General features: G+C 68.6%; 102 protein-coding genes and 3 pseudogenes (1 of these 105 running past the window's edge). 26 read left to right on the top strand and 79 right to left on the bottom strand.

Features of this window, described 5'->3' with window-relative positions; all coding sequences use genetic code 11:
* From VEW47_02230 to VEW47_02170, 13 genes are all read right to left on the bottom strand, one after another.
* Positions 1-1,030 carry the 5' portion of a GspE/PulE family protein gene (locus VEW47_02230; GenBank protein ID HYS03985.1) on the bottom strand. The gene continues 674 nt to the left of window position 1, outside the view, so 1,030 of the gene's 1,704 nt are visible here — the first part of the coding sequence; the start codon lies at positions 1,028-1,030; its stop codon lies beyond the left edge, outside the window.
* A 10-nt stretch (positions 1,031-1,040) separates the two neighbouring features.
* Positions 1,041-2,255: a type II secretion system F family protein gene (locus tag VEW47_02225; GenBank protein ID HYS03984.1), complete on the bottom strand. Its 1,215-nt coding sequence runs from the start codon at positions 2,253-2,255 to the stop codon at positions 1,041-1,043.
* A 21-nt stretch (positions 2,256-2,276) separates the two neighbouring features.
* Positions 2,277-3,074, bottom strand: coding sequence for a secretin N-terminal domain-containing protein (locus tag VEW47_02220; protein HYS03983.1), 798 nt, complete (start codon positions 3,072-3,074; stop codon positions 2,277-2,279).
* 20 nt (positions 3,075-3,094) lie between these two features.
* Positions 3,095-3,751, bottom strand: a complete 657-nt coding sequence (locus VEW47_02215; protein ID HYS03982.1) for a zf-HC2 domain-containing protein — start codon at positions 3,749-3,751, stop codon at positions 3,095-3,097.
* Positions 3,752-3,839: 88 nt separating this feature from the next.
* The gene (locus VEW47_02210; GenBank protein ID HYS03981.1) at positions 3,840-4,478 is read right to left on the bottom strand and encodes an RNA polymerase sigma factor; all 639 of its coding nucleotides are present in this window, start codon (positions 4,476-4,478) and stop codon (positions 3,840-3,842) included.
* 49 nt (positions 4,479-4,527) lie between these two features.
* Positions 4,528-5,124 carry a DUF2062 domain-containing protein gene (locus VEW47_02205; protein HYS03980.1) on the bottom strand — a complete coding sequence of 199 codons (597 nt, stop codon included), beginning with the start codon at positions 5,122-5,124 and terminating at the stop codon, positions 4,528-4,530.
* Between the two features lie 21 nt (positions 5,125-5,145).
* Positions 5,146-6,174: a thiamine-phosphate kinase gene (gene thiL, locus VEW47_02200; GenBank protein ID HYS03979.1), complete on the bottom strand. Its 1,029-nt coding sequence runs from the start codon at positions 6,172-6,174 to the stop codon at positions 5,146-5,148.
* 12 nt (positions 6,175-6,186) lie between these two features.
* Complete coding sequence (gene lon, locus VEW47_02195) at positions 6,187-8,592, bottom strand: endopeptidase La (protein ID HYS03978.1); 2,406 nt, start codon at positions 8,590-8,592, stop codon at positions 6,187-6,189.
* A complete protein-coding gene (locus VEW47_02190; protein ID HYS03977.1) occupies positions 8,589-9,041 on the bottom strand; it encodes an Hsp20/alpha crystallin family protein in 453 nt (150 codons plus the stop codon). Before VEW47_02190 ends, lon begins: the two co-directional genes overlap by 4 nt.
* Before the next feature lie 67 nt (positions 9,042-9,108).
* Positions 9,109-9,567 carry a transcriptional regulator NrdR gene (gene nrdR / locus VEW47_02185; protein ID HYS03976.1) on the bottom strand — a complete coding sequence of 153 codons (459 nt, stop codon included), beginning with the start codon at positions 9,565-9,567 and terminating at the stop codon, positions 9,109-9,111.
* Positions 9,564-10,607 (bottom strand): lysylphosphatidylglycerol synthase transmembrane domain-containing protein, encoded by a 1,044-nt coding sequence (locus VEW47_02180; GenBank protein ID HYS03975.1) that lies wholly within the window; start codon positions 10,605-10,607, stop codon positions 9,564-9,566. Before VEW47_02180 ends, nrdR begins: the two co-directional genes overlap by 4 nt.
* A gap of 133 nt (positions 10,608-10,740) precedes the next feature.
* Positions 10,741-13,041, bottom strand: coding sequence for a methyl-accepting chemotaxis protein (locus tag VEW47_02175; GenBank protein ID HYS03974.1), 2,301 nt, complete (start codon positions 13,039-13,041; stop codon positions 10,741-10,743).
* A 182-nt stretch (positions 13,042-13,223) separates the two neighbouring features.
* Positions 13,224-13,979: a glutathione S-transferase family protein gene (locus VEW47_02170; GenBank protein ID HYS03973.1), complete on the bottom strand. Its 756-nt coding sequence runs from the start codon at positions 13,977-13,979 to the stop codon at positions 13,224-13,226.
* Between the two features lie 56 nt (positions 13,980-14,035).
* Here VEW47_02170 and VEW47_02165 point away from each other — a divergent pair, with 56 nt between their 5' ends.
* Complete coding sequence (locus VEW47_02165) at positions 14,036-14,806, top strand: SDR family oxidoreductase (protein ID HYS03972.1); 771 nt, start codon at positions 14,036-14,038, stop codon at positions 14,804-14,806.
* A 19-nt stretch (positions 14,807-14,825) separates the two neighbouring features.
* Here the strand turns inward: VEW47_02165 and VEW47_02160 are convergent, their stop codons facing one another.
* Genes VEW47_02160 through VEW47_02150 form a run of 3 tightly spaced genes read right to left on the bottom strand, consistent with a single transcriptional unit; the run spans position 14,826 to position 17,181 of the window.
* Positions 14,826-15,587 carry a glucose 1-dehydrogenase gene (locus VEW47_02160; protein ID HYS03971.1) on the bottom strand — a complete coding sequence of 254 codons (762 nt, stop codon included), beginning with the start codon at positions 15,585-15,587 and terminating at the stop codon, positions 14,826-14,828.
* Positions 15,588-15,600: 13 nt separating this feature from the next.
* Positions 15,601-16,398, bottom strand: a complete 798-nt coding sequence (locus VEW47_02155) for a glucose 1-dehydrogenase (protein HYS03970.1) — start codon at positions 16,396-16,398, stop codon at positions 15,601-15,603.
* A 30-nt stretch (positions 16,399-16,428) separates the two neighbouring features.
* On the bottom strand, positions 16,429-17,181 hold the full coding sequence (locus VEW47_02150; GenBank protein ID HYS03969.1) for an SDR family oxidoreductase: 753 nt from the start codon (positions 17,179-17,181) through the stop codon (positions 16,429-16,431).
* A gap of 103 nt (positions 17,182-17,284) precedes the next feature.
* Between VEW47_02150 and VEW47_02145 the strand changes: the two genes are divergently transcribed.
* On the top strand, positions 17,285-18,637 hold the full coding sequence (locus VEW47_02145; protein ID HYS03968.1) for an aspartate aminotransferase family protein: 1,353 nt from the start codon (positions 17,285-17,287) through the stop codon (positions 18,635-18,637).
* Positions 18,638-18,657: 20 nt separating this feature from the next.
* On the opposite strand, the gene VEW47_02140 is transcribed toward VEW47_02145, so the two are convergent.
* On the bottom strand, positions 18,658-19,845 hold the full coding sequence (locus VEW47_02140; GenBank protein HYS03967.1) for a di-heme oxidoredictase family protein: 1,188 nt from the start codon (positions 19,843-19,845) through the stop codon (positions 18,658-18,660).
* 497 nt (positions 19,846-20,342) lie between these two features.
* On the opposite strand from VEW47_02140, the pseudogene VEW47_02135 reads away from it, so the two are divergent.
* A pseudogene (locus tag VEW47_02135) lies at positions 20,343-21,266 on the top strand (cytochrome-c peroxidase).
* Between the two features lie 484 nt (positions 21,267-21,750).
* On the opposite strand, the gene VEW47_02130 reads toward VEW47_02135, so the two are convergent.
* Positions 21,751-23,226, bottom strand: coding sequence for a glycosyltransferase family 39 protein (locus VEW47_02130; GenBank protein ID HYS03966.1), 1,476 nt, complete (start codon positions 23,224-23,226; stop codon positions 21,751-21,753).
* Positions 23,227-23,324: 98 nt separating this feature from the next.
* Here VEW47_02130 and VEW47_02125 point away from each other — a divergent pair, with 98 nt between their 5' ends.
* A complete protein-coding gene (locus tag VEW47_02125) occupies positions 23,325-24,557 on the top strand; it encodes a glycosyltransferase family 4 protein (protein HYS03965.1) in 1,233 nt (410 codons plus the stop codon).
* The gene (locus tag VEW47_02120; GenBank protein HYS03964.1) at positions 24,554-25,624 is read left to right on the top strand and encodes a hypothetical protein; all 1,071 of its coding nucleotides are present in this window, start codon (positions 24,554-24,556) and stop codon (positions 25,622-25,624) included. The genes VEW47_02125 and VEW47_02120 overlap by 4 nt, the downstream gene beginning before the upstream one ends.
* Positions 25,625-25,643: 19 nt before the next feature.
* Here VEW47_02120 and VEW47_02115 read toward each other — a convergent pair whose 3' ends face one another.
* Positions 25,644-26,717 carry a glycosyltransferase gene (locus VEW47_02115; GenBank protein ID HYS03963.1) on the bottom strand — a complete coding sequence of 358 codons (1,074 nt, stop codon included), beginning with the start codon at positions 26,715-26,717 and terminating at the stop codon, positions 25,644-25,646.
* Between the two features lie 29 nt (positions 26,718-26,746).
* The gene (locus tag VEW47_02110) at positions 26,747-28,282 is read right to left on the bottom strand and encodes a radical SAM protein (GenBank protein HYS03962.1); all 1,536 of its coding nucleotides are present in this window, start codon (positions 28,280-28,282) and stop codon (positions 26,747-26,749) included.
* 135 nt (positions 28,283-28,417) lie between these two features.
* Here VEW47_02110 and VEW47_02105 point away from each other — a divergent pair, with 135 nt between their 5' ends.
* Complete coding sequence (locus VEW47_02105) at positions 28,418-29,602, top strand: rhomboid family intramembrane serine protease (protein ID HYS03961.1); 1,185 nt, start codon at positions 28,418-28,420, stop codon at positions 29,600-29,602.
* 13 nt (positions 29,603-29,615) lie between these two features.
* On the opposite strand, the gene VEW47_02100 is transcribed toward VEW47_02105, so the two are convergent.
* The 7 genes and pseudogenes from VEW47_02100 to fhcD all read right to left on the bottom strand — a co-directional run bounded on the left by VEW47_02100 (position 29,616) and on the right by fhcD (position 35,991).
* Positions 29,616-30,563, bottom strand: coding sequence for a class I SAM-dependent methyltransferase (locus VEW47_02100; protein ID HYS03960.1), 948 nt, complete (start codon positions 30,561-30,563; stop codon positions 29,616-29,618).
* 37 nt (positions 30,564-30,600) lie between these two features.
* Complete coding sequence (locus VEW47_02095; GenBank protein ID HYS03959.1) at positions 30,601-31,413, bottom strand: formylmethanofuran dehydrogenase subunit C; 813 nt, start codon at positions 31,411-31,413, stop codon at positions 30,601-30,603.
* Positions 31,410-33,035, bottom strand: coding sequence for a formylmethanofuran dehydrogenase subunit A (locus VEW47_02090; GenBank protein HYS03958.1), 1,626 nt, complete (start codon positions 33,033-33,035; stop codon positions 31,410-31,412). The genes VEW47_02095 and VEW47_02090 overlap by 4 nt, the downstream gene beginning before the upstream one ends.
* A 40-nt stretch (positions 33,036-33,075) precedes the next feature.
* A pseudogene (locus VEW47_02085) lies at positions 33,076-34,047 on the bottom strand (formylmethanofuran dehydrogenase subunit B).
* Between the two features lie 12 nt (positions 34,048-34,059).
* Positions 34,060-34,407 carry a hypothetical protein gene (locus tag VEW47_02080; GenBank protein HYS03957.1) on the bottom strand — a complete coding sequence of 116 codons (348 nt, stop codon included), beginning with the start codon at positions 34,405-34,407 and terminating at the stop codon, positions 34,060-34,062.
* A gap of 244 nt (positions 34,408-34,651) precedes the next feature.
* The gene (locus VEW47_02075; GenBank protein ID HYS03956.1) at positions 34,652-34,993 is read right to left on the bottom strand and encodes a molybdopterin dinucleotide binding domain-containing protein; all 342 of its coding nucleotides are present in this window, start codon (positions 34,991-34,993) and stop codon (positions 34,652-34,654) included.
* 92 nt (positions 34,994-35,085) lie between these two features.
* Positions 35,086-35,991, bottom strand: a complete 906-nt coding sequence (gene fhcD, locus VEW47_02070; protein ID HYS03955.1) for a formylmethanofuran--tetrahydromethanopterin N-formyltransferase — start codon at positions 35,989-35,991, stop codon at positions 35,086-35,088.
* 187 nt (positions 35,992-36,178) lie between these two features.
* On the opposite strand from fhcD, the gene mch reads away from it, so the two are divergent.
* From mch to VEW47_02055, 3 genes and pseudogenes are all read left to right on the top strand, one after another.
* On the top strand, positions 36,179-37,123 hold the full coding sequence (gene mch, locus VEW47_02065) for a methenyltetrahydromethanopterin cyclohydrolase (GenBank protein ID HYS03954.1): 945 nt from the start codon (positions 36,179-36,181) through the stop codon (positions 37,121-37,123).
* Positions 37,120-38,052: a RimK family alpha-L-glutamate ligase gene (locus VEW47_02060; GenBank protein ID HYS03953.1), complete on the top strand. Its 933-nt coding sequence runs from the start codon at positions 37,120-37,122 to the stop codon at positions 38,050-38,052. Before mch ends, VEW47_02060 begins: the two co-directional genes overlap by 4 nt.
* Positions 38,049-38,870: pseudogene (locus VEW47_02055) on the top strand (triphosphoribosyl-dephospho-CoA synthase). Before VEW47_02060 ends, VEW47_02055 begins: the two are co-directional and overlap by 4 nt.
* A gap of 31 nt (positions 38,871-38,901) precedes the next feature.
* Here VEW47_02055 and VEW47_02050 read toward each other — a convergent pair.
* From VEW47_02050 to fae, 10 genes are all read right to left on the bottom strand, one after another.
* Positions 38,902-39,849 (bottom strand): beta-ribofuranosylaminobenzene 5'-phosphate synthase family protein, encoded by a 948-nt coding sequence (locus VEW47_02050; protein HYS03952.1) that lies wholly within the window; start codon positions 39,847-39,849, stop codon positions 38,902-38,904.
* Positions 39,839-40,396 (bottom strand): DUF447 domain-containing protein, encoded by a 558-nt coding sequence (locus VEW47_02045; protein ID HYS03951.1) that lies wholly within the window; start codon positions 40,394-40,396, stop codon positions 39,839-39,841. Before VEW47_02045 ends, VEW47_02050 begins: the two co-directional genes overlap by 11 nt.
* The gene (gene folB, locus VEW47_02040; protein HYS03950.1) at positions 40,393-40,770 is read right to left on the bottom strand and encodes a dihydroneopterin aldolase; all 378 of its coding nucleotides are present in this window, start codon (positions 40,768-40,770) and stop codon (positions 40,393-40,395) included. Before folB ends, VEW47_02045 begins: the two co-directional genes overlap by 4 nt.
* Entirely contained in the window at positions 40,767-42,197 is a 1,431-nt protein-coding gene (locus VEW47_02035; GenBank protein ID HYS03949.1) for a DUF6513 domain-containing protein, read from the bottom strand. The genes folB and VEW47_02035 overlap by 4 nt, the downstream gene beginning before the upstream one ends.
* Complete coding sequence (locus tag VEW47_02030; protein ID HYS03948.1) at positions 42,188-42,937, bottom strand: SDR family oxidoreductase; 750 nt, start codon at positions 42,935-42,937, stop codon at positions 42,188-42,190. The genes VEW47_02035 and VEW47_02030 overlap by 10 nt, the downstream gene beginning before the upstream one ends.
* 4 nt (positions 42,938-42,941) lie before the next feature.
* A complete protein-coding gene (locus VEW47_02025) occupies positions 42,942-43,229 on the bottom strand; it encodes a YtxH domain-containing protein (GenBank protein HYS03947.1) in 288 nt (95 codons plus the stop codon).
* Positions 43,222-43,707, bottom strand: coding sequence for a DUF948 domain-containing protein (locus VEW47_02020; GenBank protein ID HYS03946.1), 486 nt, complete (start codon positions 43,705-43,707; stop codon positions 43,222-43,224). Before VEW47_02020 ends, VEW47_02025 begins: the two co-directional genes overlap by 8 nt.
* Positions 43,708-43,784: 77 nt before the next feature.
* Entirely contained in the window at positions 43,785-44,825 is a 1,041-nt protein-coding gene (locus VEW47_02015; GenBank protein ID HYS03945.1) for an ATP-grasp domain-containing protein, read from the bottom strand.
* Between the two features lie 128 nt (positions 44,826-44,953).
* Positions 44,954-45,850 (bottom strand): methylene-tetrahydromethanopterin dehydrogenase N-terminal domain-containing protein, encoded by an 897-nt coding sequence (locus VEW47_02010; protein ID HYS03944.1) that lies wholly within the window; start codon positions 45,848-45,850, stop codon positions 44,954-44,956.
* 6 nt (positions 45,851-45,856) lie between these two features.
* Positions 45,857-46,351, bottom strand: a complete 495-nt coding sequence (fae, locus tag VEW47_02005; protein ID HYS03943.1) for a formaldehyde-activating enzyme — start codon at positions 46,349-46,351, stop codon at positions 45,857-45,859.
* A 146-nt stretch (positions 46,352-46,497) separates the two neighbouring features.
* Between fae and VEW47_02000 the strand changes: the two genes are divergently transcribed.
* The gene (locus VEW47_02000; GenBank protein HYS03942.1) at positions 46,498-47,271 is read left to right on the top strand and encodes a (5-formylfuran-3-yl)methyl phosphate synthase; all 774 of its coding nucleotides are present in this window, start codon (positions 46,498-46,500) and stop codon (positions 47,269-47,271) included.
* Here the strand turns inward: VEW47_02000 and VEW47_01995 are convergent.
* The 3 genes from VEW47_01995 to VEW47_01985 all read right to left on the bottom strand — a co-directional run bounded on the left by VEW47_01995 (position 47,210) and on the right by VEW47_01985 (position 50,075).
* Positions 47,210-47,920: a hypothetical protein gene (locus VEW47_01995; GenBank protein ID HYS03941.1), complete on the bottom strand. Its 711-nt coding sequence runs from the start codon at positions 47,918-47,920 to the stop codon at positions 47,210-47,212. The genes VEW47_02000 and VEW47_01995 overlap by 62 nt on opposite strands.
* A gap of 113 nt (positions 47,921-48,033) precedes the next feature.
* Positions 48,034-49,077 (bottom strand): hydantoinase/oxoprolinase family protein, encoded by a 1,044-nt coding sequence (locus VEW47_01990; protein ID HYS03940.1) that lies wholly within the window; start codon positions 49,075-49,077, stop codon positions 48,034-48,036.
* The gene (locus tag VEW47_01985; protein HYS03939.1) at positions 49,035-50,075 is read right to left on the bottom strand and encodes an ATP-grasp domain-containing protein; all 1,041 of its coding nucleotides are present in this window, start codon (positions 50,073-50,075) and stop codon (positions 49,035-49,037) included. The genes VEW47_01990 and VEW47_01985 overlap by 43 nt, the downstream gene beginning before the upstream one ends.
* A 79-nt stretch (positions 50,076-50,154) precedes the next feature.
* On the opposite strand from VEW47_01985, the gene VEW47_01980 reads away from it, so the two are divergent.
* The gene (locus VEW47_01980; protein ID HYS03938.1) at positions 50,155-50,898 is read left to right on the top strand and encodes a HisA/HisF-related TIM barrel protein; all 744 of its coding nucleotides are present in this window, start codon (positions 50,155-50,157) and stop codon (positions 50,896-50,898) included.
* Positions 50,899-50,917: 19 nt separating this feature from the next.
* On the opposite strand, the gene VEW47_01975 is transcribed toward VEW47_01980, so the two are convergent.
* Both VEW47_01975 and VEW47_01970 read right to left on the bottom strand, forming a co-directional pair.
* A complete protein-coding gene (locus VEW47_01975; protein HYS03937.1) occupies positions 50,918-52,687 on the bottom strand; it encodes an NFACT family protein in 1,770 nt (589 codons plus the stop codon).
* 127 nt (positions 52,688-52,814) lie between these two features.
* Complete coding sequence (locus tag VEW47_01970; GenBank protein ID HYS03936.1) at positions 52,815-53,330, bottom strand: CarD family transcriptional regulator; 516 nt, start codon at positions 53,328-53,330, stop codon at positions 52,815-52,817.
* A 108-nt stretch (positions 53,331-53,438) separates the two neighbouring features.
* Here VEW47_01970 and VEW47_01965 point away from each other — a divergent pair, with 108 nt between their 5' ends.
* Positions 53,439-54,362, top strand: a complete 924-nt coding sequence (locus VEW47_01965; protein HYS03935.1) for a DUF72 domain-containing protein — start codon at positions 53,439-53,441, stop codon at positions 54,360-54,362.
* Positions 54,363-54,368: 6 nt separating this feature from the next.
* On the opposite strand, the gene VEW47_01960 is transcribed toward VEW47_01965, so the two are convergent.
* From VEW47_01960 to VEW47_01910, 11 genes are all read right to left on the bottom strand, one after another.
* Positions 54,369-55,394 carry a radical SAM/SPASM domain-containing protein gene (locus VEW47_01960; protein HYS03934.1) on the bottom strand — a complete coding sequence of 342 codons (1,026 nt, stop codon included), beginning with the start codon at positions 55,392-55,394 and terminating at the stop codon, positions 54,369-54,371.
* Positions 55,394-56,506, bottom strand: coding sequence for a glycosyltransferase (locus VEW47_01955; protein ID HYS03933.1), 1,113 nt, complete (start codon positions 56,504-56,506; stop codon positions 55,394-55,396). The genes VEW47_01960 and VEW47_01955 overlap by 1 nt, the downstream gene beginning before the upstream one ends.
* A gap of 17 nt (positions 56,507-56,523) precedes the next feature.
* Positions 56,524-57,432, bottom strand: coding sequence for a glycosyltransferase family 2 protein (locus tag VEW47_01950; protein HYS03932.1), 909 nt, complete (start codon positions 57,430-57,432; stop codon positions 56,524-56,526).
* Positions 57,429-58,268, bottom strand: coding sequence for an outer membrane protein assembly factor BamD (bamD, locus tag VEW47_01945; GenBank protein HYS03931.1), 840 nt, complete (start codon positions 58,266-58,268; stop codon positions 57,429-57,431). Before bamD ends, VEW47_01950 begins: the two co-directional genes overlap by 4 nt.
* The gene (locus VEW47_01940; protein ID HYS03930.1) at positions 58,265-58,663 is read right to left on the bottom strand and encodes a thioesterase family protein; all 399 of its coding nucleotides are present in this window, start codon (positions 58,661-58,663) and stop codon (positions 58,265-58,267) included. Before VEW47_01940 ends, bamD begins: the two co-directional genes overlap by 4 nt.
* Before the next feature lie 4 nt (positions 58,664-58,667).
* Positions 58,668-59,387, bottom strand: coding sequence for a ribulose-phosphate 3-epimerase (gene rpe, locus VEW47_01935; protein HYS03929.1), 720 nt, complete (start codon positions 59,385-59,387; stop codon positions 58,668-58,670).
* A gap of 1 nt (position 59,388) precedes the next feature.
* Positions 59,389-60,129: a PASTA domain-containing protein gene (locus VEW47_01930; protein HYS03928.1), complete on the bottom strand. Its 741-nt coding sequence runs from the start codon at positions 60,127-60,129 to the stop codon at positions 59,389-59,391.
* 100 nt (positions 60,130-60,229) lie between these two features.
* Positions 60,230-61,609 carry a 16S rRNA (cytosine(967)-C(5))-methyltransferase RsmB gene (gene rsmB / locus VEW47_01925; GenBank protein HYS03927.1) on the bottom strand — a complete coding sequence of 460 codons (1,380 nt, stop codon included), beginning with the start codon at positions 61,607-61,609 and terminating at the stop codon, positions 60,230-60,232.
* On the bottom strand, positions 61,572-62,534 hold the full coding sequence (gene fmt, locus VEW47_01920) for a methionyl-tRNA formyltransferase (protein HYS03926.1): 963 nt from the start codon (positions 62,532-62,534) through the stop codon (positions 61,572-61,574). The genes rsmB and fmt overlap by 38 nt, the downstream gene beginning before the upstream one ends.
* Positions 62,535-62,565: 31 nt before the next feature.
* Positions 62,566-63,093, bottom strand: a complete 528-nt coding sequence (gene def / locus VEW47_01915) for a peptide deformylase (protein HYS03925.1) — start codon at positions 63,091-63,093, stop codon at positions 62,566-62,568.
* Positions 63,094-63,146: 53 nt separating this feature from the next.
* Positions 63,147-65,177 carry a DUF6600 domain-containing protein gene (locus VEW47_01910; protein HYS03924.1) on the bottom strand — a complete coding sequence of 677 codons (2,031 nt, stop codon included), beginning with the start codon at positions 65,175-65,177 and terminating at the stop codon, positions 63,147-63,149.
* 235 nt (positions 65,178-65,412) lie between these two features.
* On the opposite strand from VEW47_01910, the gene VEW47_01905 reads away from it, so the two are divergent.
* On the top strand, positions 65,413-65,880 hold the full coding sequence (locus VEW47_01905) for a hypothetical protein (protein ID HYS03923.1): 468 nt from the start codon (positions 65,413-65,415) through the stop codon (positions 65,878-65,880).
* Between the two features lie 25 nt (positions 65,881-65,905).
* Here the strand turns inward: VEW47_01905 and VEW47_01900 are convergent, their stop codons facing one another.
* The 4 genes from VEW47_01900 to VEW47_01885 are packed head-to-tail and all read right to left on the bottom strand — an operon-like array spanning position 65,906 to position 70,130.
* Complete coding sequence (locus VEW47_01900; GenBank protein HYS03922.1) at positions 65,906-67,891, bottom strand: AsmA family protein; 1,986 nt, start codon at positions 67,889-67,891, stop codon at positions 65,906-65,908.
* A 52-nt stretch (positions 67,892-67,943) separates the two neighbouring features.
* Positions 67,944-68,900 (bottom strand): patatin-like phospholipase family protein, encoded by a 957-nt coding sequence (locus VEW47_01895; GenBank protein ID HYS03921.1) that lies wholly within the window; start codon positions 68,898-68,900, stop codon positions 67,944-67,946.
* Positions 68,901-68,960: 60 nt separating this feature from the next.
* Positions 68,961-69,650 (bottom strand): endonuclease III, encoded by a 690-nt coding sequence (gene nth, locus VEW47_01890; protein HYS03920.1) that lies wholly within the window; start codon positions 69,648-69,650, stop codon positions 68,961-68,963.
* A gap of 12 nt (positions 69,651-69,662) precedes the next feature.
* Positions 69,663-70,130 carry a type II secretion system protein GspG gene (locus VEW47_01885; GenBank protein HYS03919.1) on the bottom strand — a complete coding sequence of 156 codons (468 nt, stop codon included), beginning with the start codon at positions 70,128-70,130 and terminating at the stop codon, positions 69,663-69,665.
* A gap of 114 nt (positions 70,131-70,244) precedes the next feature.
* On the opposite strand from VEW47_01885, the gene VEW47_01880 reads away from it, so the two are divergent.
* Genes VEW47_01880 through VEW47_01870 form a run of 3 tightly spaced genes read left to right on the top strand, consistent with a single transcriptional unit; the run spans position 70,245 to position 73,559 of the window.
* Complete coding sequence (locus VEW47_01880) at positions 70,245-70,907, top strand: protein-L-isoaspartate(D-aspartate) O-methyltransferase (protein HYS03918.1); 663 nt, start codon at positions 70,245-70,247, stop codon at positions 70,905-70,907.
* Between the two features lie 16 nt (positions 70,908-70,923).
* Positions 70,924-72,354 carry a proline--tRNA ligase gene (gene proS / locus VEW47_01875; protein HYS03917.1) on the top strand — a complete coding sequence of 477 codons (1,431 nt, stop codon included), beginning with the start codon at positions 70,924-70,926 and terminating at the stop codon, positions 72,352-72,354.
* Entirely contained in the window at positions 72,297-73,559 is a 1,263-nt protein-coding gene (locus VEW47_01870; GenBank protein ID HYS03916.1) for a VWA domain-containing protein, read from the top strand. The genes proS and VEW47_01870 overlap by 58 nt, the downstream gene beginning before the upstream one ends.
* Here the strand turns inward: VEW47_01870 and VEW47_01865 are convergent.
* From VEW47_01865 to VEW47_01855, 3 genes are read right to left on the bottom strand one after another with little or no spacing between them, the layout of a single operon-like run.
* Positions 73,532-73,843 (bottom strand): lipid-A-disaccharide synthase N-terminal domain-containing protein, encoded by a 312-nt coding sequence (locus VEW47_01865; GenBank protein HYS03915.1) that lies wholly within the window; start codon positions 73,841-73,843, stop codon positions 73,532-73,534. The two genes, VEW47_01870 and VEW47_01865, sit on opposite strands and share 28 nt — an antisense overlap.
* Positions 73,836-74,567 (bottom strand): glycosyltransferase family 2 protein, encoded by a 732-nt coding sequence (locus tag VEW47_01860; GenBank protein HYS03914.1) that lies wholly within the window; start codon positions 74,565-74,567, stop codon positions 73,836-73,838. Before VEW47_01860 ends, VEW47_01865 begins: the two co-directional genes overlap by 8 nt.
* Before the next feature lies 1 nt (position 74,568).
* On the bottom strand, positions 74,569-75,201 hold the full coding sequence (locus VEW47_01855) for an RIO1 family regulatory kinase/ATPase (GenBank protein HYS03913.1): 633 nt from the start codon (positions 75,199-75,201) through the stop codon (positions 74,569-74,571).
* Between the two features lie 88 nt (positions 75,202-75,289).
* Between VEW47_01855 and VEW47_01850 the strand changes: the two genes are divergently transcribed.
* The 4 genes from VEW47_01850 to rfbB all read left to right on the top strand — a co-directional run bounded on the left by VEW47_01850 (position 75,290) and on the right by rfbB (position 78,247).
* Entirely contained in the window at positions 75,290-75,940 is a 651-nt protein-coding gene (locus VEW47_01850; GenBank protein ID HYS03912.1) for a phosphotransferase, read from the top strand.
* Between the two features lie 107 nt (positions 75,941-76,047).
* Positions 76,048-76,503: a dTDP-4-dehydrorhamnose 3,5-epimerase family protein gene (locus VEW47_01845; protein ID HYS03911.1), complete on the top strand. Its 456-nt coding sequence runs from the start codon at positions 76,048-76,050 to the stop codon at positions 76,501-76,503.
* A 2-nt stretch (positions 76,504-76,505) separates the two neighbouring features.
* A complete protein-coding gene (locus tag VEW47_01840; protein HYS03910.1) occupies positions 76,506-77,249 on the top strand; it encodes a sugar phosphate nucleotidyltransferase in 744 nt (247 codons plus the stop codon).
* Entirely contained in the window at positions 77,246-78,247 is a 1,002-nt protein-coding gene (gene rfbB / locus VEW47_01835; protein ID HYS03909.1) for a dTDP-glucose 4,6-dehydratase, read from the top strand. Before VEW47_01840 ends, rfbB begins: the two co-directional genes overlap by 4 nt.
* Here rfbB and VEW47_01830 read toward each other — a convergent pair.
* Positions 78,198-78,917, bottom strand: a complete 720-nt coding sequence (locus tag VEW47_01830) for a hypothetical protein (GenBank protein ID HYS03908.1) — start codon at positions 78,915-78,917, stop codon at positions 78,198-78,200. The two genes, rfbB and VEW47_01830, sit on opposite strands and share 50 nt — an antisense overlap.
* A complete protein-coding gene (locus VEW47_01825) occupies positions 78,914-80,578 on the bottom strand; it encodes a glycosyltransferase family 39 protein (protein ID HYS03907.1) in 1,665 nt (554 codons plus the stop codon). The genes VEW47_01830 and VEW47_01825 overlap by 4 nt, the downstream gene beginning before the upstream one ends.
* A 51-nt stretch (positions 80,579-80,629) precedes the next feature.
* Here VEW47_01825 and VEW47_01820 point away from each other — a divergent pair, with 51 nt between their 5' ends.
* Complete coding sequence (locus tag VEW47_01820) at positions 80,630-81,190, top strand: methyltransferase (protein ID HYS03906.1); 561 nt, start codon at positions 80,630-80,632, stop codon at positions 81,188-81,190.
* A 20-nt stretch (positions 81,191-81,210) separates the two neighbouring features.
* Here the strand turns inward: VEW47_01820 and VEW47_01815 are convergent, their stop codons facing one another.
* From VEW47_01815 to sucC, 7 genes are read right to left on the bottom strand one after another with little or no spacing between them, the layout of a single operon-like run.
* Positions 81,211-82,278, bottom strand: coding sequence for a glycosyltransferase family 4 protein (locus tag VEW47_01815; protein ID HYS03905.1), 1,068 nt, complete (start codon positions 82,276-82,278; stop codon positions 81,211-81,213).
* 1 nt (position 82,279) lies between these two features.
* Positions 82,280-83,158, bottom strand: a complete 879-nt coding sequence (locus tag VEW47_01810) for a hypothetical protein (GenBank protein ID HYS03904.1) — start codon at positions 83,156-83,158, stop codon at positions 82,280-82,282.
* A complete protein-coding gene (locus VEW47_01805; protein HYS03903.1) occupies positions 83,155-84,804 on the bottom strand; it encodes a glycosyltransferase family 39 protein in 1,650 nt (549 codons plus the stop codon). The genes VEW47_01810 and VEW47_01805 overlap by 4 nt, the downstream gene beginning before the upstream one ends.
* Before the next feature lie 54 nt (positions 84,805-84,858).
* Positions 84,859-86,724 carry an ABC transporter transmembrane domain-containing protein gene (locus tag VEW47_01800; GenBank protein HYS03902.1) on the bottom strand — a complete coding sequence of 622 codons (1,866 nt, stop codon included), beginning with the start codon at positions 86,722-86,724 and terminating at the stop codon, positions 84,859-84,861.
* A 40-nt stretch (positions 86,725-86,764) separates the two neighbouring features.
* Positions 86,765-87,187, bottom strand: coding sequence for a nucleoside-diphosphate kinase (gene ndk, locus VEW47_01795; GenBank protein ID HYS03901.1), 423 nt, complete (start codon positions 87,185-87,187; stop codon positions 86,765-86,767).
* Positions 87,184-88,089, bottom strand: a complete 906-nt coding sequence (sucD, locus tag VEW47_01790) for a succinate--CoA ligase subunit alpha (protein ID HYS03900.1) — start codon at positions 88,087-88,089, stop codon at positions 87,184-87,186. Before sucD ends, ndk begins: the two co-directional genes overlap by 4 nt.
* Positions 88,086-89,249, bottom strand: coding sequence for an ADP-forming succinate--CoA ligase subunit beta (sucC, locus tag VEW47_01785; GenBank protein HYS03899.1), 1,164 nt, complete (start codon positions 89,247-89,249; stop codon positions 88,086-88,088). Before sucC ends, sucD begins: the two co-directional genes overlap by 4 nt.
* Positions 89,250-89,358: 109 nt before the next feature.
* On the opposite strand from sucC, the gene dacB reads away from it, so the two are divergent.
* The gene (gene dacB / locus VEW47_01780; protein ID HYS03898.1) at positions 89,359-90,942 is read left to right on the top strand and encodes a D-alanyl-D-alanine carboxypeptidase/D-alanyl-D-alanine-endopeptidase; all 1,584 of its coding nucleotides are present in this window, start codon (positions 89,359-89,361) and stop codon (positions 90,940-90,942) included.
* Here dacB and mdh read toward each other — a convergent pair.
* The 7 genes from mdh to VEW47_01745 form a co-directional block, all read right to left on the bottom strand.
* Positions 90,866-91,792 (bottom strand): malate dehydrogenase, encoded by a 927-nt coding sequence (gene mdh / locus VEW47_01775; protein HYS03897.1) that lies wholly within the window; start codon positions 91,790-91,792, stop codon positions 90,866-90,868. The two genes, dacB and mdh, sit on opposite strands and share 77 nt — an antisense overlap.
* Positions 91,793-91,802: 10 nt before the next feature.
* Positions 91,803-93,050: an isocitrate dehydrogenase (NADP(+)) gene (icd, locus tag VEW47_01770; GenBank protein ID HYS03896.1), complete on the bottom strand. Its 1,248-nt coding sequence runs from the start codon at positions 93,048-93,050 to the stop codon at positions 91,803-91,805.
* 121 nt (positions 93,051-93,171) lie between these two features.
* Positions 93,172-93,981 (bottom strand): ABC transporter permease, encoded by an 810-nt coding sequence (locus VEW47_01765; GenBank protein ID HYS03895.1) that lies wholly within the window; start codon positions 93,979-93,981, stop codon positions 93,172-93,174.
* Positions 93,978-94,979: an ABC transporter ATP-binding protein gene (locus VEW47_01760; GenBank protein ID HYS03894.1), complete on the bottom strand. Its 1,002-nt coding sequence runs from the start codon at positions 94,977-94,979 to the stop codon at positions 93,978-93,980. The genes VEW47_01765 and VEW47_01760 overlap by 4 nt, the downstream gene beginning before the upstream one ends.
* Positions 94,980-94,981: 2 nt before the next feature.
* Positions 94,982-98,428 (bottom strand): FG-GAP-like repeat-containing protein, encoded by a 3,447-nt coding sequence (locus VEW47_01755; protein HYS03893.1) that lies wholly within the window; start codon positions 98,426-98,428, stop codon positions 94,982-94,984.
* Positions 98,428-100,086, bottom strand: a complete 1,659-nt coding sequence (locus VEW47_01750) for a D-aminoacylase (GenBank protein ID HYS03892.1) — start codon at positions 100,084-100,086, stop codon at positions 98,428-98,430. Before VEW47_01750 ends, VEW47_01755 begins: the two co-directional genes overlap by 1 nt.
* A 4-nt stretch (positions 100,087-100,090) precedes the next feature.
* On the bottom strand, positions 100,091-100,390 hold the full coding sequence (locus tag VEW47_01745; GenBank protein HYS03891.1) for a hypothetical protein: 300 nt from the start codon (positions 100,388-100,390) through the stop codon (positions 100,091-100,093).
* 92 nt (positions 100,391-100,482) lie between these two features.
* Here VEW47_01745 and VEW47_01740 point away from each other — a divergent pair, with 92 nt between their 5' ends.
* Together VEW47_01740 and VEW47_01735 are read left to right on the top strand one after the other, a co-directional pair.
* Positions 100,483-101,595 (top strand): ABC transporter substrate-binding protein, encoded by a 1,113-nt coding sequence (locus VEW47_01740; GenBank protein ID HYS03890.1) that lies wholly within the window; start codon positions 100,483-100,485, stop codon positions 101,593-101,595.
* 154 nt (positions 101,596-101,749) lie between these two features.
* Positions 101,750-102,793 (top strand): diguanylate cyclase, encoded by a 1,044-nt coding sequence (locus tag VEW47_01735; protein HYS03889.1) that lies wholly within the window; start codon positions 101,750-101,752, stop codon positions 102,791-102,793.
* 9 nt (positions 102,794-102,802) lie between these two features.
* On the opposite strand, the gene VEW47_01730 is transcribed toward VEW47_01735, so the two are convergent.
* Positions 102,803-103,909: a M20/M25/M40 family metallo-hydrolase gene (locus tag VEW47_01730; GenBank protein ID HYS03888.1), complete on the bottom strand. Its 1,107-nt coding sequence runs from the start codon at positions 103,907-103,909 to the stop codon at positions 102,803-102,805.
* On the bottom strand, positions 103,906-105,000 hold the full coding sequence (locus VEW47_01725) for a hypothetical protein (GenBank protein HYS03887.1): 1,095 nt from the start codon (positions 104,998-105,000) through the stop codon (positions 103,906-103,908). The genes VEW47_01730 and VEW47_01725 overlap by 4 nt, the downstream gene beginning before the upstream one ends.
* Positions 105,001-105,114: 114 nt before the next feature.
* On the opposite strand from VEW47_01725, the gene VEW47_01720 reads away from it, so the two are divergent.
* Positions 105,115-107,427, top strand: a complete 2,313-nt coding sequence (locus VEW47_01720; GenBank protein ID HYS03886.1) for a PBP1A family penicillin-binding protein — start codon at positions 105,115-105,117, stop codon at positions 107,425-107,427.
* Positions 107,428-107,863: 436 nt separating this feature from the next.
* A complete protein-coding gene (locus VEW47_01715) occupies positions 107,864-112,561 on the top strand; it encodes an FG-GAP-like repeat-containing protein (GenBank protein HYS03885.1) in 4,698 nt (1,565 codons plus the stop codon).
* A gap of 95 nt (positions 112,562-112,656) precedes the next feature.
* On the opposite strand, the gene VEW47_01710 is transcribed toward VEW47_01715, so the two are convergent.
* Entirely contained in the window at positions 112,657-113,751 is a 1,095-nt protein-coding gene (locus tag VEW47_01710) for a tetratricopeptide repeat protein (GenBank protein ID HYS03884.1), read from the bottom strand.
* Between the last annotated feature and the right edge of the window lie 179 nt (positions 113,752-113,930).

Raw genomic sequence — 113,930 nt, 5'->3', positions numbered from 1 at the left:
AGCGGATCTCCGAGAGCGCGGCGTAGAGGGTGGTCGTCTTCCCCGAGCCGGTGGGCCCCGTGACCAGCACCATGCCGTACGGCTCGCGGATGAACTTGCGCAGGCGCTTGAGATCGTCCGCCGTGAAGCCGAGGACGTCCAGCCGCAGCTCGGCGAACTCCTCGTTGACCGATTCCTTGTCCAGGATGCGGATGACCGCGTCTTCGCCGTGGACCGACGGCATGATCGAGACGCGGAAGTCGATGGCGCGCCCCTTGATCTTCAGCTTGAAGCGGCCGTCCTGCGGGATGCGCTTCTCGGCGATGTCGAGCTCGGACATGACCTTGATGCGCGAGATGATCGACGAGTGGAAGCGCTTGTCGATCGGGTCCATGGCGTTGTACAGCACGCCGTCGACACGGTACTTGATGGCCACCTCGCGCTCGCGTGTTTCGATGTGGATGTCCGAGGCGCGCCGCTGCAGGGCGTTGAAGATGGTCGAGTCGACCAGCTTGATGATCGGCGAGTCGGCCTGCGTCAGCTTGTCGATCGACAGCGCCTCGTCCCCCTCCTCGTCGCTGTCGCGTATGACCTGGATCTTGAACTCCTCGGTCGCGGCGTCGAGGACCCGCTGGCTCGACTCCGATTTCTTCAGGACGTCGTTGATGGCGGTCTTCGCCCCGACGCAGATCTTGAGCGGCCGCCCCAGGAGGATCTCGAGCTCGTCCACCATCAGGACGTCGGAGGGGTCGGAGATCACCACGACCAGCTTGCCGTCCTCCTCCTTCCAGGGGATGAAGTTGTAGCGGAACATCAGATCGACCGGGATCTGCCGGAACAGCTCGTGGTTGATCGGGAATTCGGCCAGGTCGACGTACGGAATGCCGAGACGCGCCGCGATGCGCTGCGCCTGCCCCTCCTCGCTCGAGACCGACCCCTTGTCGGCGGGCTCCGGGGCCGGCCGGGGGATGGCGGCGGCCGTCGCCGCCGGCTTCGCCTGGGGTCTCGCGGGCTGGGCCTGGGTCGCTTCCTTGGGTTTGGTCGGCGCCATCGGACCCCCCTCAGTAAGTCGACTGCGCGTAGGAGCGCAGCAGCGGCAGGTAGATCGCCAGCATGATCATCACCACGAAGCTCCCCATGACGACCAGCATGATCGGCTCGATGAACACCATGATGGTGGCGATGCGCGTCTCGATCTCCTCGTCGTAGAAATCGGACACGTTGGCCAGCATGTCGGCCAGGGAGCCGGTCGACTCGCCCACGCGTGTCATCTCGAGGGCGATGTCGTTGAACAGACCGGTCACCTCGAGCGACTCCCACAGGCTCGACCCCTCGCGCACCTTCCTCTCGACGTCCAGGAGCCGGCTCTCGAAGTCCAGGTTGCCGACGGCCCGGGCCGACATGCCGAGGGCGGTCACCGCCGGGATCCCGCCGGCGATCAGCGTGCCGAGAGTGCGGGTGAACCGCGACACCGCGAAGCGATGGAACACCGGGCCGATGATCGGCACGCGGACCAGGATCCGGTCGCGCGCCAGCTTGCCGGCGGGCGTCTGCAGCCAGACGCGAATCGCGCCCAGGGCGACCACGACCCCCACGACCAGGAACAGGACGTTCTGGGTCACGAACGACGACACGCCGATCAGAAGCCGCGTCAGAAGAGGCAGGTCCGCCCCGAAGTCCTTGTAGAAGTCGGTGAACTTGGGGACGACCCAGGTGATCAGGATCGCGATGAGCCCGATCATCAGGACGAACAGGATGGCCGGGTAGATGAGGGCGCCGGTCACCTTGCGCTTCAGGCCCATCATCGTCTTCTGGTAGGAGATGTAGCGCAGCAGGACGTTGGCGATCTCGCCCGAGCGCTCTCCGGAGGCCAGCGTCGCCGAGTAGATCCCCGGGAACATCTCCCCCTGCGACTGGAACGCCTCGGACATCGAGGCGCCGCCTCGGACCTTGTCCCGCACGTCCATCAGGGCCTTCTTGAACGCCTGGTTCTTGCGGCGCTCGATCAGGATCTCCAGGCTGGCGATGATCGGCAGGCCGGCGCGGATGAGAGCCGCCAGCTCCTGGTTGAACAGCAGGAACTCCTTCATGCGCACGACGCGCGCCGACCCGAAGCCCGGCAGGGCGTCGAGCCAGCCGCCCTTGCGCCGAACGTCGAAGACGAGGTACTCCTTCCCCAGAAGGTCGGAGCGCAGCGCGTCCTCCGAGTCGGCCGTGAAGGTGCGCTCCATCACGATCCCGTCCGTCGTGCCGACCTTGGCGATGAATTCAGGCATGGGACCCGTCTCCGGGGGGCATCACGGGCGCTGCGAGGACGCCGTGATCGTCATGAAGAGGGCGCGGTTGCTCTGCTCGACCTTGGAGGCGCCCACGATGAACAGCTGCGAGTCGCGGAGGTTCAGGACCGTGTTCATGACCGACGCGTAGCGCTCGGGCCCCTCGACCACCGCCTCCTTGTGGAGGAGCTCGAACGGCTTGAACCGGATGACCCGGCTTTCGTCCGACACCTGGTCGATCTTGAAATCGACCTTGTAGTCGTCACCGACCTTCAGGCTGCTGCGCTCTCCCTCGGTGCCGAGGATCTGCGCGTTTCCGACCATCTTGTAGTCGGTCCAGCGCGTGTTCAGGGCGCTGAGCCGGTCGATGACGCCGCGAATGGGCGGGGGGGCCGGCTCCCTCTGCGCGGCTCCTGCGGAGGCCATGATGAGCTGGACCAGGACCTGGACGTTCTTCGGCGGCACGTCGTACGACGCGAGCAGGGAAGCGATCTTCCGGAGGTTCTCAGGGGCGTCCTGGATCGTGAGCGTACGCTGCCCCGGCTGCATCTTGACCGAGCCGCGCGCGCCGATCTGCGGCCCGACGATCCGGTAGGCGTCGTCCATGGACCGGTAGCGCAGGCTGAAGATGCGCATGGCGAGCGGCGACGGCCGCGCCGGAGCCGCCCCTCCGGGAGCACCGGCGGCCGGACCCGGCGCCGGCGTGGACTCGGCCGCGGGCGACGCCTGCGGTTCGGCCGGGGGAGATTGAGCCTGCGCCCGCGCGAGCGCCAAAAGCGCCACGATGATTGCGGCGAGGAGGGCTGAGGGGTGTCTCACGGCTTTCCTCCGCGTCGACATCAGATGTCGATCGATTCGTCCACGACGAAGTAGATCGGCGTCTCATCCCCGCCGCTGTCCACCGTGAACCGGTAGACGCGGGCGCTCGGAGAGCCGACATCTTCCATGAGCGGCGGGCCCCCCGGGGCCACGGCACCGGGCAGGCCGGGGACCGCCGGAAGGGTTCCCGGTCCCTTGACGCCCGGCTTTCCCAGCCGTGCGGATCCGGGCTGCACCACGAAGGGGGATGACACGGTCCCCTCGCCCGGCTTGCGGAGACCGCGGAAGCCGGGGCCGCCCGGGCGCACCAGGAACAACGTCCCGAGGAGAAGGAGCGTCATCACCGGAGCGGCCACATAGGCCAGCCGGCGCGCGCTGAAGGCCGGGATTCGGCCGGCGAGGGGCGCCCAGCGCGGCCGCTCCCCCGCCTCCACGCGCCGCCGCACGTCGGCGGCGAACCGGTCCATGAACCCGGCAGGCAGAGGGGCACGGCGCATCTCGAGAAAGAGGACGGAAGGGTCGCGCTCCAGCTGCGCCTCCCGGCAGGCGGCGCACGCGAACAGATGGTCCCGGACCCTGCGCTCCGACGCCTCGTCCGAAGCACCGGCGGCGTAGGACGAAAGGTGCGGCTCGACCTGAAGGCACGCGTCGCTCTTCATGCGGTCATCGGCGTTCATCACGACCTCCCGTGCGACCTGGATTCGGGACACACCCGCCCGGCCTGACCTGATCTACGGAAGGGTGGAGCCGGGCGTCTAGGCGATCTCAATCCTTTCGCGGGCCACGGGGCCGGCAGTACTCCGGGTAAAGGCGGCGCAGCCCCTCCTGCAGGACCCGCCGCGCCTGCAGGATGTGGTTGCGGACGGTCGACTCGCGGGTCTTCATGATTTCGGCGACCTCGGCGGTGGTCAGCCCCTCGATCTCGCGCAGCACGAAGGCGAGGCGCTGCTTGCGGGTCAGAAGGGCGGTGAGCGACAGGTAGATGCGCCGCACCTCGCGGCCGCGCAGGGCGTCCCCCGCCGGCGACTCGCTCGCCCTCCCGGACCCGGCCGGCACGGGGTTCGTCCCCGGACCCAACACCGTTCCTTCCCCGGGGGCGGCGCGCTCGCCGATCTCCTCCAGGGCCGCCGCCTCCCGGTGCGGCCGCTCGCGCCTGAAGGCATCGATCCCCAGATTGGTGGCGATGCGGTACAGCCAGGCGTCGAAACGGCCGCCGGCGCGGAAACGGCGGATGACGCGGTGCAGGCGGATGAAGACCTCCTGAGCCACGTCACGCGCCAGCTCCTCGTCCCCGACGATGTGATACGCGATCCAGAAGACGCGCTCCCCCTTGCGGGCGACGATCGCCTCGAACGCGTCGAGGTCCCCCGCGGCGGCGCGGCGGATCAGCTCCTGCTCGTCCATGGCCGGGCGGAGGGGATCCGCGGAGAGTGGGGGGAGTCGGCGCCGGGGTTCAACCGGTGTGGCGCAGGGCGCGATACCACCGGATGCCGTACAGGACGACCGGGAACGAGACGAGGGCGCACGTGAACCCCAGGATCACCGTGCCCATCGTCAGCGGCACGATCCACGGCCGGCACTGCGCCAGAAAGTCGAAGAAGTGGCTCCACGTCTTCCCTTCCAGCCGCGGCGCGCTCACCTCCGAACCGATCAGGAACGATCCGAGCCAGGCCGAGGCGGTGTAAATCGGCACGAACGTCCACGGGTTATTGACGAAGGTGCCGGCCACGACGGCGACGCGGTTCAATCCGAAGAGGAAGGCGATCGCCAGCGCCAGGAGAGTGTGGAAGCCGAGGGCCGGGGTCCAGGCGATGAAAACACCGATCGCGAACGCGAGGGCGGCCCGGAACGGTGTGTCGTCGGTGTGCAGGATGAAGCGCAGCCACTCGCTCAGACGCTTCGTCCCGTACTCCCGCACCAGCCCGTCCTCCGGGAGCCAGACACCGATCCGGATGGCCCGGCCCGCCGCTGGCTCGTGCTCCCGCCGGCCGATCTTCCTGGCGGCCGAGGCATGATACGGGCTCAATCGCCGCAGGTCAATGGCGCGCACACCCTAGGGCACCCATCCCGCTCAGGCGTCCGCAGGGAAGTGCCGGAACCTGCCCCGCAGCTCTTCCATCGGCACGTAGCGTCCCTCGCGGGTCAGGATCAGGACGCCGCTCCGCTTCGGGACGATCTGCCCGATGCGCGACACCGGCAGCCTCATCCGGCGCGCCAGGCGGCGCACCTGGTCGTCGTGCCCGGGACGCGCCGTGAACAGAAGCTCGTAGTCCTCGCCACCCACGACGGCGGCGCGCGTCGCGGCGCGCCCTCCCAGAACGGCCGCGGCCGGACGCGCCACCGGGATCGCCGCCTCCTCGACGACCGCCCCGGTGCCGCTGGCGGCGCACAGACGCGGGAGATCCTGCGCCAGCCCGTCCGACAGATCGATCATCGCCGCCGCCAGACCGGTCAGGCCGAGGGCGCGCCCCGCGAGGACGCGCGGCTCCGGATCGAGATGGGCGCGCATGGCGGCGGCGCGCATCCCCGCGGCCCGGCCGAGACGGGCCCCCGATCTCAGAAGGCGCAGCCCGGCCGCGGCCGACCCGAGGCTCCCGGTGACGTACAGACCGTCCCCCGGGCGGGCGCCGCTCCGCCGCACGTCGCGCCCGCGCTCGACATGTCCGAGGAGCGTGACGCTGACGAGGAGGGTCCGGGAGGCGCAGGTGTCTCCACCGACGAGCACGGCACCGAAACGACGCGCCTGCGAGGCGAGCCCCCGCGCCACATCGAGGGCGTAGCGCGGGTCGGTGCTGCGCGGGAATCCGGCGCTGAAGACGAAGGCCCCCGGCACCCCGCCCATCGCGGCGATGTCGCTCAGATTGACCGCCAGCACCTTGCGTCCGAGCAGGTCGCCCGGCGTCCAGGCCGATCGGAAATGGATTCCGTCGGTGAGGAGATCGGTCGTCAGGAGCGTGTGCAGTCCCTGAGAGGCCGGAAGGACCGCGGCGTCGTCGCCGATGCCCAGGACGGACCGCTGTGCAACTCCGCGACCCGGCCGCGCCAGGCGGGCGACCTCGTGGATGAAGCCTTTCTCGGTGAGGCGCTCCAGTCGTGCCATGGACCGGGCCCGCTAGATGGCTATCGGGCGCTCCGTGCCGACGCGCTGCTGGCCGCTGCGCCGGGCCATCGCCTCGGTCAGGGCGATGGCGAACACCTCGGTCACGTCCGACACGAAGCAGAACTTGAGGTTCTTGCGGAAGAGCTTCGGGACCTCCTCCAGGTTCTTGCGGTTCGCCTCGGGGAGGATGACCGTGTCGATGTTGGCCCGCCGCGCCGCCAGGACCTTCTCTTTCACGCCGCCGATCGGCAGGACGTTGCCGCGCAGGGTGATCTCGCCGGTCATGGCCACGCTGCGTCTCACCGGGCGGTTGGTGAGCACCGAGATGATGGCCGTCGCCATGGTGATGCCGGCCGACGGTCCGTCCTTCGGGATCGCCCCTTCCGGCACGTGGACGTGAACGTCCAGGTCGCCGAAGGCATTCATGGCGACGCCCAGCTCGGACGCCTTGGAGCGCGCGTACGACAGCGCCGCCTGGGCCGACTCCTTCATGACGGTGCCCAGGTGGCCGGTCAGGATCAGCCGTCCCTTGCCGGGCATCGTCGTCGCCTCGACGAACAGGATCTCGCCGCCGGCCGCAGTCCAGGCGAGCCCGGTCGCAACACCGATCTGGTTGTTGATCAGGGCCATCTCCGGGGTGACGCGCGGGACGCCGAGCAGCTCTTCAGCCCGGACGGGCGTGACCTTGTAGGGGCCGCCCTCTCCCTCCGCGACGCGGCGCGCCAGCTTGCGGCAGACCTTGGCGATCTCGCGCTCGAGGTTCCTGAGACCCGCCTCGCGTGTGTACTTCGAGATGATCGTCAGGATGGCCTTGTCGGGGAACGAGACCTGCGCCTCCGATAGCCCGTTCTCCTCGACCTGCTTCGGGATCAGGTGCCGTTTGGCGATCTCGACCTTTTCCTCCTCCGTGTAGCCGGAGAGGCTGATCACCTCCATGCGGTCCCGGAACGCCGGCTGGATCGGGTCGAGGAGGTTGGCGGTGGCGACGAACATGACGTTCGACAGGTCGAACGGCACGTTGAGGTAGTGGTCGCGGAACGAATAGTTCTGCTCCGGGTCGAGGACCTCGAGGAGGGCGGACGAGGGGTCGCCGCGGTAGTCGGAGCCGATCTTGTCCACTTCGTCCAGCATGAACACCGGATTGTTGGACCCCCCCTGGCTGATCCCCTGGATGATGCGTCCCGGCATCGACCCGACGTAGGTGCGCCGGTGGCCGCGTATCTCCGCCTCGTCGCGGATGCCGCCGAGGGAGATGCGCACGAACTTGCGGCCGAGCGCCCGGGCGATCGACCGGCCGAGCGACGTCTTGCCGACGCCCGGCGGGCCGAGGAAGCACAGGATAGGGCCGCGCATCTTCTTCTTCAGCTTGCGCACCGCCAGATATTCCACGATGCGTTCCTTGATCGTCTCCAGACCGTAATGATCGGCGTCGAGGATTTCCTGCGCCTTCTTGAGATCGAGAGCGTCCTTGGTCTGCTGCGACCAGGGGAGGTTCACCATCCAGTCGAGGTAGTTGCGCACCGTGGCCGTCTCGGCCGAGTCGGGGTGCATGCGCTCCAGCTTGTTGATCTGGCGCTCGACCTCCTCGAAGACCTTGGCGGGCATCTTCGCCTTGCGCGCCTTGTCGCGGAACTGCTCGACCTCCTCCGCCAGGTCGTTCCCCTCCCCGAGCTCGTTCTGGATCGCCTTGAGCTGCTGTCTCAGGAAGTACTCGCGCTGCGATTTGTCGATCTCCTCGCGCGCGTGCGTGTTGATCTCCTGCTGCATGTTCAAAAGCTCGAGCTCCTTGTTCAGGAGGTCGTTGACCTTCTTCAGACGCGCCACCGGATCGACCATCTTGAGGACCGTCTGGGCATCCTCGATTTTGAGGTCCAGATTGCTGGCGACCAGGTCCGCGAGCCGGCCGGGGTCCTCCAGGTTGCTGGCGATGACCATGACCTCGGACGAAATCGCCTTGCCCAGCGAGGCGCTCTTCTCGAGGGATTTCTTCACGGTCCGCAGCATCGCTTCCTGCTCCATCGTCGCCTTGACCTGCGGCTCGACGATGCGGGTCAGGGTCGCGGTCGTGAACTGCTCGCCGCGCATGAAATCGTCCACCTTGGCGCGGCACACCCCCTGGACCAGGACGCGGATGCGGCCGTCCGGCAGCTTCAGCATCCGCATGATCACGCCCACCGTCCCCACATTGAACAGGTCCCGCTCGCTCGGCTCCTCGACCTTGCTGTCCTTCTGGGACACCAGGAGGATCATCCGGTTGTCGGCGAGCGCCTGGTCGACCGCCCGGATCGATCGCTCCCGGCTGACCGACAACGGCACGATGATGAACGGGTAGACCACGATGTCGCGCAGCGGCAGGACCGGGAGCTCCTTCGGGACCCTGAGCTGGTCCTCGGGGACCTCTACGGGCTGGCTGCTCATGGGCGCTCCCCGATCTTGATCGTGATGGGCAGCTCTTCGCCGCGCTTGTCGGGCACCTTCGGGAAGGCGATCCGGAGGACCCCTTCCGCAAGCTCCGTCCTCGCCTTGTGCGTGTTGACCGGCGACGAGATGTGCACCACCCGCTTGAATTTCCCGAACGCCCGCTCCATGGAGTGGTATTTGGCGCCCTTGGCGCTCTCGGTGCGCTTCTTCTCGCCCCTCAGGATGAGGTTGTTGCCGTTGACCGCCAGGGTCAGGTCCTTGAGGGGGACCCCCGGCACCTCGAACCGGACCACCAGCTCCTCGGGGGTCTCGTAGACGTCGGCGGCCGGCAGCCACTCGCCGGTCCCCTCGCTCCCCGACGACTTCAGCTCGAGGAGGTTATCGAACAGACGGTTAATTTCGCTCTGGATGCGGCTGATCTCGACGAAAGGGCCAATGTCGGCCATGGGGGACCTCCCATGCGGATTCGGGGCTCAATATAGTGACGCCCGGGGGTACCTGCAAGGGAGCAGGCTACTTCCTCTGCTCCAGCAGGTCGTTCAGCACCTTCATGAACTGGTCGACGTCCTCGAACTGCCGGTAGACGCTGGCGAACCGGACGTAGGCGACCTTGTCCAGCTCCCTCAGGCGGTCCATGACCTGCTCGCCGAGCTTCACCGTCGGGATCTCCCGCTCGGGGGCCTCCTGGACCATCTGCTCGATCTCGTCGGCCACCCTCTCCAGCGCGGCGGGCGAAACCGGGCGCTTCTCGCAGGCCTTGCGCAGCCCCCCCAGGACCTTGTTGCGATCGTACGGCTCGCGCGTGCCGTCCTTCTTGACCACCATGAACGGGATCTCGTCGATGCGCTCGTAGGAGGTGAAGCGGCGGCCGCACGACAGGCATTCCCGTCGACGACGGATCACCAGGCCGTCCTTCCCCTCGCGCGAATCGACCACCTTGTCCTCGATGTGCGCGCAGAAGGGACATCTCATGGCGTCCTCGAGATGGTGGCCATCTTCCGGACTTCCGCGGGGCGCACTCCGCCGTGCCACATGAAGATGAGTCCAAGCGCGATGGTCGGCAGGAGCGTGATGGCGTGCAGCATGACCGCCGCCGCCCCGGCGCTGGCCTCGGGGACGCCCCAGAATCCGCTGAGGGAGATCTGGCACAGGAACTCGTAGGGGCCGACTCCTCCGGGCGTCGGCATGACGATCCCCAGGCCGAGCGGTACGATCAGCAGAAACATGTCGGTGAATCGCAGCCGCAGATCGAACGCGCGGATGCCCATGAGCACCGACGCGTCGATGACCAGCCACATCAGGAACGACAGGGCGATGCTCTGCAGGAGCTGCTTCTTCCGCTTGATGATCCCCAGCCCGGCGATCATCTTTTCGACGATCTCCGTCAGACGTGCCGCCGCGCCGCCATGACGCCGGCCGTGCAGGGCCTTCATCACCCGCATGACGAAGTTCGGGAACAGGACGAGCACCAGCACGAGCGGCAGGGCGACCGCGACGAGGAGGGCCGTGGCCACGATCGCCTTGGTCAGGTAGACCGACGCCTCGTGCTCGGCGCCGCCCCCCTTCCGGGGGGAGACCAGGGCCGAGCCGCGTGCCGTCAGGACGAACACCGCCAGGAGCGCCATGACCGTCATGACGTCGAACAGTCTCTCCAGGGCCACGGCGGCGATCGACGCCGTGGCGCTGATCTTCTCGCGGCGTGCGAGGAGCACCGGACGCGCCACCTCCCCCAGCCGGAACGGCACGATGAACGAGATCATGAACCCGATGAACATCGTGGAGGTCAGGTTGTACATCCCGATCCCCTTCTTGACCGGCGCCATCAGGACACGCCAGCGCCAGGCCCTGATCAGGTAGGCGAGGAGGGTGAGGGCCACGCTGAGCAGGATGAGCCCGGGGCTCGCTTCGCGCAGGCTCCGTGTCGCCGCCCGGACGTCGAAGCGCCGCGCGAAGAAGAAGAGACAAGACAGCGTCAGCAGAAGACTGACGATGATTCGGAGGGCCGGTTTCACCGCGCTGGGCATCCGGAGCGCGCCCTGTCGTCCGCGCGCGAAGCGGGCACGCCTCAGCCTGCGCGCCGGGCGCAATATACCGGAAGCCGCCGAACGAAGTCCATAGCGGGAAGCGTCCGGGCGGCGGAAGCGATCAGCGGGACGGCCGGACGGTGAAGCCGGCCAGCTCGGTGGCGATCGACTGCGCGTGGCCGCGCAGGCCCTCGAGGGCCTGCCGCAGCCGTTCGGCGGCGGCGAGGTTGGAGGCGATCGACGAGGAGACGGCGGCCAGCCCCTTCAGGAACTGGTCGGAGGTCTCGGCCTGGTCCGACGTGGCCCGGTGGATCGCGGCGATCATGCCGCTGACGTTTCCGATGGCGTGCGTGACGGAGCGGGAGCCGCGCGTCTGCTCGGCGGTGGCGCGCTTCACGTGCCCCGACATCTCGCGCATGTTCTCCACAGCCGACATGATCTGCTCCGAGCCGAGCATCTGCTCGCCGGTCGCCTTCTTGATCTGGGCCGCCATCTCGCGCACCTTCTCGACAGAGGCGCCGACAATCAGCCTGAAGCTCGCCTGATCGCGGGCCGCCTCGGCGATCTCGCCGACCCGGCCGGAGGACTGGCGCGCCGACTCCAGGATCTCCTTCAGCATCCTGCCCGCCTCGCGGGAGCGCTCGGACCCCTCCTCGACGCGGGCCATCCCTTCCTGCATGGCCTGCACCGCCCGCCCGGTCTCCGACTGGAACGAGGCGATCAGATTTTCGATCTCCTTCGCGCTCGTGGCGGTGCGCTCGGCGAGCTGCCGGATCTCCTCCGCCACGACGGCGAAGCCGCGGCCGTGCTCCCCGGCCTGCGCCGCGATGATGGCGGCGTTGAGCGCCAGGAGATCGGTCTGCTCCGTGACCTCCTGGATGACGTTCAGGATCAGCCCGATCTCCTGCCCCTTCCGGCCGACCGACTCGATGACCTTCCGGGTCTGGGAGACGCTGCCGTAGATGCCGTCCATCCCCTCGATCGTGTGCACGACGGCGCGCATCCCCTTCTCGGCGTTGCCTGCCACGAGCTCCGAGATCGCCTTGCTGTCGGCGGCGTTGCGCTCGACCTGCTCGATGACCTTCCCCATGCGGGACATCGCCTCGGAGGTCTCGGCCACGAACTGGTTCAGGAGCTCGACGTTCCGGTCGATCTCCTTGATCGATCCGACCACCTCCTCGGTGGTGGCCGCCGTGTCCTCGACCGACATCGTCAATCCGTCGGCGTGGCCGGCCACCTCCTCGATCGTGGCGACCATCGCCAGGATCGAGGACGTCGATTCCTCGGAAGAGGCCGACAGACCGCTCACGCTCGAGACCACGTTGCGCGCCGAGCGTGTCAGCGACTCCGCGGTCGCCACGGCGGCCTGAACGACCGCCTGCTGGGAGGCGGTCCCCGCCACGACCGTGGCCGCCGAAGACTCCGACCCCTGCACCAGGTCGGTCACCCGCCTCGACTCCTCGCGCAGGCGATGGATGGTCCCCTCCAGCCGGTCTCCGAGCGCGTCGATCGCCCGCCCGATCGAGGCGATCTCGGCGGCGGCTCCACCGGCCTCGCTGCGCCGGCCGAGATCCCCCGCCTCCAGGCCGGAGGCGACCGACACCAGGTCCCGGGCGGGCCGCAGGACGAGACGGCGCGTGAGCACCTGGGCCAGGAGCATTCCTCCGAGAACCACCGCGAGCCCGAGAAGGGATCCCTGCACGGCGAAGGATTGACGCGCGTCGTCGACGGGGGCCGCGCCGAAGGCTACCCGGACGTCACCGATGTAGCCTCGGCCGACCGCCACGTGTTGAACGAGTCCGCGTTCCGCAGCGGCGGCACCCAGGCGCGGGGCGGCGCCGGCCGATCGGGGGCCCAGACCGGTCTCGTCCGAGCTCCCCTGGACTCCGCCCGGGCGGCCCTGAGTCTCCGCCCCGCTCCTTCCCGCCGCGAACGGGGAAGACTCGAGAGGACGTGTCGGAATCTCGATCGGAAACGTGAAGAGGAAGAGCGGTTCGCCGCCGAGACCGACGATTCGATCCCCCTGGTCCGACGGAGCCACCGGCAGACTGCGCGCCGCATAAATCGGCCGGGCTCCCGCGGCGCCCGCCTCGAGCACCACGGCCCCGTCCCGGTCCACGATCCCGGCATACACCAGATCGCCGTCACCCACCACCTGCTCGAGGACCGTCTTGAGCCTCTCGAGGCCGCCGTTCTCTTCCGCTCCCGCCGCCGCGACCGCCAGGATCCGGGTCAGGCCGATCCCCCGCTGGCGCATCGAGCCGAAGGCGTGTCGTTCGATGGTGGCCGTGCCGCTCACGATGAGGATGGCGCCCAGCAGCCCGAGAAGAAGACCGGTCCCGGCGACCAGCGCGGGGCCGAGGGCGTGCCCGGATCCCGGGCCCCGGCCGACCCTCGCTGTGGCGCTGCGCTCTCCGGCCATCCTGAGGCTCCGTCGTCCCTTACGTTCCCGGCGCCGGCGGCCGGACACACTTCAGGCAGGGCACGACGGGCGTCAATATAGGGTCCGGCCCCCGGGGGCGCCATCCGTGGGGAGGTGTCCGGGAACCGGGTGGTAAAAAGATGATAAAGGCGCGCCGGGGCGGCGGGACCGTCGAGAGCGGGTCAGGTCTCCGCGAGCGGAAGCCGCGGATAGCCGGGGGGCGGTGCGCCTGAAAGCCACGGTGTCCTCTGGCGGCGCCCATGGAGGCGCGCCAGGCGGCGCTTCCATGCGAACAGCGGGGCGTGGGCAGGATCGCGGACGAATTCCGGGACGATCTCCAGTGGGTCAAGGAGGGACGCCGCCGCGATATCGGCGAGCGTCATCCGATCCCCCACCAGGAACCCGGTCGGCGCGATCGCGGCCTGCAGCTCGCCGAGCAACCGGCGCAGCCTCTCCCGGCTCTCCTGCAGCTCGCGCGGAAAGATCTTGAACTTGCGACGCACGCGCGGCTCGACGAGGCGCAGCAGGAGGGGATTCAGCCAGCGCTTCGGCGGGCGGGGCCAGAGGATGGTCCCCACGAGGAGGGCCGGATTCTCGAGCGCCACCTCGTAGGCGACGCGCCGGGCGTCGGGTCCGAGCCACTCGTCGCACTTCGTCTGCAGGGCGAGGACGGACTCCCGGGCCCGCGTCTCGCGCGGCAGGAGCGGTGGACCCGGGTGTGTCTCCTCGAGGTGAGAGGCGATGGCGCCGGACCCGGCGATCACGCGGGCGCCGTCCTTGAGGACCGGAACGTCGCCGCGCATTCCGAGATCGATCACCTGCCGCCTGGTGAACGGGTTGACCCGCACGATCGTGTGCGGCAGGCCCTTGTAGTCGAGACAGAAGCGCGCCTTCTCGCAGAAGTGCGACCAGAAGATGTCGTACAGGACGAGCGTCATAAGGCGTGCTCCGCGCGTTGACCGGGCGCGTGTCGCGATGATACAAGACCCTTTACATGGATTACGGGTTGAAGGGACAGGTCGCCATCGTGACGGGAGGATCCCGGGGCATCGGCAGGGCCGCGGCGGCGGCCCTTCTGCGCGAAGGCGCCTCGGTCATGCTGGCGTCGCTGCGCAAGGACTCGCTCGATGCCGCGACGCGGCAGCTGGCTTCCCTCGGCAGGGTCGAGTCCCTGACCTGCGACGTCACGTCGGAGGCGGACGTGAAGCGTCTCGTCCAGGAAACGGTGCGGCGCTTCCGACGGCTGGACGTGATGATCGCCAACGCGGGCGTCGCCGACCCGTACAAGAACCTGGCCGACACGACGGTCGCGGAGTGGGACCGGATGATCGCCATCCACCTGCGCGGCACGTTCCTGTGCGGTCGCGAGGCGGCGCGCGCCATGCGCGACGCGAAGGTCTCCGGCCGGATCGTGACCCTCTCCTCGACATCCGCCTTCGAGTGCGATCCCCTGGGAGGCAGCTACAACGCGGCCAAGGCGGGAATCGTGGGTCTGACGCGCTCGATGGCCATCGATTTCGCCGAGTTCGGCATCCGCGTGAACAGCGTCGCGCCCGGCTGGATCTACACCGACATGTCCACGGCCGATCTGCCGCCGCGCGGCACGCCGATCGAGAACCTCGGTGTCCTCAGGCGCGCGGGAGAGGCGGACGAGGTCGCCGCGGCGATCCTGTTCCTGGCCTCGAGCGCCTGCCCGTTCATGACCGGGACGACGCTGTTCGTGGACGGCGGCCAGATGATCGTGGCCCCCAAGATGCGCTGGTGATCGACGACGCGCGTTCCACTCAATCCGCCGAGCCGCCGCCGTCGACGACCAGGGCCGAGCCGGTCATGAACGACGAGTCGTCGGTCGCCAGGAACAGGACGGCGCGGGCGATCTCTTCCGGCTTGCCGATGCGGCCGAGCGGCCGGTTCGCCGCCCCCTGCAGGTACTGCTCCCAGGTCTGACCGCGCTGCTTGGCGTCCTCGGGGAGCATCGGGGTCTCGACGTCGCCCGGACAGATGCAGTTAACGCGGATTCCGTGGCGGCCGTGGTCGATCGCCATCGCCTTGGTGAGCAGGACCACGCCCCCCTTCGAGGCGCAGTAGGCCGCGGCCGCGTCCCCCCCGACCAGGCCCCAGCCGCTGCTGTTGTTGACAATCACGCCCGCGCGCCTCTCGATCATGTGGGGCAGGGCGTATTTCGACATCAGGAACGTCCCCTTCAGGTTCACGTCCAGCGTCTGGTCCCACTCCTCCTCGGGGCAGTCGGGGACGGTGCGCGGGAAGAACACGCCGGCGTTGTTGAACAGGAGATCGATCTTCTTGAACGTCTTGATCGTCTCGTCCACGGCGTGCCTGCAGTCGGAGGCCAGGCGCACGTCCGAACGGATGAAGACCCCCTCGCCGCCCGCGTTCTTGACCTCGTGCAGGACGACGCGGCCGCGCACTTCGTCGCGGCCCGTGAGCGCCACCTTCGCCCCTTCGCGCGCGAACAGCACCGCCGTCGCCCGGCCGATGCCCGATGTTCCCCCGGTGATGAGCGCCACCTTCCCCTCCAGCCGCATCGTCTTTCTCCTCCTACCCGGCCACGAACCCGCCGTCCACGATGAGCGGCGCCCCGCTCACGAACGAGGAAGCGTCCGAGGCGAGGTAGAGCGCCGCCTGCGCGATGTCCTCCGGCCGCGCCACGCGGCGGAGCGGCACCTGCGCCGACTCCTGCAGGAACCGGTCGAGCGGCTCGCCGAGCATGCCCGCCTCGCTCCGCAGCATCGGCGTGTCGGTGTCGCCGGGGCAGATGCAGTTCACCCGGATGTTCTGAGCGCCGTGGTCGAGCGCCATCGCCTTCGTCAGGATGACCACCGCCCCCTTCGACGCGCAATAGACCGCACCGCGCGCCCCCCCCACGAGCCCCCAGTTCGAGGCCGTGTTGATGATGACACCCCCGCCGGAGCGCGCCATGACCGGGACGGCGCGGCGCGACAGGAGAAACACCGACTTGACGTTCACCTGCATGACGCGGTCCCAGTCCTCTTCGCTCGTCTCGAGGAGCGTGGCCCGCCTGATGATGCCGGCGTTGTTGAACAGGATGTCGAGCCGTCCGAAACGCTCCGTGCTCTGCTGGATGGCGCGTTCGGCGTCCGCGTCCTTCGTCACGTCGCCGTGCACGAAGATCGCCCGGCCCCCCTCGTCTTCGATCGCCCGGGTCGCCGCCAGGCCCCCCTCTTCATCCCGATCGAACAGGACGACCGCGGCCCCTTCGCGACCGAACAGGAGGGCCGTGGCCCGCCCGATTCCCGAGGCGGCGCCGGTGATCACCGCGACCTTGTCCCGCAGGACCCCGGCAGCCGCCGGCGCGCCGCCGTTCCCGGACCTCATCGAAACACCGCCGCGCACCCCCGGAACATGCTAGCGGCTCGCCAGGCCGCCGGCGGTCTCGCCGCCGTCGATGATGAAGACCTGGCCCGTGAAGTAGGCGCCGTCCTCGGAGGCCAGGTAGGCGAACAGGCCGGCGATCTCCTCGGGAGTGGCGTGCCGTCCGAGCGGAATCTTCCGGTTGACCTCCTCGAGCATGGCGTCGGTGTACTCCGCCTTCTGCATCGGTGTCAGCACGTACCCGGGGGCGACGGCGTTGACGCGCACGCCCGGCGCCAGCTCCAGGGCCATCGACTTCGTCAGCTCGATCACGCCGGCCTTGCAGGCGTTGTAATCGGCGTACTGGCGGTGCCCGACGATGCCGTTGGTCGAGGCGGTCATCAGGACGACGCCGCCTCCTCGTTCCACCATGTGCCGGGCCGCAGTCTGCGCGACATAGAACACCCCGGTCAGATCGACGCCGACGACACGGTCCCATTCCTCCGGGGTGATGTCCAGGAACGAATGCCGGATGCTGATACCGGCGTTGTTGATGAGAACGTCCACGCGCCCCATCAGACGGACCGCCTCGGCGAAGGCGGTCCGGACATCGGCCAGCCGGCTCACGTCGGCGGTCAGGACCCCCGCGAGACCCGGCAGGCTCTTCCGGATCGCCTCGTTCCCCCGCGGATCCCGGTCGAGGATGCACACCCACGCCCCCTCGTCCAGGAAGCGGGCCGCTGTGGCGGCCCCGATGCCGCTCGCCCCTCCGGTGACCAGGACTCCCTTCCCCTTCAGCCCTCGCATCCTCTCCCCCGGACCGTCCTCGACGGCCGGTATCATAGTACGGAGACGCGCCTCTCCGCCCCTTCCGTCCGGCCCGGGACTATGTCAGGATGACCGCTCAACTATGGCCTCGATCTCCAGAACCCGTCTCGCCGCGCTCATGGAGCGTGAGACCAGGCGCTTCGTCGAGGAGCACCCCCGGTCGAGCCTCCTGTTCGATCGCGCCCGCGCCTCGCTCCTCGGCGGCGTGCCGATGAACTGGATGGTGCGCTGGTCCGGGCCGTTCCCTCTGTTCGTCCGTGAGGCTCGCGGGGCCCACTTCACCGACGTGGACGGTCACCGCTATCTCGATCTGTGCCTGGGGGACACCGGCGCCATGACGGGTCACTCGCCGGAGCCGGTGGCCGAGGCGGTGGCGGCGCAGGTGCGCCGGGGGATCACCTTCATGCTGCCGACGGAGGACGCGATCGTCGTGGGGGAGGAGCTCAAGCGGCGGTTCGGGCTGCCGTTCTGGCAGATCGCCATGACCGCCACGGACGCCAACCGCTTCGCCATCCGCCTGGCGCGCGGCATCACCGGGCGGAGGCTCGTCCTGGTGTTCAACGGCTGCTACCACGGCACGGTGGACGAGACCTTCATCTCGCTGTCGAACGGCGCGACGGTGCGGAAGAAGAGCTCCTTCGGGCCTCCTGTAGACCCGGCCCTGACGACGCGCGCCATCGAGTTCAACGACGTGCCGGCGCTCGAGAAGGCGCTTCTCCCCCGCGATGTGGCGTGCGTGCTGGCCGAGCCGGCGATGACCAACGTCGGGATGATCCTCCCCGACCCGGGCTACCACGACGCGCTGCGCGAGATCACCCGGCGCACCGGGACCCTTCTGGTCATCGACGAAACCCACACCATCTGCGCCGGTCCCGGCGGGTACACGGCCGCCCACGGCCTCCTGCCCGACATGCTGACGATCGGCAAGCCCATCGCCGGCGGCGTTCCGGCCGCCGCGTACGGGGTGAGCGGGGACCTCGCGGAGCGCGCAGCGGCCGGCATCCGCGTGGAGGACTCCGACGTCAGCGGCATCGGCGGGACGCTCTCAGGAAACGCGCTCGCCCTCGCCGCCATGCGGGCGGCCCTGGAGCGCGTCCTCACGCCGGAGTTCTACCACCGGACGATCCCCCTGGCGGAGCGCTTCGTCGCGGGGGTCGAGGAGACGATCCGCTCCTCCGGTCTGCCGTGGCACGTCGTGCGTCTCGGCAACCGCGCCGAGTACCAGTTCCGCCCCACGCCGCCCCGGAACGGCTCCGAGGCCGAGGCCGCCATGGATCTCGACCTCGACCGCCTCCTGCACCTCTACTGCCTGAACCGGGGCATTCTCATGACTCCCTTCCACAACATGGCGCTCATCGCCCCGGACACGACACCCGAGGACATCGATTCGCACACGCGCACGTTCGCCGAGGCGGTGCGGGAGCTCTGCGGCTGAGCCGCGCTACCCTGGTCCGCTCACAGCGAGTTGAGGAACGTGATGAGCGCGCTCTTGTCCGCGGTGCTCAGGCTCCCGTAGTTGAAGATGACCGGTCCCGCCTCGCCCGCGTGGCGGAGGATCGCCTCGTTGCGCGTGAGGCTCAGGCCGTCGTGCATCAGTCGATCCCGTGTGCGCAGACCCCACAGCGGCGCCGTCCGCACCTTGTTGCGCGTGGACGGCCCGCCGTTCTGGACGATCCCGTCGCCGGTGCCGACGTTGTGCAGGAGGAAATCGCCGAACGGATGTATCGTCCTGCCGCCGAGGGCGGGCGGCACGGTGAACGCCCCCTGGTTGATCACGGTGCCCGCCGGAGCGGTCGTGATGCTCCTCACGTGGCAGACGTCGCAGCCGATCAAGGTGAAGAGCTGGTCGCCGCGCCGGGCATCCGCGGTGGCGCCGAGCGCCTCGTCCCGCGGCGGCGCCTTCGTCGAGCGCATGAACCGCGCGAAGGCTTCGACGTCCTCGCCGTCATTCTCGGGATCGCTCGCGCGATCGAAGGCGTCCACGGGATCGCCGTTGGAGCTGTTCTCGACAGGCTGAAGCGGGCTGGTGATGCCCATCTCGTTGAGGTAGGCGTCGGCGGAGAAGGACAGCAGGCTGGCGTGCTGGTTCTTCCAGCCGAAGCGTCCCCCGCGCAGACGGTTGCCGGCCTCGAGAACCGGCACCTGGATGAACTGCCCGCGCATCCCCGCCGGCTGCCGGTTCGAGATCGCCACCAGAGTGTTGCTGTCGATGCACTCGACGAAGCCGTCCCCCAGCGTGTTCAGAGAGGCGCGGAATGACCGCACTTCGTTCCCTCCGAGCACCCGTTCCTGGATCGACGGATCGATGGCGCGGTCGCTGATCAGCGACCCTCCGGGGTGATTGACGAACAGCAGGCCGTCGAAGTGGCCGGCCCGCAGCTCCGTGACCTGGCTGATCGCGCCGGTCACGGGATTCTGGTGGCACTCCGCGCAGGCCTGGGCGTTGTAGACCGGGCCCAGGCCGTCGTCGATCGTCTCGCGCTCCTCGAAGGTCCCGCGATCCAGGTCGAACTGCGTCTGGTTCGCGAAGCCGTTGGTCTGATCGTCGAAGCCGGTCGGGGCCTCGGCGGGTCCGGACTGCGTGAACGCGAGGGTCACCGCGAGGGTGGCCGATAAGACCGACAGCAGGTGACGGCGATTCATGTCGGGTCCTCCTCCCTGCACCCCGGCCCGCCGCCGCGAGGAAAGCGGGCTTGCGTCGCAACTCCCGTCCGTGCGTTCTCGAGGTGTACCGGAAATATCGGCGCGTGAGATCGGGATTCAAGCGAACGGGCGCAGGTGACGAATTTGATCACGGCGGAGCGCCGGGAACGTCGCCGGAATGCCGAGATCCGCGGCGCGCGCGTCGGGAAACCACGCAGCCCGGCCGCCGGAGAGCGTCGCGACACGGCGGACCCCGGTCTCTCTCCTATGGAATGGAGACGAGACTTCATACGCCTGCCGGGGGACGCGACATACGCGCGGGGCCCGCCCGGAATCGCCCACGCCCCCCCGATCCACCCTCGAAAATTCCTTGCCCGGCCCCTCCCGGGCGTCGTATATTCCCGGCCACAATCGACTGCGCGCGGCGCACGACTTTGAAACATATCAGGCTCACGCGGGGCGGACGGCCGTCCCCTCCAGGATGAGAGAGGTGCAACATGTCAGTCTTGGCCGGCTTCCCGGACAGGTATCGTCGATCTGCGCTCCTGGGACTGCTTCTCGTGGTCACCGCCGGCGCGGCGGTCGGGCTCTCGCGGGGCGCGGCGGCGCAGTCGCCCGCCGCCGGTGCCGCGGCCCCCGGCGCTCATGACCTCGATAGCCGCCTCGCCGCGGCGCTGACCCGGGCCGGGTTCACCGGCCGCACCGAGTCCAAGCTGGAGGCGCGGCTCGGCCGTCCGATCGATTCGAAACGCGCCGACCTCGGCCGGCTTCTCTTCTTCGACAAGATCCTGGGCCTGCACGACGACAACTCCTGCGCAGGATGCCACGCCCCGGCGTTCGGGTTCGGCGACTCCCAGAGGATGGCGATCGGCGTCCAGAACAACGGCGTCGTCGGCCCGGACCGCCACGGTCCGCGCAACCAGAGGCGCTCGCCCCTGGTCGCCAACACCGCCTTCTATCCGGCGCTGATGTGGACGCCGCGCTTCGTCGCGGTCTCCGGCGATCCCTTCGATGGCTCGCTCGGATTCAAGTTCCCGCCGCCCGAGAACGTCGTGACGGGAGTGCCGACGCTCCTGGCGTCGCAGGGCTCGCTTCCGTCCACCGAGCTGGTGGAGATGGCGGGATTCAACGGCATCGCGGCCAACCCCGGGCCCTTCGGCCCGCGTCATTACCAGTTCGACGACGGCCTGGGACAGCCCCTTCCGGCGCCGGACGGGACCGGCTTCCACAACTTCCCGATCCAGGCCGCAGTCAACGCGCGGCTCAACGCGAACGCAACCTACCTGGCTAAATTCGGCGAGGTGTTCAACGGTGGAGTCCCACTCCCCGCCGGAGGAATCACGATCGACATGCGCCGACTCGCCATCGCCGAATTCCAGACGAGCCTCAAAGCCGCCAACGCGCCGCTCGACCGCTACGCGCGCGGCGAGACCGGCGCCTTGACGACCGGGCAGAAGCGCGGGGCGCTCCAGTTCTTCGGCAACGCCGGCTGCGTCGCCTGCCACGCGGTGGGGGGCGGCTCGAACGAAATGTTCAGCGACTTCAAGCCGCACCGCATCGGCGGACCCCAGGTGGCGCCGGTGTTCGGCGTCGGGACCGGCGACACCATCTTCGACGGCCCGGGCGAGAACGAGGACTTCGGCTTCGAGCAGACCGAGGGGGATCCGGCACTGCGCTACATGTTCCGCACGGCGCCGCTGCGCAATCTCAAGGTCGCCCCCGGCTTCTTCCACAACGGCGCTTTCGGCACGCTGGAGGCGGCGATCGCGCACCATCTCGACGTCGATCGCTCCCTGCGCCGCTACGATCCGGCCGCCAACAACCTGCCGGCCGACCTGATTCCGGGCCCGTTCAAGGGGATTCTCCAGGCCGGAATCGACGCGCTTCTGCAGAAACCGATCCGGCTCACCGACGACGAGTTCCGCGACCTGGTGGATTTCGTGCGCGAGGGCCTGTTCGATCCGCGCGTGCTCGATTTCTGCGACCGCGTGCCCGACTCGGTCCCCAGCGGCATGTCGCTGCAGCTGTTCGAGGGATGCAGGTGAGACGCCCGCGATCGGCCGGCCGATGCGCGTCCTGAGGGCCGGCCTGACGGCCCTCGGTCTGGCAGGCTCGGGTTCCGGTGGCGGGGGCTGTCTGTGTCGCGCTCCTCGTGCCTCGAAGCTGAATGCGACCGATGTGCGGCAACAGGAGGAAGCCCAGCCCGATGGCCGGGACCATGTATCTGGCGATCGAGAGGACCAGGATCGTCAGCCCCCAGAAGTAGGCGAGCACGAGCCACACTGCGGAAGCCAGGCGCCGCCGCGCCCCACCACGTCTCCAGGCGAACCAGGTGGCGAGGAGGATCGCGCCGGCATAGACCGACTGGATCAGGAGTGTCGCAGATTCGAACCGCCCGCTGTCCGTCGCGTACCAGCTCCGGGCGGCCTTCAGCGCCACGAGCTCCAGCGCGGCCCGAGGGCGGGCCAGCGACTCCTGGAGGATCACGACCACGGCGTTCGAGACGGTTACGAACTCATCGCGCCGGGACAGGAACGTGGACATCAGGCTCTCGACGTCGCCGGGCAGCGGGAGGCCAGGGTGGTGGACCTTGTCCGGATTCACGGCGTAGGTCCAGCCGTCCAGGACGCTCGCCGGGCTGCCCGCGCTCAGGGGCACCCACCGGCCGGTCGTCCTCCACGCGAACGCCTCCCACGGAACGACCAGGGTCGCATTGCCGAGAAGCAGCGCGACGGACAGGACGATGCGGTGACGCCCCCCCGATCCCGACCTCACGAGCCAGATCAAGGACACGAGCAGGATTCCCAATCCGGCTCCGATCGGCCGGATGAGTGAGGCGATCCCCGCCTGCGTCCCCGCGAGGAAGAACCAGAGCGCCCGGTGCCGCCGTTGGCGCCACCCCTTCACGAAGGCGAGGGCGGCCCCGAAAAACGGGATCAGGAAGGGAAGCTCGCTGCTCGGTTGCCGGGTCAGCCACAGAGCCGGCGGATAGGTGATCCAGGCGAGGGCCACCGCCAGCGCCTCACGACTGGACCACAGCCGCCGGGCGAGTCGCCGGAGCAGGACCGTCGTGATTCCGGCGCAGAGAAGGTGAAACGCCCGTATCGCCGCCTCGTCGGAGAGGTGGGTCAGGGCGGCCGCCCGGAAGACGCACGCGAGAAGGAACGGGTACCCGGGGGGATAGCGGGTCGCGGGTTCACCTGCGGAAGTGACGATTCCTCGTCCTGCGCAAAGACTGCGGGCAACGGGCTCGTAGAATCCCAGGTAGTCACCGCTCTCGTTCCGTCGCAACTCGGAGGGCAGCGCGATCCAGAGAGTCTGCGCGAGCGCGACCGTGGCCCCAAGGACGATGACATCTCGCCACGGCGCTCGGGCCGCCATCCTCGAAATTCCGGTTGACATCATGGGAGGCTCGATGTAAATCGTCCCGAGACACTCTCAGCACATCATCGATCCCGACCCGGGAGGACGTTCGCCGCATGAACGTCTGGATCTTCAACCACTACGCCGAATCCCCCGATGGATCGGCGACACGCACGTTCGAGCTTTGCCGCGCGCTCGTCAGGAAGGGCCACGAGACCACCGTATTCGCGTCGAGCTTCAGCCATTATCGCCTCAGGGAGGAACACATCGATTCCCTCCTGCGGCTGTCGCGGACGGAGGTGCGCGACGATGTCCGGTTCATCTGGCTTCGTGGCTACCCTTACGCCTCCAACGACTGGCGCCGGATCGTGAACATGATGGGATACGGCGTCCTGGCTCTGGCGCGCGCCTTGACGACGTTGCCGAGGCCGGACGTCGTCATCGGATGCTCGGTTCATCCGTGTGCGGCGCTGGCGGGTCTGACCCTCGCGCGCCTGACGGCCGCTCCCTTCGTGGTCGAGGTGCCGGATCTCTGGCCCCAGGTGCTGATCGATTTCGGCCGCATGACGCCTGGAAGCGTCCAGGCACGAGCCCTGAGGATGGCCGAAACGGTCCTGTTCACGGCGGCCGAGCGCGTCATCATGCTGTGGCGCAACACCCAGGACTACGTCAGCGGCCGGGGTCTGGACGTCGGGAAAATCGTCTGGATCCCTCATGTGATCGACCCCGCGCGTTACGAGAATCTGCCCGAGTACGTGGATCATGGGCCGCCTTTCACCGCCCTGTATCTCGGCAGTTTCGTCCAGAGCATGGCCCTGGACGTCATCCTCGACGCCGCACGCATCCTGGCGGGCAATCGTCGGGATGACGTCCGCATCGTTCTCATCGGGCACGGTTCCGACAGGGACAGGCTGGTCGCCCGCGCCCGGAGCCTGGGGCTCCGGAACGTCGAGATCCGCGATCCGATCCCGAAGTCCCGGGCTCCCGAAGCCATGGCGGCGGCCGATTGCCTGATTTGTTCGTTCAAGAATTCACCCGTGTACCAGTATGGGCTGAGCATGAGCAAGTTGTGCGACTACTTGATGTCCGGCCGGCCGATCGTGACATCCGGAGAGTCCACCTACGACCCCGTCCTCGAGGCGCACGCTGGAATCTCCGTGAAGGGCGAAGACCCTGAAGCGCTGGCGGCCGCCCTCGCATCGATGGCCGATCTGCGCTTCGACACCCGCTGCGCCATGGGCCGGCGCGGCATCGCCTGGGCGCGCGAGCATCATGATGTGAACGCCCTGGCGGACCGCCTCGAAAACGTCCTCCTGGCAAGCCTGGACGGCCATGGGGCGCCGTCGTGATCGTCGTCATTCCTACATGCCGCGGCGTGAACCTGAGGTCCCTGGCCCCTTTGATCGACCATGGCTGTCGATTCATCGTGATTGATGACACGGCAGGATCGATCCGGATCGATCATCGCCAGTTCGAGGTCTACGATCGATCGGACCGGACCCGCCTGCTCGGGAGGAACGAGATCGCCATCCCCACGGGGAACGGGGCCTGCCGGGATCTCGGGTTCTACATCGCCTGGAGGGAAGGCGACGCCGATGAAATCATCGTGGCTCTCGACGACGACTGCATCGTCGAGTCCCCCGAATTCATCAGCCGGGTCACCTCGCTCTTCGTCTCCGGGGGACGGGCCGGGATCTCGGGATCCGGAAGACACTTCAACATCTTCGATCTCTACGACGACCCGGCGATTCGATCGCAGTACCCGCGCGGGTTTCCATACTCGGCACGCGTCGATTACACGCCCTGGACGGTGGACGCCGGTGATCACGGTCCCGTCCGGATGAACCTGGGGCTGTGGACGGGGTTTCTGGACATCAACGCCGTGGATCGAATCTCGGGGGGCGCCGACGACTACCAGGATGCCGCCCTCAGGGTCGAAAACGTCGCCGTTCCCAAAGGGACGATGATCTCGGTCTGTTCGGGAAACATGCAATTCAGTCGATCCCTCATCCCCGCGATCTATCAGCTCCCGATGAATGTCGAGATCATGCCCGGGTGGAGGATCAACCGCTACGGCGACATCTGGGGGGGCTTCATTCTGAAGACGCTGATGGATCGCCGTGGGGACCGAATGAGCGTGGGACAGCCCCTGGTGCGGCACACGAGAATCGGACCCGCCGCCACGAACGTGCGTGAGGAGCATCTCGCTCACCTCGTGAACGAGCAGTTCCTCGACCTGCTCGATCGGGTCTGCGAGGAGGTTGAGCCCCAGGACTACCTCGACATGATGGATTGTCTTCGCGAGCAGTTCGCCAGGTTCTCCGGCGGGACGACGCCCGTCCTGAAGTCGTATCTCGGGGCCCTGGATCGAAGTCTTGGCGCCTGGATTTCCGCGCTTCGCTCGCGACCGCGGTGACCCTCGGGAACGCGCACGGTCACCGGGCCGCCCTGTCCCACAGTTCCGTGTAGGCACCGGCAAGCTCCGCGAGGTTCCTGGTCCGCTCACCACGCGCGTCGATCGTCCGTCTGTTGGTCCGGACGGCGAAGCGCCGAAGATCGGTCCCCTCGATCGCCTCCTGGAGACAATCCGCGAGGTGCCCCGGGTCGTTCGGGACGAACAACCGGCCGTCTCCGTTTCCGCTGATCCACTCCCGGTTGCCCGCCACGTCGGACACGACCGGGAACGCCCCGGAAGCCATCGCTTCCAGGAGAGACACGCTCGTTCCGTCCGAGTATGAGGCCGAGACATAGACATCCGCCTGCGCCAGGAGGGCCGGGAGCTCGTCCTGCGTGTAGCCGCCGCGAAACGTGACGTGGTCGACGAGCCCGCGACGCGCGACTTCGCGTTTGAGCGAGGATTCCTGCGGTCCCCCCGCGGCAAACAAGAAGCGAAACGAGACCCGCCGCGATCGCAGGATCGCAAGGGCCTGGACGATCCCCCGCGGGTTGTAGTGCGGAGACAGACTCCGTGTGCAGAGCAGCCGGACGCCGTCCTGCGGAGCCGAGGACCGATGCGTAAGGAACCGGGCCGACTCGACACCCTGGCTCAGGGTCAGGATCCTGGCAGCGGACGCTCCCAGGGAGATCAGGTCCCGCTCGAACGCGCGGGACACCTGGTTCACGAGATCCGCCCGGGTCAGGGCGTAGCGCAAGACCGCCCGCCTGACCGGGTTCCACAAGCCGTGCAGGTCCGATCCACGGGCGCTCAGGACGAGGGGATGGCATCCGGAGAACGCCGCGAGGACCCCGTTGCTGCTGACATAGTGGGCGTGGACGATGCACGGTCGAAGGGACCTCAGGATCTTCCGGACGACCGGAAGCGCCCGGAGGTATCCGAGACTTCGCAAGGTCGGGCTGAAATTCCGGCCCAGGGGAAGGTGGTTGATTGCGCCAGGCAGCCCGGCACCGAGAATACTGACGAGGTGGACCTCGTTCCCCCGTTGCGAGAAATAGTCCACGTACGGCCGGGTGAAATGAGAGTCGGAGTGCGAGACGTAGCAGATGCGCATCGGCGTGGAGGCGGCGCGCGCGGGAGCGGCTATCCCTGCCCGGGCGGCCGGGTGGGGCGCGACATTCCCCCGATCGGGGCTCTCTTGAGAGAGGGTCCCCAGATCATCCCCTTCAGAAGCCCGTTGCCGAGCCTGAATTCCGGCAGCCTCCTCGGCCGCCTGCCGCGGAGCCGGAACCTCGACCAGCCCGAAGCGAGGCGCGAGGGAAATCTCAACCCGCCATCGAGTCGGCTTCCGCTTGAAAAGGCCAGGTAGAACGCCAGCTGGAACGACTCGTAGAACCGCGCATCGGAGATCCACTTCTTCCCCACGGCGCTCTTCCAATCGGAGAATCCGCACCACCGGTCGATATCATCTTCGGGCACGCAATTCCGCTGAAGGAGCTCCGAATACAGCGGCGTGCCGATCACCGGGGAGATGATCTCGATCTGGGAGCGCCCCTCGGGGTGCAGGGCTCGCAACAGCCGGGCCATCTCGACGCGATCGTAGAGCTCGCCGGGGGTCTCCTGAGGGTAGCCGCAGGTGAAGGAGTAGGTGCCCTGCAGACCGTTCGAGGCGCACGCCCGGGCCGCCTCGATGGTATCGTCCGTCTCCTGTCCCTTCCTGATGCGGTCCAGGAACTCTCCCGAAACACCCTCGACTCCGAAGAAGACGCTCTCGAGCCCCTGGCCCGCCAGCTGGCCGGCGATGCCCGGGGCCCGAATCTCATCCGCCCGGGCATCGATACGATACCGAAGGTGCGGGAATCGTCGATGGACTCTGTCGAGCAGGTCTGTGCCGCGCTTCCGGTTTGCGAGGAAATCGTCGTCCATGAAAATCAGGGCGCGCGGCCCGTAGGACCGGACGAGATGCTCGATCTCGGCGAGGACCGCATCGATGCTCTTCGTGCGATAGCGATTGAAGCCGCGGTAGATGGCGGTGTTGTAGCAGAACGTGCACGAGTACGGACACCCCCGCGCGGTATTGACGGAGAGGAGACCCGAGGGTCGGACGTAACGAGGCATGTACTTCTCGAGGAGGTGCCAGGCGCCGATCGGCCGGCGATCGAGATCGACCGGTGGCCTGGGAGGCGTCGAATGGATCGAGCCGTCCCGCCGGTAGGCCAGCCCGCTCACCCCCTCCGGAGATGTCCTCGGACCGGAATCTCTCAGCGCGATCGCGAGCTCAGCGAGGGTCTCCTCGCCGTCGCCGCAGACCACGAAGTCCAGCTCCTTCACCTGAAGGCAGATCCGGTGATGCAGAGTGGGAAACGTGCCGCCCCAGACGACCGTGGTCGCCGGCGAACAGCGCTTGATGATTCGGGTCACCCGGATGGCGTCCAGAAGCATGCTGCCGGGCATCACCGAGATCCCCGCGATGAGCGGGGTCGTCTCCCTGAGGGCGCGCCGAAGGACGCCGAGATCATCGATGCGGAGATCGAGCACATGGACCCGGAAGCCGGCGTCGAGGAGATAGGGCGGTATGGCGACGAAGGGAAGGGGCGCCTCGAGCTCGGGCCGTCGGCTCTTGATTCTCTGCAGCCGTTGCAGCGTCGAAGGGGGCTGGACGAGAAGGATGTCGGGCATCACCGCTCCGAGCCTGCGGCCCAGGAAGATCCGTCCCGATTCGGGTTGTGCGTTGTCAGTGATGATAGGACCGACCCCGAGCGTCCGTCAAGCTTGCTCCTCGTCGCGCCGGCGGCGTATAGTCTGAGGGTGAGCGTGAGCGACTCGGGCCGGCCGGACGCGCCGTCGTCCACCGATGAGCCGCTGCACGACGCCCGGCGGGCGATGGATGCGATGAGGCGGCCCGGTCGCCCGGGCGTGGCGGATTGGCAGGCGTTTCACGCGGCTCTACGCTCCCTGACCCCGAGAACCTACGTCACGCGTTCCCTCCTGCTCTGCAACCTGGCGGTCTTCGTGGCCATGGTCCTGTCCGGGGTCAGTCCGCTGCACCCGGCATCCCGGAGTCTGATCGCGTGGGGGGCAGACTACGGACCGCTGACCGGGAGCGGACAATGGTGGCGGCTGTGGACGTCGAACTTCATCCACATCGGCCTCATCCACCTCGTCTGCAACCTCCTGGCCCTCTGGCAGGTGGGCGACCTCGTGGAACGGCTCGTGGGCAACGCCGGCTTCCTGCTCCTCTACACCCTGTCCGGGATCCTGGGGAGCCTGGCCAGCTTCTACTGGAATCCCCTCCTGCTGAGCGCCGGCGCCTCCGGGGCGATCTTCGGAGTGTATGGCGCGCTGCTCGCATGTCTGTTCCAGAACCCCGGCGTGTTCCCGCGCTCGATCCTCACGAGGCTCACCAGGAGCACGGCCCTGTTCGTGGGCTACAACATCCTCTATGGGCTGCGGGCGACCGGGATCAACCTGGTCGCCCACCTCGGTGGTCTCGCGGGCGGCCTGCTCTGCGGCCTGATCCTGGCGCGGCCCGTGAGCGAGGAGCAGGGTGCCGGCCGGTCGCGGCGCAACTGGGCTCTCGGAGCGGCGGGCGCGGTCTTTCTCGTCGCGGGCATCCTCGCGGCCCGACCCAACGACATCTCCGTCGAGCTGATGGACATCTACCGCGCCGAGGCGCAGGTGGAGGAGGTCCTCTGGGACGTCTTCCGGAAGAACGGCGGCGGGACTCTCTCGAACGACGACTTCGCCCATGCGGTCGAGCAGCAGGTGCTGCCGGCGTGGGCGGACCTCCGGGCGCGCCTCGCCCGGATTCCTGCGGGACACGGGCACCAGGCCGTATTCGCCGGTCTGCTCGATCGCTACCTGGCCACGATGCAGGACGCCGCCAGGCTCCTGATCGAGAACGCCCGCACGAACGGCGGCACGGTCACCGAGGTGAACGCCCGCCTCGAAGAGGCCGGGCGGATCCGCGGGCAGATGACGAGACTGCGATGGCGGTGAGCGGCTCCCGGCGTCACCTGACGCGCCGCATCCAGAAGCTTCCCGGCCATTCCAGCGTCCGGTCGTACGAGGGGAAGGCGCTCTCGAGGACATCGGGGCGCCCGAGATGCAGGTAGCCGGCGGCGAGGACGATCCGGAACGCCTCGTTGAACGCCAGGAAGGCCTGGAGCAGGTACTGTTCCGTCCAGAATCTCCTCTTGTCGAGCACCCAGGATCGAGGGTATTCCGACGGCAGGAAGATGTCATGCACGTGCACGAGAACCCCGGGCCGCAGGCGCGGCAGGACCTCCAGGTACAGGTACTGGACATCGCTGCCGATCCTGAGGACGTGACTGGAATCGATGAACAGGATGTCGTCCTCCCCCAGTTCCTGGAAGACGCGGATCGGCACGTCCTGAACCTCGGCCGGGATCGAGTCCGTCAATCCCGGAATTCCGCCGCGCACCATCGTTCCCGGATAGGGATCGACGGTGGTGAACCGGCAGGCGGATGCGGACGCCTCTTCGGCGTTCCGCCGCAGCGCCTGGGCGGCGAGACAGGTCGACAGGCCGGAACCGACCTCGATCATGCGTCGCGGCCTGAAGCGCCGGATCATGCAGTGCAGGACCTCGGCGTCCACCGAGCGGAACCCGCCGTTGTTCAGATAAAAGGTGCAGGGCGAACCGTCAGGCTCCTGGGGGAACGCCTCGTACTCGCTCCGGTAGGCGGCCGCGAACGAGCCCACGAGCTCGGCCTGATCGGTCTCCCGGAAATCGACACCCGCGGTCTCCGTCCTCTCCGCCCAGAGCGAGTCCCGCAGCGTGCGGGTGTCGGGAACCGGCTGATAGAAATGCACCGGCGTGACATGGAACCCCCGCGTCTGCCAGAGGTCGAAGTAACGTGGATCGCGAAGGATCCCCGGGGGCATGAGACGCGCAGTCAGACGCGCGACCCGGTCCTTCATGAAGGTCTTCGCACCCAAGGGTACCTCCCATCAAGCCTTGTCGTCGAAACCGGCCTCAGGAGGCGCGAGGTTTCCAGACGAGAATCTCCCCCTTGCCCGGAATCGAGGCGTCCCCTGTGTAACGCCGATAGCCCCCTTCCTGCTCGTCGCACGGGATGGTGAACCCCAGCGTCCGGAAGTGCCTTGCATACAGCCGCAGGAACGTGGGAGTGTACGTGCACGAATAGGAGAAGGTCGGCAGGAGCGGGATCGGAGCCAGCGAGACGATCGTGCCCCGGGACATCCAGGCGCCGGTCCGCAGCTCGGCCCCGCCTCGCAGGACGATGGTCCCGCCCTTCATCAGCAGGCCGGCGAAGTCCCTGACCTGCCCCCCCATCGCGATCAGTCCCCGTCTCATGCGACTCCCGACCTCGAGCCCCGCCGAGCCCTCGATGAGGATCGTCCCGCCCGTCATCCCGGAGACACTTCCTCGATAGGCCGCCCCGACCTGGCCGCCGGCGTTCCCGTGGACACGGATCAGGCCGCCGGACATCTCGCCGCCGAGCCAGTCCGAAGTGTTTCCCGTCACCTCGATGCTGCCTCCCTTCATGTAGGCGCCCAGGTGCATGCCTGCGTTCCCGAGGATGCGGATGCGGCCACGGGTCATGCCGCGGCCGATCCACTTCACCCTGGCCGCATCACCCCGGATCTCCAGCTCGTCACCGGCCGCCCCTTCGACCTCGAAGAAATCGTCCACGCGCAGGCGTCGCTTTCCCAGATGGACCGGCAGGGCCCGGATCGCGTCGGGCGCGAGGGGCGCCAGCACATCCGGCGAGAGGGTCTCGGCTTCGAGCGGGACCTTGGGCTGCTCCTTGAGGGTCAGGGTCACTCGCAGACGTGCACCTCCGCGCCGGCCAGGCGCTCCATCTCCACCGCATAGTTGTTGAACGAGATCGTGTAGACCTTCTGAAAGAGCGGCCTCAGGAAATCTTCGATCCCTTCATCGAAGCGGGGGCGCACGATGAACTCCCGCCCCTGGCTGACGGGGCGGATCTCTCCGTCCTCGACCGCGATTTCGCCTCCCTTGATGACGTAGCGCGGTGACCCGAACAGGGGGCGGTCACCCGGCATCTCATCGTAGAGCACGACGTCCGCGTCTGCGCCCACGCCCAGATGCCCCTTCCGCGCCAGGCCGAGGGCGCGCGCCGGGCCCGCGGAGGTGATGATGGCGATCTCGGACAGCGTGTACTGCCGATCCAGGTCCGGCAGGACGATTCGCTTGAGCGCCGCGGGCGCCAGCCTGCTCAGGCATTCCCGGCGGCGGTCCGCGTGCATCAGGAGATCGATGAGCTCCGGGTATCGCCAGAAGCAGGCCCCGTTGGGGTGGTCCGTGGTCAGGAAGATCCGCCAGGGGTCGCTGATGAGCAGAAGCAGCTCCAACCCCGCGGCCCACTGCACGGCGTTGACCAGGCTGCGCTCCTTGTAAGTGTAGGGGACGATCCCGCAGCCGGTCTCGTTTTCCACATCCACGTTGCCCCACTTGCGGCCGGTGAGCTTGTAGAGCACGTGCTCCCAGGGTCCGTCGGCCGTGATCGTCATGGCGTCGCCGAACAGGATCGCTCCGGCATCGGCGGTGAGATTCGTCCGGGCGTTGAAGTGCTCGGCGAGTGTGGCCGCTTCGGAGCGGATCGTGCCCCAGCCGTCTCCACCGTACGCGTGGAACTGCAGATGCGCCATGTGGCACCGCCGCCCTTCCAGGATCTTCAGAGTCTCGATCGTCGTGGCCACGTTGCCGGGGACGCCCAGGTTGTTGCAATGGAGATGGAGCGGATGCGGCAATCGCAAGTCATCGACGATTCCGGCGAGGCTGGAGATGATCCCGGCCGGCGTCACACGTGTGTACCCCTCGACCGGGTCGGACAGCGTGTTCGCATTCTTGCCTGACTTCCAGGCGACGACCCCCCCGGGGTTGACCCCCTTCACGCCGTAGGCCTTGGCCGCCCAGAGGAGCCAGGCCACCACGTGCCTGGCGCGCTCGACCTCCCCGGCCTCCAGAAGGTCCAGCACGATCTCATTGTTGGCCATCAGCACGAGGGAGGCCTTGTCCAGGATCGGTATGTCGTGCATCTCCTCGTGGGTGTGCCGGGCGGACAGAATCGGGACCGCGGCCTCGTTGACGGTCGTCCAGCCCATCGCTGCATACAAGTACCCGGTGGCGAAGGTGGTGGGAGTGATGCCGCCGAGACCGGCGCGACGCTCCGGCGTGTGGGAGAAGGTCAGGGCACGGCGGTAGTTCTCCGGGGTCAGTCCCCGGGCGAAGTTGAGCGCGGCGCCGGCGATGTGGGAGTGGATGTCGACCCCGCCGGGGAGGACCACCATGCCGCTCGCGTCGACCGAGCGGCCGCCTTTGACCTCGGGAACAACCCGCCCCTCGGCAATGCAGACGTCCTTGACGACACCGTCGATGTTGTTCGCGGGATCATAAACCTTCCCTCCCGTGATCCGCAGCATGGGGTCTCCGATTGAGGGGACTGTCTCGAGGGTCGGCTGCTCAGCTGATCGCCATCCCCGCGTTCGCGGCAGGAGTCCATGCGGGCTTCTCCGCCACCGCTCGGCGGATGCGCCTTATGACCTCCTCGTCGGTCGGATACGGCGACTTCAGGGCCGGGCGGAGCGGCAGGGGCACCTCGTCCATGCGGTACACGGTCCCGGGCGCGCTGATCCCGGTGGCCGCTGTGGTGATGTGGACCCTTGCCAGGCGACTCGTATGGGTCACCTTCGGATCGAGCACGATGGTCGGGATACGGGCCAGATGCTCGATCCCCGGCTGGGGCATCGTCGCACCCGGATCGGCGCCGAGGATCAGGGCCGCGTCGTTGTCCCCTCGGACCAGCAGGTCCACGGTCGAGAACTCCCCCGGATTGAACCGCGGGTAGCCGCGGGACAGGTTGATTCCGAACGGATACCCGGTCGACCAGCGCAGGACCATGTCCGACCCGGTCACGTTGCCGTGACCGCGCATCGGCATGCACACGAACTTGGTGAAGGCGTTCAGCTCCGCCGCGAGGGTCAGGACCGCCGCCGAGTTCATGTGCTTCCCGCGGGTCATCGAGACCCCCATCCCGAAGAACAGGACGCCGAATCGGGCGCGCTTCATCCGATCCACCAGATCCTGGAGCTGGTCCAGCGTGAGCCCGGTCCCGGCGGCGGCCTCCTCGTCCACCCGCTGCTTCTTGACGAGAGCCCGCAGCGTGGTCAGGACCTCGAAGTCCTTGCCCGGGCGGATCTGGAGGAAGAGATCCGCCGCCCGGGCGCTGGGTGTTTCCCGGATATCCACCAGCACCATGGTCCGGCCCTTGCGCCCTTCAGGCACGAACCTGCCCTTCTGGGTCAGGGTGTACTTGGTGAAATGTCGCGGGTGGCACTCGGCCGGATTGCCCCCCCAGTAGACGATGAAATCCGCCCGGTTCTTGACTTCACCCAGAGTGCAAGTGACCTTGCCACCCAACTGGGCGGCTATCTCGGTGGGGCCGTGTCAAAGCGAAGTGTGGCTGTCGATCACTCCCCCGATCAGCTCGGTCAGGGCCACGGCCTCCCGCTGGGCCTCGCAGGTGATGTTGCTCAGCCCGTACACCAGCGGCATGTTCGCCTCGTGCAGGAATCCGGCGGCCGCTTCGACGGCGGCGTCGACCGTGGCCGGCTTCCCGTCGATCAGCGCATCGGGATACAGACGCTCGGCCGTGTGGTTCTTGAACCAGGCGTCCCCGAGGCTGCAGGCGTTCCGCGCCTTGACGATTCGATCCCCCTCCGCGTGCAGCTCGATGTCGTCACAGACACAACCGCAGAACGTGCAGGTGGCATCCTTCACGACGTTCAGACTCATCGCCTCTCCCGTTCACCCGGTCCTGATCCGCCCGAACCGGGCGGAAGGACGAACGTTCAGCCAAGCTCACGGCCGGGGAAGCTCCCCCGGATGCGGCGAGGCATGTACCTTCCGGCGCCGACGAGCTCCCAGGCCGGAGGGTGGTCTCCCGGATCCTCCGGGAGCACCCGAAGGATCGAGGATGTGCCGGGTTGTCCGCCAGTCTTGGTTGAACCCATGCTTTCCTCTCCCGGCGAGCCGGGCCTCAGGACGTGATCGGCTCGACCTCGACTTCCCAGCCCTTCGAGGTCGGCATTCCGGTTCCGTCGGTGTCCTGCCCCATGAGATGGCAGGTCGGCGGTCCGTAGGGGACGAAGATCATGCCCTGCGGCACCTTCCCTTCCACGCACCGGAAGATGGCCTCGCCGTTATCGGACCTGACACGCACGCTGCCGCCGGACTGAATCCCCGCCGCCTTCATGTCCTCGGGATGCATGTTCAGGGTGCTCACGATGGCCTTATATTCGGCGTGATCCTTGCCGACGTTGATCTGCTGGCCCTGCTTGGTCGTGCGGCCCGCGTTCATGATGAAGCGTTTGTGTTCCATTCCCGCGAAATATAGCACACCGCCCGAGGGGGGACGACGGCGTCCCACGCTGCGGGACGGACTGCCGGCGCTGTCCGGCCGGGTCGCACGCCTCACGAGGCGGCCTCGAGGAGCGGGTGCAGGGGGAAGTGGTGTTTGCCGAGCTTGCCGCCGTAGTTCCCCGCCGAGATCTCGACGACGCCGGGGAGACACGCGCTGTCGATGCCGGCGCGCAGCGCCTCCTCGATCGCCGCACGCTCGAGGCCGTTGACCACGATCTCGAGCACCGAGTTCACGCCCTCCGGCAGAGCGCTCTTCACCCCCTTCCGCGCGCGCAACGTCGGGCAGTAGGCGTCATTGGTGGAAGCGATCATGTTCTTGTAGCGCTTCGCGCCGACTTTGCTGCCGCTGCGCACGATCCCGCCGGGGAACGGGAGAACGACGCCGCGGACCCTCCGCATGGACTCCACGGCCGCCTCCGCCGCCTGCAGAGCGGCGCGCTCATCCTCGGCCAGGATCAGGAAGTTGCCGCCTCCTATGGCCTGCTGAACGCCGAAGGTCTCCTGCACGAGGAACTCCCCCTCCATCACCGGGATCCGCCAGTAGCGGTTCCCCTCCAGGAGCTTGCTCGACTGGTAGCGGTCGCCGAAGTGACGCAGCACGCCCCCCACGACGACCCGCTTGTCCGCATGCGGCAGACCGTCGAAGCAGGCCGTGGTCGGGCACGTGAGGATCGTCTGGCCGACTCGCTCAACCAGCCGCTTGGCGAGCCCTTCGGCGTCGAAGCCGAAGAGCAGCACGCTCACCCCGGGGCGGCCGTCCGGCGTCTGCTCCGCGGTCAGCTCGGCCTCGATGCCGGCCTCGACCTTGCAGCCGATGACGGAGGTGGCGAACCCGGTCATGGCCCGGGCGGCCGTCAGCCCCCAGGCCGGGGAGCGCGCGGTGATCAGCACGCGCGCCGCCTGCATGTCGAAGGCTTCGGCGAAGGTGTCGCCGATCCGCACCCCGCGCCGTTCCATCCTCCGCGCCTCCGCGCTCATCCGCCTCCTCCTCGCGCAATCTTAGGTCCGGTGAGGGCCGTTCCGTCAACCCGCATCCGGCTGTGGAGGACACCGACAGCCGATCACACGGTAGAATCGGCCGCGACCGGGGTACGATCCTGACACCGGTTCCGGGGGGCACTGCGTGAACGAGATTCTCAGGAGTATGCATGCTGGAGCGGCGCGCCTGGCGGATGCCCTGGCCGATCCCTCCACGGCGCTCGGCGTCGACGTCCAACGTCTCGCGAACGGCACGCGTCTTATCGACGCCGGCGTGCAGGCCGGAGGCTCGATCGAGGCGGGACGGCTGTACGCCGAGTGCTGCATGGGCGGCCTCGGACGGGTCACGGTCGGACCGTCGCCCCTGGGCGAAGCGACGATCTGCGAGGCGCGGGTGGCGATCGATCACCCCCTTGTCGCCTGCATGGCCTCGCAGTACGCCGGGTGGAAGATCCAGGTGAACAGGTTTTTCGCGATGGGGTCCGGGCCCGCGCGGTCCCTCTCGGCCGGCGAGGCGCTGTTCGAGAAGTTTCCCCTCAAGTCGCGCTCCGACAGCACGGTTCTCCTCCTGGAGAGCTCGATGCTGCCGGGCGCCGACGTGGCCGATCACGTCGCGGCGCGCTGCGGGCTGCCTCCGGACCGGCTCACGCTGATCGCGGCGTCGACCGGCAGCCTGGCGGGTTGCATCCAGATCGCCGCGCGTTCGGTCGAGACCGCCCTGCACAAGCTCCACGAGCTCGGGTTCGACCTGACGACGATCGTGGCGGGGTCGGGGACCTGTCCCGTGGCGCCGGGTGTCCCCGATCCCGTGCGCGCCATCGGGCGCACCAACGACGCCGTGCTCTACGGGGCGCGCGTGGCGCTTTGGGTGCGGACCACGGACGAGGCCGCCGAGCGGCTCATCGACCGCGTGCCGTCCTCGTCCTCGAAGGACTACGGCCGTCTGTTCCACGACCTGTTCAAGGAGCGCGGCGGCGATTTCTACGCGATCGACCCGCTGCTCTTCAGTCCGGCTCAGGTCACCCTGATCAATGCCGCGACCGGGCGGGTGTATTCGAGCGGCCGCACCGACGAGGCGATGCTGCGGCGGTCGTTCGGGATGGACGCATGAGGGATCGCCCGCGCGCCGGCATCCTGGCGACTGGGGACCGCTGGCACATCGCGCGGCTGTCGGAGGCCCTGGACCGCCTGGGCTGCGATGCGGTCGCCCTCCCGGCGACGCGACTCGCGGGACGAGTCGGTCCCGGTGGATCGGTCCGGGAAGGGACGGGGGTGGCCTCCGGGGACGCGGACCTCGACTCGCTCGATGCGCTTCTCGTCCGGTTCCTGCCCGAGGGCTCGCTCGATCAGATCGTGTTCCGCGTCGACGCCCTGCACGCGGTCCACGACGCCGGGCTCCCGGTCGTCAACCCGCCCCGGGCGATCGAACGGACCGTCGACAAGCACTGGACTTCGCAGCTCCTCGCCCGCGCCGGGATCCCCACGCCCGGGACCGTGGCGGCGGAGAACTTCGATGACGCGCTCGCCGCGTTCCGCCGGTTCGGGGATGTGCTGGTCAAGCCGCTTTTGGGCTCGGGCGGCCGCGGCATCGTTCGGATCACGGACGAGGATCTCGCGTACCGCGTGTTCCGCGCGCTGCAGATGCAGCGCGCCGTGTTCTACGTCCAGGAGTTCGTGCCGCACGGGCGCTCCGACCTGCGTCTTCTGGTCGTGGGAGGCCGGGTGGTGGCCGCGGCGCGGCGCACGGGGGACGGCTGGAAGACGAACGTGGCCGCGGGCGCCGTGATGCGCCCTCACCGCCCGAGCCCCGAGGAGGAGGATCTGGCCGTGCGCGCCGCGGTTGCCGTGGGGGCCGATTACGCCGGCGTCGATCTGCTGGAGAGCGACGTCGGCGGACGGCTGGTCGCGGAGGTGAACGGGATTCCCGGCTGGAGCGCCCTGCAGCGGACGACGACCCTCGACCTCGCCTCCGAGGTCGCGTCCCTCGTCGTGGATCGCATCGCGGCCCGGCGCGCCCTTCCGGCCGTCCTGGAGCGATGAGCCGGACGAAGCGCCGCGCCGCCGGGATCATCGCCGCCGCGGCCCAGACCGCGTGCCTCCTGGAGGTCGTGGCCCCGAAGCCGGGGAACGTCAGCCGCGGGCACGACCTTCCGGGGCTCACCTACCGCGACTTCGTCCTCAGCGCCTATGCCATCGGTCCGGCCTTCTCCCGGTTCGGAGGAGATCGTGTCGGGCGCCTGATCCTCGAAGCGGTGCGGGCGACGCGCCGGCACGTGCGGACGAACACCAACCTCGGCATCATTCTCCTGCTGGCGCCCCTGGCGCGCGCCGCCCGCAGGACCGGCGGCACGATCCGCGAGAGGCTGCGGCGCGTCCTTCTCGATCTCGACGTGCGGGACGCGCGGGACGCCTACCGCGCCATTCGCATCGCGGGGCCGGGCGGGCTCGGGCGGGTCGGACGGCAGGACGTGCACACAACGCCCACGGTTTCACTCCTGGAGACCATGCGCCTCGCGCAGGACAGGGACGCCGTCGCGCGCGAGTACGCGACCGGGTTCGCGGCGACCTTCGACACCGGGCTCCCGACCCTGCACCGTCTGCGCGACCGGCACGTCCCGTTGCCCCTGGCGATCGCCCAGACCTACCTGACGCTGCTCGCCGCCGGTCCCGACACCCTGGTGGCCAGGCGGCACGGCGCCGCGGCGGCGGAGCGGGTGGCGCGGCTGGCGCGCCAGGCGCTCCGGGCGGGCGGCTTCCTGACGGAGCGCGGCCGGTCGCTGTCGGAGAGACTGGACCGGCGGCTGCGCGCGAAGCGCCCGCCCCTCAACCCGGGGGCCACCGCCGACCTGACGGTCGGGGCGATCTTCCTGTGGCTGCTCGACGATGGAGTCAGGACGACACGAGCGCCGCTCCGCGGTTCCAGCCGCGGACCGCGAACGCGGACCCGTCCGGCGTGGCGCGCCGGGCGACCTCGAGGAGCCGGCCCTCCTCCTTTTCGTCCGCCGCGAAGGCGTACACGGCCGGGCCCCAGGAGGACTGGCCGACGCCGCGGGCGCCGGCCTCCTTCAGGCGGTCGATGAGGGGGGCCGCGTCGGGATGGAACAGACCGTTCTGCACCGCCGCGAAGCACGACCCGACCAGCTCCTGCGCCTGCGTCAATGCGGCGCCGAACGCGTCGAGGTCGCGCTCGACGAGCGCCGGCAGCAGTCGCATCAGGACGATGCGCGAGATCTGATCGGCCAGCTGATCGGACGGCTGGCTGAGGCGCGAGAAGGCCGCCTCCTCCGCCTCGCCGCTGATCGTCTCCTTGGGCCTGGGCACCGCCACGACCACGCGCCAATCCTCCGGAAAGTCGTGACGCAGGAGGAGCGGAGGCGCTTCGCCGAGACGGTGGTCCGCGACCGCGTGCCCGCCCTCGATGACGAAACCGCCCTTCTGGAACAGGTGGTAGCCGACGCCGGAGCGGCGGGCGCGGTTCATCAGCGCGCACAGCTCCTCGGACGACAGATCCAGGCGGCGAAGCCGGCTCAGCCCCGCGGCCACCGCCAGCGCCAGCTGCGTGCCGGACCCGAGCCCGACGTGCTCGGGGATCGCCTGCACGACCTTGATGCGCGCCTCGGGGCGCAGATCGACCGCTTCGAAGAAGCGCGCGGCCAGGATCTCGACCCGTTCCGCCTGGTCCCCTTCGACGGAGAGCTTCTTCGCCGGCTCCATCCTCAGGCGCAGGCGGGGCTCCGAGATCGACACCCCCATGCCGCCGAACCGCCTCCCCTGCTCCCCCGAGAGATCGAGAAATCCGAAGTGCAGCCGCGCCTGGCTCGTGACGTCAACGGACATCGTTCCACCTCCGCGCGTGCTCGATGAGGAACTCGAACGCCTCGCTCTCGGCGGGGCCGGCCGTCTTGTCGACGAGCGGTCGCAGCCGTGACATCTCCTCCAGCACCCGATCCCGGCCGAGGAGGTGCAGCCGGGTCGCCAGGATCGTCGCCTCGATCACCGCGTGGCGGGCGCGGTTGAACCCGACGAAGTCGCGCAGGCGCCCCTCGGACACCACGCGGCCGGAGAAGCGCCCCCGCTCCCCGGCCAGATCCCTCGACTCCACGACGAACTCCTTCCAGAAGCAGGCGTCGTCGAGCACGGCACCGCGGACCTTCCGGGCGTCGCGGTGCGGCGGCAGGAAGGGGCCCACGGCGCAGCGCGCGAACAGCACGACGTTGTCGGTGAAGTTGACGACGCCCTCCTCCACCTCCTGCAGGTTCTTCCAGGTCAGCGCGGTGCTGAACGGCCGCAGCACGACCGCGTCCCCCTCGAGCGTGATCCCCATCGGTGCGAAGTTCGGGCGGCCCTCCCGATCGATCGTCGAGACGATCGTCTCCAGGATCACCGGCCGCGCTCCATCTGCACCTCGACGTGTCCGACCCGCGCCAGCACGAACTTGCGCACCCGCACGACCACCCGGCTCACGGGGAATTTCGACAGGACCAGGTCGAGGACGCCCCGCGCCGCCGCCTCGACCAGGTGGAACCTCCCGTTCTCGAGATGACCGCGCACCGACTCGCACACCTCCCGGTAGTCGATCGTCCTGCCCAGATCGCCGGTCCTCCCGGCCTCCTCCAGGTCGGCGTACAGCTCCAGGTCGACCTCGAGCCGCTGGCGCTCACGGCGCTCCTCCTCGGTGACGCCGATGTGGCACATGCAGAGGATGTCCCGCAGGGCCAGCCGATCGGACCGCCCTCCCGCCGCGTCGGGTCCGCTCATCGCCCTGCGGCGCGCTTCGGCGCCGCATCCCGGCGCGGCCGGGCGGGCGCGCGACGGGTGCGGGCATGCTCGCCCCCCTCGTCCTCGACGTAGGTCAGGTAGCCCCAGTGGAGCGGCTCCCCCTGGATGTACTTCTTCCCGAGACGTCGGGCCAGGTCGGCCTTCATCAGCTCGCGCCCCATGTAGAAAGAGTGCGAGGCGTCGTCCTCGAGTCCGAGACGCGGGAAAATGGCGCGGACGTCCGTGTCCTTGACGAAACGCTCGCTGTTGAACACGAAGATCGCCTCCCCGTCGGTTTCGATCCGGAAGTTGCGATCGGTGAGACGGGCGTGCATCTCCCTGAGCTCCGGCTCCGTCGGCCGCGTGAGCCGCGCGTCGCGCGTCGTCACCAGGCGGTCGTCGAACCCCTTCGGAAGCGTGCCCCGGCTCGCCGCGTGGTGCATCATGCGGCGGCCGCAGTCGAGCTCGCGCACGGAGCCGCGCGCCCAGGCGACCACCTCGGTCGTGAGGACGTAGCCGATGCCGAGCTCGCTCATCACCCCGAGCAGGACGGCATTGACCCCCGTCGAATCGGCCTCGGTCAGCTCGGTGAGGTTGCCGGCCCCCATGAGCATCTCCACGCCGGGGAACGCCTCGCGCGCTTCGCAGTAGCGGCGGATCGAGGCCGCGAATCCGAAGCCGATCGGATCGAGGATCGGGTCGGCGATGACGCGCCGCGCTCCGAGCCTGCGGGCCTCGTCCAGGTTCCGGCGCAGCGACTCGAGCCCCTGGCCCTGGTCCGGGACGACGACCGGCACGGCGTTTTTGAGGCGGCCGGCCAGTCCGATGTTCTGCGAGCCGAGACTCAGGAGGATTTCGGCGCCGGCGGCGTCGGCGGAGAGCGCCTCGTCCTGGTTGAAGGTGTCGATGCTGACCCTGAAGCCGCGCTCCTTCAGGAGGCGCACGACCCGGCCGGCGTCCTGCACCGGATGCTCGGGCGAGCAGCCGAGATCGATGAGGTCGGCGCCGGAGCGCCGGTAGCGTTCGGCCGCCCGCACGATCTCGTCGTCCGTGAGCGCGTGAATGTCGTTGATCTCGGCCAGGATCGTCAGCGCGTGCTCCCCGTCCGGGCGGTAGGCGGCCGCCGCCTGCCCGAAGAAGGCCGGCAGATCCCGGAGGTCCTTGGGTCCCTTCACGAACGGCACTCCGAACGATGCGGCGAGGGTCGATGCGTCCGCCTGGCACAGCCCGGGGAGGTACACCACGTCACAGGGCGGCAGTCTCAGGGTCGACTCGATGTAGTCGGTCGTCATCAGTGCGGCCACCTTGATCCGGAGCGCCTCGATCGTGAACTCGACACCCTGGCAGCCGGCCAGCGTCTTCTTGAGGGCCTCTCTGGCGAGCTGTCCCGTGACGAAGACGGAGCGTCGGGCGCCGTCTAGACCCATAGACCACCGTGCACGTGCAGCACCGAGCCGGAAACGTACCCCGCCCTCTCGGAGACGAGGAACGCGACCGCCTCGGCCACCTCGTCCGGCTTCCCGAAGCGCCCGAGCGGAATATGCGCCCGCCAGCGCGCCTGCTCGACCGGATCCCAGTCGGCGTATCCCTCGGTCTCGATGAACCCGGGGCTCACGGCATTGACCCGGATGTTGTGGATCCCTTCGGAGCGGGCCATCGACCGGGTCAGCATCACCAGCGCGGTCTTGGCGACGAAGTAGGCCGGCGCCTCGTGCGTCATCCCGGGGGAGACTTCGGCGTTCAGGGCCGACACGTTGACGATCGAGCCCGTGCGGCGGGCGCGCATCGACGGCAGGACGGCGCGCGAGCACCAGAAGGCGCTCCCGAGGTTGCCGTCGATCATCTGCCGCCACTCGGCGTCGCTGGTCTCCGCGAGCGGGCGCTCGAAGAACGGCCCGACGTTGTTCACCAGCACGTCGAGCGGGCCGAGGACCCGCGCCGCGTCCTCCATCAGCCGCCCGCATTCCTCGGGGCGGGTCACGTCCGCCTGCAGGGCAACCGCAGACGGCGCGATCGTCTTCACCTCTTCGATCGCCAGGGCCGCGCCGCCGCGGTCGCGCGCATAGTTCAGAGCGACGCGGAACCCGTCGCGCGCCAGGCGCAGCGCGATCGCCTTGCCGATGCCGCGCGTCCCTCCCGTCACCAGGGCCGTCCGGGTCGTGGTCACGGTATCAGTGACCGCTGCGGCCGGGCGGCGCGCCCCTGTCCTGAGCCCTGGGCTCGAACGCCTCGACGAACGCCCGGCGCGCCGCCTCGGCCGCGCGGGAGTAGGCGCCGTTCAGGGCCGGCGGGACCCGGACGGTCTTGCCGGCCGCGTCGCGGGTGAGATCCTTGATGCGGTCGCGGGTCTCGCGCCCCGAACGTGGCGCGGTCAGGAGCGCCACGACCGCCCCGGACACGGCGCCCGCCAGGAACGCCAGGACGAGTCCGGTCGTTGAGCTGCCGCGGGAGTCATTCATGACCGATCGACTCCTCCCCGGGCCGCGACAAGGCGCCGCCCTCCATCGGCCGGCCGTCGCCTGGAGCGTCGGACGCCACGCCCCCGTCCTCCGCAGGCCTCGAACGCGCATCGTCGCCGCCTGCGGGCGCGAACAGGGCCCGCAGACCCGCGGCGATCGCCGGGCCCACGGCCGCGCCCACGGCCGTCATGACCCGCAGGGATTCCTGGGCCTGCTTCAGGGAGCGGCCGAGACCGGCCGCCGCGTCGGTGAACACCCCGAGCCCTTCCGCGTCCTTCTCCAGGCTCTTGCCGAGACGATTGATGCGGGCCGCCGCCTCCCCGACCTCGTCCAGCGTGCGATCCAGCTTCGGTCCGGTGTTGTTGAGGACGTGCTCGGCGCTCTGCAGGGTCCTGCGCAGCTGGAGCAGCACCGGGACCACGGCCCCCACGAGCACCGCCAGGAGGACCACCGCGACGATCTGCCAGGTTGCCATCATGAGAAATACCTCCTCGGGGGCCGTCCGGGTCACGGAGTCCGGCCGCCGCAGGAGAAAGGGAATAGGTGCGTTTCGACCTATCGTAGCACAGTGCGGGAGCACGCCCGGCGCAGACGCACGGCCTCCGCCGCGAGCCGGCGCCGGCACTCCGCGGGCGAGCCGCCGGTGACGACGAGGGTGCAGACGGGATGGCCCGTCTCGATCGTCTCCCCCTGCATCGGACGATCGCGCACGTCCATCCCGCGCAGCCGCTCGGACCAGGGCCACACCAGCCGGCCGGTGGCGTAGAGAATCCCCTTGGCCAGGAAGCGCCGCGCCTTGAGAGGGTGCCGGGGCAGCCGTCCGCGTTCCAGCGCCTCGAGGTGCAGGTCGAACAGGCTCGATCCCGAGAGCTCTTCGAAGAGCTCCATGGACGCGGTGTAGCGCGGATTGATCTCGAGGATGTGCGGCGTTCCGTTCGAGAGGATGAAATCCACGCCGTTCAGGCCGCGCAACCCGAAGTGGCGCGTGATCCCGCCGACCGCCTCCGCCAGGACGAATCGGGCCTTCCTTGACAGCAGACGGCCGCCCGGTCCGGCGATGTTTCCGCCGTAGCGGAATCCGTCGCCACCCAGCGCGCGGAAGCCGGCGAGCTGGCGGGTCACGCCCAGGATCACGGCGCGTGTCCCGTCGGCCACGAAGGCGGCCGAGCCGGGTGTCCCGCGCAGGAAGACCTGCCGGTAGAAACCGCGCGGGCACGGCTCGTCCGGGAGCGCCCGCCTGACCCGGACCCCGCCCCCCGATCGGACCGGCTTCCACAGACAGGGTGTGCCGGACGGGCAGGACGAGCAACCGCGGCCCGTGAATGTCGGCGGGTGCGGGATCGCGGCGCGCCGCAGGAACGAGAAGAACCGGGCGGGATCGCGCACCGCGGCGACGACCGTCGAGCCGTTGCCGAAGATCGGCCCGCGGCGCCCCAGCCGGCGCAGCAGGGCCGGACGGTTCTCGAGACCGCCCGAGTAGACGAGGCCGCTCCAGTCGAGATCGAGCGCGGCGCGGGCGAGGGACACGATACCGCGGGCCCGGCCGCAGTCGCGCCGCAGGGACAGGACGCGCACCGGACCGGCCGCCGCCGACACCAGATCCGCGTCGCCGAAGTAATCGAGGGCGAGGAAACCATCGGGGAACCGGCGTGCGGCGAGACGGCTCGCGACCGCCGACGCCGCGAGCGCCCGGACGCTGACGCCGAGAAGAAGGAGGGGGCGCCCTATGTCGAGGCCAGGAGATCGATCGCCCGCCGCCGCGCCGCCTCCAGGTCGATGACGGGCGGCCCCTCCGCCGTCAGGAGATCCTTGAGCAGGGTCGACTCGACCTTGAACTTCGTCTCACCGACCGTCATGGCGCCGATCGCCAGGACACGCGGCGCGACCTCGACTCCGTCGTCCTGCGGCCGCACTCCGTCCAGGCCGTGCGGCGGGACGGCGTTGACGTCGGCGAGCACCTTGGGACCCTTGAGCGTCTCGATCGTCTTCCTCGAAAGAAGCGGCACGCCGGCGGCGCCGGTCGCGAGGACGATGTCCGACTCCGCCGCCAGGGCCGCCCGGTCGGCCTCGGCCGGTGCCGCGCGCGGCTCGACCGCGGCACCGAACAGCTCGCCGATCTCGTGCGCCGCGGCCGACGCCGATTCCCGGCCCCTCGACGTGAGAATGACCGTGGCGCCTGCGCGGGCGAGCAGCGCCGCGGCGGCGCGGCCGACGCCGCCCGTGCCGGCGAGCACCACGACCCTGACGCCCGGGAGTTCGCCCGGACCGCGCGTCCTGGCGAGCCCGGCGACGCGGGCCACGAGCGCCGCCGCCGTCGTGTAGGCGCCCTTCGGATCGATCATGAGCCCCAGAAGAAACGGCGGGAACAGGCTCGCTCGCGCCGCCTTGAGCATCGCCTCCGAGGCGGCCAGGCTCGAGCCGGAGAAGAAGACGGACGAGAAGCGCGCCCCCTTGGCCCCGCGCGAGAACATGATGTCCTGCACGAGACCGGGCACCATCCCGACGTCGACGGAGGGGTAGGGAACGACCGCGTCGAAGCCGGCGTCGTAGGCCATGTTGATGTCGAACGGACTGACGCGCGGATCCGACGAGACGAGGTACAGGAGGCGCTTTCTCTCCATCGGGTCTCAGGCGAACGGGTGCTTGGCCTTGTCCTTCCCCGCGAGGACCGCCTTGACGGCGGGCTCCCCCTTCATGGCGCGGGCGATCGACTCCTTGGTGGCCCGGTAGTTGAAGTCGTAGATCTTCTTCTTGTCGGAGGCCTCCCAGTGGATGAAGACGCCGACGATGACCACCAGGTTTTCCGCCTCGGCCTGCGGGATGATGTTGTCCGCCACCGAGTCGGCGACCGCCTTGGCGACCGCGGCCTGCGCCGGGCCGAACATCAGCACCGCCTGGTTCGCCCCCTTGATGGTGACCTTGTTCATCATCATCGTCGCGGGCTTCGTGAGCAGGTTCGGCTCCAGGACCGCCAGGAGGGCCGTGTGTCCCTGGTTCTGGTTGACGAGGGCGTTGGCGAAGGCCGTGCCGACCGGGCCGTTCTTCGGCCCGATCAGCAGATCGATGTGGGCGACTTCGTTGCCGTCGCCGATCAGCGATTCACCGATCAGGATGTCCTTCATGGGGCTTCCTCCTTACAATGGCGGACGTCGGCGGCCCCGCTCGGAGAGGCTCCGCCACGCCAAGCCGGATTGGATCGTTGCACGGCGTTTCACGATACAGGCTCTGCGACGGACCTTCTTAGCATACTGTAGTTCGGAGGTCAAAAATGCCGCCTCATCGATCGTCGCCGCTGCTGATGACGAGCGTTTCCGATGTCGAAGAGGCCGCGGCGGCACTGCTCGGGGGGGCCGACGTTCTCGATGTCAAGAACCCGCTCGAAGGGTCTCTCGGCGCCTGCCCGCCCGCCGTCCTGCGCGCCGTGGTGGCGCTCCGCGACCGGGCCGCGGCGACCGGCCGCCGCGTATCCGTCAGCGCCGCGCTGGGGGATGCGCCGAACCGTCCCGGCACGTTCGCGCTCGCGGCCTCGGGCGCGGCCGCCTGCGGTGTCGATTTTCTGAAGATCGGTCTGCAGGGCGTGCGGAATCGGGACGACTCCGCCGTCTTCCTGTCCGCGATCGTCGAGGCGGCGCGCGCCGCGGCGCCCGGTGTGCGCGTCGTGGCGGCGGCGTATGCCGAGGCGGCCCTCCTCGGCTCCATCGAGCCGGTCCTGCTGCCGGAGGTCGCAGAGTACTCGGGGGCGGACGGTTGTCTCATCGATACCGCCGGCAAGGACGGCCGCACCCTGTTCGATCATCTGGACCCCGGCGCCGTCTCGAGATTCGTGGCCGACTGCCGGGGGCGCGGTCTTCTGTGCGGACTGGCCGGCTCGCTGGGAGCCGATCACCTGCCGCTCCTCCTGGAGCTCGGCCCGGACGTGATCGGTGTGCGCGGAGCGATCTGCGAAGGCGGGCGGAACGGGCGGCTCGACCCCCGGCGTCTCAGCGCGCTGCGCGAAGCCCTGCTCGGCGCGATCGCGGGCCGGCTCCCCCCGCGTGAGTGACCGGGCGCCCCAACGCGCCGTTCCTGCGGACGACCGGCATGAACCGATCCAGTTCCGAGGGACGCCGCCCGCTCAGGACCCAGGTCACCGTCTTCGCCGGCAGCACCCCGGGGAAAAGAGGATCGACGATCCCACGGCGCGCCAGGCGGTCGGCCTCCGCCCGGTCCCGGATGCGCCCCGCCGTCTCCCGGAGGCTCTTCAGCAGGACCAGGTGCGCGGTGTGCAGTCGTCCGGCCAGGAAGGCGGCGATCGAATCGGAGGTCAGCCGGAACGAGCGCTCCAGGGAGCCCTCGCCCCGGACAAGGGACGAGGCGAGCAGGATCGGGACGCGACCCGCCTCGGCCACCAGCTCGGCCGCCCGCAGGTTGTCGACCGCGGTCGAGCGTCTGGTCAGCGATGAGAGGAGGAGGCCGTACTGATCCATCGCCAGGAGCGCCATGTGGTGCGCCGTCCGCTCGTCGATGCCGCGGCGCCGCATCTGCTCCCGCACCAGGTCCGCGAACACTCCGCCGCCCGGGACGACGAGCAGGCGTCTGCGCGCCGCCAGGAGCGCGATGCGCTGCAGGAGCGGACGCAGCGACGCGCCGCGGCCGAGACTCCCCCCGACCTTGAGCAGCAGATCCCAGCGAAACGGTGGCGTACCCCGCAAAACGGCGACCCTCCTCGCCGGATCCGCACAGGACGGATTCGCGGACCGTCCGCCTACCTACGTTGGTGCGCTCTCCTTGTCAACCAGAGAGCGCGCCGCGTCGGCGCTCGAATTCACTTCATGAAACGCGATCCCTCGATCTCTTCCGCCAGCAGCACGCCGAGCGCGGCCGCCGGCGCCGCCCGGCCCCAGTCGTCCCCGGCCAGGCCGGGAAAAAGACCGGCGAGGGGGGCCGTCTTGAGACCGGCCCGGCGGGCCGCTCTGTCGGCGAGAAAGACGCCGGCGCCCGCCGTGATCGCCACGGATTCTCCGGGCGGATCGCGGGACAGGACCTGGACGATCGCCTCCGCGACCTGTCCGACCTGGCGCTCCGCCAGGAAGCGGGCGATCGTCTCGATGGCGGAGGCTCCGATCATCCCGGCATCGGCGCACACGAGTCGGGCCAGGCGGGTTCTCGCGTCCTCGAGGCTGCGGCCGCGGCCGTCCGGGGTGGCCACGGTGTAGTCCCGCTCCGCGATCGTCCCCAGGATCCGGTGGACGTCCCCCATGATCGTGAAATGCTCGGGGGAGACGCGGCACCATCCGCCGTGCAGCGGCACGAACCCGGCGAGACTCGCGGGGGGCGTCCTCAGGCAGCCGGTGTACACCAGCTCCCCCGAGACGAGTCGCTCGGTGTCCGTGCGGCCGGCGGGGCACGGAGCTCCGCCACGGATCGGAACGATGTCCGTGGTCGTGCTGCCGACATCCACGAGCAGCGCCTCGGGGACGGCGCGCCCGATCAGGGTCGCCGTGGCCAGCCAGTTCGCCGCGGCCACGTCGAGCGGCCGCTCGCGCGCCTCGTCGATCGGGACGAGGCGTCCGCGCAGGTCGAGGACCCTCAGCGCACCCGGGAGAGCCTCGCTGCACGCGCCGAGGATCGCCCGCACGCCTTCCGGCCGGCTGCTCCAGGCGTCCGAGAGCTCGGCCGTCATCGTCACGGCGTGCGCACCGCCCCGATCGGCGAGCATGCCCCTCAGCCTTCCCGCCAGACCCGCCGGCTCCTTCCAGATCTCGAACGGGACGATCCGGGTCTCGATCGAGACGGACCCGCCGGTGGCGGTCAGTCTCGCCGATTTCAGATGGACGCCGCCGATGTCCCAGCCGAAATAATCCGCCATGTCCTCCTCGTGCCGAGGCCCCGGGCCCCGATCGGGCGCATCGCCGTGGCACCGTCGATCCTGAAGCGGCAGCGCCCGACCCGCGTGATGCGTTCCGGGAGGGGGCGGCCTGCGACCGCGTCCACGATCAGCGACGCCAGGTTCTCGCGGATCGAGACCCGGAGCCCCACGTAGGACGTGGTCAGGCGGGGGTTCACCTCGATCACCGTCGCCCCGGTCCGTCCGATCACGAGGTCGACCCCGAGGTAGCCGCGCACGCCGGCGCACGAATCGCGCAGCGCTCCGGCCGCGGCCCGGGCCGCCGTAACCGCCTCGTCGGCGCGCGCGTGGGGCCAGAAGGTTTCGCCGCCGAGGTACGCCGGGGTCCGCCCCCGCCGCAGTCTCTGCCTGTTGAGTCCGAGATCGAGGGTCGCCGCGGAGACCACGAGCGAGACGCTGGCCGGCGCCCCCGGAACGTAGTCCTGCGCCAGGAGATCGTCCCGGCGGGTCGCCCGGCGCACGACGTCGAGGGCGGCATCGATCTGCCGGCGGAGGCGCACGACCACGACGCCCTGGCCGCCGCACCCGTCCCGCGGCTTCAGGACGAACGGCGTCCTCATGCGGCGCAACGCCCGGCGCGCCGAGACGAACGCCAGGACACGCGTGCGCGGCGTCGGCACGCCGGCGGCGGCGAGGACGCGGGCGGTGCGCAGCTTGTCGGCGAGGAAGCGCACCGCCTCCGAAGAAGGGCCGAGCAGGGTGCGGCCGCTCCGCTCGACCAGGCGGCACAGCCTCTCCAGAATCCGGGACTCCTCGGGAGCCACGACCAGCGCCGCGTCGGCCCGGCGGAGGGCCGCGCGGAAGTCCCTGCGGCGCTCCACCACCAGGACGCGTGCCCCCGGCAGACGCGCCAGGTCGGCGACGACGGCGTCGCGCATGGCCCGTCCTTCCCCGGCTCTATCGGCGGCCGGAGCGACGCGCGGCAGGGCCGTAAAGTGCTCGAGGACGGCGATCTTCATGGGAGAATCTCTCCCGCGGTCCGGTGTCGAGGTGTCATCGCCCGATCGGAGGGGCCTTCCGGGAGTGCGGATTATACCCGTGATCGATCTTCGCGATGGAAAAGCGGTCCGCGGCCGTTCGGGCGACCGCGAGCGCTATCGTCCCGTCGAAAGCCGCCTGCCCGGGGGAGCCGCGGTCGATCTGTCGGACCCGGCCCTCCTCTTGTCGGCGTACCGCGCCCTCCTGCGCCCGGACATGGTCTATGTGGCCGACCTCGATCGCATCCTGGGTCGCGGCGACAACGACGCGACCCTGCTGGGCCTGGTCGCAGGCGCCCCCCAGGTCCGCGTCCTGTGGGACGGCGGTCTCTCCGGCGCCGCGGCGCTGGCGAGCGCGCAGCACGGCGGCCGCGTCGTCCCCGTGATCGGGACGGAAACGCTGCGCTCGATCGAGGAGCTGCGGCCGCTCTGCCGTTCCCGCTCCGGCAGCCGCCCGGTCCTGAGCCTCGACCTGAGCGCCGAGGGGGTCGTGAGCCGGTCTGCGCTGGTGGCGCCGATCGGCGAGGAGCGTCTGCTGGTGCAGGCGGGACGCTGCGGTTTCCGAACGGCCGTCGTCCTGCTCCTCGATCGCGTCGGCACGTCCCTCGGCCTGCCGTTCGATCGTCTGCGGCGTCTGCGCGCGGCCGCTCCGGACATGGAGCTGCTGGCGGGCGGCGGCATCGCTTCGATCGACGATCTCCTGGGACTTCGCGCCGCCGGTTTTGCCGGCGCGCTCCTCGCCACCGCCCTGCACGACGGATCGATCACCCCCGAAGACCTCGCGCGGGAGGGTTTCGTCCCGTGACAGGGATGCGCTCCCGGTCTCAGACGTCCTCGACGGACGACGTCGGAAGGCGCGGTGTCGCCTGGATGGTCCGGAAACGCCGCAGGAGCACCTGGCCGCTCGGCATTCCCTTTTTCTTGTGGACGTGCTTGCGCTGTGTGTAGTGCACGTCGACCCTGGACTCCTGGCGCGCACCGCTGTGATACGCGGCGATCTCGGCCGCGAGCTTGAGGGTGCGCTCGGGGAGCGCCTTGAGACGCTGCGGATTGCGCACGATCACGTGCGCTCCGGGCCGATCGGCGGCGTGCAGCCAGAAGTCCCAGGGCGAGGCGACGCGGAAGGTCAGGCTGTCGTTCTCCTGGCCGCTCCTGCCGACGAGGATCGACAGGCCGTCAGGGCTGGTGTGGCGCCGGACCCGCGTCGGCTCCTCCTTCGGCCGAACGGCCCGGGTGGACTTCGGAGCACGCGGGGCGTGCACCAGGCCGAGGCGGGCCATCTCGTCGCGCAGTCGATCGAGATCCTCGGGAGTCCGCGTGTCGGCGGCCGGCCCGGCGAGCGCCCGCCATTCCTGGAGACGCCGCCGGACGGCCTGGAGTCTTTTTTCGATCGCGATCACGCCCCGTTTGCCTTTCTTGTAGCGCTCGAACAGAAGGCGGGCGTTCTCCGGCAGCGGCAGGGCCGGATCGATCGGGACGGTCATCGGAGCGCCCGCCGCATCGTACGGATCGGGGACGACTGCCGTGTCTCCCTCGACCCGCACCCTGGACAGGCCGGCCAGGAGGGCCTCGCCCAGACGACGGTACCTGTCGCTCGCGCGCGCCCTGCCGAGCTCGTCCTCCAGCTTCCCGGTCAGCGTCGCCAGCCTCTCGATCTCCCTGCGAACCAGCGCCTCGTGGTGGTCCCGGAGATCCTTGAAGTCCCGCAGACGCTCGAGGAGCCCGAAGCCGGCCTCGGTGGCTGCGGACGGGCTGTCGAACGCCGTCGATGCGAGCCGGGGTCCTCCATCGCCGACGCTTTCGTTCCCCGGGCGAGGGGGGGCCAGGAGGGGCAGGGGCGAGACCAGGAGGTCGTTCCGGCCCGGGACCTCCCCTTCGCTCATCTCCTGGAGCGGACGGATTGAGTAGACCACCGGCGACCACGCATCCGAACGGGCCGCCTCGAGCAGTACCGCGAGCCGGCGCTCGGCGGCGGCCGCGTCGGCCCCGGCGGCGTCGAGATCGCGGGCGAGCAACGGGCTGACCTTCTCCAGGAAGCCGCGTGCGCCGCCGAACCTGTCCCGGGCGATCTCGATCGCCTCCGGACCGACCGGGATCGCGTCAAGTGTCTCGCGACCGGGCGGCGGCTGGTAATGCACCCCCACCGCGGGGGCGCGGAACTCGCTCCTGAGATCGCGGCAGTAGCCCAGGATGACCCCCCGGGCGTCGAGCAGGAACAGATTGGCCGAGCGGCCGAGAAGCTCGAAGATGAGACACCGCTCGACGGCGCCCCCCTCGCGGTCCCTCAGCCGGAAGCGCATCTCGACCACGCGATCCCACGGACGCTTCGTCAGGGAGGCGAGGACCGCCCCCGCGAGCTCCTGGTCGAGCCAGGCGGCGAACCGGTCGGGCGGCTCCTCGTCCAGGCGCCGCGCACCGAGAAGGTGCAGGCGGGGCAGATCGGGTCGGACGCAAATGAGCAGGTTGTCCCTGGACGGCGTCGTGAAGCGCAGGACGTAGCGGCTCCGTCCGAGGGAGACGACGCGCAGGACCTCGTGCTCCACCAGACGGGACGCGGCCTCCGAGACCACCGCGTGCAGAAGGAACTGGTCCATGGTCATCGAAGGGGCCCCTGCGGGGGTGCGATCGGTGCCCCAAAGAAAAAGGGGCGACCGGTCATCCCGGTCGCCCGTCGAGTGTCGTCCTGGCCGGCCCCCCCCCTCCGGGAGGGACGCCGCCCTTCTAGCGGTCGCGCACCTGCTTGATCCCGCGCGACACGGCGCGATCGATCTTCGCTTCCACCTGATCGGTCGGCAGCCTCTCGACCTCGGCGATCTCGCTGACGATGAGGTATTTCGCCTTGTCGAGCATGCGCCTCTCCCGGTAGGACAGGTTCTTCTGAAGCGCCAGGTGGCTGAGGCTCTTGAAAACGCGGGCGACTTCCGTGATCGAGCCGGTCCGCATCTTGTCGGAATTCTCCTGGAAGCGTCCCTTCCAGTCGTCGTAGAGGGTGATCTTCGTGTCCTTGAGGACGTCGAAGACCTCCTCGACCTCCTTCTTCGTGACCACGCGGCGCAGACCGACGTTCGTGGTGTTGCTGCGGGGTACCATCACCGTGCTGTCGTTGGCGACGATGCGCAGGGTCAGGAATTCCTCCATCCTGTCCCCCATCGTCCGCTTCTCGATCTGCTCGATGATTCCCAGCCCGTGGTTCGGATAGACGACCTTGTCGCCGATCTTGAATTCCTTGATTTCCAAAGTCTGCCTCCAAAGGACCCCGGCGCTCTGAGGGGCTCTGCGCTCGATAATGTGGTAGAAATCTTAGCAAAATTTGGGCCTTAGGTCAATGAGCCGGGTGAGACTTCGATGATACGCTTCGGCGTCGCTGGCTGGGATTACGCTGATTGGGCCGGAATCGTCTATCCGTCACCGAATTGGCGCGGCTTCGATCGTCTCTCGTATCTCGCCGGTTTTATGGATACGGTGGAGATCAACGTGACCTTCTACCGCCCGATCGATCCGAAGACGTCCCTCTCGTGGGTAAATCGCGTTCCCTCAGGCAGTTCGTTCCTGTTCACGGCGAAGCTGTATCAGGCCTTCACGCACGCGGGGTCCATCGATCTGGATCCCGAGGCTCGCACCTTTCTGGCCGCGGTCGATCCGCTGCTTCGATCCGGACGTCTGGGCGCGGTCCTGATGCAGTTTCCGCACGCCTTTCATGACCGGCCGGACAGCCGCGCGCACCTGTCCCGTGTCGTCCAGCGCCTGCCTGGCCTGCCGCTGGTGGCGGAATTCCGGCATCGCTCCTGGGACAACGAGGGGGCGCTCGCCTTCCTGAAGGAGATGGGGGTCGGGTTCTGCAATATCGACCAGCCGGCCCTGGGGTCGACCCTCCCTCCGACCACGCACGTCACGTCCCGGATCGCCTACGTCCGTCTGCATGGCCGCAACGCCGCGAACTGGTTCGCCAGGGAGGGTAAGCGGCGGGAGACCCCGGAGGTCCGCGGCACCGGGAGCGCGCGGTACGACTACCTCTATTCGATGGAGGAGCTGCTCCCGTGGGTGGAGCGCGTCCGCAGGCTCGGCGGGAGCGCCGAGGAGGTCTTCGTGATCGCCAACAACCACTACCGCGGCAAGGCGCCCGCCAACGCCCTGATGCTGAAGAAGACGCTCTCGGGACACCGCGTCCAGGCGCCGGCCGGACTCATCGCCGCGTATCCCGAGCTCGCGGAAGCGGCCGATCCCTTGAAGCCAACCGCGCGCGTTTCGAAGCAGGGCCGTCTGTTCTGATCGCGCCTAGCCGTTCGCCTCTTCGGCGACCTCGGTCTCGCTGACCGTCTCCGTCCCGTCCACGTCCACGGCGACTTCGCGGACTTCGTCGATCTTGCAGCTGCCGCACAGGGGGAGCTTGTCGAACTCGTGCCCGAGGTAGCGGCGGCGGATCTCCCTGGCGACCGGTCCGTTCCAGACGTCCCAGATGCTGCTCTGGGTGATGTTGCCGAGCACCTGCTGTCGGCTGTAGTCGACGCAGCAGAGGACCAGGTCGCCGTTGAACATGATGTAGGCCTGCTTGAAGAGCCTGGTGCAGGTCGTGTAGTAGGACATCGACCGCGTCCGGCTGAAGCTCTCGGCGTCCTTGATGTTCCCGCCGCGGTTCTCGAGCGTCGTGTACTTGGAGGCGACGCCGCGCGATCGCCAGTAGGCGACCGCCTTGCGGGCGTCGATGACGGCGGTGTCCACCATGGTGATCCAGAGTTTCGGCCGCTCCAGGTGGCGCTCGCGCTGCGTATCGATGAAGTGACCCACGTTCGCGAGGGTGCGCTCGAAATTCATGTTCCCGCGCATCGTCCTCTCGTACGACTCCTTGTCGATCCCCTGGAAGGAGATGTACAGCTCGTGGATTCCGTCCCCCATCTCGAGGAGCTTGTCGACCACGGGAGGCGTCAGGAAATGCCCGTTGGACGTGACGACGACCTTGCAGTCGGGGATCTTCTCGTTGATGTAGCGGATCTTGTCGAACAGATCGCGATCCATCAGCGGCTCGTTCATCAAGTACGGGCTGATGCGCCGCACACCGTGCTCGGCCGCCTCGTCGACGACCCGCCTGAACAGGTCCGGCGTCATCTTCCCTTTCGCCTGCGTCTCGTAGGTCTCGCCGTACGGGCAGAAGATGCAGTCGGCGTTGCAACCGGTGAAGGTCTGGATCTGGATCGTGCGGGGGAACGAGGGGACCGGGCGGCGCGTGAGCCTGTTCTTGACGCGGGCCCACGGGGAATCCCCCGGCTGGTCCATGTAGTAGCTGTTGATCTTCAGAGCGCCCATCAGACCCCGGCTCCGATCGACCGGTAGACGTCCTCGGTCTTCTCCACCATCCTGTCGGCCGTGAACTCCAGGACCCGCTTCTGCGCCGCCGCCGAGTACTGAGCCCTCAGACGCCGATCCTGCGCCAGGATGACCATCGCCCGCGCCAGCGCGGGCGCGTTCCCCGGAGGGACGAGAAGACCGTGGCGCGCATCTTCGACGATCTCCTCGATACCGTCAAGCGCAGTGGCCACCAGGGGCGTGCCCGCGGCCATCGCCTCCTTCAGCACCGCAGGCGAACCCTCGCCCGACACCGAGGATAGAACGAACAGGTCGAGGCCGGCAAACACATCCGGCATGTCGTCGCGAAAGCCGGCGAATACCACGCGGGACGTGATCCCGAGACGTTCGGCGGCGCGCCGCAGGGAGACGTCCGCCTCGCCCCGGCCAAACACGACGAAGCGCGCCTCAGGCATCTCCGTCGCCGCGTCGGCGGCGGCGGAGAGGAAAACGTCCAGCCCCTTGTGCGCGGCCAGATGCCCCGCGGTGCCGACGAGGAAGGCCGTGTCGGCGTCGTCCCCCAGGAGCGGACGCAGGGACTCCCGCAGCCGCGATCTCTCCCCCTCGCGGAAGCGTTGCGGATCGATCCCGGAGTGCACCACCGCGACGCGTGCCCGATCGAGCCCCTGGCGGATCAGCAGGCGGCGGATCGCCTCCGACACGGCGATGACGCGGTCGACGCGGAAGCCGTACTTGACGCGTCCCAGGACCCGCCCCCGCAGCGGGAACGACAGGCGTCGCGCCGCCACGATCCGCGGTCTGTCCCGCCACAGGAGAGTGGCCAGCGTCGCCAGCGTCACGGCGTGCGCCGTGTGCGCGTGCAGCAGATCCACGCGCTCCTCCCGCAGGGTCCGGGACAGGAGCCGGGCCGATCCCAGGTCGAGCTCGCCGCGGCTCCGGACAGGGACCGTCGCCAGTCCCGCGGCCGCGGCGCGCCTCAGGAGCTCGCCCTGCGGCGGCCCGGCGACGAGGCAGCGGTAGCCGCGCGCCCGCAGACCCTCGGCGAGACGCAGTGTCTGCGCCTCCCCGCCGCGCCAGTCGGTCTCGGTGTTGAGGTGCAGGATCGTCTGCACGGCGGGATCCCGGCTCGTCAACGAGGCCGCGCCTGCTGCCCGGGACGTGCGGTGTGCCCCGGCGCGCGGTCATGGCGCGGGCGCCGCTCCTCGTCGACCATCCGGCCGATCTGCTCCTGAGCCTGGAGACCGTCCGCCTCCACTTGGGGCGTGATTCCGGTGGCGCCCTTCAGGACGTGCATCTCCCACAGACGGGCGTACTTGAGGTAGACCGTGAAGGCCCCGAGCATCGACAGCACCAGCCCGTGCAGGCCCTCGAGGAACCCGAGACGGACGACGTACATCTTGAAGAAACGCGTCACGGGGCGGCCGAAGATCTGCAGCGCCCCCGCCCTCCTTCCATCCTTGTAGAGCTGCGCCGCCCCCCACTCGCTGTAGATCTGCAGTTTCCTCCAGTACTGCCCGAACGACCGGAAGGAGCGGTGCTCGAGCGGGTGGCGGAGAACCGGCAGCGGACCGGGGAGATCGATTTCCGCGTGCACCTCGCGGTCCTGGTAGCGAGCGACGTCGCGACGGAACAGACGGATGACTTTGTCGGTCCCCCAGCCGCACCGCCTGATGCGGCGGCCCAGGAAATGGTTCGCCCGCAGGATCCAGTAGCCGTCGTGCCGCGGACCCGAGACCAGGAGGGCCAGGATCTCATCCCTCAGCTCGGGTGTGACGCGCTCGTCCGAATCGACCAGGAGGACCCACTCGTGCGTCGCCTGGGGGATCGACCAGTTCTTCTGCTTCGCCGAGTACACGTATTCATGCTGCAGGACGCGCGCTCCGAGCTCGCGGGCGATGGCCACGGTCGCGTCGCTCGAATAGGAGTCGACGACCAGGATCTCGTCCGCGAAGCGCACCGAGTCGAGGCAGTCGCGCAGGGTGGATTCCTCGTTGAAGGTCGGAACGATGACCGTGAGCGGCGGTCGCCCGGCGCTCATCCCTTGTGCTCCTTGCGGGCTTCCTTCTGCTGCGTGCGATCGTAATCGGAGAGCATCTCCTTCGCCCGGGCGGCGAGCTTTCCGTCCGGCTGTTCCTGCAGCAGCCGGCCGATGAATTCCTCGGCCTCCGGACGATTGCCCACCGCCAGAAGACAGGTGCCGATGTCGAACAGCACCTGGGCCGTCCGGTTGTACTGAGGGTAGCGGTCGAGGATCGTGCGGTACCGATCGATGGCGGCATTGTATTTCTTGCGCTTCTGGTAGAAGCGGGCGACGACGCGCTCGTGCTCCGCCAGGCGGTCGTGGCACGCGATGATCTTCTTCTTGGCCTGCGCGACGAACGGGCTCGTCGGGTAGACGGTCTCCACCTTCTCGAACTCCTGGATCGCCTGCAGCGTGAGCGTCTGGTCGCGGTCCGGCGAGAGCGCCTGCTGGAACAGCGACATGCCGACCATGTACTGGACGCGGGCCGATTCTTCGTGGTTCGGATAATAGGTCAGGAAGGTGCGGAACGAGTTGAGCGCCTCACCGTAGTTGAGCTGCCCGCCGTCCTTGAAATAGGCGTCCGCGATGCCCAGCTGGATCTTCGGCAGGATGTCCCGATCGTCCGGCGGAACGCGCGGCATCAGCTCCTGCAGCATCGTGCGGCCCGTGTAGTAGTGCTTCTTCGCGATCCTCTGCATGGCGAGATCGTAGGCCTGCTGCGGCGGCAGGAGAGGCCGCTGCTTCTTGTGATTCGTGGCGCAGGCCGTGGAGCCGAGCAGGGCGAGCGCGAGCGCCGCGGCCGCGAGCGGGCGCCGGACGCGCAGGCGGAGATCGATCGACGAGGCCGTCACGCCAGGAGCTCGCGGAGCGCCGCGGGCAGGCGGCGCGGCCGTCCGCGGCGATCGACGGCAGCGTGGCTCGTGGTCCCGGTCGCCAGCAGGCGGCCGTCCGCCTCGGATTCGACTCGGTAGGAGAAGGCGATGCGCACGGCGCCCGCGCCCTCGACGCGCGTGACCACCCGCAGCAGGTCGTCGTAGCGCGCCGGTGCGTGATACGCGCAGGCGGCCTCGATCACGGGCAGGAAGATCCCGTCGTCCTCGAGGAGGCGGTAGGTGACGCCCTTCGCCCGCATCAGCTCCGTGCGGCCGACCTCGAACCAGACGAAATGGCTCGCGTGGTGGGCCACTCCCATGCGGTCCACCTCGGGGTAGCGGACCCTCACCTGCACGACATCGCCGCCGGACACCTCCTCATCCCCGCCGCGCGGGCTTCAGGAGATCCGCCAGGGCACGCGCGCGTCCCTTCGGATCGTGGCCGTCGAAGACCGCGGAGCCCGCGACAAGGATATCGGCGCCGTGCTCGCGGATCGCGACGATGTTGTCGGTCCCGATGCCGCCGTCCACCTCGATTCTCGCCCTCGCGCCCGAGTCATCGATGTGGCGCTTCAGCGAGGCGATCTTCGTCATCACCGTGGGAATGAAGCGCTGGCCCCCGAAACCGGGATCGACCGACATCAGGAGCACGTAGTCGAGGTCGGGCAGTATGTCGTGGAGCGTGGCGAGCGGGGTCGAGGGATTGAGCGCCACGCCCACGGCGGCCCCGCAGTCCCTGATGAGCTGCACCGTGCGGTGCAGGTGCGGCGTGGCCTCCTGGTGGACCGAGATCATGTTGGCGCCGGCTCGTGCGAAACGCTCGATGTAGAGGTCCGGCCGCTCGATCATCAGGTGAACGTCCAGGAGCAGGCCGGTCAGACTGTCGATGGCCTCCACGATCAGGGGACCGATCGTCAGGTTGGGGACGAAATGTCCGTCCATGACGTCCAGGTGGAACAGCCCCGCACCGCCCGCCTCGGCCGCGGCGATCTCGTCGGCCAGGTGACCGAAATCGGCGGTCAGGATCGAGGGCGCGAGCGCGGGGGTGGCCGGCAGGCGCGCTGCGGAGCGCGCCGGGTCCGCCTTCTCTTTGGGCAGCCTAGCCACCGTCCCGGCTCCGGCCGGCGACGGTGAGCGTCACGAGGTCGCCGCTGCGCACGGGGTACCCGGGTTCGGGATCCTGCGACGTCACCGTCCCCTGAGACGCGCCGCTCCCCGCGTCGTGGCGCAGCGGCGCCACGCGCACGCCCGCGCGCGCCAGGAACGCCAGCACCTCGTTCTCGCCGCGGCCGACCAGGTACGGCATCACGTAGACCCGCGGCCGGGCGCCGCGGCTCACGAGCATGGCGACCTTGGCGTCGCGCAGCCCGGCGCTCTCCGGCAGCGGGTCCTGGGCGATCACCATGTTCTCCTCGACCCTGCGGCTGTACACGTAGACCTGGTCTCCCAGTTTCATTCCCTGCTGCTGCAGCGTGATCTGCGCCTTGCGCGCCGCCCCGCCGCGCAGCTCCGGGATCGAGTTCACCTTGTTCCCGAGGCTGACGACGACCTTCACCTTGCGCTGCGGCTTGATCGATGTCCCGGGCGCAGGGTCCTGCGCCAGGATGCGCCCGGCATCGAGCGCTTCGTCGTTGCGCTGCGCCGCCTCCTCCAGGATCAGTCCCTGTTTCTTCAGGAGGGCGGCGGCGTCCTCGGAGGTCAGTCCCGAAAGGTCGGGAACCGCGACGTCCTGCCCGGAGACCGAACGCCTCACCGTGAGATAGGCGCTGAGCACTCCGACCGCCACCAGAAGCCCGGCGAACGCGCCGATCCACGCGAGGACGATGACTCCCCGGCGCATCTGATCTCGCTGCAATTCGTTGAAGATACGGGCCTCCGCAACGACGGCATGGTAGCACAGCGTTCCCGCGGGACCCAAGACGAGCGCCCGACAGAACCGCCTATCCGCTCCTGGACAGGACCGCCGCGAAAAACCCGTCCGTGTCGTCCCGGTGCGGCAGGGTCTGCAGGAAACCGCGCCCGTCCACCAGACGGTGCAGCTCCGGCGGAAGAATCGAGCGCGCGTCAACGAGGGTGAGATCCCCGCGCTCGAGCAGCAGCTCCTCGATCCGCTCCGGCCCCTCCTCCGGCTCGAGGCTGCAGACGGAGTAGACCAGGCGACCGTTGGGCGACACCAGTCCGGCGGCCGCGCGCAGCGCCCGTCCCTGCGCCCTCGCCGCCGCCTGGATGTCCTCCGGGCTCCGCCTCCAGCGGATCTCCGGGTGCCGCCTGATCACGCCCGTCCCGGTGCAGGGGGCATCGAGAAGCATCCGGTCGAAGAGGCCGCGCAACGCGGGTCGCTCCGCGTCCATGACCACCCGGAGGAGGCCCGCGATCCCCAGACGCCGGGCATTGTCGTCGAGAAGCCGCAGACGCTCGACGGAAGCCTCGGCGGCGACGATGCGGGCGCCGGGGGGCAGCGTCTCCGCCGCCGCCAGGAGCTTGCCGCCGGGTGCTGCGCAGAGATCGAGAAGGCCGCGCGCGGGGTCGATCGGCTGGAGGAGGAGCGCGACGATCTGGGCCGCCTCGTCCTGAATGTAGATGAGACCGTCGCGAAACACCTTCGTGTGCTGCGGCGCACCGCTGACCACCCGCAGGGCGCCTGGAAGCAGCGGCGACGGACCGGTCGCGACTCCTTCCTCCCGGAGCCGCCTCTGCACCGATTCGGACCCCTCGGACGGCTGCCTGAGGCGCAACACGGTTGGTGCGGGTCTGTTGAGCGTCTCGAGAAGAGACTCGCACTCCTCGCGACCGAAGCGCTCGAGGTAACGCTCGACCAGGAAACGGGGGAAGGAGTGCCTCTCGGCCAGGACGAGCGCCATGTCGGAGGACTCTTCGGAAGGAAGGAGGTGCGGATCGAGCCCCCCCTCCAGGAGCCGGCAGGCGGCCCGCAGGACGCCGTTCGCGAACGCGGCCGCTCCGCGGCCCCGTCGCGCGCGGAGCAGCGACACGGCTTCGTTCACGGCGGCGGCGCGCGGCACGCGCGTCAGGAACAGGATCTGGAACAGCGCCATCCGAAGAGCGAGGAGCGTGGGCAGGTCGATCTCGGAAAGAGGGCGCGCGGAAGTCGTCTCGATGAGCCGATCGAGCGTCCGTCTGCGGCGCAGCACGCCATAGACGAGTGTCGTGGCCAGGTGCCGTTCGCGCTCGTCCGGGACATGGATTTCCGCCAGCAGCAGATTGCTGCTCCCGCCGCGGCCCTCGACACCCTCCAGGACGCCGAGCGCCGCGCCGCGGGCCGTTTCAGGCCGGTGGCGCCTGTGCGAAGGTCTCGCCGACACGGATCATCCTTCCATTCGCCGCCTCGCGCGCCGTCATCACCTTGCGTCCCGGAAACTGCACCTGGAGGATCCGCAGCTGGGTATCCCCCTGGCATTGGACGACGATGGCGTCCTGCGCGGCGATCACCTGCCCGGGGGCGGGCCGGGGGCGGCGCGCGGGCGACGCTTCGAGCCCCACTTCCGCGCGGTGGATGAGGACAGGCCGCCCGTGCAGGTAGGTCACCGCCACGGGCCAGGGGTGGCAGCCGCGCACCTGGTTGGCGATGTCCTGGGCGCCGCGCGACCAGTCGATCCGGCCGTCGGCGCGGCTCAAGGACGGGGCCAGGCTCGCCTCGCCCGGATCCTGCTTCTCCGGCTGCAGCGCGTTGCGCGCGTGCAGGTCGAGCGTCCGCGACAGGAGCTCGGCGCCGAGATCGGCGAGTCGGCGGGTCAGCTCGCCGGCCGTCTCGTCCAGCCCGATGGCGCACTCCTGCTGCAGCAGGATGTCGCCGGTGTCGAGTCCCTGGTCCATTTTCATCGTGGTCGCCCCGGTGATCTTCTCTCCCGCCATGATGGCCCGCGCGATCGGGGCGGCGCCGCGGTACTTCGGCAGGAGCGATGCGTGCAGGTTGATGCACCAGCGCCTGGGAATCGTCAGGACCTCGGGCGGCAGGATGCGGCCGTAGGCCACCACGACGATCGCCTCCGGTCCGATCCCGGACAGACGTTCGATGAAATCCGGGACGGCGACCGATTCGGGAGTGATCACCGGAAGACCGGCCCGCCGGGCCTCCGCCTTCACGGGAGAGGGCTCGGGTGGCGAAGACTGCCGTCGGCGCGGTCGATCGGGCTGCGTGACGACCGCCAGGACTTCGTGCCCGGCCCCCAGGAGCGCGCGCAGGGAAGGCACGGCGAAATCGGGCGTCCCGAAGAAGACGATTCGCATGCTCCGATCCGCCGGGGACCCGGTCAAATTCTCAAACCGGGACCAGGTCCCAGTCCCCGGCACGCATCTTCTTCTGGACCTTCCTCTTGATGAACCGGCGCTTGAGGGGGCTGAGGTGCTCGATGAACAGCCGGCCGTGCAGGTGATCGATCTCGTGGTTGAAGGCGCGCGCCAGGAGGTCCCGGCCCTCCAGTGTGCGGATCCTGCCGTCCAGATCCATGGCCTCGATCACACAGCGCTCCGGCCGCGTCACGTTTTCGCTGAAACCGGGGAGACTGAGACAGCCCTCTTCTTCGGTGTACGAGCCGGAGGATTCGACGATCCGGGGATTGATCAGGACCTGCACCTCCCCCGGCTTCTCCCCGGCCGTGATGTCGACCACGGCGACCGACAGCGCCACACCGACCTGGTTGGCGGCCAGGCCAACGCCCGGGGCGGCGTGCATGGTCTCGATCATGTCCCTGACGAGACGCTCGATGTCGGGCGTGATCGCGCGCACGCTCTCGGAATCGATCGCGAGCACTTCGTGGGGATAGCGCAGGATCGGCAGGATCGCCATGAGGGCGATTGATTTACCACACGCCCGTCGAGGCGTCAAGAAATGCCGCGCCGTCAGCGCCCTTTGTCTTTGTCCTGGCCTTCCTCGGGCTTCGGCTGGGGCCTCGGAGGGGCGGGCCGGGCCTGCGGAGGTCGTTCCGGACGCTGGGGGGGCTTCACATCGGGTCGCGCAGGCGGTGGCGGCACGCGCTGAGCCTCGGTGCGGGGCCGGGCGCGCTCCCCGCGGACTCCATTGAAGAGCCTTCCGGCCGCTTCATCGGATTGGCCGCCCGGGCGGCGCGATTCGGTGCGCGGGGGCTCGCGGTCAGGCGCGTCCTGGCCGCGTCCCTGGTTCCCCGCCTGGGGGCGCGGACGGTTGTCCCTCGACGGCTCCTGGGGTCGCGCCTGCGGGGCGCCTTCTGCCCGCCCCGGTCCCTGGGAACGCTGCGGGGGCGCGACCCGCTCGCGCGGCGGTGCCGACTCACGCCCGTTCGGGCGCTGAGGTCCGCCCGCGATGCCGCGTGGAGGTGTCTGCGGGGGGGCCCCTTCTCTCGCCGGGCCGCCGGCACGAACTCGCGGGCGCCCGTTGGCATCGGACCGCGGCGGCGTCTGTCGAGGGCGGACGCCGGGGGCCTCGGGGCGGACATCGGGACGACCCCGCTGGACGCGCGCTTTGTCTCGGGGCTCCGCCGCCGGAGCGCCCCGCCGCCCGCGGGGGCCGGGCGCGACTCTCTCTACGGAGCGGAACGGCATCGCCTTGTTGTCGCGATCGACCACGACCGGCAGGGGGGCCCGCGTCTGGCGGACCGTCTCCACGAAGCGGGTGGCGCGCTCGGGTTTGCCGCCCACCTCGCGCGGGTTGAAGCGTGGGAGGCGCGAGGTGATCACGACGTCGGTGCCGCGCGGCAGTCGATCGACACGCACCCCTGCGCGCGGCGCACGCGGGTTGGTGAACTGGTCGACCGGCACGAACCGCCAGCCGCGCGGCTGCAGGCGCGTCACGTTGACGTTGACGACGTTGACGATGGTCACGTCCTGGAACACGGGCCGGTTGTAATAGTTCAGCGGGCACCAGCCGATGTGGGACGGACCGACTGCGAAGCTGACCCAGGCCCCGCTCCAGATGCGCCCCGGGATCCAGAACCAGCCGACATCGACGGCGAAGTCCCAGCGGCCGTAATGATACGGCGCCCAGCCCCACGGGTCGGAGGAGACCCATACCCAGCCGGTCGAGCACCAGGACCAGTAGCCGTTCACGTAGGGGCCCCAGGAGCCGGAGTAGACCGGCCTCCACACCCAGCCATAATCGGGGACCTGGCGCCAGGAGCCGTAGTAAGACAGCTCGCTCATGTAGGGGTGGACCTCGTACGGAACCTCGTCCACGACCTGGTCGACCGGCTCGTCCTTGTCGTGTCTGAGGTAGGCCTCCTGGCGACCCTCGCAGAAGCGGTCGAAGTCGTCGAGACGCGCCGTGTTGAACCGTCGCGACTCCGAGGGGGCCCGGCTGGGCTGCACGCTGCTGCGCTCCCCGGAGCGCACCAGGACCGACCCGTCGTCGCCCGAGAGCTCGGCCACCCCGCGGAACGAATACAGCGTGGTGACCCCATCCTCGGTCTCGATCCGGAAGCTCCCTCCTGAAAGCAGGTAGATCGACCCCGCTTCCGTGTCGACCCGGTACGTCTTGTTCTTGCTTTCCGGCTCGGGGGCCTCGATGCGGATGGCACCCTGCTCCAGCGCGAACAGGTTGGTGGCCTCGTAACGCGTGTCGATGTCTGCGAGATTCCGCACGTCGACATGCGTTCCGCGATCAAGCCACACGGTCGAGCCGTCCGACAGGCCGATCTCGGAACGGCCGTCCCCGGTCGTCAGGCTGTCGCCCGGAGCGATCGGGTCATTCACCGTGGCGTCCGCGACCTCTCCCTGACCGGTCCTCTGCAGGGTCAGTCCCCCCTCCAGGTAGCGCACGCGTCCGAAGGTGGAGCCGGAATCAGGATCCGGGTCGCGGTCGTCGGCCCGGGCCGCCGTCATCCGGCCGCCGAACGACAGGAGGGCACCAAGGATGAGAACGGGGAGGACGAATCGCGACCATCTCGGATTGGGACGCATGTTCCTGACCACCTTTCCCGGGAACCGATCCTCCGGTCCCACTCCCCGGCTAAGCCAATTCCGTGCCACGAGGTTCGAGGATCCTTCCCTCGCAATTGGCTGGGATTCTCCGCGCGGGGAGTCGAACCTCCCACCGGCAGCCTTGGAATGTCCCCCGGTCAAAGGGCACCGTCCTCGCCTCCGGACACCGCAGGGTCCGCTTGTGAGGTGCGCGTGGCCGAGGCTATACTGGCTCATGACTCGCCGCCTCGGTCATCTTACTCCCCTTGCTCTCCTCCTGTTCCTGGCGGCCCTGGTGCTCCTCCTCCCGACCGAGGCGGCTGCGCGGAAGGTCAAGCCGGACCCCGGAAAGGACAAACCGCGGCTGTCCCTGATCGCCGATCCGGCCTTCGGCTTCACGCCGGTGACCGTCACGCTCACAGGTCACCTTACGGGCGTCGACCTGCACGACCGGAACTTCTGCCACGCGGCGGTCACCTGGGTCCGGATCGACCCGGGCCAGACCGAGCGTGACAGCTTCAGGGTGCGCGAGGACCCCGCCTGCGTGCACCCGGACGAAGACATCTCCGTGGCCGACACCTTCAACAAGACCTTCGATCTGTATCGTCCCGGTTCCTACCTGATCCGCCTGGAGATCCAGGCGAAGGACGGGACACGGGTCGTCTCGACGTACACACGGGTCGAAGTCCTGCGGGTTCAGTAGGTCGGCCGCGGTCCGGGTCCACGGCTCAAGGCTGCTGTTCTTCGGGCCGGGGCTCCTCGGGCTGAGGCTGGCCGAGCTGCTTCAGGAGGCGATCCTTGACGCGCTCGCGCAGCTTCTCCTTCGCCCGCTCCTTGGCGGTTGCAGTCTGGGCCCGCGCATTGAGGCGGAAGGCCGGGCTGGCGAGGTTCCCTTTGAGCCCGAAATAGACGACCAGGCGGCCGTTGTCGGTGAGACCTCCCAGGCGCGCGTTCTTCTCGACCATCCCGCGCGTCGAGTCCTCCGAGAATCGCGCGGCGACGTCCAGATCCAGGGTCGCGTCGAGCCCGACATCCCCCTTTCCGTCCAGGTCGAGATCGGTGGAGTGCAGCTGCAGATCGTCGGTTCTGGCCCTCCCGTCGGCGATCGACAGGCCCGCCTTGAGGCTCTCGAATGGCGTGCTCTCCTTGCCTATTCCCTTTCCCCCCGCCAGCTCGAGAAGTGAGGCGACCTGCTTCAGAACGCTGATCGAGGTGAGCGATCCATCGGTCAGGAGAACGCGACCGGTGCCGCGCGCGGTCTTGAGGATTGCGTCCATTCCGGCTCCGCCGGCTTCAAGATCGAGGGTGCCCGCGAACCGGCCGCTGAGCAGCCCCTTCAGGGACGGGTCGTAGGCAGCCAGCAGCGGCTCGACATCGATCTTGTCCAGCCTGGTCGCGACCGCGTAACGCGGCACGGCGCGGGAGATGTCCACGCTGCCGGAACCCTGCACCGTCCCCCCGTAGAAGGAGGCTGCCAGGTCCTTGAGGGTGAGCACGCTCTTCGACAGGGACATGGAGGCGCGCAGATTGGCGAGGTCGAACGTCTGGAAGCGAATCTCCTTGACCTCGAGGCGGCCGCCGCCGCTGACCTGGTCAAGAAGGCCTCCGGAGGAGGCGGCGGCCGGTTCGGCGGATGGGGCGCCGGCCGCCGGCACCGCCGGCACCAGGGTCGCGATGATCTCGTTCAGGTCGAGACGAGGGGAGGTCAGCGTGAAGCCGATCCGTGGCCGCATGAAGTTCTCGACCTGAAGACTCCCGCGCAGGGAGGAGGAGCCGGCGCTGACCTTGAAGTCGTTCCAGACCGCCCGGTCGCCGTCCACGTTGAGAGACCCCGACAGGTCCTTGAGGGGGAGCGCCATTCCGGCATCGCGGTAGCTGAGGCCGCTCAGGACCAGACTCCCCTTGAAGCGGAGCGATTCAGGGCGCTCGATCGGGATATCGGCCGTTCCGTCGAGGTCGATCGAACCGCTGACCTGGAGTCCGGCCGGACGGGCCGCGCCGAGCCATGGCAGAAGGGTCACGAAATCCTCGGCGCGCAGCGCCCGGCCCCTGGCGCGCACGCCGATCTGCGGTTTCCCTCCGGGCGCGCTCAGCCGGGCCTCGGCCTTCAGGAGGCTCTTGCCCAGACCCGCCGAGAGGTCCAGCTCGGTCGGCTCCGCGCTGCCCCAGCCGCGGATGGTCGCGTCGACGGGTGCTATCACCACCTGGGCCCGCCGGCCCGGGACGACGGTGTCGTCGTAAACGAAGATGCGGCCCGAAGTGATGCGTGCCTTCTCCACGACCACGCCGGCGCCCGAGCCTGCCGAAGACCCCGAGGGCTTCGGCTGCGGCGCGGCGGAGGCGCGCTCCACCAGATCGTCGAAGTTCCATCGACCGCGGGCGTCCCGGATGAGAGTCAGGGTCGGACGGTGCAGCGTGAACGACGTCACCGTGGCGCGGCCCCGCAGCAGGCTGAAGAGTCCCAGCCGCACCGACAGCGAGTCGGCCGTCAGGGCGTTTCGGCCGGGGTAGGCGGCGGAATCGGAGAGGGTGATCGGTCCCCCGACCGACAGTCCCGGCGCCGGCAGGAGCGCGAAGGAGATCGTGCCGAGGCCGAAGGTCCGTCCGGTCGCTTCCCGGACGGAGGACACGATCATCGGCCGGTACCGGTTGACGTCCACCAGGAACGGCAGCGCGGCCGCCGCCAGGACCACCGAACCGGCCAGCGCGGCCACAGCGATCAGAATACGTCGAGCGGCGCGGCTCAGGGACGCCTCCTCCTCGCAGTCAGCGGGTCTTGTCCTTGTCTTCTTCCATGTAGGCCCGCGCAAGGCGCCGGGAGCGCGAGTATCCCAGGAGCGACGAGAAGCGGGCCATCTTGATCTGCCGTTTGATCTCTCCGAGTTTCCGCCGCGCCGCCTCCCGGCCCAGCTCGATGCACTCGAGTATCGCCGAAAAGTCCGCCCAGTGAACGTGGTCCACGTCGGGCTCGATCAGAACGTCCGCGAAGCGGCACTGCATGGTCTTGAGCGCCTCCGCCTTCAGCGCGTTCGCGCGCACCATGATGTTGAGACCGCTCCTGAGGCCGGAGGTGTCCTCGATCTCCTTCGAGACGTCGACGCCGATGACCAGGCTCGCGCCCAGCCGCAGGGCCGGCAGCACCGGGACCTTGCACATCCATCCGCCGTCGATGAGCAGCCGCCCGTCGATCGGGACAGGCGGCAGGAGACCCGGGACCGCGCTGCTGGCGCTGACCGCCGTTCGCAGGGAACCCTCGCGCAGGATGACCTCCTCGCCGCGGTTGATGTCGGTCGCGACCGCCGCGAACGGGATCGACGTGCTCTCGATCCGCACGTCGTCGAGGATGGAATTGATATTGTGCTCGAAGTGCTCGGCCGAGATCCACGACGTCTTCGCCATCGAGAACGAGTAGAAGATCCCCTTCTTGACGAGGGAGACGAAATTGTACAGGAGCCCCGGGCGCGCCTGGCGGCTCTCCTTCAGGAAGTCGAATCTGGATCTCTTGAACTGCTTGCTGAAAATGAACTCCCGGAAGCGCTCCTCGGTCGCCGCGGCGCTGCGCGTCGTGGCGTACACGCCTCCGACGAGCGCCCCGACGCTCGTCCCGACGATGAGGTCGATCGGAATCTGGCTCTCTTCGAGGGTCTTCAGGACCCCGATGTGCGCCAGCCCGCGCGCCGCGCCGCCCCCCAGCGCCAGCCCGACTTTGAACCCTTCGAACATCCACCCACCGGTCTGCGCGCACGATCCCGCGCCAGGGAGCCCGCACCGGCAGGCTCCGGCTCAATATAAGGTAGGGAGCGTCCGGAGGCCATCGAGCCGCGCAGAGCGGACCCGCCCACGGGCGTACCGACAGTCCGACCGCAGCGGGCAGCGCGGACAGTCGGGGGCGCGGGCCCGGCAGACACGCCGTCCCAGGGTGATCAGGTTGACGTGCGCCGTGAAGTACCGCTTTTGCGGGACGAGCCTGGCCAGGATCGCGTGGGTCCTCGCGGGCGTCGATCGGGCGGGTACCCAGCCCAGGCGGCGGGCGACCCGGTGGACGTGCGTGTCGACCGGAAACGCCGGCCGGCCGCAGGCGAACAGCAGGACGCAGCAGGCGGTCTTTTCTCCCACCCCTTTCAGTCCGAGCAGGTAGGCCTTCGCGTCCTCGATGGGGAGGCGCCTCAGCATCGAAAGGTCGAGCCTCCCGCGGTCGCGCCGGACCGCCCGCAGGACGCCCTGGATCACCCGGCTCTTGGTCTTCGCCAGCCCCCCGACGCGGATCGCGTCCTCCACGTCGGCCGGTCGGGCGCGCAGCACCCGCTCCCACGATGGAAATCGGCGGCGCAGCGAAGCGTACGCCCGGTCGCGGTTCAGGTCGTTGGTGTGCTGGGACAGGATCGTCAGGATCAGCTCGTCGAGCGGTTCGAGCCGCCGGGTGTGGCGCGGACGCCCGAACGCCCTCTCGAGCCGGTCGAGTGCCCGTTCCACGCGCCTTGGCAACTACTGGGTCCCGGGTGCGGGCAGTTGAGTGAACCGCCCGTCGCTCATCACCATGTCGTCGGCGCTGCCGATCCGCCCGTCGGCCCCGGGGCTGGTGAGCGTGAAGCTCTTCGTGTCCGATTGATACGCGAGCGTATTGCCCCAGGCGTCGACGGTGACGGGCGACGGCAGGAACGCCGGCACGAGCGCAGCGGTCGCCTCCTGGATCGACGTCCCCGGGGGGTACCCGCCGCGGTCCATCGAGTAGGTCGTCAGCGCCTTGCCGATGTTCTCCATCGTCCCGCGTGTGCCAATCAACTTGCCCTGATCGATGGCGTGCAGGACCTGGTGCGCCGCCTGCTCGCCGGTCTTGCCGCAGGCCGAAGCAATGAGCGCGGCCGTCAGCGCAACCAGAAGCGCGATGGGGCCCGCTCGACGCGGCTCCCCCCGGACCATGTCCGGCTCAGGCGATTCGGCGGTGTCGTGCATGTCCGTCAGTCCTCCTGACGACTTCCGCGGGGATTGTAGCGGATTTCCGGCGCCGGCGGGCCGTCACGGGGACGACGCGGACGCTGTGATAAGATTTCCGCGAGGCGCTGCCCCTTGCAGAACCCGCCGGACCCGGACGACCCGCATGCCGTAGAGCGAGCCCGGATGGTCCTCGAGCAGATCGAGCGGCGCGGTGTGGTGGATCCGAGGGTCCTGCGGGCCATGGAGTCGGTGCCGCGCCACCTGTTCGTGCCGGAGTCCTTCCAGACAAGCGCTTACGAGGACGCGCCGCTGCCGATCGGGGAGGGGCAGACGATTTCCCAGCCGTACATCGTGGCGTTCATGAGCGAGGCGATCCGACCCCGGCCGACCGACCGGGTGCTCGAAATCGGCACCGGTTCCGGGTACCAGACCGCCGTCCTGTCGCTCCTGGTGCGGCACGTGTTCACGATCGAAATGCGGCCGCAGCAGATGGAGGCGGCGGGGGCGCGGCTGCGTGAGATTGGATGCGCGAACGTGACGGCGCGCGTGGGAGACGGGCACGACGGCTGGCCGGAGGAGGCGCCGTTCGACGCCATCCTCGTCACCGCCGCGCCGCGCGAGACTCCGCAGGCGCTTCTCGACCAGCTCGCGGTCGGCGGGAGGCTGGTCATCCCGCTCGGCGCGCTCGATCAGGAGCTCGTGCGGCTGACGCGCCGGGAGCGCGGGTTCGATCGCGAGACGCTTCTGCCCGTCCGTTTCGTGCCGTTGACCCGGGACCGGCGGTCCCGGGACTGATCCACTAGGAGAGCGCATGGCGAAGGACCTCACATCCCGGAAGGACGATTACAACCGCTGGTACACCGACGTGATCACCCAGTCGCAGATGGCCGATTACTCGCCGGTCAAGGGGTGCATGGTGATCCGCCCGCTGGGCTACGCGGTGTGGGAGGCGATGCAGCGCGAGCTCGACGCGCGCTTCAAGGAGACCGGGCACGAGAACGCCTACTTCCCTCTGTTCATCCCGGAGTCCTTCCTCCACAAGGAGGCCGAGCACGTGGCGGGATTCGCGCCCGAGCTCGCCGTCGTGACGCACGGCGGCGGCAAGGAGCTCGAGGAGGCGCTGATCGTCCGGCCGACTTCGGAAACGATCATCTACGCCATGTTCGCCAAGTGGATCCGTTCCTACCGCGACCTGCCCGTGCTGATGAACCAGTGGGCGAACGTCGTCCGCTGGGAGATGCGCACGCGGCTTTTCCTGCGCACCACGGAGTTCCTCTGGCAGGAGGGTCACACGGCGCACGCCACGGAGGCGGAGGCCGAGGAGGAGGCGCTGAAGATCCTGGAGATCTACAGGCGTTTCGCGGAGGAGCATATGGCGATCCCGGTCTACACGGGCGTCAAGAGCGACAGCGAGAAGTTCGCGGGCGCTCTCCGCACCTACAGCCTCGAGGCGCTCATGCAGGACCGCAAGGCGCTGCAGGCGGGGACATCCCACAACCTCGGCCAGAACTTCGCGAAAGCGTTCGAGGTGAAGTACCAGACGAAAGAGGGGACGTGGGAGCACGTCTGGTCGACGTCCTGGGGTGTGAGCACGCGGCTCATCGGCGCTCTGGTGATGGCCCACGGCGACGACAGCGGCGTGTGCTTCCCGCCGCGTCTCGCCCCGGTGCAAATCGTGATCGTGCCGATCTGGAAGAGCGACGAGGAGAGAACGCGCATCTCCGAGGCGGTGAGACTGGCGGCCGAGGAGCTGAAGGGGGCGTTCCGGGTCAAGACCGACCTGCGCGACGAGGTCTCGCCCGGCTGGAAGTTCAACGAGTGGGAGCTGAAGGGCGTGCCGCTGCGTCTCGAGATCGGCCCCCGGGACCTCGAGAAGAACCAGTTCACGGCCGTGCGCCGCCTCGATCGACGCAAGACCCCGGTGCCGCGCGACGGTCTCCTGGCGCGCGTCGCTCCGCTGCTCGAGGAGATCCAGTCCGACATGCTCGAGAAGGGGCGCGCGTTCCTGCGGGAGAACACGCGTGACGCGAAGAGCTACGACGAGCTCAAGCGCGGCCTCGACGAAACGGGCGGGTTCTTCCGCGCCCACTGGTGCGGGTCGGCCGACTGCGAAAAGCGGATCAAGGACGAGACCAAGGCGACCATCCGCTGTATTCCGCTCGAAGGCAACCGGGAGGACGGCACGTGTCTGCGCTGCAACGGCGCGTCCAGACGCTGGGTCTACTTCGCGCGATCGTACTGATCGCGGCCCTCCTCCCTGTCGCTCCGGACGCGGACGCGCCCCGGGCGACTCCCGCGGCGGAGCCGGAAACAACTCCGACCGTGCGGTTCCTCGAGCCGGCGCCCCCCGGCCTCGTCCTCGGCGAGACGCGCATCACGGTCGAGGCCACGACCACCCCCGACGCCCGCATCGTGCGCGTCGAGATCGAGGCGGACGGGACGCTCCTGAGCGTCTTCGAGCGCCCGCCCTACACCCTGACCTGGAACGCCGGGAGCGGCTTCGTCAAGAAAACGCTGCGCGCGGTGGCGGTCGACTCCCTCGGCCGCCGCGGCGAGGCGACCCTGGTGACGCGACCCATCTATGTCGGGCAGTACGAAGAGGTCCGGCTGGTCAACCTCTACGCCACGGTCCGCGACCGCAAGGGAACGTCGGTCCTCAACCTGACCCGGGACGATTTCACGATCCTGGAGGACGGCGTGCCCCAGGTCCTGACCCATTTCACATCCGCCAAAGTGCCGCTCACCATCGTCCTCCTCATCGACGCCAGCAACAGCATGAATCTCGGCGGCAAGATCGAGCTGGCGCGGAAGGCGGCGGTGGAGTTCGCGGAGAGCGTCGACGCGGAGGACCGCCTGATGGTCCTGTCGTTCAACGACGACCTGCAGGGTCTCACCGCCGCGAGCGCCGACCGGAAGGCGATCAAGACCGCGATCGAGGCGATCCAGGCCCGCGGCGGGACGGCGCTCTACGACGCGATCTACCGGGCGGCCGATCAGCTCGCGGGGGCGGAGGGCCGGCGCGTCGCGGTGCTCCTGTCCGACGGCCGCGACCAGGCCTTCACCGACAACGAGCCCGGCAGCCTGCACCTGTTCGAGGAGGCTCTGGAGAAGGCGCACCGCTCCGAGGTCGCCGTCTACACCATCGGTCTCGGACGCCACCTCGACACCGAGCTCGATCTGCGCCACGAGCGCAGCCTGAAGGACATCCTGGATCGGCTGGCGCGCACGTCCGGGGGCCGCTCCTACTACCCCGAACGGGCCGGGCAGCTCTCGGACATCTACCGGCACATCGCCGTCGATCTGAAGGCTCAATACGCGCTGGCGTACGTTTCGACGAATCAAGCCCGCGACGGGACGTGGCGGGCCATCACGATCCGGACCAGGAATCCCGGCCTTCAAGTTGAGGCGAGAGCGGGCTACTACGCGCCGGGCCCGCCGGGACACTGAGACGCGAGGGGGCGGGGACGGCGGATGAGCATGAGATTGCGGACGTAGATCAGGACGCCGGCCGACTGACCGATGCTGATGACGATGTCCTGCCTGTACCAGAAGGCGTAGACGAACAGGATCAGGCTGCCCGCCAGGCTCAGGTACCAGAACGCCACCGGCACGATGGTCTCCTTGCGTCGCTCCGAGGCCAGCCACTGCACGATGAAGCGCAGACCGAACAGGACCTGTCCCAGCATGCCGAACAGCACCCAGCCGTTCACGTGCAGCAGACGCTCAAACATCGTCCTTCACCTCGTAGCGCAGCTTGCGCCGCTTCATCCAGCGGACCGCGAGCAGGTCCATGAACGACGGCAGCAGGCGGTTGCCGATGCCGTACTTCGATTCACCGTGGCGGCGCGGCCGGTGCCCCACGGAAAGCTCCTGCACGCGGAACCCTTCCATCTTCAGCAGCGTCGGGAGGAAGCGGTGCATCCCGTCGTACAGCACCAGGCGACGGAGCGCCGGTCGACGGAACGCCTTGAGCGAGCAGCCGGTGTCCGTGATCGTCTCGTCGCTCACGCGGTTGCGCACGTAGTTCGCGACCCTCGACGAGACCCGCCGCACCAGGCTGTCCTGCCGGCTGGCGCGCACGCCGACGACGGCGTCCCAGCCCGCGAGCGCCGCGAGCAGCCGCGGGATGTCGGCCGGATCGTTCTGGAGGTCGGCGTCGAGCGTGACGACCACATCCGCGCCGGCGCTCTTGAATCCCGCGTCCATGGCCGCGGATTGACCCGCGTTGCGCGCGAAGGTCAGCACCCTCACGCGCGGGTCGGCGGAGCGCAGCCCGCGGAGGACGCCGTCGCTGCCGTCGGTCGAGCCGTCGTCCACGAACAGGATCTCGTAGGTGTGACCGGTCGATTTCATGACCTCCGTGATCTCCCGGTGGAGAAGCGCCAGGTTGTCCCGCTCGTTGTAGACGGGGATGACGAGCGAGACTCCGGGGGAGGCCGGGGGACCGCCGCTCACGCTAATTAAAGATCCAGAGACGGCGGAGACGGCTCATGAAGCGGTGCCGCGCGGACTCCTCCTCGGTGAGAAGCTCGGGGGCCAGGCGGAACTTCCACTTCAGGACCGCCGAATCGTCGATACGCCGCAGGAACGGGAACAGGAAGCGCGCACCCGGACCCGCAGGGTCGAAGCAGAAGGAGGCGTTGAAGTCGATGATGCACGGCCGGCCGTCTTCGGTGACGAGGATGTTGTCGCGCTTGCGCAGGTCGATGTGCGCGACACCCCGCGCGTGGATCTGCCCCACCAGCCGCACCAGCTTGTCGAACATCGGTCCGGCCTGGTCCCGCTTTCTCCGGCACCAGCGCGTGATCCGCTCCCCCTCGATCGGCTCCATGAGAATCCCGATCCGTCCGGCTTCGCCATAACACCGGGGAATGCCGGCGATCCCCTGCAGCCTGCGAAGCGCCCGCATCTCGCGGGCCACCTGCCGGCGACCCAGCAGGCGCACGGGCCAGAGCTTGTCGCTGAAGTCCTTGAGGACCGCGCGATCCGAACCGTACGCGACGCTCTTGATGTCGGGCTTGGCCCAGCTCCCCTGCCGGATGATCTCGATCGTCAGCGGGGTGGCGGCGGCCTCGAGCGTCTCGGCCATCGGCGCTCCTGTGCTATTCTGCGCGCTCGCGCAAAGAACGTTCATCTTACCATAGCCTCCCGAGGGCACCGGACATGGCTCCGGAGCGATGACCGCCTTCACGCGCCGGGATCTCGAGTCCCTGCCGCGCCGCCGTCTCCACGACGGTCGGAACGTCGCCAAGGCGGTGGTGGATCTGGTCGAGTTCGGCGGGCGCCGCATCGTCCTGAAGGACGTGTCCTCGCGTCCCTGGCCGGTGCGCCTGGTCCTGGGCCCGTGGCAGCTCGATCGCGAGGTGCGCGCCTATCGCGCCCTGGCCGGCGCGCGCGGCACGCCGGCGTTCCTCGCGCGGGTGGACCGCCAGGCGATAGCACTCGAGTACGTGGCCGGGCGGAGCCTGGCGTCCTTCCGGCCGGGCGAGCTGGATTCCCGGTTCTTCGATCGCCTCGACCTCCTGGTCAGCACACTTCATGCCCGGGGCGTCGCGCACGGCGACCTGCACCGTCACGATGTCCTGGCCGGTCCCGGCGACGAGCCGTACCTGGTGGACTTCTCCACGTGCGTCGTGGTGTCCCCTTCGGCCGGTCGGGTGTCGTGGTTCCTCTTCCGGCAGCTGTGCAGGGCCGACCTCCGCTCGGCGGCCAAGCTCCGGCGCCGGCTGCTCCCCGCCCCCGGCGCCGAGCTGCCCGGGCGCCCCGGCCTGTACCGGATCGGCCGGCGGATGAAGGCCCTCCTCGACCTGATTCGGCGACGGGGCTAGCGTCGTCCCGCGAGCGGGGACGTTCTCCCGTGCGCGAGATCTTCCCCGAGACTCCTGATATAATCCGGCCGAGCCATCGACCCGGGTCTCCGGAGACATCCGCGTTCATGATCAAGGACGTCCGCACCAAGGCGCTCAAGGTGATCCCCGACGAACGGGGACGCCTCATGGAGACGCTGCGATCGGACGACGAGCTGTTCAGCAAGTTCGGGCAGGCCTACATCACGACCGCCTACCCCGGCGTCGTGAAGGGGTGGCATTACCACAAGATCCAGGTGGACAACTTCATCGGGGTCCGAGGAATGTTCAAGGTCGTGCTGTACGACGACCGCGAGGGCTCGCCGACGCGCGGCGAGGTGAACGAATTCTTCCTCGGCGTGCACCAGCCGATGCTGCTGCAGATCCCGATCCGCGTCCTGCACGGCTTCAAGGCGATCGGCACGGAAGAGGCGATCATGCTCAATCTTCCCACCGAGCCCTACCGGCACGACGCCCCCGACGAATACCGCGTCGATCCCCACAGTCCCGACGTCCCCTACGACTGGGCGCTGAAGGAGAAGTAGGCATGAAGGGGGTCATCCTCGCCGGCGGCCTGGGCACGCGCCTGAATCCACTGACGAAGATCACGAACAAGCACCTCCTGCCGATCTACGACCGGCCGATGATCCACTACCCGCTCCTGACCCTGGTCGACGCCGGCATCCGCGACATCCTGATCGTCACCGGCGGCAACCATGCGGGGGAGTTCCTGCGCCTTCTGGGGAACGGCCGCGAGTTCGGGCTGGAGGATATCGCCTACACCTACCAGGAGGGCGAGGGGGGGATCGCCGACGCGCTCTCGCTGGCCCGGCACTTCGCCGACGGCGACAAGGTCGTGGTGATCCTGGGCGACAACATCATCGAGGGGGACATCCGCCGGACCGTGGACGCCTTCCGCGCGCAACCGAAGGGGGCGCGTCTTCTCATCAAGAAGGTCCCCGACCCCGGGCGCTTCGGCGTGCCGGAGCTGCGCGGCGGACGGATCGTGTCGATCGAGGAGAAGCCGAAGGTCGCGAAGTCGGACTACGCCGTCATCGGGATTTACATGTACGACGCGTCCGTGTTCGATATCGTCTCGACGCTCAAGCCGTCCGACCGCGGCGAGCTCGAGATCACCGACGTCAACAACGCCTACCTGGGCCGGGGCGAGCTGGAGCACGACATCCTCGAGGGCTGGTGGACCGACGCCGGCACCTTCGAGTCGCTGTACCGCGCCAGCCAGCTCGTCCGCGAGAAGATGATCGAGAAGCTCACGGCGAAGATCCGATGACGCGCGTCCTCGTCACCGGGGGGGCCGGATTCATCGGCTCCCACTACGCGCACCATGCGCTCGCCGCCCACCCCGACTGGCGGGTCACCGTCCTCGACAAGCTCACCTACGCCGGCAATCCCGCCAACCTCGAGGACCTGAAGGGGAATCCCAGGTACGTGTTCCTCAAAGGCGACATCGCCTCGAAGACCGACGTCGAGAGGGCGATGGAAGGGGGCGTCGACATTCTCATGAATTTCGCCGCCGAGACGCACGTCGATCGTTCGATCGGCGATCCGGAGGGGTTCATCCGCACCGACATCTACGGCGCCTACACGCTCCTGGAGGCGGCGCGGGAGCGCAAGGTGAAGGCGTTCGTGCAGATCTCCACCGACGAGGTGTACGGCAGCGTGGCCAGCGGCCAGAGTCGCGAGACCGACGCCCTGATGCCGAGCAACCCGTACTCCGCGAGCAAAGCGGCCGCCGATCGTCTGGCGTATTCGTACTTCGCGACCTACCGCCTGCCCGTCTTCATCAGCCGCGCCTCGAACAATTTCGGACCGCGCCAGTACCCCGAGAAGGTCATCCCGCTGTTCGTCACCAACGCCCTCTCGGACGAGCCTCTGCCGCTCTACGGCGATGGTCAGAACGTGCGTGACTGGCTGTACGTGACCGATCATTGCGCGGCGCTCGACGTGATGCTCGAGCGCGGCACGCCCGGCGAGGTCTACAACATCGGCGGCGGCAGCGAGCGCCGCAACATCGAGATCACCGAGATGATCCTCGACCGGCTGGGCAAACCCAGGACGCTCCTGCGGCACGTCCAGGACCGTCCCGGGCACGACCGGAGGTACGCCCTCGACTGCTCGAGGATCCAGGCGCTCGGCTGGTCGCCGCGGGTGCGGTTCGAGGAGGGCCTGGAACGGACGGTCTCCTGGTACGCCGAGAACCGGGCCTGGTGGCAGCCGATCAAAACGGGGGATTACCTGTCGTACTACCGGGCGCACTACCGCCTCTGACGGATTCCGTCACATCGATCGAGCGCAGCACCCCGTTGCGCTCCATGTCCAGATCGATCTCCAGGACCGGACGGTCGGGAAGCGACGTGTCCCAGTACAGCAGCCGCGCCCGGTAGCCGTCCTCGGTCTCCACGGGATCGATGCGCGACACCGCGTCCTCGGCGTCCAGGCTCTCGGCCAGCCGCTGCATGTTCTCCTCGCTGTCCCGGGCCCCCTCGAGGGCGACGAGGTCGAGCGGCGTCAGGACGAGGCCGGGAAGACGCCCCTCGATCCGGAGATAACACGCGATCATCTCGCGGGCGCCGCCGCGATCCAGGGACAGGTGGTCGCGGGCGACGGCTTCCGAGATCCGCGCCCGCGATTCCTCGACCGGCTGGGGAGGGATCCGACCCGGGTTCGCCAGGTTCTCCGGCCAGAGACCGCGCACTCCGACGATGACCCAGGTGTCCTGGCAGCCGTTCGTGCAGACGACGTAGAGCCTCAGGTGCCTCAACGACCCGCAGGGGATCCTCTCGACCTCGGCGCCGCGGTTCGGACCGGGGTAGACGGCGGAGAAGACCGCCAGGGACCGGCTCAGGCTCTCCGGCGGGTCGAGCAGCGAGGTCGCCCAGAGGATCACGACCGCCACGACGGCCAGACAGGCCCCTGTCGCGACGCCGACCCACTTCACCGGGACGCGTCCTTCTGGAGCAGGTGGTATCCCTGGCCCGATACCGTTCCGCGCAGGACTTCGATCACGCCGGACAACGCGGCGGGATCGACCGTCTTCAGCAGTTCGTCCTCGATCAGGAGCTGCCGCGGCCCCGGGCGTCCGAGGTAGAGTGCTATCGCCTCCGGCGTGTCGGCCTCCTCGGCGAAACGATCGGTGTAGAACACCCAGGCATCCCGCTTCTCCTCGGTCGTCGCGAATGCCGCGCCGTCCACGAGGCGCTCCTTCACCAAAGAGGCGAAGCCGCGGATGTTCGCGCGCCGGTTCGCCCAGGGCAGGAGAGTCTCCGTCGAGATGAGGACCACCAGGACGAGCGAGGCGAACAGACAGGTGAGCGCCCCCGCGGTGCGGCCTCTCACGTGCAGGATCGAGGCCGCCACGGCGCCGGCGGCGAAGACGAGACCGAGGGCCGCGGCCGTGGCGAGAAGCTCCGGGTAGCGGCGGCGCGCCATCAGCACCAGCGCGGCCGTCACCAGAAGCGTGATTCCGGCCCACGCGAAGAGAGGAATGCGCAGACGGCGCGCCGCCTCCGGAAGCGCGGCCTCATCGTCGGACCCGCGTGTCTCCCCCTCTGCGGGGGCGCTCCGCCAGGCGCGCGCCAGCAGACGCGCCACCAGGATGGCCGCGGCGGGGTAGAGCGGAATGATGTAGACGCCGCGCTTTCCCGTCGAGAACGAGAAGAACAGGAAGATGGCGGCGGCCCAGGACAGGAGAAAGACCGCCGCGCTCCTGCGTTCGCGCTCCTGCGGCGAGACCGCGTGCGCGACGGCCCAGGGGAGGAAGACGATCCAGGGGAAGAAGCCGACCGGAAACCGCCAGAGGTAGTACCAGACGGGATGCGTCGAGTTCCACGCCCCCACATAGCGCTCCACGTTCTGGTGCATCAGGACCCAGATCGCGTACCTGAATCCCAGCCGCCAGGCGAACACTCCGAACCAGGACAGGGTGACCAGAAGGTAGAGGAGGATGCCCGGGGGGGAGACGACGCGCCGGGCGAAACGGAAATCCCGCTCGAGGAGCGCCCAGGGCACGATCGCCAGGATCGGCAGCACCAGACCGACCGGCCCTTTCGCCAGGGTCGCGACTCCCATCATGATCCAGGCGGCCGCGATCAGGACGCCCTCCCTGTCCCGCCGCGCGCGGCCGAGCCAGAAAAGGACGATGGCCGACAGGACGAACAGGTTCAGCGTCATGTCGATCGAGGCCCAGCGGCCTCGCTCGAGGATCTGCAGCGACGTGGCGAACACGAGCGCCGCCAGCAGACCCGTACGCCGGTCGTAGAGCCAGGCCCCGAGTCGCTCGATCAGGAGCAGCGCCAGGAGGGTTGACACGGCGGACGGCAGCCGCGCCGCCCACTCGTCGATCCCCCCCAGGAGGCTCGCGAAGCCGTTGATCGCCCAGAAGAACAGCGGCGGCTTGTCGGTATAAAGATGATTGTCGAGGGACAGGACCGAGTAATCGCCGCGCATCCACATCTCCTTCGCCACCAGCGCGAAGCGGGGCTCGTCGGGAGGCCACAGGTCGTGCGACCCGAGTCTCCAGAAGAAGAGACCGAGCCCGGCGAACAGGAGGAGCGCGAGGCGGCGCCGTTCGCGCGCGTTGACAGTCCCGTGTGCGTCCATCTAGGATGCGTCCTCGCCGCCGACGGCGGGCCCTCTGTGCGGAGACGACGGATGCAGGAGCGCAGCAAGGTTCTCGGCTGGATCCGTCTCCTCCTCGTCTACGCGTTCATCGCGGCCCTGCTGTACGTGTCCCACCCCACGCCGGCGCTCCTCTGGACCGGCGCCGTCCTGGCGCTTCTCGGCGAGGCGGTCCGGATGTGGGCCACGGGCCACCTGACCAAGTCGGTCCGTCTGGTCACGTCGGGACCGTACGCCTACACGCAGAACCCGCTCTACCTCGGACGCCTCCTGATCCTCACCGGGCTGGCGATCGCGGCCCGCACCGCAGCGTACGTGAACCTCGTCGCGCTGGCGATCGGCTACGCCGTCTTCTTCCTTTATTACATTCCCCGCAAGCTGCGGGTCGAAGGGGGGCGTCTGGCGAGGCTGCACGGCGCGGCCTTCGAAGAGTACCACCGGAGCGTGCCGATCCTCCTGCCCCGGCTCCGCCGCTACCCCGGCGGCCGGCAGCCCTGGTCCTTTCCGCTCATGGTGCATAACCAGGAGCCCCTGGTCCTGGCGGGCGTCACCCTGGCGCTCGCCGTCCTCGCCTGGAAGACGGGACATCCCTGAGCGCGGACCGAGACGCATCCTCATCCCCCGACCGGCCCTTGCGGAGGGGGCTGCTTCAGAGCCCCCAGAAGCAGGTCGGCGAGCCTCGCGCCGACGACCGCGGCGCTGTAGTTCGTCTCGACCCTGAGGCGGCCGCGCTCACCCATCCGCCGCGCGAGGTCCCGTTCGACGACCAGGCGTCGAAGACAGGAGACCCACTCGTCCGCCGTCCGCGCGAAGAGCCCCGTCTCGTTCTCCTGGACCAGATCGCGATTGGCCCCGACGGGCGAACAGACGACGGGCAGCCCCGCCGCCTGGTACATGAGGATCTTCAGCCCGCACTTCCCCTGCGAGAACGGCGTGTCGTCGAGCGGCATCACCCCGATGTCGAGATCCAGGAGGGCCGGCGCCTCCCCCGCGGCGCTCCACGCGATCGTCTCCGTCGGGACGCCGGGAAATTCCACGAATTCGTTGCAGATCTGGACGAATCTCCCTCCCGGGCTCTCCCTCAGAACGCGGCGCAGCGGCTCGGCCAGGGCCTGCAGATAGCGCAGGCTCGGCCGGCTGCCGATCCAGCCGATCCGTGGCGCGCCCCCTCGCGCGCCGCGCGCCGCGCGCGCCCGGGCCAGCGCGGGGGCGGGGAACGGGCGCAGATCCACCGCGGTGGGGAGGACCGCCACGTCCCGCGCGTAGCGCGCCGCGTGCTCGGCCAGGTACCGGTTGCCGGCGATTACCCGGGTGCCGCGACGGAGGACCGCGGCAAGGCGCGTGCGGCGCGAGACGGCCCGCCTGGAGGCGCGCTCCTCCCCGAAGCGCTCGCGCTCGTCGGGACTGACCGCGAAGATCGCGTCGTCGAAGTCGAACACGAGGGGGGCGGTGCCGAGCAGGAGCGGCAGCTTCCAGCGTGCGAACAGCTTCTTCTGCACCAGGACCGCGTCGGAGCGCCGCGCCTTGCGCGCCAGATCGGCGAGATCGGACAGCCGGCGCCTCTTGGCCACGAAGACCTCGGCGTCGATCCCGCGCTCTCTCAGGACCTCGAGATGCTGCAGGACCCGCAGGCGGCTGCTCGGGTGGCTGGCGCCGCCGTTCAGGACGCAGAGAAGGCGCACCCTACCTCCAGGTGATGCGCACTCCGCCCGGGCCGAGATCGAAGGCCACCCGGCCGGGCGCGTCGCGCCACCCGCGCCCGCCCCGGTGCGAGTCGACGAGGAGGCGTCCGATCCCGAGCCCGCTGGCGTAACCCAGGAAGACGTCGGGGGCCCAGTGGCGATCCCGGTCCATGCGCTGCAGGGCGGTGAGCCCGGCGGTGCTGTAGAGACCCCAGGTGCCGAAGTGCTTCCAGAAGCGGACGCCGCGGCCGTCGTCGGACCCGACACGCAGGTGCCGGTCGATGATCGGCGCCAGCATCGAGGCCGCGATCGTGACGTCGCCCGAGACGCTGTGGCCGTTCGAGCTGAACAACCGGACGCGATCGCCGACTTCCGGCCGGTCGGTGGCGACGACCTTCTGGGCCGTCCCCGTCACGGCCCCCGCGAAGGCCAGGGTCTCGAGGAGCAGCATGGACGTCTCGCGGTCGTACTCCGAATCGCGCATCTTGCCGACGAGATAGAAGCCCAGGGCGGTGGCCAGAGGGGTCCCCAGCTTTCCCATGTTGCGGGCCTCGTCGAGGAAATGATCGATCGAGTCCGTCCGGTTGCGCTGCACCGCGTCCCGGATATCCTTCCGCACGGTGTAGAGAGCCGCTCCCGTTCCGATCACGGCGGCGAGCTTGAACCATCCGGCCCGATCCAGGTGGGCGGGGCGCCCGAACACGTAGCGCGCGTCGAGGCCGACCTGGCGCCATTTCAGGGGCGCGTCCGATCCCGTGCGCTCCCCCGCCCCCTCCGCGGCCCCGGACTCGTCCGCCCGGGCCGTCTGCATCGTCCCGGGCATCAGGCACACCAGCAGGACGACAAGTCCCGCACGCGCTCTCGTTCCTGTTCCCCTCATGGCGTCTTCCCCTCCGGCACTTCGGATATGGGTGGCGTCCCGCCCCCCGCCACCAGGAGCATTTCGCGATGCCCGATCTGCTGCCGGTCCAGGACGTCCAGCGGACCGGCGAGCGTCCGCCGCTCCCCCTCGAAGACGTCGTCTTCGATGAGACAGTAGCGGCGCGTCGGCGAGCTGAAATACTCGCTCAGCTGGCGGGGGCTCTTCAGCACCGGAATGAAGCGGCCGGTGTAGTAGACATAGGTCGGGTGGTAGTCCGGATACATCGCCAGCTCGGCCTGACCGACCTCGGCCAGCACGCGCTGACTGAAGGCCCGGGCCGACTTGTGCGGATCGAGCGCCGGCAGAACGGCCACCACGACCGCCAGGTACACGACCACGAGCCCGCCGCTGAACGCCGCCAGCGCGGCCCCGCCCCGGTACCGCCGGTGCACGATCAGCGCCGCGAGCGCTGTGAGGCCGGCCAGCGCGGCGACGAGGACCGCCGGTCGGAGCAGATCGGGCGCCTCGGATCGGATCTTCGGCACGGCCACGACGGCCCCCCCGATCGCGAGCGCCAGGCAGATCCCGGGCAGCCAGGCGATCGCGCGATCGACCGGCGACGGGTCCCAGTCCATCAGCGCAAGGTCCCACACCCGCGCCACCAGGAGGGCGAGCAGCGGAAGCAGCGGCAGCAGATACACGCCGCGCTTCTCGACCGAGACGGTGAACACCGTGAAGATGACGACGATCCAGGAGTAGACGTAGGCGTTGTCACGGTCCGGCCGCGCCCCGCGGCGCGGGAAGGTGTGCCGCAGCGCGGCCGGCAGCAGGATCACCCACGGGAAGAATTCCAGGGGCAGGCTGATCAGGACGTGGTAGAAGGGCTGGGCGTGGTGCTCGCCGCTCGTGAAGCGGTGCGCCAGGCGCTGCAGGAGAGCCTCCAGGGGGAACGGTTCGCCGGTCCTGCGGTAGGCCGCCACCCAGAACGCGAGCGGGACCAGGGAGAGCGGCAGGCCCCAGGGCAGGCCCATCCGCCGCACGAACCGGAGATCGTGCGATGACGCCAGGAAGACCAGGACCGCCAGGAGCGGGATGAGCAGCCCGTGCGGCCCCTTGGTGAGATTGGCCAGACCGATGGCGAAATAGAAGACCGCCATCCAGACCTGCCCGCCGCCGGCCCGGTAGGCCTGATGGAAGGCCAGGCAGGCGAGCATCAGCCAGAATGTCCAGAGCATGTCGGGGTGCGCCCAGCGCCCCTCCATGAAGTATCCATAGGTCGTCGCCAGGATCACGGCCGCGAGCGTCCCGGTCCGCCGGCCGAACAGGCCCCTTCCCAGGAAAAAGACGACGAAGAGCCCCCCGAGCGCGGCGAGGCTCGACGGCAGGCGCAGGGCGAGCTCCGTGGGCCGGCCCGCCGGAACAGAGAACAGCGCCGCGAGCCAGGGATAGAGCGGCGGCTTCTCGAAGTAGAGCTGCTGGTTGTCGCGCAGCACCGCCCACGACCCGCTCAGGTGGATCTCGCGAACGACCTCGCCGATGTCCGGCTCGTCGGGGGCCCACAGGTCGTGCGCTCCGAGTCCCGTGGCGAACAGCAGGAGCCCCAGAACGAGAAGCAGCAGGAGACAGCTCCTGTCGCTTCGGAAGATCAGGACCGCCAGGGTCATGCGCTCGTGGCTCCCGGCCGCGGGACGCTCCCGTGGCCCAGAGGATCGGACGGTCTACTGGACGGAGGCCTCGGGCGCGGGCCGGTCGTCGCGGAACTGCAGCGCGTGAAGGCGCGCGTACAGCCCCTTGCGCGCCAGGAGTTCCGGGTGCGTGCCACGCTCGACCAGACGTCCCTCGTCGAGGACCAGGATGACGTCGGCCCGGCGGACGGTGGAGAGGCGGTGCGCGATGACGAACACCGTGCGACCCCTCATCAAGTTCTGCAGCGCCCCCTGGACCTCGGCCTCCGATTCCATGTCGAGGGACGACGTCGCCTCGTCCAGGATCAGGATCGGCGAGTCCTTCAGGATCGCCCGCGCGATCGAGATCCTCTGCCTCTGTCCCAGCGACAGCCGGTGGCCGGCCTCCCCCAGGGTCGTATCGAAGCCGTGCGGCAGCGTCCGGATGAACGCCTCGGCATGCGCGGCGCGCGCCGCGGCGAGCACCGCCTCCATCGGGACATCGGCCCGGCCGTAGGCGATGTTGTTGCGTACCGTGTCGTCGAACAGGATGACCTCCTGGGTGACGAGGCCGATCTGGCTGCGCAGCGACGGCAGGGCCACGTCGCGCACGTCGCGCCCGTCGATGAGCAGCGCCCCCTCGGTCACGTCGTAGAAACGAGGCAGCAGGTTCACCAGGCTCGACTTGCCGGCGCCGCTCGAGCCGACCAGGGCCACGACCGTGCCGGCTGGCACGATCAGATCGACCCCCCGCAGGACGGGGGTCTGGCCGTACGCGAAATGCACCCCCCGGAACTCGATGCGCTCGCGGAACGCCGGCAGATCGACGGCACCCGGCTTCTCGCGCACGCGGTTCGGCAGGTCCATGAGGTGGAAGACGCGCTGGGCCGCGGCCATCGCCTGCTGCAGCTCGTTGTTGATCTTCACCAGGTTCTTGATCGACAGGAAGATCATGGTGAGCGCACCGATGAACGTGAGGAACTCGCCGCCGGTGAGCTTGCCCGAGGCGATGCGCATCAGGGCGTAGGCCAGGAGGATGGCCCCCCCGATCGCCCCGACCACATCCAGCACCGGCCCGGTGATCGAGGTCAGGCGGGCGCCGCGCTTCTCCGCGCTCTGGATCCGGTCGAGCGCCCTGCCGAAGCGCCCGATCTCGAAATCCTCCATCCCGAAACCCTGCACGACGCGGGTCCCGGTGATCCCCTCCTTCATCACGTCGACGGCCTCCCCCATCTTCTCCTGGCTGCGCCGGCTCGTGCTCTTGAGACGGATGCCGAGGCGCGCCACCGGGTAGACGATCAGGGGGAGCAGGATCAGGCAGAAGGAGGCGAGCCGCCAGTTCAAGTAGAACAGCCACGCCGCCTGCCCGATCACGATCGCCACCAGCCGGAAGATGTCCGCGAGATCTCCCGAGACCGTCCGCTGGATACGCCCGACGTCGTTGACGACCCGCGAGATCAGCATGCCGCTCGGGTGATCGGAGAAGAACGCCAGCGATTGTCTCTGGATGCGGGCGTACAGGTCGGACCTCAGGTCCCTGACCACCTGGAGCCCGACCCACCGTGTCAGGTACGAGCCGAGGTAGGTGAAGACTCCCTTCAGCACGAACAGGATGACGATCAGCGCGGCGATGATCACGATCTGGCCCGTCGACTCTCCGAGGCGTCCGATGAGCGGAAGCTTCGGGGCGACGGTGCCGCCCGGACCAAGGAATTTCAGGACCCGATCGACGATCTCCCCCTTGCCTTGCGTCGCGGCCGGCTCGATCGGCACGCGGGAGAAGAACTGGTCGACGATCGGCCGGATCAGGCTGAGCAGACCGAGCAGCACGACCGAGATGAGGGCCGAGGACAGCGCGGCCGCGGCCAGGCGCGCGACGTAGGGCCGCACGTAACGCAGGAGGCGGAGCAGGTCTTTCATCAAGCCTCGAAAGAGACGGGCACGATCCCCGGACCGCGCCTCAGCGCGGCGGGATCTCGAGGGCGCTGAAGAAGTAGCCGATCTCGAAGGCTGCGGTCGCCGGCGCGTCCGAACCGTGCACGATGTTCTTCTCGATCGACGAGGCGAGGTCCTTCCTGATCGTGCCCGGTTCCGCCTTGGCCGGATCGGTCGCCCCCATGATCGTCCTGACCCGGGCGATCGCCCCCTCCCCTTCCAGGACCATCGGCACGATCGGGCCGGACGACATGAATTCGACGAGCGAAGAGAAGAAGGGCCTCTGGCGGTGCACGTGGTAGAACCCCTCGGCCTCGGCGCGCCCGAGGCTCGTCATCTTCAGCGCCACGACCTTGAGGCCCGCGGACTCGAAGCGCCTCACGACTTCGCCGACGACGTTCCGCGCGACACCGTCCGGCTTCACGATCGACAACGTCCTCTCGATCATCCTCTCCCTCGCGCGCCCGCGGAGGGGGCCGACTCCCGCAGCAGCGCCTCCACCGCCTCGCCGATCTCGGCGGGGTTCTGCAGGACGCGCACGCCGCACTCCCGCAGGACCGCCATCTTCTCGGCGGCGGTTCCGTGTCCGCCGGCGATGATCGCGCCGGCGTGGCCCATCCGCTTCCCGGGCGGGGCCGTCTGGCCGGCCACGAAAGCGACCATCGGCTTGTTCAGGTCCCGCGCGGCGTAGCGCGCCGCCTCTTCCTCGGCGCCGCCGCCGATCTCGCCGATCAGCACGAGGGCGCGCGTTTCCGCGTCGTCGCGGAACAGCCGCAGGGCGTCCAGAAATGTCGTGCCGATGATCGGGTCGCCGCCGATGCCGATGCACGTGCTCTGTCCGATGCCGCGCCGCGACAGCTGGGCCACCGCCTCGTAGGTCAGAGTGCCGCTCCTCGAGATCACGCCGACCGGCCCGGGCTTGTGGATGTACCCCGGCATGATGCCGATCTTGCACTTCCCCGGCGCGATGATCCCGGGGCAGTTCGGCCCGATGAGGCGCGTCGGATGGCCGGACAGGGCCGCCTTCACGCGCACCATGTCCGACGCGGGGATCCCCTCGGTGATGCAGACGACCAGCTTCAGCCCGGCGTCCGCGGCCTCCAGGATGGCGTCGGCGGCCGCCGCGGGCGGGACGAAGATCATCGACGCTTCCGCCGCCGTCTTCGAGACCGCCTCCCGCACCGTGTCGAAGACCGGGATCCCCTCGTGCAGGACGCCGCCGCGGCCGGGCGTGACACCGGCGACGATCCGGGTGCCGTACTCGAGGCAGCCGCGCGCGTGGAAGGTCCCCTCCCGTCCCGTGATTCCCTGGACGACGACGCGCGTCTCCTTGTCGACGAGGATGCTCATCGCGCGCCCGCCAGCGCCACGACCTTCCGGGCCGCGTCCAGCATCCCGTCCGCCAGGGTGAAGTCGAGACCCGACTCCTTGAGGATGCGCCGCCCCTCCTCGACGTTGGTCCCCTCGAGGCGGGCCACCACCGGCACGCGCACGGCCACCTTCTGGATCGCCTCGACGAGCCCGCGCGCCAGGACGTCGACGCGCAGAATGCCTCCGAAGATGTTGATCAGGACCGCCTTCACGCTGGGATCCGAAAGCAGGATCTTGAACGCCGACGCCACCTGGTCGGAGGTTGCGCCGCCGCCGACGTCCAGGAAGTTGGCGGGCTCCCCGCCGACGAACTTGATGATGTCCATGGTGGCCATCGCCAGGCCGGCGCCGTTCACCATGCACCCCACGGTCCCGTGCAGCTTGATGTAGTTGAGGGCGTGCAGGGAGGCCTCGACCTCGAGCGGGTCCTCCTCGTCGGTGTCCCTCAGGTCTCTGATCTCCGGGTGGCGGAACAGGGCGTTGTCGTCGAAGCTCATCTTCGCGTCCAGGGCCAGGAGCGTCCCCTGTTTCGTCACGACCAGCGGGTTGATCTCGAGAAGCGACGCGTCCGTCGCGTCGTACGCGGTCACGAGGGCCTGCATGAGCCGCGTGCCGCGCGTCATCTCCTCGCCGGTGAGACCGAGGGCCAGGGCGAGACGGCGTCCCTGGAACGGCCGGAAGCCGATGAGCGGATCGACCGGCTCGATCCGGATCGCCGCCGCATCCTTACGCGCCACCTCTTCGATCTCCATTCCCCCCTGGGCGGAGCCCATCACGACCGGGAGCGAGCGCCCGCGATCGAGCGTCGCCCCCAGGTAGATCTCGCGGGCGATGTCGACCGGCTCTTCGATCAAAAGGCGCCGCACCTTCTTCCCCTGCGGTCCGGTCTGCGGCGTGACCAGCGTCATGCCGATCATCTGGCGCGCCAGCCGCTCCGCCTCGTCCGCGTCGGCGGCGATCTTGACGCCGCCCCCCTTGCCGCGACCGCCGGCGTGGATCTGCGCCTTGACGACGCACTTTCCGCCCAGGCGCGCGGCAACGGCCCCCGCCTCCTTGGGGCTGAAGGCGACGTCCCCCTTCGGCACTTCAATCCCGAAGCGCTTCAGGATCTGCTTCGCCTGGTACTCGTGAATTTTCATGGGCACTCTATATAGCATCCGTCCCGGATCGTGTCAAACCATTGTTTTGACAGCCCTTTCCTGCTCTGTTACGATGCGCGCGCGGTCAGCATGGGAGTCGTCCCGAAGGATGTCACTCCTCGATAGAGTCGCGATCCCCGCCCTTGCCGCGGTCTTCGTCGCGCTGGCGGCCCCGGCCGGGACGCCCGCCTCCGCGTCCGACGCTCCGCCCGCGCCGATTCCTCTCGCGGATCGCCTGGCATCCCTCGTGCGCGCCCCCGCCCTGAGTCCGGAGGAGACCGGCATCGCCGTCCTCCTGCTTCCGGAGGGACGCCCGATCTACATGCGCAACGCCGATCGCCCGCTCCTGCCCGCGTCCACGCTCAAGATCCTGACGAGCACCGCGGCGCTCGCCCTGCTGAAGCCGGAATTCGTCTACCAGACGCGCCTGCTGGCCGACGGGCCGATCGACGCCGCGGGGACGCTCACGGGAAACCTCTACATCCAGGGATCGGGCGCGCCCGACCTCGTCGGCGAGTCCTGGTGGATGATGGCCCGGCGTCTGTTTGCTCTGGGGCTGCGCCGTGTCGACGGTGATCTCGTCGCGGACGAGTCGTACTTCGACTCCGTGCGCCGGCCCCCCGGATGGCCCCAGCCGGCCGCCGACTCCTGGTACAACGCCCCGGTGGGCGCCTTGTCCTGCAACTTCAACGTCGTGACCGTGACCGTGGACCCGTCCCCGCTTCTGGGGGCGCGCCCGGACCTGACGCTCGAACCGGCGGCTTCCTATTTCCAGGTCCTGAATCGCGCGACGACGACGACCGGGCCCACGTCCTTGAGCGTGTCGCGCTCGTTCGAGAACGGGCAGAACGGCCTGGTCGTGAACGGTGCTGTCCGGAGGGGGGGCGGCCCGGTCGTGTTCCACCGGGCCGTGGAGGAGCCGCCGCTCTACGCCCTCACCACCTTCCGCGAGATCGCCCGATCCGAGCGGATCGAGATCAAAGGAAACCTGACGGTCGGCGCCGTGCCCGACAAGGCGCGCGAGCTGCACGCGCACGAGTCGCGCCCGCTCGGCGCGCTGGTGCGGGACATGAACAAGAACAGCAACAATTTCGTGGCCGAGATGCTGGTGAAGACGCTGGCTGCCCAGTTCGTCGGGACGCCCGGCACGACCGCGGCCGGCCTGGACGTCATCAAGAACTACGTCGGGGGTCTCGGGATCGACACCTCGGGCGTGCGCCTCGTGGACGGCTCGGGTCTGTCGGACGAGGACCGCGTTCCGGCGCGCGTCCTCGCCTGGGTCCTGGCGCGCGGCTGGAGCGACTTCGAGATCGGTCCCGAGCTGGTCTCGTCGCTGCCGATCGGGGGGGCGGACGGCACGCTCGACGAGCGCTTCGGCGGCGAGGGGTCGCGGCGGCGCGTGCGCGCCAAGACGGGCCGGGTCGCCTCTGCCCTGACCCTCGCCGGCTACGCCGCGAACCGGGACGGCCGCACGCTCGCCTTCGTGGTCCTCGCGAACCGGCCGCGCGGCTCGATCGACGCGGTGCACCGCGCCATCGACCGCCTGGTGGACGAGGTCGTCGCGAGCACCGACGCCGACCTGGGGGCGGGCCGCGAGGACGGGGGAGCCGTCGAGACTAGACCGGGAGCTTCGTCACCAGCTCCCGCACCGCCGCGGCGGAGCGGTCGAGCGCCGACTTCTCCTCGGCGGTGAGCTTGATCTCGATGACCTTCTCGAGGCCCCCGGATCCCAGCCGCGCCGGCACGCCGAGGAACAGATCGCGGTGGCCGTACTCGCCGTTCAGGGAGACGGCGCAGGGCAGGATCCTGTGCTCGTCGAGAAGGATCGACTCCACCATCTGGACGATCGAGGACGCCGGGGCGTAATAGGCGCTGCCGGACTTGAGCAGGTTGACCACCTCGATGCCGCCGTCGCGCGTGCGCTGCACGATGGAGTCGATCTGCTCCTTGGAGAGGAGCTCGGTGATCGGGATGCCGGAGACGGTCGAGTAGCGCGGCAGCGGGACCATGGTGTCGCCATGCCCGCCCAGGACGAAGGCGTGGGTGTTGGCGACCGACACCCCCAGGGCCTCGGCGATGAAGAAGCGCATGCGCGCCGAATCGAGCACCCCGGCCATCCCCAGGACCCTCTCGCGCGGGAAGCCGCTGATCTTGAGCGCGGTGTGCGCCATGGCGTCGAGCGGGTTGCTCACGACGATCAGGACGGCGCGCGGCGAGTGCCGGACGACTTGCTGCGTGACGCCCTTGACGATCTCGAAGTTCTTCTGCAGGAGGTCGTCGCGGCTCATCCCCGGTTTGCGCGGCAGGCCGGAGGTGATCACGACCACGTCCGAATCGCGCGTCTCCTCGTAGCCGTTGCTCCCCGCGAGCCGGAAATCGTAGCCGTCCACCGGTCCGGCTTCGTTCAGGTCGAGCGCCTTCCCCTGCGGCAGACCCTCGACGATGTCCACCATCACCACGTCGGCCAGGCGGCGCTGCACGATGCGCTCCGCCGCCGAGGCGCCGACGTTGCCGGCGCCGATGATCGAGACCTTTCTGCGCATGTCCGTCTCCTCAGCTCCCCTCTTCGATTTTCGCGATGACGACGTCGGCGAACTCCGAGGTCTTCACCGTCACGGCTCCCTCCATGTGGCGCGCCAGGTCGTAGGTCACCCGTTTCGTCCTGATGGCCGCCTGCATCCCCTCCACGATCAGGACCGACGGCTCCAGCCAGCCCATGTATTCGAACATCATCGCGCCCGACAGGATGAGCGAGCCGGGGTTGACCTTGTCCTGGCCGGCGTAGGCCGGAGCGGTGCCGTGCGTCGCCTCGAACACGGCGGTCGTGTCGCCGATGTTCGCCCCGGGCGCCAGCCCCAGGCCGCCCACCTGCGCCACCGCGGCGTCGGACAGGTAGTCGCCGTTCAGGTTCGGCGTCGCGACGACCGAATAGTCCGAGGGGCGGATCAGGATCTGCTGGAACATCGAGTCGGCGATCCGGTCCTTCATCACCACCTTGCTCGCGGGCGGCTTCGCGACCTTCGAGGCTTCCTCCTCGGTGATCGTGAACTGGGGGAACTCCTCCCTGGCCACCTCGTAGCCCCATTCCTTGAAGGCGCCTTCGGTGTACTTCATGATGTTCCCCTTGTGGACCAGCGTGACGCTCGGCTTCTTGCGCTCGACGGCGTACTTGATCGCCTTGCGCACGAGCTGCTTGCTGGCCCTGGCGCTCATCGTCTTGACGCCGATGGCGGAGTCCGCCGCGATCGTGGTGCCCATCTCGCGGTTCAGGAACTCCACCACCTTCCGGCACTTCTCCGTCCCCTCGCGCCACTCGATCCCCGCGTACACGTCCTCGGTGTTCTCCCGGAAGATCGTCAGGTCGACGTCCTGGGGATTCTTGACGGGCGACGGCACGCCCTGGAAGTAGCGCACCGGGCGGATGCAGGCGTAGAGATTCAGCTCCTGCCGCAGAGTGACGTTGAGGCTGCGATAGCCGCCGCCGATCGGGGTCGTCAGCGGCCCCTTGATGCCGACGGTGTAGTGGCGGATCGCTTCGAGCGTGTCCTGCGGCAGCCACTCGCCGTACTTGTCGCGCGCTTTGCCCCCGGCGTAGACCTCGAACCAGTGGATGAGGCGCTTGCCGCCGTAGGCCTTCTTCACCGCCGCGTCCAGCACCCGGCGCGCCGCCGCCCAGATGTCGGGACCGATGCCGTCCCCTTCGATGAACGGCAGGATCGGATGGGACGGGACCCTGAGCTTGCCGTCCTCGACCTCGATCCGCTTCCCTTCGAGCGGGACATTCAGCTTTTCGAATTTCAAGGTGACGGTCTCCTCGCGCCCGCTCCCCGCCGCGTGGCCGCGGCCCCGGACCCCCCGAGAGACGGTGCGGACGCTCTGATTGCGGAGTGAGCGATGAATCTAGCACAGCGCCTTCTCCCGTTCAATATTGCACCAGCGACCCTTCCTGCCGCGCCTTGCGCACGGCGAATCGGAACGCCAGGATGCCGAAGGGCAGGAGGACCGCGACGAACAGCAGAAGCGCCTGGATGTCCGGCCAGAGCTCGGAGAAGCGGCTGCCGCGCAAAAGCGCGCGCCGCAGGGCGCGCAGGGCATAGGTGATCGGGAGCAGGTGCGACCAGCCGCCGAGCCAGCGCGGCATGTCCTCAGGCGGGTAGAACACCCCCCCGACCAGCGCCGAGCCGCTGGCCACGAGGTACGTGATCGGGTCGCCGCGCTTGAGGTACAGGACGAAGGCCGCCGACAGGATGCCGAGACCCGAGAACGCCAGGACCGTCAGCGCGATGATCAGCAGGGCCGGCAGCAGGTTCCCCAGGTGGATCACGACTCCGAAGAACAGCCGCCCGATGACCAGGTACGTCACCACCTTGATCGAGGTGAGCAGGAAATCCCACAGCGACGACCCCAGGACGATCGTGCCGATGGAGGTGGGCGTCAGGAGCATCGCCTCGAGCGTCCCGGTCATCTGCTCGCCGCGCACCTTGCCGCCGAACGACATGAGGGCCGACGACAGGTAGTGCAGGAGCGCCAGCCCCAGGAGAACGTACGCGAAGTAATCGACCCCCTCGAGACCGGGGGTGGTCGAGGGGGCCGCGACGACGCGCGACACGTAGTACCAGATCAGGACCGAAAAAAAGATCCCGAAGGCCTGCATGATGAACGAAGTCCGGTACGACACCTCGATGAGGAAGTCGCGCCGGATGAAGGCCAGGAGTGTCCGCAGCGTCCTCATCCCGGGGACCTCTCAGCGTCCTGGTCCATGAGGTCGAAGATCTCCTGAAGACTGGGCTCGCGCCGCGCGCACGAGAGGATGACGGCCCGCGTCTCGAGGAGGGCGCGCAGGAGATCCGAGAAGGCGCGTCCGTCGCGCTCCACCTCGGCCGACAGGCGCAGGATCCCGTCCTCGTGCCGTTCGAGCGCGCAGCGCCAGCGCGGGTCGGAGGGGGGCGCGTCGAGCCCGCGCACCGTCAGGATGTAGTGGTCGCGCCCCGGAAGACCGGTGGTGATGCCGGTCACGCTTCCCTGTCGCAGCACGCGGCCCCGATCGAGCACGACGATGCGGCCGCACATCTCCTCCGCCTCCTGCAGGTTGTGCGTCGCCAGCAGCACGGTCTTGCCGCGCTCGCGGTTGAGCCGATCCACGACGAAGCGGCGCAGGTGCTTCGCCGCGATCGGGTCGAGGCTCCTTGTCGGCTCGTCCAGGCAGAGGATCGGCGGATCGTGCAGCAGGGCGCGCGCGATCGCCAGGCGCTGCTTCATGCCGGTGGAATAGCTCATGAACGACCGATCGGCGATCGACTCCATGTCCATGACCTTGAGGAGACCGGCCGAGGTGCTGTGGGCCTCGGCGGACCTGAGCCCGTACAGGCGGGCGAAGAAATCCAGGTTCTCGCGCCCGGTCAGACGCCAGTAGAAGGAGCGCTCGTCCGAGGTCACGAAGCCGATCGATCTCTTCACGGCCCGGTCGTCCCGCGCGACATCGACGCCCCCGACCACCGCCCGTCCGGCCGACGGCAGCACCAGACCGGCGAGGATCTTGAGGAACGTGGTCTTGCCCGCGCCGTTGGGACCGAGGAGTCCGTAGATCTCCCCCGCGCGGGTCTCCAGGGTGATGTCCTGGAGCGCCGTGACGCGCTCCGCGCGGCGGAAGGGATGGAGCGCAATCTCGCGCAGCGACCGGCGCTTGATGTACACCTTCGTGAGGTTCTCGGCCAGCACGGCCACGGACATCGCTATCGCCCTTCCCGGCGCCGGGTGTTCCAGGTCTTGCGATAGTCCCGGTGCTCCGCGTCGTCCGGGTAGGTCTCCCCCTGCGGGTACGGATAGGCCGACATGCCGTGGAACGGCAGAGGCTCCACCGTGTCCGGGAACGCCGTGTGCGGATCCATGTCCTTGCAATAGCCGTTCGCGTACAGGAAGAAGCTGCGCGCCGAACCCTTCGGCACCTCCGGCAGCCCCTTGACCGGGAACTCCAGGGTGACTTCCTCGCCTTTGCCGAAGATGACGAAGCGATCGTCCGTCCGGGTGAGCAGATCGGTCACTCTACCGAAGCGCGTGTAGTCGCCGGTCATCACCTTGAACGGCTGCGTGTTGTCCAGGATGCCGTAGTCGTAGACCCTCGGCTCGCGGCCGTCCGGACTGTGCTCCCGCGGGAAGCCGCGGCGGTGCAGGTGCGCGCCGCTCAGCTTGATCTCGTTCACCTTCACCCTGTCCGACGCCTCCTTCTCCTCGAGCGGCTCAGCGATGAAGATCTGGTCCCAGTAGACGCGCATGTTGGTGCGCAGGCGCAGGCGCCGGGTCGGCAGCGGAGCCCGGTCCGAGAGATCGACGCTGATCATGCGCGGCAGCCCGGGCGGGAAGCCCATCGGGTCGAGGACCGGGCGGAAGATCCGATCGTCCTTGTCCTCCAGCTCGAGAACGGGAGGCGTCAGCCGGACCCCGGCCTGGGAGGCGGCGTAGTTGGAGGACGAGTACTCGAAGTCGACCCAGCCGTACAGGAACAGCACGGGGCGCTGCAGGCGCGTCACGCTTTCGGGGAACTCCAGCGTCAGGTTGTGCATCTCGGCGAACCCGGCCAGTCGATCGAGCCGGAAGTTGTCCGGATAGGTCCGATCGATCTTGAGGAGGGATCCGGTCACGTCGCGATCGTTGTGGTCGATGGCGCGCAGCGGGTAGACGCGCGCGGATCGCTCCACCGCCAGCGCGCGATAGGGCTGGCGCTCCTTCCCGCCGAACGCCCCGAGCGGGTAAACGTCGATGTCCTTCGGATGATCGAGGAGGATGAGCTTCGTCTCGTCGAGGTAGGTGATCTCTTCCAGATTCTCCAGCATCTGGATCAGGTAGGCGCCGTCCTTGGGCACGAGCTGCTCCGGCTCGATTTTCAGATATTCCTCGGGGGAGGGAGCGCCGTACACGCCCGGTGCCGTCCACATCCCCAGCCCGCCGCCGCCGAGAATGTCGGTGAGGAAGCCGTACCTGAGACCGCTCCAGGCGAACAGCAGCGGGCAGGACGATCCCTTCCGGTCGAGCTCGGTCTCCTCGACCCTCTGCCCCGCCGGCACGTCCATCTCCGCCTGCAGGACGCCCCCGGGCCACAGCAGGCGGACGATGTCCGCCAGCGGACGGCCGCCCAGTCCGAAATGGGCCACGGGCGGCGATTGCGACAGGTAGCCGCCGCCGGCCTGCACTTCACGTCGCTGCCACGCCGGTCCCGCCTGCACCTCCACCTTCGTGCCGATTCCGTCCTTATTACTGTTGAGACCGCGCGGCACGACCTCGATCCAGCGGTTCGTGCTGCCGCCGTCGTTGCGCAGCAAAAGCGGCGGGCCGCCGTTCTGCGTCACCACCAGGTCCAGATCGCCGTCGCCGTCCAGGTCGGCGGCCGCGACACCGCGCGCGTCCTTGACCTGGATCTGCGGCAGGCCGGCCTCGGAGGAGACGTCGCGGAACTGGCCCGTGCCGTCGTTGAGGTAGAGCAGAAGGGTGGAGCCGGCCGCGAACAGGTCGAGATCGCCGTCGTTGTCCGCGTCGAACAGCACGACCCCGAAGAGCGACGCCCCCGGCGGCGCCGGGATCGCCCGCTCCGTGAAGATCCGGCGGGCGCCGTTCACGAAGAGCCGCAGGGCCGCGTCCTTATCTCCCGCGAAGACCAGGTCGGGAAGACCGTCGCCGTCCACGTCGCCGGCCGCCAGACCACGCCCCGAGCCGTGCGCGTTGAGCCCGGCCTCGCGCCCCCGCGCTGCAAACCCGTCCTCCCGCCGGTTGTCGAGCAGCGTGTCCTGGCCGCCCAGGGACGACAGGACCGCGTCTATGTCCCGGTCCGCGTCGAAATCGGCAAAGACCGAACCGACGGTGCCGCCGGCCGGGCCGGTGATCTTCAGCTCCGGAGTGGAAGGCTTGAACGTGCCGTCCCCGCGGTTCAGCAGGAGCACCGGCGGGGCCGGAGCGCGCGTTCCGGGCACGGGCAGCCGGTTCAGGAACAGATCCAGGTCGCCGTCGTGATCCACGTCGGCCCAGGATGCCCCCAGGATGAACCCTTGTGCCGAGGCGCCGCTCTTCCGGGTGACGTCCGTGAAGTGTCCCTTGCCGTCGTTGGCGTAGAGCGCTCCGCCGCCCAGCCGCGTCAGATAGAGGTCCTCGTCGCCGTCGTTGTCGTAATCCCCGAGGATCGCCGCCATGCCCACGCCCTCGAACGCGACGCCGGAGGACCGCGTGACGTCCGCGAAGGCCATGCCTCCCTCGTTCCTGTACAGGACCGGCCGCGCCTTGCCGGCCGCCGACGCGTTGGCGAGCACCAGATCGGGTTTGCCGTCACCGTCGAGGTCGCCTATCGCCAGACCCGAGCCGTAGCGGGCCGCCCGCCCCGCGGGGCCTCCGTCCTTCGGCGTCGCGGGGCCGCCCGGCTCTCCTCCCGGACCGGCGTGGCGGAAGGTGATTCCCGAGGCCGCCGTGGCGTTGCTGAAACGGACGACCACGGGCGCGGTCTGCGGCTTCGTGCCGCCGAGCGCCGCGACATCGGTGATGACGAGCGCGTAGCGACCCGCCTCCCCGTACTGGTTGCCGGTCGGGACGGCGAACTTCGGATTCGCCGACAGCTTCTGGTACGCGGACATCTCGCGGTCCCCCTCGGCGCGCTTGCCGGACTGCAAAAGGGCGCGCGCCAGCTGGTAGCGGACGGAGATGCTGTTCGGGTCGAGCTCGCGGGCGCGGGCCAGGCACGTGATCGCCGGATCGAAATCCCGCCTGCGGGCATGCAGGAGCCCCAGGTTGTAGAGGATGTCCGGGTCGTCCGGGTCGAGGGCCCGGGCCTTCTCCAGAGCCGCGATCGCCTCCTCCGTCTTCCCCTGGTTCTTCAGCACGAGACCGAGCCCGTAGTGTCCCTGGGGCAGGCGGGGATCGATCTGGATCGCCTCGAGAAACGCCTCCTTCGCCCCGTCGACGTCGCGCGCGTACAGGGCGGCCAGGCCGAGATTGACGAACCCGGGGGCCCAGGCGGGGGCTCCGGCCGTGACCCGGCGGAACTCCTCCACCGCCTGCGTGTGCTTGTACTGCTCCATCAGGGCGGCGCCGCGGTTGTTGGCGTGGATGACGTCGTCCGCCGCGCAGACAAGAAAGGGGACGAGGAGCCCGATCGACACCGCCTCTCCTGCGCCACGCGCGGCCTTGATCGCGCGCCTCATCACGCCCCCCTGCGCAGGACGCGCCCCGCCGCCTGCGGTCGGAACTCCCTCCCCGCGACGATCCTGCGGCCGTTCACCAGGACCTCGTCGATCCCCTCGGCGAAACGGCGCGGTTCGGTGAAGGTCGATCGGTCGGCGACGGTTTCCGGATCGAAGACGACGAGATCGGCCCTGCACCCTTCCTGGACACGCCCCCGGTCGCGCAGGCCCAGGCGCTCAGCCGGAAGCGAGGTCATCTTGCGGACCGCCTCCTCGAGACCGAGCACTCTCCGCTCGCGCACATAGTGCCCCAGGACCCGGGGAAAGGCTCCGTAAGCGCCGGGATGAGGGAACCCCTTGCCGATCTCCCAGGCATCGGAGACCACGGCGAGCCCCGGGCTCGCCAGAAGCGGCAGAAGCGGCTCGTCGGTCGTCTCGTCGCCGGAGATCCCGAAGATCAGCTGCGTCGCGATCCCCGATTCCTCGAGCATCAGATCGGACAGAGCGTCGAACGGCAGCGTCCCGCGCCGCCGCCCGATCTCCGCGATCGTCAGGTGCTCGAACGGCTTGTTGCGCTCGCCGTCGACGTGCGCCAGCCGGATGTGGTCCCAGCCGCACTCGCGCGCGATGTTCATGGTGAATCTCCCCTCCTCCGCCCACGGCGGCCACACCGGAGAGGTCTCCTCCACCTCGCGCCTCATGCGGGCGCGCACGTCCGGGTCGCGCAGGCGGGAAAGAAACGCCGCGACTCCTCCGTCGAGCGACCACGGAGGATAGAGCGCCAGGAGGGTGGTGCAGACGGCCGTGTAGGGGATGACGTCGGCGCTGATCCCGATCCCCGCGCGCGCCGCGCGCCCGTGGGCCGCCAGGACGTCGGGGGCGCCGGACCAGGCGCGCCGGCCGACCGTCTCGACGTGGGAGTGATGCACGCCGGCACCAGAGCGCCGCCCCACCTCGATCATCTCGTCCACCGCCTGGTCGAGCGTGTCGCGGCTGCTGCCGCGCTGGTGGAAGGCGGCGAAGCCGCCCGCCGCGGCGGCCGCGCGCGCCACGTGCTCCAGCTCGTCGGTGTCGGCGAACTGTCCGGGAGGATAGATGAGTCCGAACGACACTCCGTAGGCCCCTTCCTCGACCGCGAGGCGGGTCAGGCGGCCGAGCTCCCGCCGCTCGTCCTCGGCCGGCGGGCCGGCCCGCGCTCCCATCGCCAGAAGACGGAGGGGCCCGTGCGCCACGAGCGACGCCACGTTGACCAGGACCCCCTGTGTCTCCAGCCGCTCGAGATAGGCGCCGAACGAGTCCCACTCCCACGACACACCCGAGGGGGTGATGAAGCCGCAGACCCCCTCGACCTCGGCGCGGGTCTCCCCCGAGAGGGGCGCGCAGCCGATGCCGCAGTTGCCCAGAAGCTCCGTCGTGATCCCCTGCCGGACCCGTCCTTCGAGAAGAGGCGCCTGGCGCGCGAGCGGCAGAGCGAAGCAGAGATCGGAGTGCGAGTGCAGGTCGATGAAGCCGGGAGCGACGACGCGGTCGCGGGCGTCGATGCGCGGTGCCGTGGCGGTCAGCGAGGGGGCGACGGCGGCGATCCTGTCCCCTTCGATCCCGACGTCCGCCCGGAAGGAAGGACGCCCCGTGCCGTCGATGACCTCTCCGTTGGCGAGAATCAGATCCAGGGTGGGCACCGCTTCAGCGGCCGATGCGTGATCGTTCGCCCAGGTGCCCGATCGAGTGGAAACGGTCCTTGTTGGCTTTCAGGTTGCTCGCCCCCTGCCCGCAGCCGGCGCACCCGGAGTACGTCTCGCGGAAATGGCGGTAGCAGCAGTCCAGGAGGTTGTACCAGACGCCGTACTTCCAGCAGAAGAAGTTGGCGTCCGCGGGGCGGTAGGTGCACTTCAGGACGTCGCGGCGCCGTGCACGGCCGGCCTCGTCCGGACCTTCCGGATCCGCCGGCTCGATTTTGCGCAACTGTCCTCTGACCTGACTCATGCGGGCATTCTAATGCATTCCCGGCGCCGGGGGCAGCCCGGTACCCCGCTTGAAGTGCCGGCCGTCGGGCTGCTAAAGTCCCGGCCTCTGACATGGCGACCTCCCGCAGGCCCCCGACGCTTCTCCTCCTCGCCTGGACCGGCATCCTCTGCGCCTGCGGAGAAGGGGCCGGTCTCCCGCCGGAGGAGGTCGTCAAGGTGCCGGGCCAGGGGACGGTCGTGGTGTACGTGGAGGCGCCGCGGCGCATCGCGGGCCCCGTGCTCAAGACCTTCGAGGAGCAGACCGGCATCCACGTCGATGCGAATTACCGCGAGAACCTCGGGGACCGTTTCCTGTCGACGCTGATGTCGCGGGCCGGACAGGGGACGGTCGACCTGTTCTGGGGCGAGACACCTCTCTCGGCCTACGAGATGGTGGAGGCGGGCCTGGCCGTGCCGTTCCGGCCGGCCGGGGCGCGTCCGGTCCCGGGGCAATATCGCGACCACGAGTTCCGCTGGATCGGCTTCGCGGTCAATCCCCGGGTCATCATCTATAACAGCACCGCGCTGAAGAAAGAGGAGGCGCCGACCGAGACGACCGACCTCGTGAGGCCTCCCTGGGCCGGGAAAGGGGCCATGCCGCGCATCGCGGCCGGCCCGGCGGCGTTCCACGCCACGGCGCTGTTCATGCTGTGGGGCCCCGAGCGCGCCCGGGCGTTCTTCGAGTCGTTGCGCACGAACGGGACGCGCATCGTCGAGGACGACCGCGCCGTGCGGCAGCTGGTGGCGGCCGGCGCGGCGCAGTGGGGCATGATCGGTCTCGACCAGGCGATCTGCGCCAAACGCGAGGCGGAGCCGATCAACATCCTGTTTCCCGATCGTCTCGGCATCGGCGCCATCGTGCCGCCCCAGCTCGTCATGCTGTTGCGCGGGGCGCCGAGCGGCGCGCAGGCGAAGGGTCTGTTCGGCTACCTGTTCGCGACCGAGTCGGGATGGGTCCTGGGGCAGAACGACTGCGCGCTCCTCACGCTTCTGCCCGACATTCCCAGGCCCGACTGGGTCCCCGCCGCCGGCGCCTTCAACATCGCCCAGGTCGACCCCGAGGCGGCCTGGAAGACGTACCGCGAGAACTCCGCCTACTTCACCTCCTGGGGGGCGGAGCAGGCCCCCGCCGCGGCGCCGACGAGCCAGCCGCGCGCCGCGCTCTCCCCCTCGCCACCGCCTTGACGACGCGACGTTGAGCTGACGCACCGCCGCAAACCCACGTCAAATCGGGATTTTTGACGTTGCGGGTCGTTTTTTTGGGTGGTATAGAATAACCGCAGTCTGGGAGTGTTTCATGCAGGGAGATGTTCAGCCACAAGCCCCGCGATCCCCCGCGGTGGCGACGCGGAAGTTCCGCATCCTGATCGTCGACGACGACCGGGACAGCGTCGATCTGCTCGCCGAGTGGCTGACCATGGGCGGGTACGAGGTCACGACCGCCAAGGACGGCCAGGAGGCTCTGCGCCGGATCCAGTCCGACCGCCCCGATCTGGTCCTGCTCGATCTGCTGATTCCGCCGCCGGACGGGCTTCAAGTGATGCGCACCATCAAGCGCGATCGCCTGCTGTCGACCATCCCGGTGGTCGTGATGACGGTCAAGAGGGACGTCAAGAGCAAGGTCGAGTGCCTGCGCGGCGGCGCCGACGATTTCATCGTCAAGCCGTTCCACTTCGACGAGCTCGACGCCATCCTGCGCTCCTCGCTCAAGAAGCGCTACCTCTACACCTCGCTCGAGCGGGCCAACCAGCAGCTGCGCGACGCCAACGAACGGCTCCTGAAGCTGACGGTCACCGACGAGCGCACCAACCTGTTGAACGATCGCTATCTCAAGCGGCGGCTCGCCGAGGAGTTCAAGCGATCGCAGCGTTACGGCACGCCCCTGTCCACGGCCCTGCTCGACCTCGATCACTTCAAGCAGGTGAACGACAAGTACGGGCACGATTGCGGCGACCAGGTGCTGCGCGACTTCGGGCGGCTCCTGACGGAGAACGCGCGCACGACCGACATCGTCGGACGATTCGGGGGGGAGGAGTTCCTGATCGTCCTGCCGAACACCGACGGGATCAGGGCCGCCATCGTCGCCGAGCGCATCCGCAAGGCTGCGGACGAGCACGTCTACAAGCACAGGGAGTTCCTGGTGCGGATCACGGTGAGCGCGGGCGTGGCGTCGTTCCCCGCCAACACCCAGGTGAGGGACGACAACGATCTCCTGAAGGCCGCGGACCAGGCGCTCTACCGCGCCAAGCAGGTGTCGCGCAACCGGGTCATCGTGGATCGCGCCTCGATGCCTCCGGACGTCCTCGAGGGGGACCTGTCCTCGATCTTCAAGGCCTCCTACGAGGACAACCAGGGACGCAGCCGCGACGACGGCGAGAACTGACCGCCCGCTTCACCAGCGCTCGGCCACCAGCCTGACCAGCGTTCCCAGACCATCCAGGTCGCGCTCGTGGATCACCTCCACCGGCGAGTGGGAATGGACCGTCGGCCACGACAGCGCCAGGTCGGGGGTGCCGAATTCGGTGAACACCGAGCCGTCGTTGCCGCCGCGCGTCAGGCCGTACTGGATCGGCACGCCCGCCTGCTTCGCCAGGGACAGCACCTTTTCGACTATCGCCCTGTCGGTGATGTTGCTGCTGTCGATGGCGCGCACGACCGGCCCCTTGCCGAGGACGGCGTGCGCGAACGCCGGACGCTCCAGGGGGCTGTCCGACGACACGAACGTGTCGACGGCGATGACGAGATCCGGCCTCAGGCTCTGCGCCAGCACCTGCGCCCCGTCGAGGCCGGTCTCCTCCTCCACCGAGAACGCGAACGTAACCCTGTGGCGCAGCGTCTTCGGATCGAGACCGCGCAGCGCCAGGAGAAGGGCGGTGCAGCCGGCGCGGTCGTCCACGGCCCGCCCCGATCCGTAGGAGCCTGCCAGTCTCTGGAACGACTTGGGGATTGTGACCGGGTCCCCGGCGGCGATCCCCAGGCCCTCGGCTACCGCCCGCGACGGGGCGCCGACGTTCACGCGCACCGCCTCCTTGCCGAAGGCGCCGGGAGCATCCGCGACCGCCGCGTCGAGGTAGTTCGGGCGCGGCGGCACCACACCGCCGACGTCCCCTTTCGCGGCGTGCACCTGGACGACCTGTCCCTCGTACAGGGTCTCGAAGAAGCCGCCGACCGGCTTGACGTCGAGGCTGCCGTCCTCGCGGATCGCGGTGACGAGATAGCCGGTCTCGTCCATGTGGGCGATGAACAGGAGGCTCTTCGCCCCCTTCTCCGGCCCCGCCGCCACCAGCAGATTTCCGCGCGCGTCGGTCTCGGACTTTGCCCAGGACGGCAGGAGCGAGCGGATCCGATCCCTCACCCCCTGCTCGCGCGTCGACACGCCGGGAGTCTCGACGAGGGTCTGGAGGATGGCGAAACTCCCCCCCTCGCGCGCCGATCGGGCGGCGAGGAGCACGCCGGGCAGGGCGGCGAGCGACAGAGCGACGAGCGCCCGGTGTCTCATCGGTCCCCTTCCGCCACCGACTTGAGGAGCGTGGCGAGGGCCACGACGTCGTGCGCGTCGATGACTTCTCCCGGCGTGCCGGGGTAGAGGACCGGGACGCCGATCGGCAGGACCGGCTTCTTGCCGGCGAACGCGCCCTGATCGCCGGTCGTCCCGTACGGCACGTTCTGCAGCAGGATCTGCGCGCGGGCGGCGCGCTCGGCCACCACGTTGTAGAGATCCTGCGAGAAGCCGTCCGAGCCGCCCGCGACCGCGACCACCGGCCCCTTGCCGGGCGCCGGCGCCGTCTTGCCGGTTCCCGCCGCCGGGGCGTCGACGACCAGAACCTCGTCCGCCTCGATCCGGTTCGCCAGACGCGCCGCCCCGCGCCCCCCCACGACCTGCTGCGCCGAGAAGGCGACGGTCAGCGTCCCGTGGATCTTCGCGGGCTCGAGGGTCTGCAGGAGCCAGACCAGCGCGGCGCAGCCGGCCCGGTCGTCCATGGCCGGGCCCGCCAGCTTCCCGCCGGCCAGATCGACGGTGCGCCGCGCGATGACGACCGGGTCGAGCAGGGCCACGCCGACCGCCTCGACCTCTCCCGGGCTTCGCGCGCCGATGTCGACGAACAGGTCCTCGTCCAGGACCGCGTGCGCCAGCGGCGCGGCGTTGCCTCGCCACAGGTGGGTCGAGTGGACGACGGCGACCGCCGGGACCGTGCCGCGGCGCGCCTGCACCAGGAGCGGCTGCCCCATGTGGAACTGGTCGAACAAGGGCGAGAGCGGAATCCTGGCCAGCCTTTGCAGTTTCAAATATCCCTGCTCGGTGACACCGGAGACCACGTACCCCGGCTCGTCCATGTGGGCGACGAGTAGGAGGGAGGGCTTGCCCGAGCCGACCACGACGGTCAGATTGCCGAGGTTGTCGTCCTGGAACGAGGCCCAGGTCGGCGCCGCCTTGCGGATGACGGCGCGCACCTGCCACTCGTGCCCCGCCACGCCGCCGACCGAGGCAAGGGCGCGCACCAGATCGCGGGCCTCTTCGATCCGGTCGGCCAGCGCGCTCGACCAGCCCGTCAGGGCCAGCGCAACCACCACGATCGTTGCCCGGAGCACTGTCGTCTCCTCCGAAACCCGCACGATCATATCTCCGCGGGCGCGACATGGTACCCTAGGAGCCTGCTCCCAGTTGCCCATCCCGTCCAGGTGGAACGGCCCGGAGGGAATCTGATGGTTAAGTGGCGTTTCGACCCGGTCCGCCTGCTGTTGAGGGCGGGACTCGCGGTCGCCCTCGTCCTCGCCGGTCTCCTGACTCTCGCCTGCATCGACGCCAACTGGCGCTTCGCGCATCTCGAGGCGGCGGCCCCCGCCCGCGTCTTCTCCGCGCCGTTCGTCCTCGCCGACGGCGTGGCCGTGGCGCGTGACGACCTGCAGGAGAGGCTCTCCCGTCTCGGGTACCGCAAAATAGATGGCCATCCGTCCACACCGGGCGAGTACTCCGTCCGCTTCCGGGCGCTGGAGATCTTCCTGAACGCCTTCGACTACCCCTCCGGAAAGGTCGAGGCGGCGCTCCTGAAAGTGAAGCTGGGATTCGGCCGCGTGGGACGGATCGAGAACCTGTCGACCGGGGAGGATCAGGAGCGCGCCCTGCTCGAGCCCGAGCCGCTCGGAACGCTCTCGGGCAACGTTCTGGAGGAAAGGCTCGCGGTGTCGATCGACGACCTGCCGAAGCCGCTCCTCGACGCCGTCGTCGCCGTGGAGGACCGCCGCTTCTACAGTCACTCCGGCATCGACCCGCGGGGCATCCTGCGCGCGCTCTTCGCCAACGTCAAGAGCGGCGAAGTCGTGCAGGGGGGGAGCACCATCACCCAGCAGCTGGCCAAGAACCTCTACCCGGTCGGCGAGAGGACCCTGGCGCGCAAGCTGTGGGAGAGCATGGCGGCCCTGAGCCTCGAGGCCCTGCACAGCAAGAATGAAATCCTGGAGCGCTATTTGAACCAGATCTACCTGGCGCAGCGCGGACCGACCTCGATCATCGGCATCGGCGCGGCCTCGCGCCACTACCTCGGCAAGGACGCGCGCTACCTCGACCTGCCGGAAGCGGCGCTCCTCGCAGGGCTGATCCAGTCGCCCGGCCGGTACCATCCCTACCGGCACGCGCACGAGGCGCGCGACCGGCGCGACCTGGTCCTGCGTCTGATGCACGAGGAAGGATTCATCAACGAGAAGCAGCTCGAAGAGGCGCGCGAGGCTCCGCTGAACCTGCGCCCTGAGCCGCCGGCCGACGCCCGGCAGGCGCCCTACTTCATCGATTACGTCGCCCAGCTATTGCAGGAGGAGGGGCTGCGCGATCCGGCGTCGCGTCTCGGGATCAGAGTCTTCACCACCCTCGACCCGCTCCTGCAGGCGCGCGCCGACCAGGCGGTCGAGGCCGGCCTCAAGCAGTACGAGCGCGCCTACACCCAGCTGCGCCCGCTGCCGGGGGGCGAGATCCAGGGGGCGTTCGTGGCGCTTCGTCCCGAAGACGGATCGATCCTCGCGATGATCGGCGGCCGGTCTTACGCGCGCAGCCAGTTCAACCGGGTCACCCAGGCGCACCGCCAGCCCGGCTCGGCCTTCAAGCCGTTCGTCTACCTGGCCGGCTTCCAGAAGGCGCAGGACGAGCACAGCCCCCTGTTCACGGCCGCGACCGTCCTGGACGACTCGCCCCTCGAGATGGAAGTCGCCGGCCATCCCTGGTCGCCGCAGAACTTCGATCAGGAGTACAGGGGCCCGGTGAGCGCGCGCCAGGCGCTGGCGCTGTCCCTGAACGTGCCGACCATCCGCGCCGCGGCGACGATCGGTCTCAAGGACGTGGTGCGGATGGCGCGTCGCTGCGGCATCGACAGTCCACTGCAGCCCGTCCCCTCGATAGCGCTCGGCACGTTCGAGGTCGTTCCCCTGGAGATCGCCTCGGCCTACACGACGCTCGCCAACCTGGGGACGCACGCCTGGCCGCGCGCTATCGTGGCCGTGGTCGACGACAACGGCAAGGTCGTCGAGCCGACGCCCCACCCCTCGCGGGAGGCGGCCTCCGCGCAGGCCTCCTACCTGACGCTCGATCTGATGAAGGACGTCGTGCGCTACGGCACCGGCGCCGCCATCTGGTCGTACGGCGTCGACGGCGAGTTCGCGGGCAAGACCGGGACCACAGACGACGGGCGCGACGCCTGGTTCGTCGGATTCACGCCCGATTATCTCGGGGTGGCCTGGGTGGGGTTCGACAACAACCGCCCCCTGCGCCTGGGCGGCTCGACCCTGGCCCTGCCGATCTGGGCCCAGATCGCCAAGCGGGCCGGTATCGACAAGGGGCGGCGCTGGGAGATGCCGCCGGGGATCGTCGAGGAGGAGATCGATCCGACCACCGGTCTGCGCGCCGCCGGCCGCTGCCCCGACACCAAGACCGAGATCTTCATCGACGGCACCGTCCCCCCCGAGTGCGACCAGCACCAGGGCGGATTCGACTCGTGGGCGACGCGCCTCCTGAACTGGTTCCGCCACTGAGGCGGTGGCCTTCGCGTTTTTTCGGAGCCTATCGCGCTGACGGAATCCCTTTGAGATTTCGCCTCGCTTGCTCGAACGCTGGATCGATACTGAGCGCCGCCTCGAAGTCCCTCCGCGCCTTCTCGCTCTTGCCGAGCTTCATGTACGCCAGCCCCCGGTTGTTAAGCGCCCATACGTCGGTCGGATATAGCCGCAGGGACTCCGAGAAGCGACGCATGGCCCTTCGATACGCGCCCTGACGTAGAAGATCATTACCCCAGTTGTACAAAGCCGCTGGCAGCCGCGGGTCCAGATCAAGCGCCGAGTCGTTGCTGTGAAGCGGCTAGAAGAGGCGGAAAAGCAGTTGGCATTGGCTCTCTGATGCGCGTCCACCCGGCTTGCGGCGTGGCGATTCACGGACGTGACGGGATGTGGGCTCCCCAAGAGATTGGAAAACATGATAGTTTATGATTTACCAGACGCCAGGAATCTCATGAGACCGCGACAATCTCTCGTTGCCAGAGTTATCCTCATCTCGCTGGCCGTCGTTGTGCTCCCGATGTCTCTTGGGATTGCAAGCCCTCTGTTCCCAAATCAAGTCTATCCAATCGGCCCATCCGCCGGCACGATCCTTGTGGCGGACTTCAACAACGATGGAATTCAGGATTTCGCCGTGACAGCCTCGATCCAAAATAACGTCGACCCTATCTTTCCTCCGAATGGCTGGGTGGGCGTGTTTCTCGGAAAGACCGATGGCAGCTTTGCCGTCACTTGGGGGATTGATCTCGGACACAGTCCGGTTGCGTTGGCGGTGGGTGATTTCAACGGCGACGGCATCCTGGACATCGTAAGTGCCGACAGCGACACAAATCAACTTTATGCCCTGCTTGGTAACGGTGATGGGTCATTCGTGTTCTGGAGCCGCTTGGATGCTCACAGAGATCCTTTCTCGATCTCCGCCGCCGACTTCAACCGTGACGGAAATCTCGATTTGGCCGTGTCGGACTGGGGCTCCAACGATGTCTCTGTCTTCTTGGGTCTGGGTAATGGAATGTTCAGACCGCTCGTCGCCTACGCGGTGGGATTTGCCCCCCGCTCAGTTGCCTCTGCCGATTTCAACTCAGATGGGACGGCCGATCTGGCGGTTGCCAATCAGGGCTCGGACGACGTGTCGATCCTCCTCGGAAAGGGGGACGGAACATTCGCCACAGAGATTCGTTTCCCTGCTGGTTCGAATCTGGCCTCCCTGAGAGTCGGAGATCTCAATGGCGACTCCATCCAGGATCTTGTCACGGTAGGTTATTCACTCGGCGAAGCGAATGTCCTTCTTGGTCACGGCGACGGCACATTTGATCCTCCCCTCATTTCCGCGACGGGAGGTGGAGGGTGCGGATCGATCGCTCTGGGAGACTTCAACCAGGACGGTAATGAAGATCTGGCCGTTGCCGATATCACTTCTGAAAACGTTTCGATTCTGCTCGGGGGGGGCCAGGGCAAGTTTGTTGTGGGTTCAACGGTGGACGCGGACTATGCATGGGATCTCGCAGTCGGCGACTTCGACAGAGATGGTCGTCAAGATCTGATGGTCATATCGGGCGTAGGGCTTCCCGATCGTGTCCTCGTTCTCGAGGGGAAACGCAACGGGTCGTTTGGACCAAATGTTCCGTTCACACCCGGTGGTCGTTTCTTCGACATTGTAAGCGGGGATTTTGATGGCGACGGGAACGCGGATCTCGCCGGCATACGCCTTGGCGACCCGGTTGACTCGGCGGGCTCTCTCTCGATCCTCTTGGGAGCGGGCGATGGAACGTTTAGCGAGCAGTCCTCGATCCCGCTGGCCATTTGGCCCGTCTCGATACGTGCCGGAGATTTCAACACAGACGGACACCCTGACCTCGTTGTCGTGAACAGAGGGTTGGCCTCCGCGGGGATCGCGGGCGACATCTGGATTCTCCTGGGAGATGGCAACGGGGGGGTCGTGATTCAGCAGAAGCTATCCGCTGGGAAAGTGCCATCTTCCGTGGTGGTTGGAGACTTCGACGGCGACGGAGATGAAGATCTCGTTGTTGCGAGTGCGGGTGGCGAGCCGTCTGTCGATGTGCCCGGCGGCCTCTTGCTGTTCCCAGGGAATGGCGATGGGACTTTTGCCCAGCCCGTGAATCTCGGTGTCATTCTGCACCCTCGACTTGTGGTGGCTGGCTACCTCAATGCCGACAAGAAGCTGGATTTGGCCGTTGCAGGCACCGATCCAACTGTAGCGGCCACGGTATTCATCCTCTTTGGCAAGGGTGACGGAAGCTTTGAGCTCATGACTCGACTGAAACCTCCCAATGGAGTGCCAAGCGCGATGGCCGTGGGTGACTTCAACAGCGACGGCGGAAACGACCTTGCCCTCATTGGAGCATCTAAGTGCGTCTTGGGCGACATCTTCGGCCTGGTGACTCTCCTCGCCGGCGACGGGGACGGCTCGTTCGGCCCGCCCGTGACTTCCGTCGTGGGCGGGTGTCCTTTTCGCCTGACCGTTGGAGACTTCAATGGAGATCGCATCGATGATCTAGCTGTTGTGAATGATGGATCCGAAGACGCATCGGTACTCTTGGGAAGCCCTGGCAATGGTCTTCTTCCAGAGGTCCGGCTACTGGTCGGGGACGCTCCCGGCGCCCTTGCAGTGAACGATTTCGACGGCGACACCAGACCGGACCTGGCGGCGGCGCATTTCGGTGGCGTGTCCGTGCTGCTCAACCAGGGGCCCTTCCCCGACGCGGATGGAGATGGGATACCCGACGCCACCGATCCCTGCACGGACACCGACGGCGATGGATTCGGAAATCCAGGCTTCAGGGCAAACATCTGCCCTCCTGACAACTGCCCGAACGTGTCCAACTCGTCCCAGGCTGATGCGGATGGTGACGGACGGGGAGATGCTTGCGATCCCTGTACCGACACCGACCGCGATGGTTTCGGAGACCCAGGTTTCCAGGCGAACGTCTGTCGCGTGGACAATTGCCCAAGCTTGCCAAACCCAAGCCAGGAGAATTCCGATAGCGATGGGCTCGGCGATGCCTGCGACCCCTGCCCACACGATCCTCTGGACGACACAGACAAGGACGGTATCTGTGGAGACCTCGATAATTGCCCGGCCGTCTCGAATCCGGACCAAGCTGACTCGAACCACGATGGTTCGGGCGATGCCTGCCAGCCAGATTTAACCCTTTACGGCTTGCGGCAATCGGTAGACAAGATCGAGGTCGTGTTGAGCGTCACTGACCCGCAGAACGATCCCCTGAGCGGTCTCGTGGAAATCTTCAGTACAGCCGTGCAGGGCATCACTCTTCCCGACAGCCTCGCGAACGGCGACTGCAGCCAAGGATATCTACCGGGCGGTGTGATCGGGGAAGGCATCGGGTTTACGAATGGGGCGGCCGGGGCCCCATTCCTGTTCGATTTGGACAGCATCCTGTTCTGCCACGGCTTCACACCGGATTATTTGATCGCCCTGGGCACATGCGAGCGTCCTCAGATTCCTTTCAATCCAGTCTTGTCGCTGACTGAAGTGGTCCTGCCCGCCGCCTTCTGTCTGCGCAGACCCGGTGAGAGCGAGGGTGGTTTGGATTTGACCATCTTGAGCTTCGACCTGTCGACACTGGTCCTCTTTCGCTCCCAGCCTCCTGCGATCCTGCATTTGCCGTTCGACCACGGATTCCCGGCTCAGATGGACCTCACTGGCCTGGCGTCAGGGGAAACATATCGTTTGAGAGTGACAGTGACCGACGGGACGACCGTGCCGGTGACTGCGGAGGAGAACTTCGAGTACCAGGGTGAGTCGAAGATGATATTCGTGCGACCGAACAGTCCACCGCACGCGATGGTCACTTCCGTCGCGACTGTGGAGTGCAGTGGTTTGGCGGGAGGCGCCCTGACGCTGGACGCTTCGGGATCGACGGACGTGGATTCGACTCCCGGAACCAACGACGACATTGTGTCGTTCGAGTGGCTTAAGAATCCAGGTCAGGCGGGCGAAGTCATCCTGGGGGGCGGTCGAGTGCTGAACACTACGCTACCGCTCGGGACATACCTCATTGGCCTCTTGGTGACTGACTCGAAGGGTGCAACAGATGCCGCACAGACGACGGTGACCGTGAGGGACAACATACCTCCCGCCCTGGTCTGTTCGGCTCCGACGACCGCGGAATGCTCCAGGGCTGGTGAGGCACAAGCAAGTGTTGCTGCTACAGCCAGCGATGCATGCAGCCCTGTGGTGACGGTTACCAACAACCGCTCGGTCAAGGGGGGCGACGCCTCAGGAATCTTCCCCCTCGGCGTGACGCCAGTGACCTTTAGGGCGACGGACGCATCCGGCAACGTGGCAACATGTACAACGAATGTGACAGTCCAGGACACAACACCGCCGCGGCTGACGTTGGACTTGAGTGTGACACTACTGTGGCCCCCGAACCACCGGATGGTGCCGGTCCAAGCGGCGTGGCAGGTGGCCGATGCATGCGATACTGCGGCTGGCGTCATACTCGCGTCGGCAACTAGCAGCGAGCCCGAGGACGCCCCTGGGAATGGTGACGGGAATACTACGGGAGACATCCAGGACGCCTCGATCTGCACGCCGGACACGAGCGTGCTGCTGCGAGCCGAGCGTTCGGGAGACGGACTGGGACGGGTCTACACGCTGACCTACGTCGCGCGTGATGCATCAGGAAACACCTCATCGGCGCTTGGGATCGTGACCGTGCCGCATGACTTGGGGACCGGTCCGGAACCTGTGATCGTGAGCTTGGAGGGTGACGGTACTCCGGGCATGGCGCATCTTTACTGGAACGCGGTCAACGGTGCCGAGATGTACGACGTGATCCAGGGTGACCTGAGCCAGGTCAGCGTGTCAAACGCAGAGATCTCGCTGGGGCCCGTGCACGTTCTGGCTTCCGGACAGACCGGCGCAAGTTACTCCGAAGGCCCGAGCGGAGTGATTCCGGCGCTGGGGTCCGCCTTTTTCTACCTCGTGCAGTACCGGGAAGGCCAGAGCGCGAGCGGGTGGGGGACGGAGTCGAGCCCGTGGCCGGCGGAGCCCTCCTCCTGCGATATCGGATGCCCGGGGGAGCCTGTTGCTTCCTCTGTTGCCTCGTTAACCATCAGGCGCAAGTGAGGGGGGCATACTCCCGGCTCTCCGTCTGTTAACCCGCCGGTCCCCGATTTCGAGGAGACTGTCGCTTGGGGAGCCAAGCGCAACACTCTTCGAACCTACTGCAGAGGCCGGATCCCGTCGAGATTTCGTCTCGCCTGCTCGAACCCCGGGTCGACCTTGATTGCAGCCTCGAAATCCCACAGAGCCTTCTCCCTCTTCTCCATTTTCAAGTACGCCAGCCCCCGGTTATTGAGAGCCCAGACATCGGTGGGGAATAGCCGAAGGGCCTTTGAGAACCGCCAAACAGCTCTGCGATACTGTCCCTCACGCAGGAGATCATTACCCCAGTTGTATAGAGCCGCCGGCAGATGCGGGTCGAGGTCGAGTGCCGAGTCGTACTCCCTGGCGGCCGCATCGTAATTCTTCCGCTCCGAGTATATGACACCGAGGTTGTTGTGGACCTGCGCCAGGAATTCGTCCGTCGTCAGATTGCACATGAAGACGCCGCGGCGGATTGACTCCTCGGGGATCTTCTGTTCGCGGATGTACTGCTCGTCAGGGATGTTTACGCCGCCCTGCAGAGTCTCGATGTTGATGCGCGTGACCCCATCGTCGTGGCGCAGGAAGACGTGAGACGGTGTGGCTACCGCGTAGATGGGCAGGTCGAGCCGCTCGGCGATCAGCAGATACAGCGCCGCGATTCCGACGCAATAGCCTTGCTTCCGTTCGAGGACACGCGAGGGAAGGAGGTTGCAGGGGTTCTTCAGATCTGTCGAAGCGTGAACACCAGCTGGGCCGAAGATCCTCCGGTTCAGAGCCTCGACCGAGACAGATCCGGATGCATCTGGGCCCAGATCGCCACGGACCTCGTCCGCCAGCCTGGTCATCGTGGCCTCGAACTCCTCCCTGCTCGCCGTGCCAGGACACAAATCAGCGTGGTCGCCGTCGACGACCTCGAGCGCATCCTGGAGATGGCTGTCTTCTCCGACGGGGCCGGCGGCGACCGCGCATGTGGCGAGGCTGAGCGCGCCGGCAAGGATCAGGAGCCGGGAGAAGCACGCCGGTTCTCGACTCATATTGCTGATTATCACCGACTTGGGGGAAAGGGCGCGCGGCGAGCGATGGTAGGCGAGGCATCCTTGATGATGAATGACCGCGGAGCCGAGCATCTCCACGTACGTGTCACGGCGAAATCCACGGATGCTTTCCAAGCGTAGATCGGGCAGGCTCACTATATCAACATACGAATGGGGTCGAGCCATCGACAGAGCCGTCACTGACCGTCTCTCGACGATCATCGAGACGAGAATGCTGGAGATCCAGGGTCTCCGCGGGTCTCACGTCTCCAAGCTGGAGCACGACAGCAGCCGATCGGTGCTCGCAGTCGTCC

This window comes from Candidatus Dormiibacterota bacterium (assembly GCA_035635555.1).
Taxonomy (GTDB): domain Bacteria; phylum Acidobacteriota; class Polarisedimenticolia; order Gp22-AA2; family Gp22-AA2; genus Gp22-AA3.
The sequence above is the reverse complement of the archived record's forward strand: the minus strand, read 5'-3'. Positions and strand labels throughout refer to the sequence as shown.

What these genes read in the sequence shown, in the direction of transcription:
- VEW47_02225 (HYS03984.1), bottom strand. Translation starts at nt 2,255, where the DNA reads ATGCCTGAATTCATCGCCAAGGTCGGCACGACGGACGGGATCGTGATG.
- VEW47_02215 (HYS03982.1), bottom strand. Translation starts at nt 3,751, where the DNA reads ATGAACGCCGATGACCGCATGAAGAGCGACGCGTGCCTTCAGGTCGAG.
- VEW47_02210 (HYS03981.1), bottom strand. Translation starts at nt 4,478, where the DNA reads ATGGACGAGCAGGAGCTGATCCGCCGCGCCGCCGCGGGGGACCTCGAC.
- thiL (HYS03979.1), bottom strand. Translation starts at nt 6,174, where the DNA reads ATGGCACGACTGGAGCGCCTCACCGAGAAAGGCTTCATCCACGAGGTC.
- lon (HYS03978.1), bottom strand. Translation starts at nt 8,592, where the DNA reads ATGAGCAGCCAGCCCGTAGAGGTCCCCGAGGACCAGCTCAGGGTCCCG.
- VEW47_02190 (HYS03977.1), bottom strand. Translation starts at nt 9,041, where the DNA reads ATGGCCGACATTGGCCCTTTCGTCGAGATCAGCCGCATCCAGAGCGAA.
- nrdR (HYS03976.1), bottom strand. Translation starts at nt 9,567, where the DNA reads ATGAGATGTCCCTTCTGCGCGCACATCGAGGACAAGGTGGTCGATTCG.
- VEW47_02175 (HYS03974.1), bottom strand. Translation starts at nt 13,041, where the DNA reads ATGGCCGGAGAGCGCAGCGCCACAGCGAGGGTCGGCCGGGGCCCGGGA.
- VEW47_02170 (HYS03973.1), bottom strand. Translation starts at nt 13,979, where the DNA reads ATGACGCTCGTCCTGTACGACATCTTCTGGTCGCACTTCTGCGAGAAG.
- VEW47_02165 (HYS03972.1), top strand. Translation starts at nt 14,036, where the DNA reads ATGGATTACGGGTTGAAGGGACAGGTCGCCATCGTGACGGGAGGATCC.
- VEW47_02160 (HYS03971.1), bottom strand. Translation starts at nt 15,587, where the DNA reads ATGCGGCTGGAGGGGAAGGTGGCGCTCATCACCGGGGGAACATCGGGC.
- VEW47_02155 (HYS03970.1), bottom strand. Translation starts at nt 16,398, where the DNA reads ATGAGGTCCGGGAACGGCGGCGCGCCGGCGGCTGCCGGGGTCCTGCGG.
- VEW47_02150 (HYS03969.1), bottom strand. Translation starts at nt 17,181, where the DNA reads ATGCGAGGGCTGAAGGGGAAGGGAGTCCTGGTCACCGGAGGGGCGAGC.
- VEW47_02145 (HYS03968.1), top strand. Translation starts at nt 17,285, where the DNA reads ATGGCCTCGATCTCCAGAACCCGTCTCGCCGCGCTCATGGAGCGTGAG.
- VEW47_02140 (HYS03967.1), bottom strand. Translation starts at nt 19,845, where the DNA reads ATGAATCGCCGTCACCTGCTGTCGGTCTTATCGGCCACCCTCGCGGTG.
- VEW47_02130 (HYS03966.1), bottom strand. Translation starts at nt 23,226, where the DNA reads ATGGCGGCCCGAGCGCCGTGGCGAGATGTCATCGTCCTTGGGGCCACG.
- VEW47_02125 (HYS03965.1), top strand. Translation starts at nt 23,325, where the DNA reads ATGAACGTCTGGATCTTCAACCACTACGCCGAATCCCCCGATGGATCG.
- VEW47_02115 (HYS03963.1), bottom strand. Translation starts at nt 26,717, where the DNA reads ATGCGCATCTGCTACGTCTCGCACTCCGACTCTCATTTCACCCGGCCG.
- VEW47_02110 (HYS03962.1), bottom strand. Translation starts at nt 28,282, where the DNA reads ATGCCCGACATCCTTCTCGTCCAGCCCCCTTCGACGCTGCAACGGCTG.
- VEW47_02090 (HYS03958.1), bottom strand. Translation starts at nt 33,035, where the DNA reads ATGCTGCGGATCACGGGAGGGAAGGTTTATGATCCCGCGAACAACATC.
- VEW47_02080 (HYS03957.1), bottom strand. Translation starts at nt 34,407, where the DNA reads ATGAGTCTGAACGTCGTGAAGGATGCCACCTGCACGTTCTGCGGTTGT.
- VEW47_02075 (HYS03956.1), bottom strand. Translation starts at nt 34,993, where the DNA reads ATGGAACACAAACGCTTCATCATGAACGCGGGCCGCACGACCAAGCAG.
- fhcD (HYS03955.1), bottom strand. Translation starts at nt 35,991, where the DNA reads ATGGAACGGCGCGGGGTGCGGATCGGCGACACCTTCGCCGAAGCCTTC.
- mch (HYS03954.1), top strand. Translation starts at nt 36,179, where the DNA reads ATGCATGCTGGAGCGGCGCGCCTGGCGGATGCCCTGGCCGATCCCTCC.
- VEW47_02060 (HYS03953.1), top strand. Translation starts at nt 37,120, where the DNA reads ATGAGGGATCGCCCGCGCGCCGGCATCCTGGCGACTGGGGACCGCTGG.
- VEW47_02050 (HYS03952.1), bottom strand. Translation starts at nt 39,849, where the DNA reads ATGTCCGTTGACGTCACGAGCCAGGCGCGGCTGCACTTCGGATTTCTC.
- folB (HYS03950.1), bottom strand. Translation starts at nt 40,770, where the DNA reads ATGAGCGGACCCGACGCGGCGGGAGGGCGGTCCGATCGGCTGGCCCTG.
- VEW47_02035 (HYS03949.1), bottom strand. Translation starts at nt 42,197, where the DNA reads ATGGGTCTAGACGGCGCCCGACGCTCCGTCTTCGTCACGGGACAGCTC.
- VEW47_02025 (HYS03947.1), bottom strand. Translation starts at nt 43,229, where the DNA reads ATGAATGACTCCCGCGGCAGCTCAACGACCGGACTCGTCCTGGCGTTC.
- VEW47_02020 (HYS03946.1), bottom strand. Translation starts at nt 43,707, where the DNA reads ATGATGGCAACCTGGCAGATCGTCGCGGTGGTCCTCCTGGCGGTGCTC.
- VEW47_02010 (HYS03944.1), bottom strand. Translation starts at nt 45,850, where the DNA reads ATGGAGAGAAAGCGCCTCCTGTACCTCGTCTCGTCGGATCCGCGCGTC.
- fae (HYS03943.1), bottom strand. Translation starts at nt 46,351, where the DNA reads ATGAAGGACATCCTGATCGGTGAATCGCTGATCGGCGACGGCAACGAA.
- VEW47_02000 (HYS03942.1), top strand. Translation starts at nt 46,498, where the DNA reads ATGCCGCCTCATCGATCGTCGCCGCTGCTGATGACGAGCGTTTCCGAT.
- VEW47_01990 (HYS03940.1), bottom strand. Translation starts at nt 49,077, where the DNA reads ATGGCGGATTATTTCGGCTGGGACATCGGCGGCGTCCATCTGAAATCG.
- VEW47_01985 (HYS03939.1), bottom strand. Translation starts at nt 50,075, where the DNA reads ATGAAGATCGCCGTCCTCGAGCACTTTACGGCCCTGCCGCGCGTCGCT.
- VEW47_01975 (HYS03937.1), bottom strand. Translation starts at nt 52,687, where the DNA reads ATGGACCAGTTCCTTCTGCACGCGGTGGTCTCGGAGGCCGCGTCCCGT.
- VEW47_01965 (HYS03935.1), top strand. Translation starts at nt 53,439, where the DNA reads ATGATACGCTTCGGCGTCGCTGGCTGGGATTACGCTGATTGGGCCGGA.
- VEW47_01960 (HYS03934.1), bottom strand. Translation starts at nt 55,394, where the DNA reads ATGGGCGCTCTGAAGATCAACAGCTACTACATGGACCAGCCGGGGGAT.
- VEW47_01950 (HYS03932.1), bottom strand. Translation starts at nt 57,432, where the DNA reads ATGAGCGCCGGGCGACCGCCGCTCACGGTCATCGTTCCGACCTTCAAC.
- VEW47_01930 (HYS03928.1), bottom strand. Translation starts at nt 60,129, where the DNA reads ATGCGCCGGGGAGTCATCGTCCTCGCGTGGATCGGCGCGTTCGCCGGG.
- fmt (HYS03926.1), bottom strand. Translation starts at nt 62,534, where the DNA reads ATGCGAATCGTCTTCTTCGGGACGCCCGATTTCGCCGTGCCTTCCCTG.
- def (HYS03925.1), bottom strand. Translation starts at nt 63,093, where the DNA reads ATGGCGATCCTGCCGATCCTGCGCTATCCCCACGAAGTGCTCGCGATC.
- VEW47_01910 (HYS03924.1), bottom strand. Translation starts at nt 65,177, where the DNA reads ATGCGTCCCAATCCGAGATGGTCGCGATTCGTCCTCCCCGTTCTCATC.
- VEW47_01905 (HYS03923.1), top strand. Translation starts at nt 65,413, where the DNA reads ATGACTCGCCGCCTCGGTCATCTTACTCCCCTTGCTCTCCTCCTGTTC.
- VEW47_01895 (HYS03921.1), bottom strand. Translation starts at nt 68,900, where the DNA reads ATGTTCGAAGGGTTCAAAGTCGGGCTGGCGCTGGGGGGCGGCGCGGCG.
- VEW47_01885 (HYS03919.1), bottom strand. Translation starts at nt 70,130, where the DNA reads ATGCACGACACCGCCGAATCGCCTGAGCCGGACATGGTCCGGGGGGAG.
- proS (HYS03917.1), top strand. Translation starts at nt 70,924, where the DNA reads ATGGCGAAGGACCTCACATCCCGGAAGGACGATTACAACCGCTGGTAC.
- VEW47_01865 (HYS03915.1), bottom strand. Translation starts at nt 73,843, where the DNA reads ATGTTTGAGCGTCTGCTGCACGTGAACGGCTGGGTGCTGTTCGGCATG.
- VEW47_01855 (HYS03913.1), bottom strand. Translation starts at nt 75,201, where the DNA reads ATGGCCGAGACGCTCGAGGCCGCCGCCACCCCGCTGACGATCGAGATC.
- VEW47_01850 (HYS03912.1), top strand. Translation starts at nt 75,290, where the DNA reads ATGACCGCCTTCACGCGCCGGGATCTCGAGTCCCTGCCGCGCCGCCGT.
- VEW47_01845 (HYS03911.1), top strand. Translation starts at nt 76,048, where the DNA reads ATGATCAAGGACGTCCGCACCAAGGCGCTCAAGGTGATCCCCGACGAA.
- VEW47_01840 (HYS03910.1), top strand. Translation starts at nt 76,506, where the DNA reads ATGAAGGGGGTCATCCTCGCCGGCGGCCTGGGCACGCGCCTGAATCCA.
- rfbB (HYS03909.1), top strand. Translation starts at nt 77,246, where the DNA reads ATGACGCGCGTCCTCGTCACCGGGGGGGCCGGATTCATCGGCTCCCAC.
- VEW47_01825 (HYS03907.1), bottom strand. Translation starts at nt 80,578, where the DNA reads ATGGACGCACACGGGACTGTCAACGCGCGCGAACGGCGCCGCCTCGCG.
- VEW47_01820 (HYS03906.1), top strand. Translation starts at nt 80,630, where the DNA reads ATGCAGGAGCGCAGCAAGGTTCTCGGCTGGATCCGTCTCCTCCTCGTC.
- VEW47_01810 (HYS03904.1), bottom strand. Translation starts at nt 83,158, where the DNA reads ATGAGGGGAACAGGAACGAGAGCGCGTGCGGGACTTGTCGTCCTGCTG.
- VEW47_01805 (HYS03903.1), bottom strand. Translation starts at nt 84,804, where the DNA reads ATGACCCTGGCGGTCCTGATCTTCCGAAGCGACAGGAGCTGTCTCCTG.
- VEW47_01800 (HYS03902.1), bottom strand. Translation starts at nt 86,724, where the DNA reads ATGAAAGACCTGCTCCGCCTCCTGCGTTACGTGCGGCCCTACGTCGCG.
- ndk (HYS03901.1), bottom strand. Translation starts at nt 87,187, where the DNA reads ATGATCGAGAGGACGTTGTCGATCGTGAAGCCGGACGGTGTCGCGCGG.
- sucD (HYS03900.1), bottom strand. Translation starts at nt 88,089, where the DNA reads ATGAGCATCCTCGTCGACAAGGAGACGCGCGTCGTCGTCCAGGGAATC.
- sucC (HYS03899.1), bottom strand. Translation starts at nt 89,249, where the DNA reads ATGAAAATTCACGAGTACCAGGCGAAGCAGATCCTGAAGCGCTTCGGG.
- dacB (HYS03898.1), top strand. Translation starts at nt 89,359, where the DNA reads ATGTCACTCCTCGATAGAGTCGCGATCCCCGCCCTTGCCGCGGTCTTC.
- mdh (HYS03897.1), bottom strand. Translation starts at nt 91,792, where the DNA reads ATGCGCAGAAAGGTCTCGATCATCGGCGCCGGCAACGTCGGCGCCTCG.
- VEW47_01765 (HYS03895.1), bottom strand. Translation starts at nt 93,981, where the DNA reads ATGAGGACGCTGCGGACACTCCTGGCCTTCATCCGGCGCGACTTCCTC.
- VEW47_01760 (HYS03894.1), bottom strand. Translation starts at nt 94,979, where the DNA reads ATGTCCGTGGCCGTGCTGGCCGAGAACCTCACGAAGGTGTACATCAAG.
- VEW47_01755 (HYS03893.1), bottom strand. Translation starts at nt 98,428, where the DNA reads ATGAGGCGCGCGATCAAGGCCGCGCGTGGCGCAGGAGAGGCGGTGTCG.
- VEW47_01745 (HYS03891.1), bottom strand. Translation starts at nt 100,390, where the DNA reads ATGAGTCAGGTCAGAGGACAGTTGCGCAAAATCGAGCCGGCGGATCCG.
- VEW47_01740 (HYS03890.1), top strand. Translation starts at nt 100,483, where the DNA reads ATGGCGACCTCCCGCAGGCCCCCGACGCTTCTCCTCCTCGCCTGGACC.
- VEW47_01730 (HYS03888.1), bottom strand. Translation starts at nt 103,909, where the DNA reads ATGAGACACCGGGCGCTCGTCGCTCTGTCGCTCGCCGCCCTGCCCGGC.
- VEW47_01720 (HYS03886.1), top strand. Translation starts at nt 105,115, where the DNA reads ATGGTTAAGTGGCGTTTCGACCCGGTCCGCCTGCTGTTGAGGGCGGGA.
- VEW47_01715 (HYS03885.1), top strand. Translation starts at nt 107,864, where the DNA reads ATGATAGTTTATGATTTACCAGACGCCAGGAATCTCATGAGACCGCGA.